The 111,257-nt window shown below is 71.8% G+C and carries 108 protein-coding genes and 1 pseudogene (1 of these 109 running past the window's edge); 35 read left to right on the top strand and 74 right to left on the bottom strand.

From position 1 onward, the window contains the following. Nucleotides 1-479, bottom strand: the beginning of a protein-coding gene (uvrA, locus tag ETD83_RS00545; RefSeq protein ID WP_138643031.1) for an excinuclease ABC subunit UvrA. The gene continues 2,359 nt to the left of window position 1, outside the view; 479 of the gene's 2,838 nt are visible here — the first part of the coding sequence; the start codon lies at nt 477-479; its stop codon lies beyond the left edge, outside the window. Nucleotides 480-697: 218 nt separating this feature from the next. Then, nucleotides 698-1,489: an MBL fold metallo-hydrolase gene (locus tag ETD83_RS00540; RefSeq protein ID WP_230420602.1), complete on the bottom strand. Its 792-nt coding sequence runs from the start codon at nt 1,487-1,489 to the stop codon at nt 698-700. Between the two features lie 73 nt (nt 1,490-1,562). Between ETD83_RS00540 and ETD83_RS00535 the strand changes: the two genes are divergently transcribed. Further along, on the top strand, nt 1,563-2,309 hold the full coding sequence (locus ETD83_RS00535; protein WP_171063953.1) for a maleylpyruvate isomerase family mycothiol-dependent enzyme: 747 nt from the start codon (nt 1,563-1,565) through the stop codon (nt 2,307-2,309). A gap of 3 nt (nt 2,310-2,312) precedes the next feature. Here ETD83_RS00535 and ETD83_RS00530 read toward each other — a convergent pair whose 3' ends face one another. From ETD83_RS00530 to ETD83_RS00520, 3 genes are all read right to left on the bottom strand, one after another. Next, nucleotides 2,313-3,059: a Crp/Fnr family transcriptional regulator gene (locus ETD83_RS00530; RefSeq protein WP_138643028.1), complete on the bottom strand. Its 747-nt coding sequence runs from the start codon at nt 3,057-3,059 to the stop codon at nt 2,313-2,315. Nucleotides 3,060-3,222: 163 nt separating this feature from the next. Then, on the bottom strand, nt 3,223-7,104 hold the full coding sequence (locus tag ETD83_RS00525; protein WP_138643027.1) for a tetratricopeptide repeat protein: 3,882 nt from the start codon (nt 7,102-7,104) through the stop codon (nt 3,223-3,225). 4 nt (nt 7,105-7,108) lie between these two features. Next, nucleotides 7,109-7,600, bottom strand: coding sequence for a hypothetical protein (locus ETD83_RS00520; protein ID WP_138643026.1), 492 nt, complete (start codon nt 7,598-7,600; stop codon nt 7,109-7,111). Between the two features lie 189 nt (nt 7,601-7,789). On the opposite strand from ETD83_RS00520, the gene ETD83_RS00515 reads away from it, so the two are divergent. From ETD83_RS00515 to ETD83_RS00490, 6 genes are all read left to right on the top strand, one after another. Then, on the top strand, nt 7,790-8,455 hold the full coding sequence (locus ETD83_RS00515) for an MBL fold metallo-hydrolase (protein WP_138643025.1): 666 nt from the start codon (nt 7,790-7,792) through the stop codon (nt 8,453-8,455). A 123-nt stretch (nt 8,456-8,578) separates the two neighbouring features. Next, complete coding sequence (locus ETD83_RS00510) at nt 8,579-9,154, top strand: AAA family ATPase (RefSeq protein ID WP_171063952.1); 576 nt, start codon at nt 8,579-8,581, stop codon at nt 9,152-9,154. 100 nt (nt 9,155-9,254) lie between these two features. Further along, a complete protein-coding gene (locus tag ETD83_RS00505; RefSeq protein WP_138643024.1) occupies nt 9,255-10,340 on the top strand; it encodes an S-(hydroxymethyl)mycothiol dehydrogenase in 1,086 nt (361 codons plus the stop codon). Then, a complete protein-coding gene (locus ETD83_RS00500) occupies nt 10,337-10,969 on the top strand; it encodes an MBL fold metallo-hydrolase (RefSeq protein WP_230420607.1) in 633 nt (210 codons plus the stop codon). Before ETD83_RS00505 ends, ETD83_RS00500 begins: the two co-directional genes overlap by 4 nt. A gap of 141 nt (nt 10,970-11,110) precedes the next feature. Then, nucleotides 11,111-11,446, top strand: coding sequence for an SPW repeat protein (locus tag ETD83_RS00495; RefSeq protein ID WP_131962309.1), 336 nt, complete (start codon nt 11,111-11,113; stop codon nt 11,444-11,446). A gap of 43 nt (nt 11,447-11,489) precedes the next feature. Beyond that, nucleotides 11,490-12,059: a TetR/AcrR family transcriptional regulator gene (locus tag ETD83_RS00490; protein ID WP_138643022.1), complete on the top strand. Its 570-nt coding sequence runs from the start codon at nt 11,490-11,492 to the stop codon at nt 12,057-12,059. A gap of 23 nt (nt 12,060-12,082) precedes the next feature. On the opposite strand, the gene ETD83_RS00485 is transcribed toward ETD83_RS00490, so the two are convergent. Then, on the bottom strand, nt 12,083-12,577 hold the full coding sequence (locus tag ETD83_RS00485) for a winged helix-turn-helix transcriptional regulator (protein ID WP_138643021.1): 495 nt from the start codon (nt 12,575-12,577) through the stop codon (nt 12,083-12,085). A gap of 95 nt (nt 12,578-12,672) precedes the next feature. On the opposite strand from ETD83_RS00485, the gene ETD83_RS00480 reads away from it, so the two are divergent. Then, nucleotides 12,673-14,058, top strand: a complete 1,386-nt coding sequence (locus ETD83_RS00480) for an MFS transporter (protein ID WP_138643020.1) — start codon at nt 12,673-12,675, stop codon at nt 14,056-14,058. On the opposite strand, the gene ETD83_RS00475 is transcribed toward ETD83_RS00480, so the two are convergent. Both ETD83_RS00475 and ETD83_RS00470 read right to left on the bottom strand, forming a co-directional pair. Beyond that, nucleotides 14,039-15,436 (bottom strand): vWA domain-containing protein, encoded by a 1,398-nt coding sequence (locus ETD83_RS00475; protein ID WP_138643019.1) that lies wholly within the window; start codon nt 15,434-15,436, stop codon nt 14,039-14,041. The genes ETD83_RS00480 and ETD83_RS00475 overlap by 20 nt on opposite strands. Beyond that, nucleotides 15,436-16,302, bottom strand: coding sequence for an AAA family ATPase (locus tag ETD83_RS00470; protein ID WP_138643018.1), 867 nt, complete (start codon nt 16,300-16,302; stop codon nt 15,436-15,438). Before ETD83_RS00470 ends, ETD83_RS00475 begins: the two co-directional genes overlap by 1 nt. Nucleotides 16,303-16,400: 98 nt before the next feature. On the opposite strand from ETD83_RS00470, the gene ETD83_RS00465 reads away from it, so the two are divergent. Continuing rightward, complete coding sequence (locus ETD83_RS00465; protein ID WP_138643017.1) at nt 16,401-16,754, top strand: hypothetical protein; 354 nt, start codon at nt 16,401-16,403, stop codon at nt 16,752-16,754. A 186-nt stretch (nt 16,755-16,940) separates the two neighbouring features. Here the strand turns inward: ETD83_RS00465 and ETD83_RS00460 are convergent, their stop codons facing one another. From ETD83_RS00460 to ETD83_RS00410, 11 genes are all read right to left on the bottom strand, one after another. Beyond that, the gene (locus tag ETD83_RS00460; RefSeq protein ID WP_138643015.1) at nt 16,941-19,127 is read right to left on the bottom strand and encodes an acyl-CoA dehydrogenase; all 2,187 of its coding nucleotides are present in this window, start codon (nt 19,125-19,127) and stop codon (nt 16,941-16,943) included. Between the two features lie 77 nt (nt 19,128-19,204). Further along, nucleotides 19,205-20,203, bottom strand: coding sequence for a TerC family protein (locus ETD83_RS00455; RefSeq protein ID WP_138643014.1), 999 nt, complete (start codon nt 20,201-20,203; stop codon nt 19,205-19,207). A gap of 200 nt (nt 20,204-20,403) precedes the next feature. Continuing rightward, the gene (locus ETD83_RS00450) at nt 20,404-21,612 is read right to left on the bottom strand and encodes a glycosyltransferase (RefSeq protein WP_171063951.1); all 1,209 of its coding nucleotides are present in this window, start codon (nt 21,610-21,612) and stop codon (nt 20,404-20,406) included. Continuing rightward, nucleotides 21,605-23,233, bottom strand: coding sequence for a murein biosynthesis integral membrane protein MurJ (gene murJ, locus ETD83_RS00445; protein ID WP_138643013.1), 1,629 nt, complete (start codon nt 23,231-23,233; stop codon nt 21,605-21,607). The genes ETD83_RS00450 and murJ overlap by 8 nt, the downstream gene beginning before the upstream one ends. A gap of 42 nt (nt 23,234-23,275) precedes the next feature. Beyond that, a complete protein-coding gene (locus ETD83_RS00440; RefSeq protein ID WP_138643012.1) occupies nt 23,276-24,241 on the bottom strand; it encodes a hypothetical protein in 966 nt (321 codons plus the stop codon). A gap of 4 nt (nt 24,242-24,245) precedes the next feature. Then, nucleotides 24,246-25,199 (bottom strand): copper transporter, encoded by a 954-nt coding sequence (locus ETD83_RS00435; RefSeq protein WP_138643011.1) that lies wholly within the window; start codon nt 25,197-25,199, stop codon nt 24,246-24,248. Beyond that, nucleotides 25,196-26,434 (bottom strand): putative cytokinetic ring protein SteA, encoded by a 1,239-nt coding sequence (gene steA, locus ETD83_RS00430; protein ID WP_138643010.1) that lies wholly within the window; start codon nt 26,432-26,434, stop codon nt 25,196-25,198. Before steA ends, ETD83_RS00435 begins: the two co-directional genes overlap by 4 nt. A gap of 125 nt (nt 26,435-26,559) precedes the next feature. Next, a complete protein-coding gene (recN, locus tag ETD83_RS00425; RefSeq protein ID WP_138643009.1) occupies nt 26,560-28,266 on the bottom strand; it encodes a DNA repair protein RecN in 1,707 nt (568 codons plus the stop codon). A 113-nt stretch (nt 28,267-28,379) separates the two neighbouring features. Then, the gene (locus ETD83_RS00420) at nt 28,380-29,360 is read right to left on the bottom strand and encodes an NAD kinase (protein ID WP_138643008.1); all 981 of its coding nucleotides are present in this window, start codon (nt 29,358-29,360) and stop codon (nt 28,380-28,382) included. A 166-nt stretch (nt 29,361-29,526) separates the two neighbouring features. Next, nucleotides 29,527-30,330 (bottom strand): TlyA family RNA methyltransferase, encoded by an 804-nt coding sequence (locus ETD83_RS00415; RefSeq protein WP_138643007.1) that lies wholly within the window; start codon nt 30,328-30,330, stop codon nt 29,527-29,529. Between the two features lie 9 nt (nt 30,331-30,339). Then, nucleotides 30,340-30,693: a hypothetical protein gene (locus ETD83_RS00410; RefSeq protein ID WP_205717410.1), complete on the bottom strand. Its 354-nt coding sequence runs from the start codon at nt 30,691-30,693 to the stop codon at nt 30,340-30,342. Nucleotides 30,694-30,808: 115 nt separating this feature from the next. Between ETD83_RS00410 and ETD83_RS00405 the strand changes: the two genes are divergently transcribed. Further along, nucleotides 30,809-31,150, top strand: a complete 342-nt coding sequence (locus ETD83_RS00405; RefSeq protein WP_138643006.1) for an SCP2 sterol-binding domain-containing protein — start codon at nt 30,809-30,811, stop codon at nt 31,148-31,150. A gap of 183 nt (nt 31,151-31,333) precedes the next feature. Here the strand turns inward: ETD83_RS00405 and ETD83_RS00400 are convergent, their stop codons facing one another. Next, nucleotides 31,334-32,335, bottom strand: a complete 1,002-nt coding sequence (locus tag ETD83_RS00400) for an HAD-IIA family hydrolase (RefSeq protein ID WP_138643005.1) — start codon at nt 32,333-32,335, stop codon at nt 31,334-31,336. Nucleotides 32,336-32,355: 20 nt separating this feature from the next. Next, complete coding sequence (locus ETD83_RS00395; protein WP_230420601.1) at nt 32,356-32,799, bottom strand: tetratricopeptide repeat protein; 444 nt, start codon at nt 32,797-32,799, stop codon at nt 32,356-32,358. A 72-nt stretch (nt 32,800-32,871) separates the two neighbouring features. On the opposite strand from ETD83_RS00395, the gene ETD83_RS00390 reads away from it, so the two are divergent. Next, nucleotides 32,872-34,209, top strand: coding sequence for a DUF1015 domain-containing protein (locus ETD83_RS00390; RefSeq protein ID WP_329602654.1), 1,338 nt, complete (start codon nt 32,872-32,874; stop codon nt 34,207-34,209). Nucleotides 34,210-34,252: 43 nt separating this feature from the next. Next, on the top strand, nt 34,253-35,191 hold the full coding sequence (locus tag ETD83_RS00385; protein WP_138643003.1) for an MBL fold metallo-hydrolase: 939 nt from the start codon (nt 34,253-34,255) through the stop codon (nt 35,189-35,191). A gap of 7 nt (nt 35,192-35,198) precedes the next feature. Here ETD83_RS00385 and ETD83_RS44135 read toward each other — a convergent pair whose 3' ends face one another. Further along, the gene (locus ETD83_RS44135) at nt 35,199-37,025 is read right to left on the bottom strand and encodes a hypothetical protein (protein WP_230420600.1); all 1,827 of its coding nucleotides are present in this window, start codon (nt 37,023-37,025) and stop codon (nt 35,199-35,201) included. A 432-nt stretch (nt 37,026-37,457) separates the two neighbouring features. Here ETD83_RS44135 and ETD83_RS00375 point away from each other — a divergent pair, with 432 nt between their 5' ends. Continuing rightward, a complete protein-coding gene (locus tag ETD83_RS00375) occupies nt 37,458-37,742 on the top strand; it encodes a CD225/dispanin family protein (protein ID WP_138643001.1) in 285 nt (94 codons plus the stop codon). Between the two features lie 2 nt (nt 37,743-37,744). Further along, on the top strand, nt 37,745-38,218 hold the full coding sequence (locus ETD83_RS00370; RefSeq protein WP_230420599.1) for a DUF2752 domain-containing protein: 474 nt from the start codon (nt 37,745-37,747) through the stop codon (nt 38,216-38,218). Nucleotides 38,219-38,229: 11 nt separating this feature from the next. On the opposite strand, the gene ETD83_RS00365 is transcribed toward ETD83_RS00370, so the two are convergent. The 14 genes from ETD83_RS00365 to ETD83_RS00300 form a co-directional block, all read right to left on the bottom strand. Further along, nucleotides 38,230-38,721 (bottom strand): metallophosphoesterase family protein, encoded by a 492-nt coding sequence (locus ETD83_RS00365; RefSeq protein ID WP_138642999.1) that lies wholly within the window; start codon nt 38,719-38,721, stop codon nt 38,230-38,232. 303 nt (nt 38,722-39,024) lie between these two features. Further along, complete coding sequence (locus ETD83_RS00360; RefSeq protein ID WP_138642997.1) at nt 39,025-40,083, bottom strand: 2-hydroxyacid dehydrogenase; 1,059 nt, start codon at nt 40,081-40,083, stop codon at nt 39,025-39,027. Then, on the bottom strand, nt 40,080-40,694 hold the full coding sequence (locus ETD83_RS00355) for a histidine phosphatase family protein (RefSeq protein WP_138642995.1): 615 nt from the start codon (nt 40,692-40,694) through the stop codon (nt 40,080-40,082). Before ETD83_RS00355 ends, ETD83_RS00360 begins: the two co-directional genes overlap by 4 nt. 16 nt (nt 40,695-40,710) lie before the next feature. Beyond that, the gene (locus ETD83_RS00350; protein WP_138642993.1) at nt 40,711-42,183 is read right to left on the bottom strand and encodes an FGGY-family carbohydrate kinase; all 1,473 of its coding nucleotides are present in this window, start codon (nt 42,181-42,183) and stop codon (nt 40,711-40,713) included. A 5-nt stretch (nt 42,184-42,188) separates the two neighbouring features. Further along, on the bottom strand, nt 42,189-43,730 hold the full coding sequence (locus ETD83_RS00345; protein ID WP_230420598.1) for an FGGY-family carbohydrate kinase: 1,542 nt from the start codon (nt 43,728-43,730) through the stop codon (nt 42,189-42,191). After that, nucleotides 43,682-44,077 (bottom strand): rhodanese-like domain-containing protein, encoded by a 396-nt coding sequence (locus ETD83_RS00340; protein ID WP_205717409.1) that lies wholly within the window; start codon nt 44,075-44,077, stop codon nt 43,682-43,684. The genes ETD83_RS00345 and ETD83_RS00340 overlap by 49 nt, the downstream gene beginning before the upstream one ends. Nucleotides 44,078-44,105: 28 nt before the next feature. After that, complete coding sequence (locus tag ETD83_RS00335; protein ID WP_138642990.1) at nt 44,106-44,984, bottom strand: Gfo/Idh/MocA family protein; 879 nt, start codon at nt 44,982-44,984, stop codon at nt 44,106-44,108. A 59-nt stretch (nt 44,985-45,043) separates the two neighbouring features. Next, on the bottom strand, nt 45,044-45,433 hold the full coding sequence (locus tag ETD83_RS00330; protein WP_138642988.1) for a hypothetical protein: 390 nt from the start codon (nt 45,431-45,433) through the stop codon (nt 45,044-45,046). A gap of 102 nt (nt 45,434-45,535) precedes the next feature. Further along, complete coding sequence (gene narI, locus ETD83_RS00325; RefSeq protein WP_138642986.1) at nt 45,536-46,255, bottom strand: respiratory nitrate reductase subunit gamma; 720 nt, start codon at nt 46,253-46,255, stop codon at nt 45,536-45,538. Then, nucleotides 46,252-46,938 (bottom strand): nitrate reductase molybdenum cofactor assembly chaperone, encoded by a 687-nt coding sequence (gene narJ / locus ETD83_RS00320; protein WP_230420597.1) that lies wholly within the window; start codon nt 46,936-46,938, stop codon nt 46,252-46,254. Before narJ ends, narI begins: the two co-directional genes overlap by 4 nt. Further along, nucleotides 46,935-48,668: a nitrate reductase subunit beta gene (narH, locus tag ETD83_RS00315; RefSeq protein ID WP_138642984.1), complete on the bottom strand. Its 1,734-nt coding sequence runs from the start codon at nt 48,666-48,668 to the stop codon at nt 46,935-46,937. The genes narJ and narH overlap by 4 nt, the downstream gene beginning before the upstream one ends. A 50-nt stretch (nt 48,669-48,718) precedes the next feature. Further along, nucleotides 48,719-52,357, bottom strand: a complete 3,639-nt coding sequence (locus tag ETD83_RS00310) for a nitrate reductase subunit alpha (protein WP_230420596.1) — start codon at nt 52,355-52,357, stop codon at nt 48,719-48,721. A gap of 103 nt (nt 52,358-52,460) precedes the next feature. Then, a complete protein-coding gene (locus ETD83_RS00305) occupies nt 52,461-53,702 on the bottom strand; it encodes an MFS transporter (RefSeq protein ID WP_329602653.1) in 1,242 nt (413 codons plus the stop codon). A gap of 91 nt (nt 53,703-53,793) precedes the next feature. Next, the gene (locus ETD83_RS00300) at nt 53,794-54,048 is read right to left on the bottom strand and encodes a hypothetical protein (protein ID WP_205717408.1); all 255 of its coding nucleotides are present in this window, start codon (nt 54,046-54,048) and stop codon (nt 53,794-53,796) included. 35 nt (nt 54,049-54,083) lie between these two features. Here ETD83_RS00300 and ETD83_RS00295 point away from each other — a divergent pair, with 35 nt between their 5' ends. Then, nucleotides 54,084-54,566, top strand: coding sequence for an MFS transporter (locus tag ETD83_RS00295; RefSeq protein ID WP_205717407.1), 483 nt, complete (start codon nt 54,084-54,086; stop codon nt 54,564-54,566). Here the strand turns inward: ETD83_RS00295 and ETD83_RS00290 are convergent. From ETD83_RS00290 to ETD83_RS45815, 10 genes are all read right to left on the bottom strand, one after another. Beyond that, complete coding sequence (locus ETD83_RS00290; RefSeq protein WP_138642980.1) at nt 54,517-55,371, bottom strand: ABC transporter permease; 855 nt, start codon at nt 55,369-55,371, stop codon at nt 54,517-54,519. The genes ETD83_RS00295 and ETD83_RS00290 overlap by 50 nt on opposite strands. After that, nucleotides 55,364-56,155, bottom strand: coding sequence for an ABC transporter permease (locus tag ETD83_RS00285; protein ID WP_138642978.1), 792 nt, complete (start codon nt 56,153-56,155; stop codon nt 55,364-55,366). Before ETD83_RS00285 ends, ETD83_RS00290 begins: the two co-directional genes overlap by 8 nt. Beyond that, entirely contained in the window at nt 56,152-56,955 is an 804-nt protein-coding gene (locus tag ETD83_RS00280; protein WP_138642976.1) for an ABC transporter ATP-binding protein, read from the bottom strand. The genes ETD83_RS00285 and ETD83_RS00280 overlap by 4 nt, the downstream gene beginning before the upstream one ends. 1 nt (nt 56,956) lies before the next feature. Then, nucleotides 56,957-58,081: an ABC transporter substrate-binding protein gene (locus ETD83_RS00275; RefSeq protein WP_171063950.1), complete on the bottom strand. Its 1,125-nt coding sequence runs from the start codon at nt 58,079-58,081 to the stop codon at nt 56,957-56,959. A 19-nt stretch (nt 58,082-58,100) separates the two neighbouring features. Next, a complete protein-coding gene (locus ETD83_RS00270; RefSeq protein ID WP_138642972.1) occupies nt 58,101-59,156 on the bottom strand; it encodes an alcohol dehydrogenase catalytic domain-containing protein in 1,056 nt (351 codons plus the stop codon). A gap of 15 nt (nt 59,157-59,171) precedes the next feature. Further along, nucleotides 59,172-59,924 (bottom strand): RraA family protein, encoded by a 753-nt coding sequence (locus ETD83_RS00265; RefSeq protein ID WP_138642970.1) that lies wholly within the window; start codon nt 59,922-59,924, stop codon nt 59,172-59,174. Next, nucleotides 59,921-60,826 carry an amidohydrolase family protein gene (locus tag ETD83_RS00260; protein ID WP_138642968.1) on the bottom strand — a complete coding sequence of 302 codons (906 nt, stop codon included), beginning with the start codon at nt 60,824-60,826 and terminating at the stop codon, nt 59,921-59,923. Before ETD83_RS00260 ends, ETD83_RS00265 begins: the two co-directional genes overlap by 4 nt. A 183-nt stretch (nt 60,827-61,009) precedes the next feature. Next, nucleotides 61,010-61,603, bottom strand: a complete 594-nt coding sequence (locus ETD83_RS00255; RefSeq protein WP_171063949.1) for an alpha/beta fold hydrolase — start codon at nt 61,601-61,603, stop codon at nt 61,010-61,012. Between the two features lie 82 nt (nt 61,604-61,685). After that, nucleotides 61,686-62,039 (bottom strand): AfsR/SARP family transcriptional regulator, encoded by a 354-nt coding sequence (locus ETD83_RS00250; RefSeq protein WP_138642964.1) that lies wholly within the window; start codon nt 62,037-62,039, stop codon nt 61,686-61,688. Further along, complete coding sequence (locus ETD83_RS45815; RefSeq protein WP_407921457.1) at nt 61,985-62,230, bottom strand: AfsR/SARP family transcriptional regulator; 246 nt, start codon at nt 62,228-62,230, stop codon at nt 61,985-61,987. Before ETD83_RS45815 ends, ETD83_RS00250 begins: the two co-directional genes overlap by 55 nt. Nucleotides 62,231-62,356: 126 nt before the next feature. On the opposite strand from ETD83_RS45815, the gene ETD83_RS00240 reads away from it, so the two are divergent. Continuing rightward, nucleotides 62,357-63,181, top strand: coding sequence for a glutamate racemase (locus tag ETD83_RS00240; protein ID WP_138642961.1), 825 nt, complete (start codon nt 62,357-62,359; stop codon nt 63,179-63,181). A 7-nt stretch (nt 63,182-63,188) separates the two neighbouring features. On the opposite strand, the gene ETD83_RS00235 is transcribed toward ETD83_RS00240, so the two are convergent. The 4 genes from ETD83_RS00235 to ETD83_RS00220 are packed head-to-tail and all read right to left on the bottom strand — an operon-like array spanning nt 63,189 to nt 65,466. Beyond that, a complete protein-coding gene (locus tag ETD83_RS00235) occupies nt 63,189-63,932 on the bottom strand; it encodes a GAP family protein (protein ID WP_138642959.1) in 744 nt (247 codons plus the stop codon). Then, complete coding sequence (locus ETD83_RS00230) at nt 63,929-64,522, bottom strand: TetR/AcrR family transcriptional regulator (RefSeq protein WP_138642957.1); 594 nt, start codon at nt 64,520-64,522, stop codon at nt 63,929-63,931. Before ETD83_RS00230 ends, ETD83_RS00235 begins: the two co-directional genes overlap by 4 nt. A gap of 27 nt (nt 64,523-64,549) precedes the next feature. Beyond that, nucleotides 64,550-65,095: a MerR family transcriptional regulator gene (locus ETD83_RS00225; protein WP_230420595.1), complete on the bottom strand. Its 546-nt coding sequence runs from the start codon at nt 65,093-65,095 to the stop codon at nt 64,550-64,552. Beyond that, the gene (locus tag ETD83_RS00220; protein WP_138642956.1) at nt 65,092-65,466 is read right to left on the bottom strand and encodes a hypothetical protein; all 375 of its coding nucleotides are present in this window, start codon (nt 65,464-65,466) and stop codon (nt 65,092-65,094) included. The genes ETD83_RS00225 and ETD83_RS00220 overlap by 4 nt, the downstream gene beginning before the upstream one ends. A 115-nt stretch (nt 65,467-65,581) precedes the next feature. On the opposite strand from ETD83_RS00220, the gene ETD83_RS00215 reads away from it, so the two are divergent. Both ETD83_RS00215 and ETD83_RS00210 read left to right on the top strand, forming a co-directional pair. Then, nucleotides 65,582-66,154, top strand: coding sequence for a Chromate resistance protein ChrB (locus ETD83_RS00215; RefSeq protein ID WP_138642954.1), 573 nt, complete (start codon nt 65,582-65,584; stop codon nt 66,152-66,154). Beyond that, nucleotides 66,151-67,350, top strand: coding sequence for an MFS transporter (locus ETD83_RS00210; protein WP_205717406.1), 1,200 nt, complete (start codon nt 66,151-66,153; stop codon nt 67,348-67,350). The genes ETD83_RS00215 and ETD83_RS00210 overlap by 4 nt, the downstream gene beginning before the upstream one ends. A gap of 160 nt (nt 67,351-67,510) precedes the next feature. On the opposite strand, the gene ETD83_RS00205 is transcribed toward ETD83_RS00210, so the two are convergent. Further along, nucleotides 67,511-68,428, bottom strand: coding sequence for an NAD(P)-dependent oxidoreductase (locus ETD83_RS00205; protein WP_138642952.1), 918 nt, complete (start codon nt 68,426-68,428; stop codon nt 67,511-67,513). Nucleotides 68,429-68,709: 281 nt separating this feature from the next. Here ETD83_RS00205 and ETD83_RS00200 point away from each other — a divergent pair, with 281 nt between their 5' ends. Further along, entirely contained in the window at nt 68,710-69,690 is a 981-nt protein-coding gene (locus tag ETD83_RS00200) for a 2-dehydropantoate 2-reductase (RefSeq protein WP_138642950.1), read from the top strand. 117 nt (nt 69,691-69,807) lie between these two features. Then, nucleotides 69,808-72,582 (top strand): FAD-binding and (Fe-S)-binding domain-containing protein, encoded by a 2,775-nt coding sequence (locus ETD83_RS00195; protein WP_138643076.1) that lies wholly within the window; start codon nt 69,808-69,810, stop codon nt 72,580-72,582. Here ETD83_RS00195 and ETD83_RS00190 read toward each other — a convergent pair. Beyond that, nucleotides 72,579-73,349 carry an IclR family transcriptional regulator gene (locus ETD83_RS00190; protein ID WP_138642948.1) on the bottom strand — a complete coding sequence of 257 codons (771 nt, stop codon included), beginning with the start codon at nt 73,347-73,349 and terminating at the stop codon, nt 72,579-72,581. The genes ETD83_RS00195 and ETD83_RS00190 overlap by 4 nt on opposite strands. Nucleotides 73,350-73,457: 108 nt before the next feature. On the opposite strand from ETD83_RS00190, the gene ETD83_RS00185 reads away from it, so the two are divergent. From ETD83_RS00185 to dmpG, 3 genes are read left to right on the top strand one after another with little or no spacing between them, the layout of a single operon-like run. Next, the gene (locus ETD83_RS00185; RefSeq protein ID WP_138642946.1) at nt 73,458-74,255 is read left to right on the top strand and encodes a 2-keto-4-pentenoate hydratase; all 798 of its coding nucleotides are present in this window, start codon (nt 73,458-73,460) and stop codon (nt 74,253-74,255) included. Then, the gene (locus tag ETD83_RS00180; RefSeq protein ID WP_138642944.1) at nt 74,252-75,148 is read left to right on the top strand and encodes an acetaldehyde dehydrogenase (acetylating); all 897 of its coding nucleotides are present in this window, start codon (nt 74,252-74,254) and stop codon (nt 75,146-75,148) included. The genes ETD83_RS00185 and ETD83_RS00180 overlap by 4 nt, the downstream gene beginning before the upstream one ends. Beyond that, nucleotides 75,145-76,185 carry a 4-hydroxy-2-oxovalerate aldolase gene (dmpG, locus tag ETD83_RS00175; protein WP_138642943.1) on the top strand — a complete coding sequence of 347 codons (1,041 nt, stop codon included), beginning with the start codon at nt 75,145-75,147 and terminating at the stop codon, nt 76,183-76,185. Before ETD83_RS00180 ends, dmpG begins: the two co-directional genes overlap by 4 nt. Nucleotides 76,186-76,211: 26 nt before the next feature. Here dmpG and ETD83_RS00170 read toward each other — a convergent pair whose 3' ends face one another. Continuing rightward, a complete protein-coding gene (locus tag ETD83_RS00170; protein ID WP_138642941.1) occupies nt 76,212-76,577 on the bottom strand; it encodes an STAS domain-containing protein in 366 nt (121 codons plus the stop codon). A gap of 138 nt (nt 76,578-76,715) precedes the next feature. Between ETD83_RS00170 and ETD83_RS00165 the strand changes: the two genes are divergently transcribed. Beyond that, a complete protein-coding gene (locus ETD83_RS00165; protein WP_205717405.1) occupies nt 76,716-77,318 on the top strand; it encodes a TetR/AcrR family transcriptional regulator in 603 nt (200 codons plus the stop codon). Nucleotides 77,319-77,409: 91 nt separating this feature from the next. Further along, complete coding sequence (locus tag ETD83_RS00160; protein WP_138642939.1) at nt 77,410-78,261, top strand: SAM-dependent methyltransferase; 852 nt, start codon at nt 77,410-77,412, stop codon at nt 78,259-78,261. Between the two features lie 30 nt (nt 78,262-78,291). On the opposite strand, the gene ETD83_RS00155 is transcribed toward ETD83_RS00160, so the two are convergent. After that, nucleotides 78,292-79,209 (bottom strand): universal stress protein, encoded by a 918-nt coding sequence (locus tag ETD83_RS00155; RefSeq protein ID WP_230420593.1) that lies wholly within the window; start codon nt 79,207-79,209, stop codon nt 78,292-78,294. 38 nt (nt 79,210-79,247) lie between these two features. On the opposite strand from ETD83_RS00155, the gene dacB reads away from it, so the two are divergent. Further along, a complete protein-coding gene (gene dacB, locus ETD83_RS00150; RefSeq protein ID WP_138642937.1) occupies nt 79,248-80,789 on the top strand; it encodes a D-alanyl-D-alanine carboxypeptidase/D-alanyl-D-alanine endopeptidase in 1,542 nt (513 codons plus the stop codon). Here dacB and ETD83_RS00145 read toward each other — a convergent pair. The 9 genes from ETD83_RS00145 to ETD83_RS45635 form a co-directional block, all read right to left on the bottom strand. Then, nucleotides 80,786-81,799, bottom strand: coding sequence for a hypothetical protein (locus ETD83_RS00145; protein ID WP_138642935.1), 1,014 nt, complete (start codon nt 81,797-81,799; stop codon nt 80,786-80,788). The genes dacB and ETD83_RS00145 overlap by 4 nt on opposite strands. Beyond that, the gene (locus tag ETD83_RS00140) at nt 81,796-84,240 is read right to left on the bottom strand and encodes an AAA family ATPase (RefSeq protein ID WP_138642933.1); all 2,445 of its coding nucleotides are present in this window, start codon (nt 84,238-84,240) and stop codon (nt 81,796-81,798) included. Before ETD83_RS00140 ends, ETD83_RS00145 begins: the two co-directional genes overlap by 4 nt. Further along, nucleotides 84,240-85,406 carry a metallophosphoesterase family protein gene (locus tag ETD83_RS00135; RefSeq protein ID WP_138642931.1) on the bottom strand — a complete coding sequence of 389 codons (1,167 nt, stop codon included), beginning with the start codon at nt 85,404-85,406 and terminating at the stop codon, nt 84,240-84,242. Before ETD83_RS00135 ends, ETD83_RS00140 begins: the two co-directional genes overlap by 1 nt. Nucleotides 85,407-85,422: 16 nt before the next feature. Continuing rightward, nucleotides 85,423-87,180: an ATP-binding protein gene (locus tag ETD83_RS00130; protein WP_138642930.1), complete on the bottom strand. Its 1,758-nt coding sequence runs from the start codon at nt 87,178-87,180 to the stop codon at nt 85,423-85,425. A gap of 195 nt (nt 87,181-87,375) precedes the next feature. Next, nucleotides 87,376-88,800 carry a tol-pal system YbgF family protein gene (locus tag ETD83_RS00125; protein WP_205717404.1) on the bottom strand — a complete coding sequence of 475 codons (1,425 nt, stop codon included), beginning with the start codon at nt 88,798-88,800 and terminating at the stop codon, nt 87,376-87,378. A 135-nt stretch (nt 88,801-88,935) separates the two neighbouring features. Next, on the bottom strand, nt 88,936-89,562 hold the full coding sequence (locus ETD83_RS00120; RefSeq protein WP_138642929.1) for a dihydrofolate reductase family protein: 627 nt from the start codon (nt 89,560-89,562) through the stop codon (nt 88,936-88,938). Further along, nucleotides 89,559-90,035: an SRPBCC domain-containing protein gene (locus ETD83_RS00115; RefSeq protein ID WP_138642928.1), complete on the bottom strand. Its 477-nt coding sequence runs from the start codon at nt 90,033-90,035 to the stop codon at nt 89,559-89,561. The genes ETD83_RS00120 and ETD83_RS00115 overlap by 4 nt, the downstream gene beginning before the upstream one ends. Further along, nucleotides 90,019-90,369, bottom strand: coding sequence for an ArsR/SmtB family transcription factor (locus ETD83_RS00110; RefSeq protein ID WP_138642927.1), 351 nt, complete (start codon nt 90,367-90,369; stop codon nt 90,019-90,021). The genes ETD83_RS00115 and ETD83_RS00110 overlap by 17 nt, the downstream gene beginning before the upstream one ends. A gap of 4 nt (nt 90,370-90,373) precedes the next feature. Next, nucleotides 90,374-90,760 (bottom strand): DnaJ family domain-containing protein, encoded by a 387-nt coding sequence (locus ETD83_RS45635; protein WP_138642926.1) that lies wholly within the window; start codon nt 90,758-90,760, stop codon nt 90,374-90,376. A 149-nt stretch (nt 90,761-90,909) separates the two neighbouring features. Between ETD83_RS45635 and ETD83_RS00100 the strand changes: the two genes are divergently transcribed. Next, the gene (locus tag ETD83_RS00100; RefSeq protein WP_329602657.1) at nt 90,910-91,776 is read left to right on the top strand and encodes an aldo/keto reductase; all 867 of its coding nucleotides are present in this window, start codon (nt 90,910-90,912) and stop codon (nt 91,774-91,776) included. Nucleotides 91,777-91,847: 71 nt separating this feature from the next. On the opposite strand, the pseudogene ETD83_RS00095 reads toward ETD83_RS00100, so the two are convergent. Together ETD83_RS00095 and ETD83_RS00090 are read right to left on the bottom strand one after the other, a co-directional pair. Further along, nucleotides 91,848-92,006, bottom strand: a pseudogene (locus ETD83_RS00095) (DUF397 domain-containing protein); the annotation flags it as partial. A gap of 159 nt (nt 92,007-92,165) precedes the next feature. Then, the gene (locus ETD83_RS00090; RefSeq protein ID WP_138642923.1) at nt 92,166-92,669 is read right to left on the bottom strand and encodes a hypothetical protein; all 504 of its coding nucleotides are present in this window, start codon (nt 92,667-92,669) and stop codon (nt 92,166-92,168) included. Nucleotides 92,670-92,858: 189 nt separating this feature from the next. Here ETD83_RS00090 and ETD83_RS00085 point away from each other — a divergent pair, with 189 nt between their 5' ends. Then, nucleotides 92,859-93,497, top strand: a complete 639-nt coding sequence (locus ETD83_RS00085; RefSeq protein WP_138642922.1) for a maleylpyruvate isomerase family mycothiol-dependent enzyme — start codon at nt 92,859-92,861, stop codon at nt 93,495-93,497. Nucleotides 93,498-93,518: 21 nt separating this feature from the next. Here ETD83_RS00085 and ETD83_RS00080 read toward each other — a convergent pair whose 3' ends face one another. The 3 genes from ETD83_RS00080 to ETD83_RS00070 are packed head-to-tail and all read right to left on the bottom strand — an operon-like array spanning nt 93,519 to nt 96,989. Next, on the bottom strand, nt 93,519-94,493 hold the full coding sequence (locus tag ETD83_RS00080) for a sugar ABC transporter substrate-binding protein (RefSeq protein ID WP_138642921.1): 975 nt from the start codon (nt 94,491-94,493) through the stop codon (nt 93,519-93,521). A 10-nt stretch (nt 94,494-94,503) separates the two neighbouring features. Beyond that, nucleotides 94,504-95,493 (bottom strand): ABC transporter permease, encoded by a 990-nt coding sequence (locus ETD83_RS00075; protein ID WP_138642920.1) that lies wholly within the window; start codon nt 95,491-95,493, stop codon nt 94,504-94,506. Beyond that, nucleotides 95,490-96,989, bottom strand: coding sequence for a sugar ABC transporter ATP-binding protein (locus ETD83_RS00070; RefSeq protein ID WP_138642919.1), 1,500 nt, complete (start codon nt 96,987-96,989; stop codon nt 95,490-95,492). Before ETD83_RS00070 ends, ETD83_RS00075 begins: the two co-directional genes overlap by 4 nt. Nucleotides 96,990-97,512: 523 nt before the next feature. Between ETD83_RS00070 and ETD83_RS00065 the strand changes: the two genes are divergently transcribed. Next, the gene (locus ETD83_RS00065) at nt 97,513-98,214 is read left to right on the top strand and encodes an SDR family oxidoreductase (RefSeq protein WP_138642918.1); all 702 of its coding nucleotides are present in this window, start codon (nt 97,513-97,515) and stop codon (nt 98,212-98,214) included. Between the two features lie 78 nt (nt 98,215-98,292). Here ETD83_RS00065 and ETD83_RS00060 read toward each other — a convergent pair whose 3' ends face one another. The 3 genes from ETD83_RS00060 to ETD83_RS00055 form a co-directional block, all read right to left on the bottom strand. After that, entirely contained in the window at nt 98,293-99,054 is a 762-nt protein-coding gene (locus tag ETD83_RS00060; RefSeq protein WP_138642917.1) for an L-type lectin family protein, read from the bottom strand. A 623-nt stretch (nt 99,055-99,677) separates the two neighbouring features. Beyond that, complete coding sequence (locus ETD83_RS45810; RefSeq protein ID WP_407921456.1) at nt 99,678-100,169, bottom strand: carbohydrate-binding protein; 492 nt, start codon at nt 100,167-100,169, stop codon at nt 99,678-99,680. A 506-nt stretch (nt 100,170-100,675) separates the two neighbouring features. Further along, complete coding sequence (locus tag ETD83_RS00055; RefSeq protein WP_138642916.1) at nt 100,676-101,497, bottom strand: hypothetical protein; 822 nt, start codon at nt 101,495-101,497, stop codon at nt 100,676-100,678. 288 nt (nt 101,498-101,785) lie between these two features. Between ETD83_RS00055 and ETD83_RS45205 the strand changes: the two genes are divergently transcribed. The 3 genes from ETD83_RS45205 (at nt 101,786) to ETD83_RS00040 (ending at nt 105,398) form a co-directional block, all read left to right on the top strand. After that, on the top strand, nt 101,786-102,418 hold the full coding sequence (locus ETD83_RS45205) for a helix-turn-helix domain-containing protein (protein ID WP_138642915.1): 633 nt from the start codon (nt 101,786-101,788) through the stop codon (nt 102,416-102,418). A 114-nt stretch (nt 102,419-102,532) separates the two neighbouring features. After that, nucleotides 102,533-104,575, top strand: a complete 2,043-nt coding sequence (locus ETD83_RS43445) for a hypothetical protein (RefSeq protein WP_205717401.1) — start codon at nt 102,533-102,535, stop codon at nt 104,573-104,575. 205 nt (nt 104,576-104,780) lie between these two features. Beyond that, nucleotides 104,781-105,398 (top strand): hypothetical protein, encoded by a 618-nt coding sequence (locus tag ETD83_RS00040; RefSeq protein ID WP_138642914.1) that lies wholly within the window; start codon nt 104,781-104,783, stop codon nt 105,396-105,398. 39 nt (nt 105,399-105,437) lie between these two features. Here the strand turns inward: ETD83_RS00040 and ETD83_RS00035 are convergent, their stop codons facing one another. The 3 genes from ETD83_RS00035 to ETD83_RS00025 all read right to left on the bottom strand — a co-directional run bounded on the left by ETD83_RS00035 (nt 105,438) and on the right by ETD83_RS00025 (nt 109,613). Then, a complete protein-coding gene (locus ETD83_RS00035; protein WP_138642913.1) occupies nt 105,438-107,369 on the bottom strand; it encodes a hypothetical protein in 1,932 nt (643 codons plus the stop codon). Between the two features lie 283 nt (nt 107,370-107,652). Next, nucleotides 107,653-108,429, bottom strand: a complete 777-nt coding sequence (locus ETD83_RS00030; protein ID WP_171063946.1) for a 5-formyltetrahydrofolate cyclo-ligase — start codon at nt 108,427-108,429, stop codon at nt 107,653-107,655. A 17-nt stretch (nt 108,430-108,446) separates the two neighbouring features. Continuing rightward, nucleotides 108,447-109,613: a helix-turn-helix transcriptional regulator gene (locus tag ETD83_RS00025; protein ID WP_138642912.1), complete on the bottom strand. Its 1,167-nt coding sequence runs from the start codon at nt 109,611-109,613 to the stop codon at nt 108,447-108,449. A gap of 223 nt (nt 109,614-109,836) precedes the next feature. Here ETD83_RS00025 and ETD83_RS00020 point away from each other — a divergent pair, with 223 nt between their 5' ends. The 3 genes from ETD83_RS00020 to ETD83_RS00010 are packed head-to-tail and all read left to right on the top strand — an operon-like array spanning nt 109,837 to nt 110,956. Beyond that, on the top strand, nt 109,837-110,157 hold the full coding sequence (locus ETD83_RS00020; protein ID WP_138642911.1) for a recombinase family protein: 321 nt from the start codon (nt 109,837-109,839) through the stop codon (nt 110,155-110,157). Next, nucleotides 110,157-110,486 carry a hypothetical protein gene (locus ETD83_RS00015; RefSeq protein WP_138642910.1) on the top strand — a complete coding sequence of 110 codons (330 nt, stop codon included), beginning with the start codon at nt 110,157-110,159 and terminating at the stop codon, nt 110,484-110,486. Before ETD83_RS00020 ends, ETD83_RS00015 begins: the two co-directional genes overlap by 1 nt. Beyond that, nucleotides 110,483-110,956, top strand: a complete 474-nt coding sequence (locus tag ETD83_RS00010) for an ATP-binding protein (RefSeq protein ID WP_138642909.1) — start codon at nt 110,483-110,485, stop codon at nt 110,954-110,956. Before ETD83_RS00015 ends, ETD83_RS00010 begins: the two co-directional genes overlap by 4 nt. Nucleotides 110,957-111,257 lie beyond the last annotated feature (301 nt).

Here is a 111,257-nt window from a genome sequence, read left to right as displayed (position 1 = left end):
TTGCGCCCGCGGATCACCGGCGCGAGGACCTGGAAGCGGGTGCCGGACTCAAGCTCCAGGACCCGGTCGACGATCTGCTGCGGCGCCTGCCGGCTGATCGGGCGGCCGCAGTCGGGGCAGTGCGGGTGCCCGATCCGCGCGTAGAGCAGCCGCAGGTAGTCGTACACCTCGGTGATCGTGCCGACCGTCGACCGCGGGTTCTTGCTGGTCGACTTCTGGTCGATCGACACCGCCGGGGACAGGCCCTCGATGAAGTCGACGTCGGGCTTGTCCATCTGCCCGAGGAACTGGCGGGCGTAGGCCGACAGCGACTCCACGTACCGGCGCTGGCCCTCCGCGAAGATCGTGTCGAACGCCAGGCTCGACTTCCCGGAGCCTGACAGACCGGTGAACACGATCAGGGAGTCTCGCGGGAGGTCGAGCGAGACGTCCTTCAGGTTGTGCTCGCGTGCTCCACGCACGATGAGTCGGTCATGCACGGCGTTCTTCCGGTTCCTCTTCTGGGCGCGGCGATGGGGAGAGACACGTCGGTCTCAAGGCTAGCCAGGGGGTACGACAGAATCCCCCGAGGCCATAACAGCGGCGGTCGCCGCCGCATTTCACGATGCTCCCCGCCCGTCCGGGCGGCACTCTCGCACCGTACACGTGTTCGAACACCACCCGCCACCGGAACGCCCGTCCGGGTCACGCGTGTGATTTATTCGTCGTCGAGGGCGTGATCGAGGTAGCGGTCGGCGGAGCGGCGGACGGCCTGCTTGCCGTCCGTATAGACGATTTTCTTCCACCAGGCGCCGTAGACGCGGTCGAAGTCGTAGGGCTCCAGAAGGCGCAGGGCACGGCGGACCGTGCGGGGCCGCTCCGGGATGTAGTTCGGGTAGCTGTACATGAAGCTGACCCAGTCGCGGTCGTTGACGACCTGGAGGATGTCGCCGGAGAACACCGCGCGGGCCTCGCGCCAGTGCAGGACCTGGCCGCCGTCGAAGTGGACGCCAGCGTTGATGAGCGTGAGGCCGTCCGCCAGCTCGTGGGTGTCGCCCGTCCAGTGGACGACGGCGTCGTCGGGCCGGGCCACCCAGCGGCGGTCGGCCTCGTGGATGTAGACGGGCGCGTCGAACGCGTGCGCCCACTCGATCATGCTGCCGTAGAAGTGCGGGTGGCTGATCGCGATGGCGGAGATGCCGCCGAGGTCCTCGACCTGGCGGATCAGGTCCTCGTCGAGGTAGGTGATCGAGTCCCAGAGGACGTTGCCCGACGGCGCCCGCAGCAGCAGCGCCCGCTGGCCGATGGCGGTGGACGGCTCGCAGCCGATCCCGACGACGTCCGGGCCCTCCTCGGCGACCCGGCCGCGGTGGTCGGCGCGCAGCGCGTCCAGGGTCGTCCAGCGCTGGCCGTCCCAGCCGACGTACTGGCGCTCGTCCTCGCAGATCGGGCAGTCGGGGCGGGGCCCGGCGTACTGGACGCCGCAGGTCAGGCAGATCGGAAGCTCCATGATCGCCATTGTGTGACACGGAGCGGAGGCGTGCGACAGGATGGAGGCTCTTTTTGGGCGAGGGAGGGGTCTCATGGCTTGGCGCGAGGTCATCGACGAGCTGGATCCGGGCGTGGAACGGATCATCGGCACGCTGTCGGGGCTCAGCGACCGGGATCTGCGGGCTCCGTCGGCGCTGCCGGGGTGGAGCCGCGGCCATGTCGCCGCCCATATCGCCCGCAACGCCGACTCGCTGTGGAACCTGCTCGAATGGGCGCGGACGGGCGTGAAGATCCCGCAGTACCCGAGCCTGGAGGCCCGCAACGCCGATCTGGACGCGGGCGCCGGACGCGGGCGCGACGAGCTGATCGAGGACGTCCGCGCGACGGCGGCGCGGTTCGCCGAGCAGGCGCGCACGATGCCCGAGGACGCGTGGAACGCGCAGGTGACGGCGATGCAGGGCTGGCCGCATCCGGCCTGGTACGTGCTGTACCGGCGCTGGCACGAGGTGGAGGCGCACCACGTCGACCTCGCCGCCGGGTACGGGCCCGCCGACTGGCCGGAGCCCTACGTCCGGTGGGCGCTCGGCAGGACGCTGACGGACATGGCCGCGCTGCCCGCGAAGCTGCGCGGCGAGCTCGCCGGGCACCGGATCACCGCGACCGACTCCGGCGAGTCCGCCGATCTGGGCTGGGCGCCCGGCGGGCCGGAGGCGTCGGGGTCAGGGCGGGCGCTGCTCGGCTGGCTGAGCGGCCGTTCCGACGGCGTCGGCGTCAGCCTCCGCCCGGACGGGCGGCTGCCGGTGCCGCCGCCCTGGCCGCACGAGACCGCGGGTTTCTAGCTCCTAGTCCGTGTCGTGGCCCGCGAGCCGGTGCAGGGCGTCGACGGAGCGGACGACGATCGAGTTGCGGGCGACGGTGAGCCCGCCGCGGACGGGTTCCGCGGCGAGGATCTGCGCGACCTTCCGGCGGCCCATCCCGGCCCAGCGGCCGAGGTCCTGCTGGGAGACGGGGACCCTGACCTGGACGCCGCCCTCGTCCAGCACGGCGTCCGGCTCGGTGAGGGCGCCGCCGGGGCCCGCGGGGCCGTCCGCGCGTTCCTGCTCCTCCTTGACCGGGGAGCCGAAGCGCGACACCAGGCGCAGCAGCCGGGTCGCGAGGCGCCGCTCGGGGTCGTCGGGGAAGTGGGCGACGCGCATGTCGTTGGAGTCGCGCAGCCGCTCGGACAGGACGGCGGCGACCGCCCACACCGAGCCGGGATGGGCGTCGAGGACGTTGCGGAACCGTGCGGCGGGCAGCACGAGCGCCTCGACGCGGGTCACCGCCTCGACGTTGGCGTGCCGGACGCCGCCGTCCACCGCCTCCATCTCCCCGACCAGGTCACCGGGGCCGAGGATGTCGAGGATGGCCATGTCGCCGTCGCGGTCCACCCACACCTTCACGGCGCCGGCGCGCAGCACGAAGACCTGGGAGGCGCGGGTGTGCTCGCGCATGAGGAACGCGCCAGGCTTGATCACCACCGGGGCGCCGGCCCGCAGCAGCGCCTCCCGGGCGCGCGCGGGCAGCGCGTCCCAGAACCGGGTGGTCTCCATCTCGCCTCCTCCGCCGAACCCGGGCCTGTCTCTTGTGGGGCGGCCCCCACACCCTCCGGCAAGAGCTGTCCTGGACAGGGTCCCGCGCGGTCCGTCACGGTCCAGTGAACGCGGCGCTGCGCCGATGGAGTAGGTCTTATGTCACACGTCGTCAGGTCTTATGTCACACGTCGAGTGACCGATCGGATTCGAGCCAGCTGTCGAGGGCGCGGACGCGGCGGACGCAGTCGTCCGCCGCGGCCCGGTCGCCGAGCGCGAGATGGGAGTCGCGCAGCAGTTCCAGCGCCCGCCGCAGGCCCCGCTGGTCGTCCATGTCGCGGCGGATGACGATCTCGGCGTTCACGTGCTCGGCGGCGCGGGCGTGCTTGCCGAGCAGCTGCGAGGCGCGGGCCATGGTGTGCAGCGCGTACGCCTGCTCGCGGGTGTCGCCGAGCTCGGTCGCCAGGTCGAGGGCACGCCGCCCGGTCTCCAGGGCCTGGTCGGCGTGGCCCAGGTCGAGGTGGATCACGGCGAGGTGGACGAGCGCGGTGCCCTCGGAGTGCCGGTCGCCGACCTCGCTGAGGTACTGCACCGCCTCCAGCTCCCGTTCCAGGGCCTCCTCGGGACGTCCGGCGCGGCGGAGCACGGCGGCGAGGGTGTCCTTGCCGACGCCGAGGCCGTACCAGTCGCCGCCGTCCTCGCGGATCTTCAGCGCCTGCCGCGCGGCGCGCTCGGCGTCCTCGGGCAGGCCCAGGTGGGAGTACGTGCGGGCCAGGCTGCCGAGCGTCCCGGCCAGCCCGCCCTGCGCGCCGAGCTGGTGCCACAGGTCGAGGGCCTCCAGGCCGAGGACGAACGCCTCCTGGTGGCGGCTGAGGCGGCGCATGACCACCGACAGGTGCTCCAGGTCGTGGGCCTCGCCGTGCTGGTCGCCGATCTCGCGGCGGATCTCCACGGCGCGCAGCAGGTGCTCGCGCGCCTCCCGGTACCGGCCGAGCCGCCAGTGGACGATCCCGATCTGCGCGAGCGCCTCCGCCTCGCCGTGCCGGTCGCTGGTGTCGCGGTGCAGGCGCAGCGCCTGCCCGCAGTAGGTGAACGCCTCCGCGAACCGGGTGGCGTCGCACATGAGCATGCCGAGCGTGGTCAGCGTGCGTGCCTCGCCGTGGCGTGCGCCCAGGGCCCGGTAGGTGCGCAGGGCCTGTTCAGCGTCCTGCTGCGCCATGTCGCGCAGCCCGAGCGCGGCGTTCATGCGCGCCAGTTCCGTCAGGGCCTGCGCGGCGCCGTACATGTCGGCGAGTTCCTGCCGGATGTAGAGGGCTTCCAGCGCGTGCGACACCGCCTCGTGGACGTTCCCCTGCCGCCGGTGGACCTGCGCGACGGTGAGCAGCGTCTCCGCCACGCCCGGCTGGTCGTCGACGCGGCGCCGCACGCCCAGGGCCTTGGCGGCGTGGTCGAGGGCCTTCTCGTAGTCACCGAGGCCCAGGTGGGCGCGGGCGAGCGTGTCGTGGCCCTTGGCGACTCCCCCGTCCCCCAGGTCTCCGCCCTCGTCGCGCAGTTTCTCGTGGATGCTCAGCGAGCGGCGGGCGTGCTCGATGGCCGTCAGGTAGCGGCCGAGCGCCACGTGCACGTCGGCGAGGGTGGCGAGGGTGACCGCCTCCCCGTACCGGTCGGGCGGGTCGACGGCCCGGAACCCGCGCCGGGCGTCCTCCCCGTACCCGATGGCCTGGACGGACCCGCCCAGCTCGAAGTGCGCCATCGCGAGGTTGTGCAGCATGACGGCCGCGGCCGCCCAGTCCTCCTCGGTGCGGGCCGCGTGCAGGCCCGCCTGGTGGACGGCGATGTTGTCCTCGGTGTAGCGCCGGAACTCCTGGAAGTCGAAGAGCGCGTCGGCGAGCTCCCAGCACGTCCGGTGCAGGCCGAGCCGGGCGGCCTGGTGCACGGCGGCGACGAGGTTGCGCCGCTCGGACTCGAACCAGGCGAGCCCGGCCCCGCGCTCGGCGGCGGTGGACGAACGGCTCCGCGCCTCCCCGCGGTGCACGGCCGGACGGGTCCGCATCGCCAGCGCCGCGCCCGCCCCGCGCGCCTCGGCGAGGTATCCGGCAAGGAGCCGCCGCTGCGCCGCCATCAGCTCGCCGTCGGAGTCCTCCCGCAGGCCGCGTTCGCGGGCGAACTCGCGCAGCAGGTCGTGCATCCGGTAGCGGCCCGGCCGGACGTCGTGGACGAGGTACGCCTGCCGGAGCCCCTCCAGGCATTCGCGGGCCTCGTCGACCGTCCGGTCCTGCAGGGCGGCGAGCGCGGCGGGGGTGAAGTCGGGGCCGGTGATGAGGCCGAGCCTGCGGAACGCCTCCCGCTGGTCGCCCCGCAGGCTGCGGTAGGCGACGTCGAAGGTGGGGCTGAGCACGGCCTGCAGCCCCGGCCCGGACGCGCCGTGCGAGGCGCCCTCGCTCAGCCCGGCCCCCGTCAGGCCCGGCGCGTCCTGCGCGTCCCGCTCGGCCAGCTGCCGGACGGTCGCGGCGATGGACTCGCCGGGGTTCTCCGCCAGCCGCCCCGCCATGACGCCGAGCGCCAGCGGCAGGTGCCCGCATTCGCGGGCGAGCCGCACGACCGCCTTGTGCTCGTCCCGGACGCGGGCGTCCCCCGGGCCGAGGACGTTGGAGATCAGGTCGACGGCCTCCTGCGTCGCCATCTCGCGCAGCTCCAGCGTCCGGATGTCGGCGCCTTCGAGCAGGTCGGGCAGCCGCCGCCGGCTCGTCACGACGACCAGCCCGGACGTCGCCGCGGCCAGAAGCGGCCTGATCTGCTCGGGCCGCGACGCGTTGTCGAGGATCAGCAGCATCCGCCGGTCGGCCAGCAGCGAGCGGCACTGCGCCGCCAGCTCCGCCTCCGTCCGCGGGAGCTGGTCGCCGGGCACGCCCGCCGCGCGCAGAACCTGCCCCATCGCCTCGGCCGGTGTGACGGGGCTGCGCCGCGTGCCGCGCAGGTCGGCGAACAGGACGCCGTCGGGGAACCGGTCGACGACGCGGTGCGCCCAGTGCAGCGCGAGCGTGGTCTTGCCGACCCCGGCCATCCCCTGCACGATCACGGCGCGCGGCCACTCCGACTGGCCGACCAGCAGGTCCAGCTTCCCGAGGCTGATCGCGCGGCCCGCGAAGAACGGGTTGTCGGCGGGCAGCAGGACCTGCGGCGCCCCGCCGCCCGCCAGGCGCACCGGCTCGCGGGCGGCGATCCCGGCGGCGGCCTCGGTCTCGGGCTCCCGCGCGGGCTCGCGTTCGACGGCGGGCCACTCGTCCCCCCAGGGGCTCGCGGCGCGGCGCAGGCGCTCGGTGTCGAGGACGGTCAGCGGCCGCGGCCTGCGGTCGAGGATCCCCCGGGCCCGCCACAGCCGGAACCACCGCACCAGCGTCTCGCGCGAGATCCCCGCCCAGTTCGCCAGCTCCGCCTGGCTGAGCTTCAGCGGGATCCGCGTCCCCTGCCCGGGGGCGGGCTCGCCGAACCGGTGGGCCAGCTCCAGCAGGTGGTAGGCGAGCCGCTGCGGATGGTCGGCCGCCCGCACCGCGTGCCGCCGCCCGCCGAACGTGACGCTCTCGGAGATCGCGTGCATCATCGCCTCGGCGACCTGCGGGCTGGCGGCCAGCAGGCTGCGGAACTTGCGGCGGTCCACCCGCAGGGCCGCGACGTGGTCGAGCGCGGCGACCGTCCCGCGCTGCGGATGACCCCACGGGCCGAGGACGCCGACCAGGTCCCCGGCGCCGAACAGGTCGATGATCGACTCGTCGCCGTCGCTGGAGTCCACGAACTCCTTGGCGACGGCGTTGCTGGCGGCGCGGGGCGACGCCTTGAACACCACGTACACGGCGGGCGCGACCGACCCCTGGTGGCACAGCATGCCGCCGGGCGGGATGTCGGTGCGGCGGCCCATGGCGCGCAGGGCCTGCCGGTCGGTCGGGGCCAGCCGCTCCCAGAAGCTGCCCGGACGGACGTCCAGGCTGAAGCGGGGAGCGGAGGGCGTCCCCCCGGCGAAGGCATCGGTCCGCGGGGCGGTCCCCCCGGCGGGAACGTCGTCGGTCACCCGGTCACCCTCCCGTCATCGCCGCCGCCATCGTCCAGAACAGGAACAGCACCGAGGTCGCCGCCGCCCACGCGACGGCCTGCCAGGACATCTCGCCGCACCGGTGCGCCGCCGACAGCAGCCGCCGCAGCTCCGTGTCGCGGACCCGGTCGTCCAGCGCGGCCGCCGACCCGAACGGCGTCCACGGTACGCCGGGGTCGACCGGCGAGCCGGTGCGGCCGCGGACCCCGGCGAGCACCGACACCAGTGTCCGCCGCGACCGGATCGCGTACGAGGCCGAGACCGTGAACGACGCGGCCAGCACCGGGAGCAGCGCGAGCGCCACGGGCCCGGGCGGGCCGGCCGCCAGCCGGGACATGGTCCCCGCGAGCACCAGGGCGAGGAACACCGCCGCGACGGCGGAGTCCCGGCCGCAGAGCCGGACCAGCGTACAGGCGTGCCCGAGGAGGTCCTCGGGCGTCTCCTTGTCCGGTCCGGGACGGAATGCGGTAACCAACCTTCACCGTCCTCACCAGTGGACACGATCTTCCACTGACCATCATGCGGCCACAAGTCGGAAACGTCCGTCCGGGAACGCACGGTTCGGCTGCGTCTGGCGACTCATTGGCATCCCGGGCGGGGTCCAGGAGATCCCGGCGGCCGATGATGGAAGATGGTCACGCATCCACCGACGGGAAGGACCCCCATGACCTACACCGGGAACGTCGACGTCGGCGGCCGGCCCGACGTGCGGGAGCTGCCCGGGCTGACGGTCACGAAGGTGGCGGTCGGCCCGTACGACAACAACGCCTACATCCTCCGCTGCACCGCCACCGGCGAGCAGCTGCTCATCGACGCGGCCAACGAGGCGTCCCGGCTGCTGGAGCTGATCGGCGACGGGCCCCTCGCGCGGATCGTCACCACGCACCGCCACCAGGACCACTGGATGGCGCTGAGCGAGGTGGTGCGCGCCACGAGCGCCCCCGTCGTCGCGCATCCCCGCGACGCCGAGCCGCTGCCCGAGCCCGTCGCCGAGCCCGTCGAGCAGGGCGACACCGTCCGGGTGGGACACGCGAGCCTCGACGTCATCCACCTGCGCGGCCACACGCCCGGCTCGATCGCGCTGCTGTACGACGCCGGCGGCGAGCTGGCCGCCCGCCCGCACCTGTTCACCGGCGACAGCCTGTTCCCCGGCGGCGTCGGCAACACCTGGGGCGACCCGACGCGCTTCAAGCAGCTGCTCTCCGACGTCGAGGAGCGCGTCTTCGACCGGCTCCCGGACGCCACCTGGTTCTACCCCGGCCACGGCAAGGACTCGACGCTCGGCCGCGAGCGCCCCTCACTGCCCGAGTGGCGCTCCCGGGGCTGGTGATCGGCACCGCTGATCGGCACCGCTGATCCCCGCGTCCCGGGCGGAACAAGCGCTCGTGGGCGTTCGTTGCTCCAACCACACCTCGGGCCGACACGGGAGACGACCATCCACGAACTCCAAGCGGTGGACCCGGGATCCGTCCTGTGCTACCCGGCGGGCTCCCTGGTCCTCGTGGCCGGCCTGCCAGGGGCCGGCAAGACGACCCTGCTCGACCGCCTGTACGGCCTGCGCGGGGACGAGACGGCCCCCGTCCCCGCGGGCGACGTCCGCGTGATCGACTCCCGCCAGGCGCGCAACTGGTGGGCGCGGTTCCTGCGCCCCCTGCCCGCCCGGCTGCGGACCCCGCTCATCCAGGCCACCCACGTGTGGCGGATCGGGCGCGCGATCCTCGCCGGCCACGGCGTCGTCGCGCACACGCGCGGCACGTGGCCGCACATCCTGCATCTCTTCGCGTGGCTGGCCCGCCGGCGCGGCCACCGGCTGCACCTCATCCTCCTCGACGTCGACCCCCACACCGCCCGCGCCGGGCAGGTGGCCCGGGGCCGCGTCGTCACCGCCGCCACCTTCGCGCGCCACTGCCGCCGCTGGTACCCGCTGGTCGACCGCGCCCGCGGCGGCGACCCGATGCCGCCCGCGGCGGGCGTCACCGTCCTCGACCGCGACGCCGCCGACCGGCTCAAGACCATCCACTTCATCTGACGCGCCCTGCCGGGCCCGGCGGCGCGGCCCCACTCGGCCGATCCGCCCGGCGACCTCCCGGATAGTGTCGTTGGACACCGAGTCGACGGGAGGCGGGAGCATGGCGCAGCAGGTACGCGGGGTCGTCGCGCCGGGCAAGGGGCAGCCGGTGCGGATCGAGACGATCAACGTCCCGGACCCCGGGCCCGGGGAGGCGGTCGTCGCGGTGCGGGCGTGCGGGGTCTGCCACACCGACCTGCACTACCGCGAGGGCGGGATCAACGACGAGTTCCCGTTCCTGCTCGGGCATGAGGCCGCCGGCGTGGTCGAGTCCGTCGGCGACGGCGTGACCGAGGTCGCGCCCGGCGACTTCGTGGTCCTGAACTGGCGGGCGGTGTGCGGCCAGTGCCGGGCCTGCCTGCGCGGACGTCCCTGGTACTGCTTCAACACGCACAACGCCGCGCAGAAGATGACGCTGCAGGACGGCACCGAGCTGTCCCCAGCGCTCGGCATCGGCGCGTTCGCCGACAAGACCCTCGTCGCCGCCGGGCAGTGCACGAAGGTCGACCCGGCGGCGAAGGCGGAGGTGGCCGGGCTGCTCGGGTGTGGCGTGATGGCGGGGCTCGGCGCGGCGATCAACACCGGCGGGGTCGGGCGGGGCGACTCGGTCGCGGTCATCGGGTGCGGCGGCGTCGGCGCGGCGGCCGTGCTCGGCGCGCGGCTGGCGGGCGCCGCGACGATCATCGCGGTCGACCTGGACGAGCGGAAGCTCACCACCGCGTCCGCGCTCGGCGCGACGCACACCGTCAACGGCAAGGACGCGGACGTCGTCGAGGCGGTCCGGGAGCTGACCGGCGGGTACGGCGCGGACGTCGTCATCGACGCGGTCGGCCGCCCGGAGACCTACGAGCAGGCGTTCTACGCCCGCGACCTCGCCGGGACGGTCGTGCTCGTGGGCGTCCCGACACCGGAGATGCGGCTGGACCTGCCCCTCCTGGACGTGTTCGGACGCGGCGGCTCGCTGAAGTCGTCCTGGTACGGCGACTGCCTGCCCTCGCGCGACTTCCCCATGCTCATCGACCTCTACCTGCAGGGACGCCTCGACCTGGACGCGTTCGTGTCCGAGACGATCCACCTGGACGCCGTCGAGGGCGCGTTCGAGAAGATGCACCACGGCGACGTGCTGCGCTCGGTGGTGGCGCTCTGATGCCGGCCCGCGTCGGCCACGTCGTCACGTCCGGGACGTTCTCGCTGGACGGCGGCACCTGGGACGTCGACAACAACGTCTGGATCGTCGGCGACGACAGCGAGGCGATCGTGATCGACGCCGCGCACGACGCCGACGCGATCGCGGCGGCGCTCGGCGGGCGGCGGCTCGTGGCGATCGTGTCCACACACGGCCACGACGACCACATCGACGCGGCGCCCGCGCTGAGGGCCCTCACCGGCGCGCCCGTCCTGCTGCACCCGGACGACCTGATGCTGTGGAAGCAGAAGCATCCGGACGCGTCTCCCGACGGCGACCTGTCCGACGGCCAGGTCATCTCGGTCGCGGGCACGGACCTGACCGTCCTGCACACGCCCGGCCACAGCCCCGGCGCGGTATGCCTGCACGCGCCCGCGCTGGGGACGGTCTTCTCCGGCGACACGCTGTTCAACGGCGGCCCGGGCGCGACGGGCCGCTCGTTCTCCGACTTCCCGACGATCATCGAGTCGATCCGCGAGCGCCTCCTGACCCTGCCCGCCGGCACCGAGGTGCGGACGGGCCACGGCGACTCCACCACCATCGGCGCGGAGGCCCCGCACCTGGACGAATGGATCGCCCGGGGCCACTGACCGGCCGCTCTATCCCGCGGTCCCGACGCCGTCACCTCGGGGAGGGTCTGGTCAGGCCGTCACGCTAGATTGACCGGTCGGTCAGTCAGGGAACGATCCATTCCGAAAGGGAACCGAGCCCGACCCAGCGGAGGTGGCCGAATGCAGAAGTTCGCGTGGCAGGACGGGGTGGCCTTCCTGGCCGGCCTCGTCGCGCTCCTGGCCCCGGAGCTGTGGGGCGACAACGCAGGTCAGCAGCCGCTCATGGTCCTCGGCGCGCTGCTCGCCATGGCGGGCCTCTACGCGCTGCTCGGCAGCGCGGGCCCGACGGCCTGGACGGCGACCGCGTTCGCACTGCTGATCTTCGTCTCGCCGTGGGCGTTCGGCTTCGACGGGTCGGACGCCGCCGCCTGGACGGCGTGGATCACGGGCGGTGTCGCTACTATCGTCGGCGTATGGGGAGCCACCCAGGCGCGCGGCGGCGAGGCCGCGGCCTGATCGAGACTCCGGGACCGCTCGGGCGTGCGGGGGGACGGTGCCGATGAACCAGCCGACGGCCGATTCCCGCACCCGCATCCTCGACGCCGCAGAGGCGCTGTTCGCCGACCGCGGCTACGAGGCCAGCTCCACCGCGCGGATCGCCGGGCACGCGAACGTCCCGAAGGGCCTGGTGTTCCACTACTTCCCGCAGAAGATCGACGTCCTGGTGGCGCTGGTCGACGAGCGGACGTTCGTCGAGGAGCTGCCGGACGGGTCGGGAGCCGCGGTCGAGGCCGTCCCCGGAGACCCGGCCGGCACGCTGTCGCGGCTGGCCCGGCGCCTGCCGCTGCACGCCTCCCCCGCGATGCGCCGCATCCTGTTCCGCGAGGCCGACACGCACAAGTCCGTCCGGGAGCGGCTCGGGCGGCTCAACTCCGAGGTGTTCCTGCGGGCGCGCCGCGCGCTGGAGCTGGCGCATCCCGGCGCCCGCGGCGACCAGGCCCGCCTGGAGGCGGCCGCCGCGACGTTCACCGCCGTGCTGATCTACCAGGAGAACCTCGCCGGGCTCACCGGCCAGCACATCGACCCCGACGCCGTCGCCGAGCTGATCGCCCGCGCCCTCGGCACCTAGCGCGCCGCTGCGGATCGGGTCGGTCAGGTGCGGATCGGGTCGAGGAGCCGGTGGGGGGAGCGCAGGATCACGCTGACCGGGTCGGTGCGGCGCCGTACGCCGGGCCCGGCGTGCACTTCCAGGTCTTCCGGGGGGACGTAGCGCTCGCAGGACGCGCACGTCCCGTCCGGTCCGACGCGGGTGCCGCACGCGATGTGGACGAAGAAGCGGGTCGGCTCGGACGACAGATGGTTCTCGGCCCAGCGGGCGAGCGAGTGGACGACGGGCCACAGGTCGCGGCCCATGTCCGTCAGGACGTAGTCGTGGCCGTCCTTGGCGAGCAGGCCGGTCTCGACGAGTGACTGCAGGCGCGCGGACAGGACGGCGCGCGGGACGTCCAGATGGACGTGGAAGTCGCTGAACCGGCGCACGCCGTAGAAGGCGTCCCGGACGATCAGCAGCGTCCAGCGCTCGCCCACGACCTCGAGGGCGCGGGCGAGGGAGCAGTCCTGCGCCGCGTAGTCCTTGCCGAGTGCCATGCGCACCACACTACCGCCCTCGTGGTTCAGTGACCGAACCGAGCCGTGCTACGGTCAAACCCGACTGGTTCAATCACTGAACTTCTGGGGATGGGATGACGACACTGGCGACGCCGCGGTCCGCGCACCGCGCGCCCGGTTTCACCGCCGCGCTGGCCGTGCCCGCCGCCGCGACGCTGCTGGCCCTGATGAACTACACGGCGCCGATGGCCGTCCTCGCCGACACGGCGCGCGGGCTCCACGCGGGCGCGACGGCCCAGATCTGGCTGATGAGCTCGATCAGCCTCGGGCTCGCGGCGGCGCTGCTTGCCGTGGGGAGCCTGGCCGACGACCACGGCCGGAAGCGCGTGTTCCTGATCGGCGCCGGGGTGCTCGCGGCGTCCAGCGTCGTCTGCGCCGTGGCGCCGGACGCGGGCGTCTTCGTCGCGGGACGGATCGTCCAGGGCGCGGCGAGCGCGGCGCTGCTGGCGACCGGGCTCGGGATCGTCGCCGCGTCGTTCGAGCCGGGACCGCGCCGGGCGCACGCCACCGGGGTCTGGGGCGCGATGCTGGGGCTCGGCATCGCGCTCGGCCCGATCGCCTCCGCCGGGCTGGCGGGGGCGGGCGGCTGGCGGCTGTGGTACTGGACGGCGGCGCTGGCGTCGGTGCTGCTCGGCGCGTCGGCGCTCGTCCTGCCCGAGTCCCGCGCCGCGAAGCCGCGCGGCCTGGACCTGCCCGGCCTGGCCACCCTGTGCCTGGGCGTGGGCGCGCTCGTCGCGGCGATCACCTGGGGGCGGGCGGGCTGGACGCGTCCGGCCGTCCTGGCGCTGTTCGCGGCGGCGGCCGTGTCGCTGTCGGCGTTCACCGCGATCGAGGCGCGGCGGCGGGAGCCGATGCTCGACCTGGGGCTGTTCCGGCGCCCCGCGTTCCTGCTGTCGATCGTCGGGGCGCTCGTCACCGGGCTCGCCGTGATCGGGGTGATGAGCTACCTGGCGACGATCATGGCGCTGGTGCTGGGGCTGTCCACGGTCGCGGCGGCGCTGGTGCTGGCGATCTGGTCGGGGCTGTCGTTCGCCGCCGCGCTGCAGGCCCGGCGGCTCCCGTCCCGCCTGCCCGCCGGGCGCCTGCTCGGCGCCGGGCTCGCGCTCAGCGCGGCGGGCGAGCTCGCGATGCTGGGGCTGGCCCCGGACGGCCACTGGTGGCGGCTCGTCCCCGGCCTGGCCGTGGCCGGGATCGGCAGCGGCCTCGCCAACGCGATGCTCGCCCGGCTCGCCGTGGAGAGCGTCCCGGCCGGCCGGGCGAGCATGGGGACCGGGGCCAACAACACCGCCCGCTACGTCGGCGCGTCCGTGGGCGTGGCGATCGTCGGAGCGATCGCGACCGGCTCGGGCACCGGGGCGTCCGACCTGGCCCACGGCACGAACGTCGCGCTGCTCGTGTCCGCCGTCGTCGCGCTCGCGGGCGCGGCTCTCGCGGTGACGATCAGGCGAGTTCCTCGATGAACGCGGCGAGCTGGGTGAGGTTGCGGCATTCGTACATGGGCACGAGCTCGCCGTAGCGCGACGCGGCCGAGTCGCCCGTGTCCCACTGGCCGCGCGGCTCGGGATTGAGCCAGTAGGCGTGCCGGGCGCGGCCCACTATGGAACGCAGGACCGGCAGCGCCAGGTCGCCGTAGTTGGAGCGGGCGTCGCCGAGGATCAGCAGGGACGTCTTGGGCGTGATCGCGTCGCGGTACTTCTCGTCGAACACCGTGATGGCGTGGCCGTAGTTGGAGCGGCCGGTGATCCAGACGAGGTCGGCCTCGGCGGCCAGCCGGGTCATCGCGTCCGCGACGTCCGTGCCCGGCGCGAAGAACCGGGTGATCTCGTCGGTGGCGTCGATGAACGCGAACGCGCGGACCCTGCTGAACTGCTCCCGCAGCGCGAACGTCAGCAGCAGCGTGAAATGCGCGAACGCCGACACCGAGTCGCTGGCGTCGCACAGCACGACCAGCTCCGGCCGGTGCGGGCGGCGTGGCCGGTGGTGCGTGTTGAGCGGCACTCCCCCGCTGGCCAGCGACGCGCGGACCGTCCGGCGGAAGTCCAGCCGCCCGCGCCTGCCGTGCCGCTGCTTCTGGACGAGCCGCGCCGCGAGCCTGCGCGCCAGCGGGTGCACCTCGCGGCGGAGCGCGGCCAGCTCGTCGCGGCGGGCGGCGGCGAAGTCGAGCCGTTCCAGCGGCGGCCGGACGGCGAGGCGCGCGGTGCGTTCGACACCGGTGTCCTCGGCGATGCGGCGCCGGGCCTCGCCCGCGACGAGGTCCTCGAACCGGGCGATGCGGTCGCGGAACGTCCGGCGGGCGACCCGCTCGGCCATGCCGCCCCGCTCCCGCCCCGCGAGGACGGCGTTGAGCAGCCGCGCCATCAGCGTCTCCGGCGACAGGGCGCGCAGCACTCCGGACGAGAACCACGACTCCTGGCCCGGTGTCCGCCCGTACTCGGCGACGGCGCGGCGGGCGAACCGCCGCAGCCCGGCGTCGTCGCCGGACAGCAGGAGGTCGGCCAGCTCGTCGCGGCGTTCCTGGACCCGCGGGTCGAGCGGCGGCGGGACGGGCCGTCCCTTGTCGTCGAGCGTCCTCGCCGGGCGGCCGGGGTCCGGTGCTCCCCCGGCGCCGTCCCCGACCGCGGCGGGGAACCACAGGTCGAACAGCGCGTCGAACGCCGGACGGTGCTGCGGCCGCTTGACGACCGTCGCGGCGTAGGCGGCGCGCAGCGCCTCGCGGTCGAGCAGGTCGACGGCCCGCATGGCGCGGACGGCGTCCAGGCCCTCGGCGACCGACACCGGCAGCCCGGCCCGCCGCAGCTCCGCGACGAACCCGGTGTGCCGGTCGATGAGCGACGCCATCAGCCGAGCCCGAGTTCCTTGACGGCGCGCTCCTGGTCGGAGACGTGCTTGAGGACGACGCCGAGCGTCCGGGCGACGGCGGACTCGTCCAGGTCGTCCAGGCCGAGCGCGAGCAGGGTGCGCGCCCAGTCGACGGTCTCGGCGATCGACGGGGGCTTCTTGATCTCCAGGTCGCGCAGCGCGCCGACGGTGCGGACGAGCCGCCCGGCCAGCTCCGCCTCGATCCCCGGCACCCGCGCGAGGACGATCTCGCGCTCCCGCTCCGGCGCCGGATAGTCCAGGTGCAGGTACAGGCAGCGGCGCTTGAGCGCCTCCGACAGCTCCCGCGCCGCGTTCGAGGTGATCACCACGTACGGGCGGCGGACGGCGCCGACCGTCCCGAGCTCGGGGATCGTGATCTGGAAGTCCGAGAGGACCTCCAGCAGCATGCCCTCCACCTCGATGTCGGCCTTGTCCGCCTCGTCGATCAGCAGGACGGTCGGGCCGGTGCGGCGGATGGCGGCCAGCAGCGGCCGTTCCAGCAGGAACTCTTCGGAGAAGATGTCGTCGTGGGTCTCCTGCCAGGCCCGGTCGGCGGGCGCGGCCTGGATCGCCAGGAGCTGCTTCTTGTAGTTGAACTCGTAGAGGGCGCGGGCCTCGTCCAGGCCCTCGTAGCACTGCAGCCGGATCAGCTCCGCGCCGGTCGCCGCCGCGACGGCCTTGGCCAGCTCGGTCTTGCCGACCCCGGCGGGCCCCTCGACGAGCAGCGGCTTGCCGAGCGCCTGCGCGAGGTACACCGTCGTGGCGATCGACTCGTCCGCGAGGTAGCGCACCCCGGCCAGCCTGCGGGCCGCGTCGGCGGGCGAGGCGAACGTTCCTTCGGTCATCCCTTGCCCTCCAGCGGATGCTTGCTACCTGCGAGGTAGCCGGTGATTCGGTCCGGGGGGTGACGCAGCGCGGGCCCGTCCTTGCCTATAACCGAATCATGACGATGCCACGACTGCCCCGCGACGACCTGACGGCGGCGATGGCGGCCCGGCGCGAGCTGGGCCCCGACTACGACGACGCCTTCATCGAGACGGTCGTGGACCGCATCGAGCAGGCCCTCGACGCGCCCCCGGACACCACCGCGAAATCCAGGTCCGGGCCACGGCTCCGTCCGGCGGCGGAGCGGCTCCGCGGCGACCGCGATCACAGCCTGGCCATGGCGGTGCTGTCGCTGGCGGCCGCGATCCCGCTGAGCGCCATCTCGGCCATCAACGCCGGCCTCCCCGGCCTGATGTTCGCCCTGGCCGCGATCGTCCTGATCAACGTCACCTACACCTTCCGGCCCCGTTAGCCCAGGGGGGCGACCCCCTGGAACCCCCGTTGCGAGCCGGTCGATCCTCACGCCACGGTGCGGGTCTTCGTGACCGTGCGGCTTGGCGACCGTAGCGCTGCGGTCGCCCGGCTCGTCGGGTCGTGCGGCCTCCGGCGCGGGGCGCCTCCGGCCGCACGACCCGTGACCCCGGCTTGGGTTCATGCGTTATTTGCCTGGTTCGGGGTCTCGGGGGAGGCCGAGGAGGCGTTCGCCGATGATGTTGAGCTGGACTTCCGTGGTGCCGCCGTAGATCGTCATCGCGCGGGAGAACAGCATGGCGCGGGCCATGATGCCGCTCTCCGCCAAGGGCACCTCGGTGGCGGCGGCGGCGCCCTGCGCGGCCCAGCAGTAGTCGGCGACGTCCTGGTTGAACTGGACGCCGAGGAGCTTGCGGACGCTTGCCTCCGCGCCCGGCTCCACGCCGTTCAGCTGCTTGAGGGTGGTGCGCAGGCCGAGCAGGTCGATCGACTGGCCCTGCGCGACGAGCGCGCCGACCTCCGGGGCGGCGACCGGGCCGACGTCCCGGCCGCGGAGGAACGCCAGCAGCTCGGGGACGCCCATGCCGAGGCCGCCGCCGGTCGACAGCGACACGCGCTCGTTGGACAGCGTGTTCCGCGCGACCTGCCAGCCCTGGTTCACCTCGCCGACGACGCGGTCGTCGGGGACGAACACGCCGTCGAGGAACACCTCGTTGAAGAGGGCGTCGCCGGTCAGCTCGCGCAGCGGACGGACGTCCACGCCCTCGGACCGCATGTCCACGAGGAAGTAGGTGATGCCGTCGTGCTTGGGCGCGCCGGGGTCGGTGCGGGCGACGCAGAAGCCCCATTCGGCGTGCTGGGCGAGCGACGTCCAGATCTTCTGGCCGGTGAGCCGCCAGCCGCCCTCGACGCGCTCGGCCTTCATCGACAGCGACGCCAGGTCGGAGCCGGCGCCGGGCTCGGAGAACAGCTGGCACCACACGATCCGGCCCTGCAGCGTCGGGCGGAGGAAGCGCTCCTTCTGCTCGTCGGTCCCGTACCGGACGATGGACGGCACCAGCCAGGCCCCGATCCCGATGTTCGGGCCCTTGACCTTGGCGGCCTTCAGCTCCTGCTGGATGAGGATCTGCTCGACCGGACCGGCCGCGCGGCCCCAGGGCCCGGGAAGGTGCGGAGCGGTCCAGCCCTCGTCGCCGAGCCTGCGGTACAGCTCGTCCTTGCCGGTGATGGCGGCCAGTTCCGCGATCTCGGCGCGGATGCGTTCGCGGAGCGGCCGGGCGTCCTCGTCGAGTTCGAGGACGACCTCGCGGCGGCCGCCGTCCAGCGCGAGCGCCGCGACCTTGGCGGCCCACTCCTTGGACGGGCCGAGCAGCGCCCGCAGCGTGGAGACGCGGCGCAGGTAGATGTGCGCGTCGTGCTCCCAGGTGAAGCCGATGCCGCCGAGGATCTGGATGGCGTCGCGGGCCGTCCGCACACCCGCGTCGGCGGCGATGACGGCGGCGACCGCGGCGGCGAACCCGGCGTCCGGGGCGTCCTCGTCCAGGGCGCGGGCGGCGTCCCAGGCGGCGGCGCGGGCCTGCTCCAGGGAGATCAGGCTGCGGGCGGCCTTGTGCTTGACGCCCTGGAACTGCCCGATCGGGCGGCCGAACTGCTCGCGGACCTTCGCGTACTCGGCGGCGGTGCTCACCAGCCGGCCGGCGAGGCCCGCGGCCTCGGCGCCGAACAGGGCCGCGGCGAGATCCCTGACGCGGGCCGTGGTGACGCCGTCCAGCACGCGGTCGGGGGCGACGGTGACGCCGTTGACCTCGACGGCGGCGACGCGGCGGGTCCGGTCGAGGCTGGCGACGGGCGTGACCGTGGCGTTGGCCGCGTCGACGGCCACCCACGTGCCGCCGTCCACGGGGAGGACGAGCACGTCGGCGAGCGCGGCGCCCAGGACCGTTCCGAACGTCCCGGACACGACGAGCGAGTCGCCGTCGCGGCGGCCGGTCAGGGCGCCGTCCAGCGCGACGGCGCCGGTCCTGGTCCCGTTGGCGAGGGCGGGCAGCAGCTCGGCGCGCGCCTTGGCGTTGCCGGACGCGTCGATCGCGGCGCTCGCCAGGACGGTCGGCAGGAACGGCCCGGGCGCGGCGGCGCGGCCCAGCTCCTCCAGGACGACCGCCAGCTCCAGGAGCCCGTAGCCCTGGCCGCCGTGCTCCTCGTCGAGATGCAGGCCGAGCAGGCCCTGGTCGGCCAGGGACCGCCAGAACCCGGGCCTGGTCTCCTCCTCGGCGTCCAGCGCGGCCCGGACCGCCGCGGCCGGGATGTTGCGCTCGGCGAAGCCGCGCACCGAATCGGCGAGCGCCTCGTGCTCCTCGGTCAGCCCGATGCCCATGCCTCGAACCCTCTCTCCGACCACTGTTGATTCTTATTCTAGAACAGGGTTCGGTCGAGTGGGGGGTGCGGCCGGGCCTAGGCGTCGCGTGTCGCGTCCGCTTCGTCCAACGGGACCGGCGCCGCCGCCTCCTTCTCGGACGGCTTGGGCCCGGCGGCGAGGCTGGCGACGGTCGTGGCGGCGAGCGTCCCGGCGATCACGGCGAGGGACAGCCAGATCGGGATCTCCGGCGCCCAGGACACGCCGTACTCGTGCATGGCGTGGAAGATCAGCTTCACGCCGATGAAGCCGAGGATGAACGCCAGCCCGTGCCCGAGGTAGACGAGCCGGTCGGTGAGCCCGCCGAGCAGGAAGTACAGCTGGACGAGCCCCATCAGCGCGAACGCGTTGGCGGTGAACACCAGGTACGGCTCGGTCGTCAGCCCGAAGATCGCGGGAATGGAGTCCACCGCGAACAGCACGTCGGTGGAGCCGATCGCGATCATGACGATGGCCATCGGGGTGATGAGCCGGCGGCCGCCCTGCCGGGTGACGAACCGGGAGCCGTCGTAGTCGTCGGACGTCGGGATGACCCGCTTCGCCCACCGCAGCAGCGCGTTCTCCTTGACCTCGTCCTCGTCGCCGCCGCGGACCATCCCGATCGCCGTCCAGAGCAGGAACGCGCCGAAGATGAAGAACACCCAGGTGAACGTGGAGATCGCCGCGGCGCCGACCGCGATGAACAGGCCGCGCAGCACCAGCGCGATCACGATTCCCGCCATCAGCACGGTGTGCTGGGCGTGCTTCGGCACCGCGAACCGGGTGAGGATCACCATGAACACGAAGAGGTTGTCGACGCTGAGGCTCTTCTCGGTGACGAACCCGCCGTAGTACTCCGCCGCGTACCGCCCGCCGGAGAACATCCAGACGCCGATGCCGAACAGCACGGCGAGGCCGATGTAGATCGCCGACCAGAACGCGGCGCGCCGGGTGGTGAACTCCCGGGTGTCATTGCGGTGGATCAGGAACAGGTCGACGGCGATGACGGCGAGGATCCCCGCGATGGTGAGACCCCACACCAAGGGTGAGACGGACAAAGACGAACACCTCCAGCGGACATGAACGAGCGCCGGAGGTCTCTCCCGCCCTGGACGAGCAACCTGGCCGTCCACCGGGCCGCGGAACCCGGGCCGGTATGGACCGGCCGTATTGACGGGAACCGTGCGCGGGGATACTCCCCTCCACTGCCCCCTATAACGCGATCTTGTCGGCCGGAGTTCCCGTCCTGGCGGATTCGTCAGATTCGGACGTCCGCAAGGTCCAGGTAGAGGGCGGCGAGCTGGTCGACGGCGTCGTCCTCGCCGGGCAGCAGGGCCGAGCGCCGCGCGGCGGCCGAGGCGAGCCGGGCGGCGAGGGCGGGGTCGTCCAGGACGCGGCTCACCGCGCGTTCCAGCGCGTCCGCGTCGCCCGGCGGGACGAGCAGCGCCGCCTCGCTCTCGGGGCCGTGCAGCAGCGGGCCGCCGGGGTCGTTCGCGGGACGCCCGCCCGCGCCGACCATGCCGGGGATGCCGCCGACCCGGGTCGCGACGAGCGGCCGTCCCGCCCGCAGGATCTCCTGGACGACCAGCGGCTGCCCCTCCCACACGCTCGGGACGACCGCCACGTCGGACGCGGCGAGCAGGCCGGGGACGTCCGAGCGGCGGCCGAGCAGCCGGACGGGCAGGTCCTCGGCCTCGACGCGGGCGCGCAGCTCGTCCTCCAGCGGGCCGTCCCCGACGATCGCGACGAGCGGCGGCGGGGTGCGGCCGGCCCAGGCGCGCGACGCGTCCAGCAGCGTCGGCAGGCCCTTCTGCTCGGCGAGCCGGCCCACCGTGACGATCAGCGGCCGCTCCCCCACGTCCAGCTCCACGCGCAGGTCGGCGCGGACGGCCGGGCCGGGCGGCGCCTGCGGCGCGGGCGCGGGGACGATCGCGTGCCCCACCGACCGGGCGCCCAGCGACCGCATCCGCTCCTCCAGGTCGGGCGACACCCCGAGGACGCGGGTCGCGCCGCGCGCCACGAGGCGTTCCAGCGCCCCGTAGACGGCGGCCGTCCGCCCGCCGGCGATGACGGCGTTGTGCAACGTGACGACCAGCGGCGGGCCGCCGCGAGAGAACCGCATCGGCCCCGGCGCGATGCGCGCGCACGCCGTCACCGCCAGGGCGCCGGCCCGCAGCCCGTGCGCGTGGACGACGTCGGCGTCGCGCAGCAGCGTCCGCAGCCGCGCCACCGCCCTCGCGTCGCTCAGCGGACGCGGCCGGTCCGCGATGTCGACCTCGGTGAAGCGGACGCCGTCGCCCGCGAACCCGAACAGCTCCTCGGTCGACGCGGGCCCGCACACCAGGACGCGGGCGCCGCGCCCGGCGAGGCGCCGCGCGACGGACCGGGCGTGCTTGCCGACACCGCCCGCGACGGTCCCGAGGACGATCGCGACGCGCAGCCCGTCCAGTTCCCTCGTGTCAGCCATGACGCGTGATCCTCCGGCTCAGGACGGCCCGCAGATCACGGCCGTCGACCACGAATGCGACGATCAGGAAGACGGCGGCGGCGGCGAGCGCGGCGAGCATACCGGTCCCGGCGTTGCGGAGCTCGCCGCCCGCGCCGGTCCCGCCCGTACCGAGCAGCGCGGCGACCGCGTAGCCGGCCGCGCCGCCCGCGGCGCCGCCCGCCAGCCCGGCCGCGAGCGCACGGGGTATCCCCGCGACGGACGCGGCCCCCCGGACGCGCAGGAGCGCTCCCAGCAGCAGCGCGCCCGCGACGGTCATCCCGGCCGCGTTGCCGGCGCCGAGGGCCGCCACCACCCAGTGCCGGTCGGCCGACAGGACGAGCGCGACGTCCGCGACCATCACCACCAGCCAGCCCGTGACGACCGCCGCCGCGCCCATCCGGCCCCGGTGGCAGGCGAACAGCACGCGCCCGAGATGCGCGACGAGGCCGTAGCCGAGCAGTCCAGGCGCGAACGCGAGCACCGCGCGGGAGAGCACGTCCTGCTGGTCGGGGTGGCCGGGGTTGAACACCGCGCCGATCGGCACGGCGACGGCGGCCAGCGCCGCCGCCCCGGCGCACGACACCAGGATCACCGCGCGGGTGGTGGACGCGGTGACCTGGTCGAACCTCTCCTGCTCCGCGGCGCTCATCCGCGCGGACAGCATCGGGAACGCGCTGGTCGCGATCGGCACGGCGAGGATCGCCCACGGCAGCAGGTAGATCGCCCACGCGTACTGGTAGTTGGCGAGCGCGCCGCCCGTCCCCTCGTAGCTGAGCCGGACGACCAGCAGCGCCGAGAGCTGCTGCGCCGCGACGGTCGCGAGCCCGGCGAGCGCGAGCCGCCGCACGCGCCGCGCGACGCCGTCCGGGAAGCGCAGCGTCGGGCGCAGCCGGAGTCTCAGCCGCCACGCCGCGATCCCGGCGGTGACGGCCATCGCGACGCCGCCGAGCGCCGTCCCGATCGACAGGGTCAGCTCCGCGTCCAGCGGCAGGCCCGCCAGGTCGTTCTCGTGGCCGCGGCCGAGCGGCGCGTACACGGCGTACGCGGCGATCACCACGAGGCTCGACATCAGCGGCGCCAGCGCGGGCGCGACGAACCGGCGGTGCGACTGCAGCAGCCCGTACAGGACGACCGCCATCCCGTACATCACCATCTGCGCCGACATGATCGCGAGCATGGTGGACCCGACGTCCACGATCTGGTTCCGGGAGCAGCCCTTCAGGTCGCCGCCGACCAGCAGCTCCATGATCGGACGGGAGCCGAGCGCCATCAGCGCCGACAGCGGCACCATCAGCACGACGATCCAGGTCAGCAGCGCCGACCCGATCCGGCGGACCTCCTCGCGGTCGCCGCGCTCGGCCGGGCCCGCCAGGACCGGCACGACCATGCTGGCGAGCGCGCCGCCCGCGACGATCTCGTAGACGATGCTGGGGAACTGCGTCGAGGTGAAGTACGCCTGGCTGAGGCACGACGTGGTGACCGTCTGCGAGAAGGCGTAGGTGCGCCCGAACCCGGCGAGCCGGGCCAGGACGGTGATGACCGCGATGACCACGGCCGCTCCGGCGAGGCCGCCGGTCAGGCGGCGCAGCACAGGGGACACGGTCGTCGGTGGCTCACTCGTCGGGGTCGGGGGGCGGCACGGCTACGCGGGGTCGGCGGCGACGCCGTCACCCGCCGGGCGGAACGCGTCGTCCGGCTTCTCCGCCTCCCCGGCGGGGGGCGGGACGTGCGCGGCGGCAGGCCGGCGGCCGAGCATGTCGATGCGGTTCAGCACCGGGTTGCCCGCGATGACCTTGGTGAAGCTGACGAACTCGCTGGCCGCGTTCAGCCCGGCGAGCCCGGCCAGGACGGCGAGACGGGGCCCGCGCCCGAGCCGGGTGGCCGACAGGCCGAGCAGCGCGCCGAGCGCGTTGGCGCCGGTGTCGCCGAGCATCGCGCGCTCGCCGAGGTCCTCGGGCAGGAGCGCGGCGGCGGCGCCGAGCGGCGCCGCCACGACCGCCGACCCGGACTTGGTCAGCGCCAGCGGCGCGCCGGTGATCAGGCCGACCTTGACGGCGCGCCCGGGACGCAGGTCGAACAGGTTCATCAGGTTCGCGGCCCCGGCGATGATCGCGCCGTTGAGGAGGGCGTCGAAGGCGCGTCCCGTCCGGGACGGGGCGGGCGACCCGGCGATCGCGGCGGCGGCGAGGCCGGTCGCGCCGATGCCGAGGATCTTGACGGCGCCGCTGGTGACCTCGCCGCGCGCGAGGGCGGCGAGATGACCCTTGAAGCCGCGGGACGAGGCGGACCCCGCGATGTCGTCGTACCCGCCGAGCAGCGCGGACCCGGTTCCCGCGAGCAGCGCGGCCGCGCGCATGCGGCCCGCGACGCCGGGCGCGAGGAGCCCGGCGGCGGTGGCGCCGGCAACGACAGCGGGCCCCTCCAGCAGCGTGACCGGCTCGCCTCGGTGGTTGGTGCGGCCCCACACCTCGTCGCCAGGCAGCCCGTTCAGGCCGGGGGGGCGCCGCGTCAGCGCGGCGTAGGCGGCTCGCGCGGCGACGGCGCCGAGGCCCGCCCCCGCCAGCAGCCGCGCCGTTCTCGCCGCGCCGGAGGTGCTGCGTCGCTTCATGAGGTCACCCGTTCTTCCCCGCCGGCGCGGGCGACGGCAGGTAGCCGCCGGCACCGGCGCCCGTGCCGTACTGCCCGGACTTGCCGCTCATCTCGTTCTGCAGCGCCAGGATCGTCACGACCTGCCCGGAGGCGGTGTCCACCACGTCGACGGTGGAGACCGCGTCCTCGGCGTCGGAGTCACGCAGCGCCGCGATCAGCCCGCCCTCCTGCGCGGAGGTCGGCGGGCCACCGACGACGGTACCGCGCCCGGCGCCGTCGAGTGCGGCGGCCAGCGAGATCAGCGCCTTGTTGTCGTCGCCGCCGCCGTCGTAGGCGTACGGGGTGGCGGGCCCGACCATGACGGCGAGCGTCGCGTGCTGCCCGGGCTTGCCGCTCTCGGTGATGTACCCGGCCTGCTTGAAGGCGTTCAGGACGGCGCCGCCGGAGGCGTCCTCCCGGCCCGACTTGGCGGCGTCGCTGGTGACGAGCGCGGCCGCCAGCACCGTGCCCGCCTTGTCGTAGGCGGTCGCGTTGCCGGGGAACTCGACGCCGTCGGGCTTCAACTGGGTGGACAGTTCCTCCACCGTGGTGCGCTGGTCGTCGTCCAGGAACTTCTTCTGGACGGTGACGCGCCCCGTGACGGCGGCGCCCGCCTTCTTGGCGAGTTCCCCGACGCGCTCGATGCTGTCGTCGCCCGCGCCGGGCGTCTCGACCAGCACCAGCGACTGGCCCTTGAGCCGCTCGGCGACGATCTGCGACGACAGCACCTGGGAGAACTGCTCCTGCCCGTTCACCTGGTGCTGCAGCTGCCGCTGCTGGTTACGGGCCTGCTGGGCGGTCTTGGCGGCGGCGTTCGCCTGCTGGCGCAGCGTCTCGCTCACCGAGTCCGACAGCGTGGTGGAGCCGAGCACGATGCCGAGCGCCAGCGCGAGGAAGATCGCGACGATGGAGACGAGGTGGTAGCGGAAATCGATCACGTGAAGAGTCCGGTCAGCCAGAAGACGAAGGCGTGCCAGCGGTCGGCGAGCAGGGGACTGATGACGTCCCCCGCCGGGGACATGGCGACGGCGGTGACGATGGCGATGAACGCGCCGAGGACGAGGAACAGCAGCGACCAGGTCGAGATCCGGCTGCGGTAGAGCCGGCTGACGCCCTTGGCGTCCACCAGCTTGCTGCCGACCCGCAGGCGGGTGAGGAACGTGCTGGCCATGCCGGCGCGGCCCTTGTCGAGGAACTCCACCATGTTGGCGTGCGTGCCGACCGCGACGATGAGCGTGGCGCCCTTGTCGTCGGCGAGCAGCATCGCGATGTCCTCGCTGGTGGCGGTGGCGGGGAACGTCACCGCCTCCTGGCCCAGCTCGTGGACGCGCTTCAGCCCGGGGGCCCGGCCGTCGCGGTAGGCGTGCACGACGATCTCGGCGCCGCAGGTCAGCGCGTCGTCGGACACCGAGTCCATGTCCCCGACGATCATGTCGGGGCGGTACCCGGCCTCCAGCAGCGCGTCGGCGCCGCCGTCCACGCCGATCAGCACGGGACGGTACTCGCGGATGTAGGGCCGCAGGGTCGCGATGTCCTCGCGGTAGTGGTAGCCGCGGACGACGATCAGCGCGTGCCGCCCGGCGAGCTTCGTGGTGACCTCGGGGACGCCGACGCCGTCGATGAGCAGGTCGCGCTCGCGCTTGACGTACTCCATCGTGTTGGCGACGAACGCCTCCAGCTGCGTCGCGAGCCCCGCCTTCGCCTCGGTCAGCGCCGTCAGGACGCTCTCGGGCGTCTGCTCGGTGCCCTTGGCGACGACGTCCTCGCCCTTGTGCACGACGGCGCCCTCGACGCGGACCTGGTCGCCCTCGTGCAGCTTGGTGAAGATCTCGGGGCCGACGTCGTCCACCAGCGGGATGTCGGCGTCCAGCAGGATCTGCGGGCCGAGGTTCGGGTAGCGGCCCGAGATGCTCGGCGCGACGTTCACGACCGCGCCGACCTCGCACGCCACCAGCGCCTCGGCGCTGACGCGGTCGAGGTCGACGTGGTCGATCACCGCGATCTCGCCGGGCTGCAGGCGCTTGGTGAGGTCCTTGGTGCGGCGGTCGAGCCGCACCGCGGCGCTGACCCCGGGCCGGCCGTCGTCGCGGGCCAGGCCGAGCGAGAGCACGCGCCGCGGCAGCCGTTGCGCCAGCCGGACGCGCCGCTCTGTGGTGGGTGACGGCTCGTTCATCACCTGCCATCCTGCCAGAGCACGGGACCCGGTACCGGAAACGGCGAGTGTCCAGGCGTGTCCGTTCGCTCACCCTCTGTAGTTTTTCCGGAGGGCCGTGGGGGGTCGTCCCCCGCGATGACTCGTTACCGTTCGGCGGAGGCCATGGCGAGGAGTTCTTCGGCGTGGGCGCGTCCGAGCTCGGAATCCTCCAGGCCGGCGAGCATCCGCGACAGCTCCCGGACGCGGCCCTCCTGGTCGAGGGCGGTGACGCCGCTGCGGGTGACCGTGCCGTCGTCGGACTTCTCCACCAGCAGGTGCCGGTCGGCGAACGCGGCGACCTGCGGCAGGTGCGTGACGACGATCACTTGCGCGTTGCGGGCCAGCCGCGCCAGCCGCCGGCCGATCTCCACCGCGGCCTTGCCGCCGACGCCGGCGTCGACCTCGTCGAACACGAACGTCGGCACCGGGTCGGCGCCGGCGAACACGACCTCGATCGCGAGCATCACGCGCGACAGCTCGCCGCCGGACGCGCCCTTGTGCAGCGGCAGCGGCTTGGCCCCGGGATGCGGCGCGAGCCGCACCTCGACCTCGTCGACGCCGTGCGGGCCGTACTCGCCGGTCGGGGTGACGGTGACGCTGACGCGGGCGTGCGGCATCGCCAGCGCGGTCAGCTCCTCGGTGACGGCGCCCGAGAACCGCTCGGCGGCGCGGGTGCGGACCTCGGTCAGCTCGCCCGCCTCGGCGGCGAGCCGCTCGGCCAGCTCGGCGTGCTCGGCGCGGAGCTCGTCGATGCGGTCGTCGTCGCCCTCCAGCTCGGTGAGCCGCGCCGCCGACCGCCGCGCCCACTCCAGGACCTCGGCGGCGGTGGCGTCCGTCCCGCCGTACTTGCGGATCAGCGCGGTCACGTCGGCCCGCCGCTCCTGGACGACGGCGAGCCGCGCCGGGTCGGCGTCCACGGACTCGGCGTAGGACGCGAGGTCGGTGCCGACGTCGGAGACGAGGTAGCCGGCTTCGGCGAGCCGGTCGGCGAGCGCCGCCAGCTCCGCGTCGTGGTCGCGGACGGCGTCCAGCGCGTTGCGGGCCTGGCCGAGCAGGCTCGTCACGTTCGCGGCCTCGATCGCGGCGGACGGGTCGCCGAGCAGCGCCTCGTGCGCGGTGTCGGCGGCGCCGCGCAGCGCGTCGGCGTGCCCGAGCCGCTCCTCCTCGGCGGCGAGGTCGGCCTCCTCGCCCTCCTTCGGGTCGACCTTCTCGATCTCCTCCAGGCCGAAGCGGAGCATCTCCGCCTCCTGGGCGCGCTCGCGGGCGCGGGTGGTCAGCTCGTCCAGCAGCGCGGTGACCTGCCGGTGCCGCTGGTACGCCGCCGTGTAGGCGCGCATCGGCTTGGTCAGCGCGGCGCCCGCGTACCGGTCGAGCGCGCCGCGCTGCCGGGACGCCTGCAGCAGCCGCTGCTGGTCGGACTGCCCGTGCACGGCGACCAGGTCGTCCGCCAGGTTGATCAGCACGTTCACCGGGACGGACCGGCCGCCGAGGAACGCGCGGGAGCGGCCCTCCGCCGACACCGACCGGGTCACGATCAGCGCGCCGTCGTCCAGCTCGCCGCCGGACTCCTCCACGCGCTCCACCACGCGCCCGCCGGGATCGACGATGATCCGGCCCTCGACGGTGGCGCGGTCCGCGCCGGGCCTGACCCGCTGCGGGTCGGCGCGCCCGCCGAACATCAGCCCGAGGCTCGTGACCACCATGGTCTTGCCCGCCCCGGTCTCACCGGTCACGACGTTGAACCCCGGGGACAGGTCGAGCACGGCCTCATCGATCACCCCGAGGCCCTCGATCCGCACCTCATCGACCATCGGACGCACCAGCGTCACAACCCTCCGCAAACAGATCCCGGATCGGTGTCTTCCGAAGGGGGCCGTCCCCCAGCACCCCCCGGGCGACTTCGTCGGATTAGTGCCAGTGGAGATTATCCCCTCTGATCGCCGGACGCCTCCCCGCCGATGGGCGGGGCGTCGGAGACTTGCGAGTCCTCCAGCGGAGGCGACGGATACGCCGGCTGCCTGACCCGGCCGCGCCAGCCCGTCACGGGCAGCCCGAACTTCGTCACGAGCCGGTCGGTGAACGGGGTGAGGTGCAGCCGGGCGAGCCGCACCGGCTCGGCGCCGCGCCGGACCTCGACCCGGACGCCGGGCGGCAGGTCGAGCGTGCGGCGCCCATCGCACCACAGGACGGCCCGCGGCGTGCCTGGCAGCACCTCCACCGCGACCAGCGAGCGCGGCGACACCACCAGCGGGCGCGCGAACAGCGAGTGCGCGCTGATCGGGACGACCAGCATCGCCTCGACCTCCGGCCACACCACGGGGCCACCGGCGGAGAACGCGTACGCGGTCGACCCGGTCGGCGTCGCGCACACCACCCCGTCGCAGCCCCAGTTCGACAACGGGCGCCCGTCGATCTCGGCGACGACCTCCAGCATCCGCTCCCGCTCGGCCTTCTCGATGCTCGCCTCGTTCAGCGCCCACGTCGCGCCCATGACGGTGCCGTTGAGGCGGGCGGTGACGTCGACGGTCATCCGCTCCTCGACGTCGTAGCGGCGGGTCACGACCCGGTCGACGGTGGCGGCGAGGTCGTCGCGCTCCGCCTCCGCGAGGAACCCGACGTGGCCGAGGTTGACGCCGAGCAGCGGGGTCCCGGCGGAGCGGGTCAGGTCGGCGGCGCGCAGCAGCGTCCCGTCCCCGCCGAGGACCATGACGACCTCGGCGTCCTCGGCGGCCGCCGCGTTGCTCGGCATGACGTCCACGCCCGTGGCGCCGATCGCGGCGGCCTCGCCGTCCAGGACCCGGACGCAGATCCCGGCCTCGCTGAGCCGCTCGATGACCAGCTGCGCGCTGCGGACCGCCTCGGGCCGCCCGGTGTGCGTGACGACCAGCACCGACCTCTTGCTCATGCTCTCGCCCCACTCCCCGCCGCGTTCACGCGTGCTTCCCTGTGGGAGGCGACCCCCCACACCCCCCGCCTCGCTCCGCTCACTGGATACGACGTCTGGACGAACATCCCCCGTAGGGACGTTCCCGGTTCGGACGCCTTCTGTACGCGCCGCGGCCCGAAGACGATCATTGCGGGCCGTCCGCGATGGCCTTGGCGAGGTCGGCCTCGTCCAGCGGCGGGGCCTCCGCGTGCAGCCACAGGAAGTACTCCACGTTCCCGGACGGGCCGGGCAGCGGGCTCGCAGTCACCCCGCGGACGCCGAGGCCGAGCGCGCGCGCGTGTTCGGCGACGCCCCGCACCGCGTCGGCGCGCAGGTCGGGGTCGCGGACGACGCCGCCCGCGCCGACCCGGTCCTTGCCGACCTCGAACTGCGGCTTCACCATCATCGCGAAGTCGGCGCCGGGCGCCGCGCACGCGCGCACCGGCCCGAGGACGAGCTTCAGCGAGATGAACGACAGGTCGCCGACGACGAGGTCAGGAGAGGTGGCGCCGAGCATGTCCGGGCGCAGGTCGCGGATGTTCGTCCGCTCCAGGACGGTGACGCGCTCGTCCGTGCGGAGGGACCAGGCGATCTGCCCGTAGCCGACGTCCACCGCGTACACGTGCGCGGCTCCGGCCCGCAGCAGGACGTCAGTGAACCCGCCGGTGGACGCGCCCGCGTCCAGGCACACACGGCCCTTGGCGTCCAGGCCCGCGAACGCCTGGAGCGCGCCGGCGAGCTTGTGCCCGCCGCGCGAGACGTAGTCGGGGCCTTCGTCGGCGTCCGCGACGACGATCGCGGCGCCGGTCTCCACCTGCGTGGCCGCCTTCTCCGCCGTCCGCCCGCCGACCCGGACCCGCCCGTCATCGATCAGCCGGCCCGCCTGCTCCCGCGACCGCGCCAGGCCGCGCCGGACCAGCTCCGCGTCCAGGCGGCGCCTAGTGCTCATCGGCCCGGCTCATGGACGCGGGCGCAGCGCGTCGGGGAAGGCGGGCCGCGCCGGCCGCGGCACCTGCGGCGATGGCGCGGGCTGCGGCGGCTGCGCGGGCTGCGGCGGCTGGGGCTCGTCCTGGTCGGCGGAGGCGAGGAGCTCCTGCAGCCGCTGGTGGACGTCCTCGTAGATCTCCACGTGCCCGGGAACGGACAGCGCGCCGAGCTCGCCGAGGCGGGCGACGGCGGCGTCCACGCGCGGGTCGCCGGTCGGGTCGGGCGGCGGGACGGCCGGGAACTCCGCCTCCTCCGGGGCGGGCCGCGGCTCCGGTGCCCGCTCCAGGGCCGGGACCACCGGCTCCTCCGCGGCCTCGTCGGACATCACGTTTACCTCCCAGTAGTCCCTCCGCGCCCGCGTGCGAGTCGCTTCCGGCTCATCCTGAACGCTACCGTCCCTGAACGACATCGTTGTCGAGGGAACGGGGAACGGCCTGACCATGGCGAACGAGGAGGAGTGCCGCGCGGCGCTCGGCCGCATCACGGCCCGCCTGGCGGAGGTGGACGCCGACCGGCTCGCCGAGCACGTGGTCGAGCGGACGATCAGCTGCCACGTCCCTGACCTCGGGCTGGCCTACCGCACCCGGCTCCACGCGGGCGGTCTCGACCCGTTCGAGCTAGACGGCGACCCGGGGGACGCGCAGGTCCGCCTCACGGTGAACAGCGACGACCTCGTCGCCATGGCCGCCGACGAGCTGCACCCCACCAGGGCGTGGGCCGAGGGCAGGCTCAAGATCGAGGCGAGCATCTTCGACCTCCTCCGCCTCCGCAAGCTGCTTTAGCATTCTTCTCCTCCTTCGGGCCTGGCGGCCCTCCATCGTCGAAAAACGTGGCGCGATCGCTGCGTCGCTCCGGCTCGCCTGGCGGCTCGCTGCGCGATCAGGTTTCTCGCAGGCTCGAAACCTGCCTTCGGTCGCGATCGCAGGCGTTGAGGTCGTTGCGTGGTTCTGCGGTGGCTCAGGTCGTCACAGGCCGAGGCGCTCCAGGGCGCTCTTGAGGGCCTTCGCCGGCGGGGGTGTTTCTGATTCCCAGGCGGCGGAGGCCAGGGCGCGGAGGCCGTCGTAGGGGTCGCCTGAGCCTTCGATTGTGAAGGATTCGCCGTCGCGACCGGCCGTCCAGCCGTGGCAGTGGTGGGCGTCGGCCTCCCGGACGATCTCCGGGTGCGGGACGAGGAGGCCCGTCAGGTCGGGGGCCAGGTACGCGGGCCGCCGGTTCGGCGGGGCGGTGAGGGCCTGCATCGGGTCGGTGACGCCGGTGAACACCAGGAGGCTGTCGGCGTCGCCGTTGCGGGCGCCCTCGATGTCGGTGTCGAGGCGGTCGCCGACCACGAGCGGGCGCCGCGCGCCGGTGCGCAGGACCGACTCCTGGTGCAGCGGCCGTTCGGGCTTGCCGGTGACGATCGGCTCGACGCCGGTCGCGGAGCTGATCACGCGGAGCAGGGAGCCGTTCCCCGGATGCGGGGGCCCGTCGCCGCCGGGGATGGTCAGGTCGCCGTTGGAGCCGACGAACAGCGCGCCTCCGCTGACGGCCTGCGCGCCCTCGGACAGCAGCCCGTACCCGATGTCCGGGTGGAAGCCCTGGACGACGGCGGCGGGCCGTCCGGCCGCGGTCGACACCGGGCGCAGGCCCTGCGCGTACAGGGCGTGCCGCAGGCCCATGCCGCCGACCACGAGCACCTCGGACCCGGCGGGCAGCCGCTCGGCGAGCAGCCGGGCCGCGGCCTGGGCGGAGGTCACCACGTCCTTCGCGTCAGCCGGGACGCCCACGTGGGTCAGCAGTTCGGCCACGGCGGACGGGGTCCGCGAGGCGTTGTTGGTCACGAACGCCAGCCGCTGCCCCGCCGCGCGGGCCTTGGCGAGCGACTCGGCCGCCGCCGGGACGGGCCTGCGGCCGATGTAGACGACCCCGTCGAGGTCGAGCAGGGCGACGTCGTACGCCTCGCACAGGGGCCGGTCGCTGCCTTTCATGAAGCTCCTGACCTCCACGTTCAGCGCCGGAACTTGAGGGTGGCCCTGGCGTGCTGGAGCGCCTTCGCGTAGTCGCGGTTCTCGGGACGCATCGCCGCGGCGAGCGCCAGATGCTCCACCGCGCCCTCGAAGTCGCCCATCCGGCTGAGGGCGAGGCCGAGCCCGAACCGGGCGTAGTCCTCGGCGGGCTCCTCCTCGACGATCCACCGGAAGCTCTCCGCCGCCGCGCCGAACTGCCGCACCCCGAACTGGGCGCGGGCGAGCGCCTCGCGGATGCTGTGCGACCGGGGCTCGGCGTCGGCGGCCCTGGTCAGCAGCTGCAGCGCCGCCGCCGCGCTGCCGGCCCTGAGCAGCTCAAGCCCGCGGGTGTACCACTCGTAGACGCCGCCCGCGGGCGGGTCGGGATGCTCGCCGGGGTCGTCCCGCAGGGAATCCTCCGGCCTTTCGGGCCCTTGATGATTCATGTGGACCTCCCCTCGGAATTCGACCGTACCCGCCAAGCCCCCGGACGCCCTCCGACCATTAGCATGCCCAGGATGGACGATGACCTCCCCTCCGAACTCGACCCGGACGGGCTCGACCCGGAGGAGTTCAGCGCCCGCGTCTTCGGGACGTCCGGGCCGCGGACGGGCGGGGGGCTGGAGCTGGCCCCGTTCCGCGGCGTCCGGTTCGTCCCCGAGGTCGCCGGTGACCTGGCGGCGGTGACCATGCCCCCGTACGACCTGATCGACGACGCGGCGGCGACGCGGCTGCTGGCGGGCGGCGGGCACAACATCGTCCGGCTGAACCTGCCGCGCGCGGCCGGGGAGAGCTACGCCACGGCGGGGCGGCGGCTGCGCCGGTGGCTGGACGAGGGCGCGCTCACCATCGACGCCGACCCGGCCCTGTACGTCTACGAGGCGGCCGACGGCGGCACGGTCCTGCAGCGCGGCCTGATCGGCGCCCTGGGGCTGCGCGCGGAGTCGGACGGGGTCGTCCTGCCGCACGAGAACGTCTTCCCCGGTCCCGTCCGCGACCGGCTCGCGCTGATGACCGCCGCGAACGCCAACCTGGAGCCGATCTTCCTGGTGTACGAGGGCGGCGGCGACGCGGCGCGGATCGTCGACGACGCGACCGCCGGGACGCCGCTGATGGAGTTCTTCGCGGACGACGGGCTCTCCCACCGGCTGTGGCGCATCGACGACCCCGCCCTGCACGCGCGTGTCGCCGCAGACCTGCGCGACAAGCAGGCGCTCATCGCCGACGGCCACCACAGGTACGCCACCTACCGCGCGCTGCAGGCCCGGCGCCGCTCCGGCGGCGACGGCGCCGGGCCCTGGGACGCGGGCCTGGCCATGCTCGTCGACTCCACGCGCTTTCCGCCGAATCTGGACGCGATCCACCGCGTCCTGCCCGGCCTCTGTCCCGACCGGGCCGTGGAACGCGCCCGCGAGGTCTTCCGCGTCACCGCCTTCCCGGACGAGGCCGCAGCGCTGGAGGCGCTCGCCGGGGCGCCGCGTCCCGCATTCCTGATCGGCGGCGGCGACTCCCTGTATCTGCTCACCGAGCCTGATCCCGACGCGCTGGGCCGTTCCATGCCGTCCGAGCATTCGCCGCGCTGGCGCGGGCTCGACACGGCCGTCCTCGACCATCTCCTCATCGGGAACGTCTGGAACGTCCCGGAGAACGAGAACGCGATCGACATCGTGCACCACGACGCGTCCGCCGCCATCGACCGCGCGCGGCGCACCGGCGGGACGGCCGTCATCCTGAACCCGCTGAGGGTCGAGGACGTCCTCGCCGTCGCGGGCGAGGGCGAACGCGTGCCCCGCAAGTCCACCTCGTTCGGCCCGAAGCCCCGCACCGGCCTCGTCCTGCGCCTGCTCGACACCTAGGGGCGGGTGGCCCGCCCGGCCGGGTGGGGGCGATCATCGGACGATGGACACCACGACCACGATCACACCGCTCGGCGGGGACGTCTACGAGATCGACACGCGGATGGCGGGCTACACCGGGATCACCGCCGGATACCTGATCCTGTCCGACCGGCCGTGCCTGGTGGAGCCCGGCACGTCCGGCTCGGCCCCGGTCGTGCGGCGGGCGCTGCGGGAGCTGGGCGTCGGGCCGGACGATCTGGCGTCCGTCGTGGTGACCCACATCCATCTCGACCACGCGGGCGGCGTCGGGGACATCGCCCGGATGTACCCGCGCGCGGAGGTCGTCGTCCACGAGAAGGGCGCCCGGCACCTGGTGGACCCGGAGCGGCTCATGCGCAGCGCCCGGATGGTGTACGGCGACAGCCTCGACACGCTGTTCGGCGAGCTGAAGCCGACGGACGCGGCGCGGATCCGGGCCGTCGAGGACACCGGCGCCGTCGATCTCGGCGGCGGACGGCGCCTGGAGTCGCACTACTCCCCCGGCCACGCCAAGCACCACGTCGGCCTGATGGACTCGCGGACCGGCGACCTGTACGTCGGCGACGCCGCCGGGATCTACATCCCCGAGACCGCGGACGTGCGCCCCGCGACGCCGCCGCCGGACTTCGACCTCGGCGCCGCCCTCGCGTCGCTCGGCCGGTTCCGGGCGCTGGGCCCGCAGCGGCTGCTGTTCGCGCACTACGGGCCCGTGCGGGAGGTCGGCGAGACGCTGGAGCGGTCCGCGGAGGAGCTGCGGATCTGGGTCGACACCGTCCGGGACGCCAGGGACCGGGGCCTCGACCTCGACCACGCCGTTGCGATGGTCGTGGACCGCACCAAGGACCGCTACGCCATCACGAGCGACGGCGCCGACCCGGAACTGGCCGCCAAGTACGAGGTGCTGAACAGCGCCGAGAGCAACGTCGCGGGCATCATGCACGCCCTGAACAGGCACGCCTGACGGCGCGTCACTCCCCCTGCGGAGGGTGCTCCTCGCCTTCCGGTTTCGGCTCCAGGAACAGCACCGGCGCCTCGGGGGCCGCCTCGTCCGGCGCCTCCTCCGTCTCGGGCTCGGGGGGCCTGAACTCGATGTCGACCGGCGACGCGTCCTCGGCTTCTTCCCCGGTTTCTTCGGCCTCCTCGGCATCTTCGGCATCTTCGGTGTCGACGATGTGGAGGCCGTCGAGTTCGGCGTAGCGTTCGGCGGCGTCGGTCTCGCCGTCCCGGTCGGCCGCGGCGGCCCGGGCGAACCAGTCGGCCGCCTCGACGTCGCGACCGGCCTCCGCAAGCGCGTCCGCGTAGGCGTAGAACAGGCGCGTCGACCACGGCCGGAGCCGGCGGTCGCGGAGCTCGGGGATCTGCAGCGTCACGACGGCCGCGTCATGCTGCCCGAGGTCGCGGCGCACGCCGGACTCCACGATGCGCAGCTCGACGCGTCCCATCGCGTCGAGCTTCGCGGCCTCCGGCGACTTGATCAGGTCCAGGGCGCGTTCGGGACGGCCGAGGCCGCGCTCGCAGTCGGCCATCAGCGGAAGGTACGCGTCGTCGCCGGTGCTCAGCCGCCGCGCGGCCCGCAGCTCCGCGAGCGCCTCCGCCCATTCGCCCGCGTGGTAGGCCGCGATGCCCGCCGCCTCCCGGACGACCCCGACCCGCGACGCGAGCCGCCGCGCGGCCCGGGCGTGCTTGTAGGCCTGCTCGGGCTCCTCGTCGGCGAGCCTTCCCGCCATCACCAGGTGCCGGGCGACCTTCGTGGCCAGGTCCTTCGGGAGCGTGCGCAGCTCGACGCGGGCGTCGGTGTCCAGTTCCTCGCCGGTGACGTCGTCCGGCAGGAGCGGGTCGTCGTGCTTCGGCGCCGGACGTTCCCGCTCGTCGGAACGCGTCCGGCGGTCGTCGCGGTCGCGGGGCGGGCCGTAGGGGCGTCCGCCGCCGCGCCGGTCGCGGTCTCCCGGGCGCCCTTCGCGCCTGCCCTCGAACCGGCGCCCGCCGCCGCTGCCGGGACGGCGCTCGTCGCGGCCGCCGCGCTCGTCGCGGTCCTGGAACCGGCGGCCCTGCGGACGTCCCTCGTACCGGCGCTCGCCCTGGCCGCCGCCACCCGTCCGGGAACCGCCCGGACGCCCGTCGCGACGCGGCCCGCCGCCGCTCGGACGCTGACCGCCGCCGCCCTGCCATCGCCCCTGGCCCTGGCCGGTGCGAGGGCCGCGGGGGCCGGAGGGGCGTCCTTCCCGCCGCTCACCGCGCGGACCGCCGGGACGGCTCTCACGGCGGTCGTCGGAGCGTCCTTCGCGTGCATCGCCGCGCCGGTCGTCGGAGCGCTTGAACGGACGGCCGGGCGTGCGGTCGTCGCGCTTGCCGCGCGCCTCCCGGTCCTTCCAGCCGCCGCCGCTCGGACGGCCGCCGCCGCTCGGACGGCCGCCGCCGCTCGGACGGCCGCCGCCGCTCGGGCGACCGCGGTCGCCCTTCGGCCCGGCCGGGCGGGACCCGCCCGCCTTCGGGGCGCCGGCGCGAGGCCCGCCCGTCTTGGGGCCGCCCGCACGGGGCCCGCCCCCCTTCGGACCGCCGGCGCGAGGCCCGCCCGCTTTGGGGCCGCCCGCACGGGGTGCGCCCGCTTTCGGGCCGCCGGCGCGGGGCCCGCCTGCGCGGGGGGCGCTTCCCCGAGGACCGCCGCCCTTGCGGGAGCCGGGGCCACCCGGCCCGCCACGGGCGTCTCCCCCACGACGGGCGGGCGGTTTCCGCCTCCCGTCATCGCCCCGCCGCTCACGGTCATCGCCGCCGCGGGCGTCCTCTTCCGCGCTCATCACGTCCGTCACTGTTCTCGAAGATGGTTCGTGGATCCTTGCAACCCCTGCAGCCTACTTTGCGGCTCCACGACATGCGCCGACGGCGGCCCGAAATCGACACGGCCCGTTCGTCACGGCGATTAGTGAAAAGGGTGCGAAAAAATCATCTCGCGGAAGGCTTCCGCACAGCGCTTTCGGCGTCCATTCCCGCCGAATACAGCCGACCCGCCATTCCATCAGATCCGGCCCGATTGTCAAGGCGGGGCCTTTTTCCAGCATCGCGAGGTGATCGGACGCGGCCGGTCAAGCTACGCTCTCCCGGGGCGCCGCGTCAAATCGATCCCCCGGCCCGGCCATGCCGGACGGATTCCCGCGTCTTGCCGGGAACTTGACGTCCGCGGCGACCATCTACCTACTTGGATTACCCAGCCCACGCACGGAGGTTCATCGATGTCCTACCCACCGCCGCCGCCCACCGGCCCCGAGTACGGCGCGGGCAGCCCGCCCCCGAACTACCTGGTCTGGTCGATCCTGGCGACGATCCTGTGCTGCATTCCCGTCGGGATCGTGTCGATCGTCTTCTCCTCGCAGGTCAACTCCAAGTGGGCCGCCGGTGACCAGGCCGGCGCGTACAAGGCGTCCAGCAACGCCAAGACGTGGATCATCGTGACCGTCGTCCTGGGCCTGCTCGCCGGCGTCCTGTCGTTCTTCTACACCCTCTCAAGCGGCAGCTGACGATGGCGCCCGACCGCCGGGCGGCCCCGCCACGCCCGGGCGGGGCCCGGGGGGAGCCCCGCGACCGCGCCGCGGTCGCGGGGGCGCTCCGCCTGCTGCGGCCGGGCGCCGTCCTGGCCGCCGCCGTCACGGCCGTCGCGTACGTCGCCGCGGTCGACCCGAACGAGGACGGCCACTACCCGACCTGCCCGTTCCTCTCGGTGACCGGGCTGCAGTGCCCGGGCTGCGGCTCGATGCGGACCGTCCACGCCCTCGCCCATGCCCGGATCGACGACGCCCTCGGGCTGAACGTCCTCACGGTGGCGGCGGTCCCGCTCCTGGCGTTCTTCTGGGTCCGGTGGGCGCTGGCGCGGGCTCAGGACCGCCCCACCCGGACGAAGGCGTCCCATCCCGCGCTTATCTGGACGCTTCTCGGGACCATTCTGCTGTTCTGGCTGGTGCGCAATCTGCCGTTCGGTTCGTTCCTCGCCGCGTGACCCGGCCGGGGTCAGGTGACGGCGACGATTCTCGCGGCGGTGAGGCGGCCGGCGCGGATGTCGAGGAGGCCGATGGTGCCGTGGGGCTGGCGGCGCCGGTCGGTGGGCGATCCGGGGTTGAAGACGCGGACGCCGTCGCCGGTCTCGTCCAGCGGGATGTGCGAGTGCCCGAACACGACGAGGTCGGCGCCGGGGAACCAGCGGCGCATCCGGGCCGTGCGGCCGCTGGCCTGGCCGCTGTCGTGGACCATCGCGACCGCGAGGCCGTCCAGGTCGAGTTCGAGGCGTTCGGGGGCGCCCCATTCGGCGACGTCCGGCCCGTCGTTGTTGCCGAGGACGGCGTGGACGGGCGCGTACTCCGCGAGCTCGTCCAGGACGGACGCCGTGCACACGTCGCCCGCGTGCAGGATCACGTCGGCGCCGCGCAGGTGCCCGGCCACCCGCGGCGGGCACGACTTCCAGCGCCGGGGCGCGTGGGTGTCGGAGACGACCACGGCTCTCATGTGTCCCATTGTGGTCTGGGCGTCGGCCCCATCGCCCGCTGGAAACGATTCCGACGGGTGATTTTGCCACGGCGCGCCCTATACACCAGTGGGAAACAACTGTAAGCACCCTGTCATTACGAAGCGCTGACGGCCGGAGTTAGGCTCGGAATTCCTCGCGTTTCGTCCAGGAGGATTCCCGGCCGTACGCCCCCGGCCGTTCCGACACGGCGACCCAGCACCGCGAGGGCAGTGGGACGACCGGGTCCCGAGGTGGATACCACTCCCTTGCACCGGCCCCGGGACCCGGCCGCTCCCGCGCGCCTACACCGGCCCCCGCACCGCCGCCTCCGGGTTGGCGCAGTGGACGAGCGGCTCGCCGCGCAGGTGGCGGCCGACGTCACGGGCGATGATCCGGGCGGCGTTGGCGGCGGTCTGCTTGCTGGCACCGGCCAGGTGCGGGGTGACGACGATGTTCGGGACGGTCAGCAGCCGTGAGCCCGGCGGGACCGGCTCCTCGGGGAAGACGTCGAAGGCCGCGCCGGACAGGTGCCCGGACTCGGCCGCGTCGCAGACCGCCTCGTAGTCCAGCAGCGAGCCGCGGGCGCAGTTGACGATGATCGACCCGGGCGGCATCGCGGCGATCTGCGCGGCGCCGATCATCCCGGCGGTCTCCGGCGTGGCGCGGGCGTGCAGCGAGACGATCCGCGCCCGCGCGAGCAGTTCGTCCAGCGGCACCGGCTCGACGATGCCCGCGAGATCGCCCAAGTCGCCGAGGTCGTCCAGGTACGGGTCGTGGACGAGGACGCGGGCGCCGAGCGCGGCGAGCATCCGGGCGACGCGGCGGCCGACCGCGCCGCAGCCGACCAGGCCGGCCGTGCTGCCGGACAGCTCGATGCCGACGTCGCCGTAGCGGTAGTGGTCGCCGCCCCAGTGCCCGGCGCGCAGGTCGGCGTGCGTCTGCGGGATGCGCCGCGCCGCCGCGAGGATCAGCCCGAGGGTGTGCTCGGCGGTCGCGCCCGCGTTGCGTCCGGGCGCGTAGCAGACGGCGACGCCGTGCTCGGTCGCCGCGTCCAGGTTGGCGTTGACGGGGCCGCCGCGACCGATGCCGAACAGCCGCAGATCGGGGGACGCGTCCAGGATCCGCCTGGTCAGGGGTGCCATCTGGGTGACGCAGATCGCGGCGCCGCGCAGCGCCCCGATCAGCTCGTCCTCGGTGCCGGACGCCTCGTCCACCTCGGCGACGCGCCCGAACGGCTCCACCGGCCACGGCAGCGTGATCTCCGTGAACGCGAGGCCGTCCGGCGCCTCCGCGCGCAGGGCGGCGATGAGCAGGTCGTTGCGGACGAAATGGTCGCCCGCCGCGAGGACGCGGGTCGTCATTCAGGGCTCCCCAGCGGGGTGTTGAACTCCAGCAGGGCGGCGTCGCCGTCGCGGAGCCGGATCTCGGTCAGCGCGCAGTTGCCGAGCGTCGGGAACCGCCGCCGGTAGTCCCGGAGCGGGATCCCCAGCAGCCCGCACAGGACGAGCCGGATCGCGGTCGAATGCGCGACGACGAGGACGCGGCCGCCGGGATGCCGTGCGGCGATGTCGTCCAGGCAGGCGATGTGGCGGCGCACCGCCGCGTTCGGGTCCTCGCCGCCGGGCAGGTGGCAGGCGACGGGATCGGCCAGGAAGGCGCGCAGCGCGTCGGGGAACCTGCGTTCCATGTCGGCGCGCGTGAGTCCTTCGCCCTGGCCGAAGTCGAGTTCGCGGAGGCGTCCGTCGACGTGCGGTTCCGCGCCGATCGCGGCGGCGGACGGGGCCGCGGTCTCCCGGGCGCGCGTCAGGTCCGAGCACCACACCGCGTCGGGCCGGGCCGTCCGCGCCCAGGCGGCGAGCGCGCGGGCCTGGCCGAGCCCGCGCGGGGTCAGCGCGACGTCGCTGGTCCCGGCGTACCGGTTCTCGGCGTGCCATTCGGTCTCCCCGTGCCGGACGAGGACGAGACGCGTCATCGGAGGGTTCCGCCTTTCACGCGCGGGTCCTCTCGCGTGCGTGCGCGGCGGTCTCCGCGGGCAGCCAGCCGCGACGTTCCACCTCGCCGACCAGGCGCAGGTAGGGGGCGTCGAACAGGCCGGTCTTCTCCGGACGCGGGTCGATCACCGTCCTGACCGCGACCATCCGGGCCGCGACCTCGGCGACGTCGCGTCCGGGCGACGCGGCGAGCACGGCGGCGCCGAGCGCGGGCTCGGCCCGTCTCGGCACGACGACCGGGCGGCCGAGGATGTCGGCGCGCAACCGGCACCAGTACTCGCTCCGCGCCGCCCCGCCGGTGAGCGTCAGGTCCCCGCCGGTGGGGGCGCCGAGCAGGTCGAGGTGGTCGAAGCAGAGCCGTTCGAGGTAGCCGACGCCCTGGAGGACGGACGCGAAGTCGTCGGCCTCATCGTCCGTGCCGTCCAGCCGGAACCCGCGGGCGCCGGGCGCGAGGAACGGGAACCGTTCCCCCGCCGAGACCAGCGGGTAGGTGAGCGCGGCGGACGGTTCGTGCGCGGCGGCGCGGCGGTCGAGGTCGGTGAGGTCCCGACCCGGGAAGTCGCGGGCGATGGCGCCCGCGCCCGTGCTGGACGCGCCGCCGGGCAGCCACCGCCCGTCCGGTGCCTTGTGCGAGTAGACGACGCCGAACGGGTCGTGGACGAGGTCGTCGCTGACCCCCTTGAGGACCAGCGTCGTGCCCAGGACGGAGTTCCAGGAGCCGGGGGCGAGCCGGCCCGCGCCGAGCTGGGCGGCGCATCCGTCGGTGGCCCCGGCGATGACAGGGGTTCCTTCGGGAATGCCGGTCGCCTCGGCGGCGCGCGCGCAGACCGCGCCCAGCCTCGTGCCGGACCGCTCAAGCGGAGGGAGCAGTCCGGCGGGGACGCCCAGCGCGTCGAGGACGTCGTCGGGCCACGCCTCGGCGATGAGGTCGGCGCCGGTCTTCAGCGCGTTGCTGAGATCCGCCGCCACCGGGTGGCCGGTCAGCCGCCGGTTCACGAAGTCGGCCTGGTGCGCCAGCCGGGCGCCGCCGCCCGTGTGGTGGTCCAGCAGCCACAGCAGTTTCGGCAGCGCCCAGGACGGTTGCATGCGCTGGTAGCCGAGCCGCCGCCACAGCTCGCCGCCCGCGTCGTTCACCCGGTCGACGTGCCCGGCGGCGCGCGTGTCGTCGTACATGAGCGCCGGGGTCAGCGGATGCCCGCGGTCGTCGGTGAGCAGGACGGTCCCGGACGTCCCGTCGACCGCGACGGCCCGAACCGCCTCGGCCGGGACGTCCACGAGCGCCTGGCGGCAGGAGGCGGACGCGGCCGTCCACCAGTGCTCCGGGTCCTGCTCGTGGCGGTGCCCGTCCCGCCGCCCGGTCAGCTTCCGGGCGCCGGACCCGACGACGTCGCCGGACGCGGTCACCACCAGCGCGCGGGCGCCCTGCGTCCCGAGATCGACCCCGACCCACACGGCCTCCGCACCGGGCACGACTCTCACGCCCCGCGAGCGCGGAGGTCAGCGAGGGTGGGCCACGCGGACGCCGTCGCGGTGCGAACGGCCAGGAAGTCCTGGTAAGCCTCCGCGTAGTGGGCGGCGCGTCCAGGGTCGGGCTCGTAGGTGTCGCCCGGACGGACGTAGGCGTCGGCGGCCTCGCGCGCGTCGCCGGCGCGTCCGGTGGCGAGCAGGCCGGCGATGAACGCGCCCCGCGCCCCGGCCTCGGAGTCCGCCGACCGGACGACGGGGACGCCGATGACGTCGGCCAGCATGCGCAGCCACACAGGGCTCGCCGAACCGCCGCCGCTCACGCGCAGCTCGGTCGGACGGGCCTCCGCCGCGCTCAGGCAGTCGCGGACGACCAGGCTGAGCCCTTCGAGGACGGCGCGGGCGATGTGCTCGCGCTCGTGGTCGACGGTCAGGCCGTGGAACGCGCCGCGCGCGTGCGGGTCGAGGAACGGGGCCCGCTCACCGGCGGGCGACAGGTAGGGCAGGAACACCAGGCCGTCGGCGCCCACCGGGGCCCGGGCGGCGAGTTCGGCGAGGTCGGCGGGGATGAAGAGGCCGAGCAGGCGGCAGGCCCAGTCGACGACCTGGCCGCCGGCGAGCGTCGGGAACGCCCGCAGGTAGCGGCCCGGCAGCCCCATCGCGACCGTCAGGCCGGACGGTTCGCCGGTGAGGCGCGGGGCGTCCACGACCGTCTCCGTGCACAGCGTCGTGCCGAGGATCGTGCAGGACTGGCCCGTGTCGACGGCGCCGACACCGATCGCGGTGGACGCGATGTCGTACGGGGCGAGCACGACGGGGATCCCGGGCGGGAGGCCGAGCCCGTCCGCGGCGGGCGCGGTCAGCGGGGCGGCGCGCCGGTCGTCGCCGCGCTGCTCGGGCAGGAGCCGCCGCGCCCATTCCATGCCGTAGAGGCCGAGCAGTGCGTCGGAGTAGCGGCGCCGGGCGATGTCGGTGAAGGGGGCGGACGCGTCCGAGCCGTCCGCGGCGATCTCCCCGGTGAGGCGGGAGAAGATCCAGCCGCCGCAGGTCAGGGACGCGGCCGACCGGGCGAGCCGGTCCGGGTCGTGCTCGCGGAGCCAGGTCAGGATCGCGTTCGGCAGTCCCGCGAAGGTCAGCGACCCGTTGACGCGGAACGCCTCCTCCAGCACGCCGGACGCCGCCCAGCCCGCCACGATCGGGGCGGCGCGGCCGTCGTTCCACAGGATCGCCGGGCCGGTGGGGGCGCCGTCGCCGTCAACCAGCCAGGCGCCGTCGCCCTGCGCGGTGAGCGCCACCAGGTCGACGCCGCCGCCGATCTCCGCGGTGACCGCGCGGACCGCGTCCGCCACGGCGTGCCAGACCGACGCCATGTCCTGCTCGGCGTGGCCGGGCTCGGGCCGTGCCACCTCGGTGGCCCGCCGGACGACGGCCAGCTCGGCGCCGTCGGGGGCGTAGCCCACCGCCTTGATCATCGTGGTGCCGGCGTCGACGCAGACGACCGCCATCAGCCCGCCGGGCCGGCGGCGGTCGTCGGGAGTCCGGCGGCGCGCCACGCGCGGAAGCCGCCGACGACGTCGGTGGCGCGGGTCAGCCCGAGGTCGTGCAGCGACGCGGCCGCCAGGCTGGAGGTGTAGCCCTCGGAGCACAGCACGATGACGCGCAGGCCGTGCCCGGTCGCCTGGGGCAGCCGGGCGCTGGACGTGGGGTCGAACCGCCATTCGAGGACGTTGCGTTCCACGACCAGCGCGCCGGGCACCTCGCCCTCGTCCGCCCGCTGGGCGGCGGGGCGGATGTCGACCAGCACCGCGCCGTCGAGCGATTCCGCGTGGGCCTGGGCCGGGTCGAGGCGTTCGAGCCGTTCGCGTGCGCCGGCGAGGACCTCATCAATGGTGCGAGCCATGGGGTCCAGCATGGCATCCCGGCGGGTCTCAGCTGGTGAACCGCACCTCCGCCGCGGCGAGTGTCTCCTGGATGCGCAGGCCGTGCGCGGCGTCGAGCGGGGACCGGGGCCCGCCGCGCACGGCGGCGGCGAACTCGGCGGCCATCGCCGGGAACGCGTCGTCGTCCAGTTCGCTCCAGTCGATCCGCGCGTTCCCCTTCCGCCCGTAGACCTCGACACAGGGCGGGGCGGGGTCGTCGTCCGCCCGCGCCATCGACAGGGCCACCTGGCTGGTCGCGCCGCCCTCGTGCTCCAGCGTCAGCGCCACCCAGGCCAGCCGGTCACCGTGCGCGTGGACGGCGGTGACCCGTCCGAGCGAGGCGTCCAGGAGGTCGATGATGTGCGGGCCGTAGTCGAGCAGCGGGCCCTTCTCCAGCCGCCACGGGGTGGCGAACGGCCCGCCCCTCAGCGCCGACGCGATGAACGTGCCGAGGCCGCCGAACGGCTCCAGGTCGCGCGCCCGCTCGACGAAGGCGCGGGCGGCGCGCGAGTAGCGGATGCTGAACACCATCTGCGAGACGGCGCCCGCCTCGGCGACGGCGTCCGCGAGGCGGCGGGCGCCGTCCAGGTCCATGGCGAGGGGCTTCTCCAGCAGGACGGCCTTGCCCGCGCGGACGGCCCGGGCGGCGAGGTCGGCCTGCACGTCCGGCGGGACGCAGAACGCGACGGCCTCGCACGCGTCGAACAGCTCCTCGATCCGGGCGAACGAGGGCGCGCCGTGCTCGCCGGCCAGCTCGGCGGACGCCTCGGGCCGCCGCGCCCACACGCCCGCCAGCCGCGTGGACGGCCCCGCCGCCAGCACGGGCGCGTGCACCATCCGGGCCCAGGGCCCTGCGCCGACCAGCCCCACCGCCACAGAGTCGCTCATGGGGCCAAACCTAGACGATCTACGCGCCCGGCCGGTGCGCCGGACCTCCCGGCCGCGGATCAGCCGAGCTGGACGCCGAAGAACAGCGCCGCGAGCGCGCCCACCGCGCCGAGCGCGCCCCAGGCGGCGAGGCCGGCCTTGGACGTGGCGCGGGCGTGCAGGAACGCGGCGGACCCGGACAGCAGCACGAACACCAGCTTCACCTCCAGGGTCGGCCGCGCGGCGTCGCCCAGGTTGCCCTCGGTGAGGTTCCAGACGCCGGTGAGCACGAGGACACCGAACGCGGGCCAGGCGATCGTGCTGAAGCGGCGCGCGGCGACCTTGGTGACGCCCTCGTAGCCGCGCAGCGCCGGGACGAGCGCGCCGAGCGTGATCTGCCCGCCGACCCAGATCGTCGCGGCGAGCACGTGAAGGAAGATCCGGACGTCGGCGGCGGTGACGGCGAGCACGAGTGGCCTCCGGGCAACAGGACGGGACGGGTGATCGGAACCGGTCGACGGGACGTTATCGCCCGCTCCCGCCGGATCCCGCACCACCCCTGGCCTGGCCAGTCAGCTGATCCGTTCCCATCCCCGTGGGGTGCGGTGCATGCCGAGTTGCTCGTCGCGGCTGCGGTAGACGATGTAAGGGCGGGTGAGGTAGCCGACCGGGGCGGTGAGCATGTGCACGAGGCGTGTGAACGGCCAGACGCAGAACAGCGCGAGCGCACTGAGGGCGTGGAGCTGGAACAGGATCGGGACGCCGGTCATGAGGTCGGGGTCGGGCTGGAAGTAGAAGATCGACCGGAACCAGGGTGAGACCGTCTCGCGGTAGTTGTATCCGCCGTCGACGAGGTTGGCGGCGACGGTGGCGGACAGCCCGAGCAGGATGGTCAGCGTCAGCACCGCGTACATGAGCTTGTCGTTGCGGGTCGTCGCGGAGAAGACCGGGCCGACGGTGCGCCGCCGGTAGATGAGGATGGCCAGGCCGGCCAGAGTGCAGAAGCCCGCGATGGTGCCGAGGGTCACCGCGATGACGTGGTACATGTGCTCGCTGATTCCCACGGCGTCCGTCCAGCGGTCCGGGATGATCAGTCCTCCGATGTGGCCGAGCAGGACGACCAGGATGCCGAAGTGGAACAGCGGGCTGCCGACGCGCAGCAGGCGGCTCTCGTAGAGCTGGGACGAGCGGGTCGTCCAGCCGAACTTGTCGTACCGGTACCGCCAGATGTGCCCGAGGACGAACACCGCGATGGTGACGTAGGGCAGCGCGACCCAGAGCAGGGTTGTCATGAGCGGCCTCCGAAGACCGGGTCGGGCAGGAGGACGGGGCCGGAGTCCGCGGCGCCGGGCCCATAGGGTGCCAGGCCGACCTGCTCTTCGGGCGGGCCTTCGGCGATGAGGCGGGCGACGGCGTCCTCGGTGCGGCCGGTGAGCGGTGGGAGGGTCGCGGCGACGGCGTCCAGGACGGCCGTCCACGGCGAGGCGGACTCGGTGAGGGCGAGGCACAGCAGTTCGAGTCCGGCGCGGTATTCGAGGAGGAGGCGCCGTCCTTCCGCGAGGTCGCCGGTCGCGGCGAACTCCAGCACCACGGCGAGGTGGTCGGGAAGTTCGGTGTCGTCCAGGACGAGCCCGGCCGCCTGGTACGCCTGCTTGAATCGCAGCAGCGCCATTCCACGTTTCCGGGTGTCGCCGTAGGCGTAGTAGGTGAGGTAGAGGCAGCAGCGCTTGCGGTGGTCGAACGTGGCGACGTAGTCGGCTGCCAGGTCGGGCGGCGGTGTGGCGTCCAGGTGGTCGAGGAAGCGGGTCAGCGGTGTCCCGGCCGGTGCGGGCAGCGCGATGGCGGCGCGGCGGAGCAGGGGGCGCCGTCCGAGCAGTTCCTCGTCGGGGTAGCCGAGCAGCAGTGACGCGGCCTGCCACGCCGTGGCGAGCTGGGCGTCGGTGAAGCCCGGCTTGCTCGCGGGTCTGATCCTCACGGTTTCGGCTCCGTTCCGGCGTCGCCGGAGTCGGCGGGCGGGTTCCCTTCGGGGCCGTCGTCCTTGGTCCGCGCGGGGAAGAGTCCGGCGGGGGCGCCTTTGCCGTCCCAGTTGAGGAGGTTGACGCGGTGCCGCTTGTCGGCGGGGTCTGCGGGATGGTCGGCGGTCTGCCGCTGGCGCAGCATGTGGAAGTTCTCCACCGCGATCGGATTGGCGCCGCCGGACGCCTCGCCGAACGGCCCCGACCCGCCGCCGGAGCCCGCGCCGCCCATGCCGGGCCCGCCCTCGTAGTTCAGCGCGCAGTCGGTGGCGAGTTCTTCGAGGTTGTGGGCCTGTTCGGCGTGCGCGGTGGGGATGACGTACCGCTCGTCGTACTTGGCGAGCGCCAGCAGCCGGTACATGTCGTACATCGCCTCGCCGGTCATCCCGACGCGGGCGGGGATGGCCTCGTCGGGGTCGCGGCCGAGGTTGAGGTCGCGCATGTAGGCGCGCATCGCGGCCAGGCGGTGCAGGACGGCGTCGACCGGCGCGGTGTCCCCGGCGGTGAACAGTTCGGCCAGGTACTCGATGGGGATGCGCAGCGCGTCGATCGCGGCGAACAGGTTCCCGGCGCTCTCGGCGTCGTGGCCGGTGTCGCGGACGACGTCCACCACCGGTGACAGCGGCGGGATGTACCAGACCATCGGCATCGTCCGGTACTCGGGATGCAGCGGCAGCGCGACCTTGTAGGTGTTGATGAGTGCGTACACCGGGGAGCGCTGCGCCGCCTCGATCCAGTCGCCGGGGATGCCCTCGCGTTCGGCCGCGGCCACGACCCGCGGGTCGTTCGGGTCGAGGAACACCTCGCGCTGCGCCTCGTACAGGCCGGTGTCATCGGGGGTGGACGCGGCTTCCAGCACCTTGTCGGCGTCGTAGAGGACGAGGCCGATGTAGCGCAGCCGTCCCACGCAGGTCTCCGAGCAGACGGTGGGGATGCCGACCTCGACGCGCGGGAAGCAGAACGTGCACTTCTCCGCCTTGCCGGTGCGGTGGTTGAAGTACATCTTCTTGTACGGGCAGCCGGACACGCACATCCGCCAGCCCCGGCAGCGGTCCTGGTCGACGAGCACGATGCCGTCCTCGGTCCGCTTGTAGATCGCCCCGGACGGGCACGACGCCGCGCACGACGGGTTGAGGCAGTGCTCGCAGATCCGCGGCAGGTAGAACATGAAGGTCTGGTCGAACTCCAGCTTCACCTTGTCGGAGATCCGCGCCAGCACCACGTCCTGGTCACCGTGCTCGGTCGAGCCGCCCAGGTCATCGTCCCAGTTCGCCGACCAGGAGATCTTCATGTCCTTGCCCGACAGCAGCGACTTTGGGCGGGCGACCGGGGTGTGCTCCTGCAGCGGGGCGTTGGTGAGGGTTTCGTAGTCGTAGGTCCAGGGCTCGTAGTAGTCGGCGATGCCCGGCAGCTTCGGGTTGGCGAAGATGGTCAGCAGCTTGCGGAGCCTGCCGCCGCCCTTGAGCGCGAGGCGCCCGCGCCGGTTGAGCGTCCAGCCGCCGCGCCAGCGTTCCTGGTCCTCGTAGCGGCGGGGGTAGCCCTGCCCGGGACGCGTCTCGACGTTGTTGAACCACACGTACTCCACGCCGGACCGGTTGGTCCACGCCTGCTTGCAGGTGACCGAGCAGGTGTGGCACCCGATGCACTTGTCGAGGTTCATCACCATCGCCATCTGCGCCATGACCCGCATCCGTGTCCCTCCTGGGGAAGGTCCCCCAGACCCCCCGAACGCTTCGCGCATTAGTAGGTCACCTCCTGTGAGCGGCGGCGGATCACGGTGACCTCGTCGCGCTGGTTGCCGGTCGGGCCGAGGTAGTTGAACGCGAACGACAGCTGCGCGTACCCGCCGATCAGATGGGACGGCTTGATCAGCAACCGGGTCAGGGAGTTGTGGATGCCGCCGCGGCGCCCGGACGTCTCGGCCCGCGGCACGTCGATCAGCCGGTCCTGGGCGTGGTACATGTACACCGTCCCCTCCGGCATCCGGTGGGACACGATCGCGCGGGCGACGACCACGCCGTTGCGGTTCACCGCCTCGATCCAGTCGTTGTCGCGAACGCCGATCTTCGCCGCGTCGGCGCCGCTCATCCAGATCGCCGGGCCGCCGCGCGCCAGCGACAGCATGAACAGGTTGTCCTGGTACTCCGAATGGATCGACCACTTGTTGTGCGGGGTCAGGTACCGGACGGTCAGCCCCAGCTCCCCCGTGTCGCCGAGTTCGGGTTCGCCGAACAGGGCCTGCATGTTCAGCGGCGGCCGGAACACGGGCAGTTGCTCGCCCAGCTCGGCCATCCAGTCGTGGTCGAGGTAGAAGTGCTGCCGTCCGGTGAGGGTGTGCCAGGGCTTGAGCCGCTCGACGTTGACGGTGAACGGCGAGTAGCGGCGCCCGCCGCTCTCCGACCCCGACCACTCCGGCGAGGTGATCACCGGGACCGGGCGGGCCTGGGTGTCGGCGAAGGTGATCCGCGTGCCCTCGTGCTCGGCGGCCAGGTCCGCGAGCCGCGTGCCGGTGCGCTGCTCCAGCGTGCGGAAGCCCTGCACGGCCAGGTGCCCGTTCGTCGTCCCGGAGAAGGCGAGGATCATCTCGCAGGCGTGCACGTCCCGCCGCAGGGACGGGCGTCCGTCCGCCGGGCCGCCCCGGACGACGCCGTTGGTGTGCTTCAGGTACTCGACCTGCTGTTCCAGGTCGAACGTGACGCCCTTGGTGGTGGCGCCGAGCCGTTCGGAGAGCGGGCCGAGCGCGGTCATCTTCGCGGCGACCGCCGGGTAGTCGCGCTCCACCGTGACCAGCTTCGGCATCGTCACCCCGGGGACCGGCTCGCACTCCCCCCTCGCCCAGTCGGCCACGCGGCCGTGCGGGGTGGCCATCTCGTCGGGCGTGTCGTGCAGCAGCGGCACCGCCACGATGTCCTTGCGGACGCCCAGATGCCGCTCGGCGAGGCGGCTGAACGCGGCGGCGATGTCCTGGAACGCCCGCCAGTCGCTGCGGGTCTGCCATGGCGGTGCGATCGCCGGGTTGAACGAGTGCACGAACGGGTGCATGTCGGTCGTGTTCAGGTCGTGCTTCTCATACCAGGTCGCCGCCGGGAGCACGATGTCGGAGTAGATGGTGGTGCTGGTCATCCGGAAGTCCAGCGACAGCAGCAGGTCGAGCTTGCCGGTCGGCGCCTCGTCCCGCCAGACGACCTCCTTCGGCCGGACGTCCGGGGCCGCCTCGTTCGCGCGCACGGCGTTGGCGGCGCCGAGCAGATGCTTGAGGAAGTACTCGTCCCCTTTGGCGGACGAGCCGAGCAGGTTCGACCGCCAGACCGTCAGCACGCGCGGGAAGTTCTCGGGCGCGTCGGGATCCTGGCACGCGAACCTCAGCCGCCCGGCCTTCACCTCGTCCACGACGTGGTCGCCCGCCTGCTTCCCGGCGGCCTCGGCCTCGGCCGCGAGATCGAGGGGGTTGCGGTCGAACGTCGGATAGGACGGCATCCAGCCCAGCCGCGCCGCCTGCGCGATCACGTCGGCCGTCGACCGTCCCGCGAGCTGACCGCCGCCGGTCGCGGCCGCCAGCGTCCCGGCGCTGAAGTGGTCGTAGCGGAACTGGTCGGTGTGCAGGTAGAAGAACGCGGTGCCGATCATCTGGCGGGGCGGCCTCGACCAGTCCAGCGCGCCCGCGAGCTGCGCCCACCCGGTCACCGGACGGCACTTCTCCTGCCCGACGTAGTGCGCCCAGCCGCCGCCGTTCACGCCCTGGCACCCGGTCAGCGTGGTCAGAGCCAGGAACGCCCGGTAGATCGTGTCGGAGTGGAACCAGTGGTTGGTCCCCGCCCCCATGATGATCATCGAACGGCCGCGCGACTCCTCGGCGTTCGCGGCGAACTCCCGCCCGATCCGCTCGGCGGCCTGCGCCGGGACGCCCGTGATCCCCTCCTGCCACGCCGGTGTGCACGGCTGCGACGCGTCGTCATACCCGGACGGCCACGAACCGGGCAGCCCCTCACGTCCGACCCCGTACTGAGCCAGCAGCAGGTCGTACACCGTTGTGAACAGATGCCCCCCGACGGCCCGCACCGGTACTCCCCTGCGCAGCGTCCCGGGCGTGCCGCCGGGAGCGTCGAAGCGGGCCAGCTCGACCTCTACCGCCTCTCCGCCCTCGACCGACAGCAGCGGGTCGGCGTCGCCCAAGTCCAGGTTCCAGCGGCCCTGGCCCGACTCGCCGAACCGGAACCCCAGCGACCCGTTCGGCACCAGCGGACGCCCGGTCGACGCGTCCAGGATCACGGTCTTGAACGCGGCGTGCTCTGACCCGGCCTCGGCACCCGGCAGGTCGGCGGCCGTGAGGAACTTGCCGGGCACGTACGCGTCGCCGCGCCGCTCCAGGCGCACCAGGAACGGCAGGTCGCTGTAGCGCTTGACGTAGTCGGTGAAGTACGGGACCTGCCGGTCGACGAAGAACTCCTTGAGGACGACATGGCCCATCGCCATCGCCAGGGCGCCGTCCGTCCCGGGCTGGGCGGCCAGCCATTCGTCGGCGAACTTGACGTTGTCGGCGTAGTCCGGGGACACCGCCACGACCTTCTGGCCCCGGTAGCGGGCCTCGGTCATCCAGTGCGCGTCGGGGGTCCGCGTGACCGGGAGGTTGGAGCCCCACATGATCAGGTACCCGGCGTCCCACCAGTCCCCCGACTCCGGCACGTCCGTCTGATCGCCGAACACCTGCGGGGACGCCACCGGAAGATCGGCGTACCAGTCGTAGAACGACAGCATCGTCCCGCCGATCAGCGACACGAACCGCGCGCCGGACGCGTGCGACACCATCGACATCGCCGGGATCGGCGAGAACCCCGCGACCCGATCCGGGCCGAACTCGGCGATCGTGTGGACGTGCGCCGCCGCGATCATCTCCGTCGCCTCGTCCCACGAGGCCCGCACCAGCCCGCCACGCCCCCGCGCCGACTTGTACGCGGCCGCCTTCTCCGGGTCGGAGACGATCTCGCGCCACGCCGCCACCGGGTCACCCGTCCGCGCCCGCGCCTCCCGGTACATCTCCAGCAGCACACCGCGTACATACGGGTACCGGACGCGTGTAGGCGAATAGGTGTACCAGGAGAACGACGCGCCTCTCGGGCAGCCGCGCGGCTCGTACTCCGGACGGTCCGCGCCCACCGACGGATAGTCGGTCTGCTGCGCCTCCCAGGTGATGATGCCGTCCTTGACGTACACCTTCCACGAACACGAACCCGTGCAGTTCACCCCATGCGTAGACCGCACGACCTTGTCGTGCGACCACCGGTCACGGTAGAACGCGTCCGCCTCACGCCCGCCCTTCTTCGTCAGCGTCCGCAGATCCGGCGACACCCGCGCCCGTGTGAAGAACCTGCGCGTGCTCACCAGGGCGTCCTCCAGCGGACCGTCCAGACCCGGCCGCCCCGCGCGCCCCGGGCGTGCGTCGCCGTGCTCGCTCGAACCCACTCTCGAATCCCCTTCTCGCCCGCTAGGCGGTTCGCCCGCCCTCGGCGGCCCGCCGGACGACCGTGGCGGTGAACACCGCGGCCGCCGCCGCCACGACCGCGAGCAGCGCGAGGCCGACGGCATAGGAGCCGTAGGCGCCGTAGATCGAGCCCATCACCAGCGGCGGGACGAACCCGCCGAGGCCGCCCGCCGCGCCGACCACGCCGGTGACCGCGCCGACCTTGTTCGCCGGAGCCAGCCGCGCCACCAGCGCGAACGTCGCTCCGCTGGCGGCGCCGAGCGCGGCTGCCATCGCCAGGAACGCGATCGTCCCGAGCGGCATCAGCGGTGGCGCGAACGCCTGCACGGCCGCGCCCACGACCGTCACCGCCAGGGACACGAGCATCACCCGCACCGCCCCGACGCGGTCCGACAGCCAGCCGCCGACCGGGCGCATCACCACCGCCAGCAGGACGAACCCCGCCATCCGGTTCGCCGCGTCCGCCTGCGACAGCCCGTACTGCGTCTTCAGGTACGTCGGCAGGTACACCGAGAACGCCACGTAGCCGCCGAAGGCCACCGCGTACAGCGCCGACATCTGCCAGGTGACGCCGACCCGCATCGTCTCCGCCAGCCGCTTGGCGATGGGCTCGCCGGGCGGCGTCCGTCCGGGCGCCTCCTTCAGGACGAGCCAGGACACCACCGCGTACAGGGCGAGCAGGACGGCCATGACCTCGAACGGGAACTCCATGCCGTAGCGGTCGACCTCCTTGACCGTCGTCAGCGCGCTGATGGCGGTGCCGCCCATCCCGGCGCCGAACACGCCGATCGCGAAGCCGCGCCGCTCCGGCGGGAACCAAGCGTTCACGAACGGCACGCCGACGGCGAACGCGGTCCCGCCGACGCCGAGGAAGAACCCGCCGACCAGCAGCGCCGCCAGCGACGAGTGCCCCAGCAGCCCCAGGTACAGGACGGGCACGATCGTGATGAGCGACACGACGGGGAACATCACCCGCCCGCCGAACCGGTCGGTCAGCGCCCCGACCGGGATCCGTCCCACTGACCCGACGACGACGGGCACCGCCACCAGCAGCGACTGCTCGAACGACGACAGTTCGAGCGAGTCCTTGAACCGCGGGCCGAGCGGGCTCAGCAGCGCCCACGCCCAGAAGTTCACCGCGAACCCGATCGTGGCCACGACCAGCATGACCATGGGCCGCGCGCCGGTGCCGGACCGTCCAGGCCCGGCCGCTTCGGGCCCGGTCTCCCGCCGCGTCCTCGTCACCGTGCCGCCCCGCCTTCGCAGTCACCACCTCAGTCGCGGAGGATCTTCCCGGGGCCCGGGCGGGATAACCATGCCCGGCTTCCGGGCGGGCTCAGCCGGGGCGGGGCCAGGCGCGTCCGGAGAGGCGTTCGATGTCGGTGTTGAACCGCTTGAGGTAGGCGGCGAAGGCGGCGACGTCGTCCGGCGTCCAGTCGGCCATGACCTTGTCCAGGCCGCGGATGATGCCGTCGCGGTGCTCGTCGAGGCGCCGCTCGCCGGCGGCGGTGATGCGGAACTTGCGGGCGATGCCGCCCCCGGGGTCGGGGATGCACACGCGCAGTCGCTCATCGTGATGCAGCTGCTGCAACTGCCCGAGGCCACCGCTACGGGCTGGGTCAGTCGATGCTCGCCGCCGGGCTGTGGACGGCGCCCGCCGGGCTGGTCATGATGGCGGTGTCGCCGCTCGGCGCGCGGTTGTCGCGGGCGCGCGGCCCCAAGGTGACGCTGTGCGCGGGCGTCGGGCTCGCCTACGGCGCGATGCCCGCCCTCATCATGAGCGCGGTGCCGCAGTCGGAGACCGGCGCCGCGAACAGCTTCAACACCGTGATGCGGTCGGTCGGGACGTCGGTGTCGGCCGCGGTCGTGGGCGTCGTCCTGGCGCAGATGACGATCGACCTGGGCGGGCACGCGCTGCCGTCCGAGGACGGCTTCCACGTCGGGATGCTGATCGCGGGCGGCAGCGCCCTGATCGCCGCGGCGGTCACGCTCGCCCTGCCGTCGGCCGGGGCCCGCCGCACCGCCGCCGGTACCGTCCGGGTGGAGGCGCCCGGCGCCGTCACCGGGACGACTCGAAGAACCTCTCCGTGCCCGCGCGGATCACGCTGAAGAGGATCTTGTTCTGCAGGACGCCGAGCAGCATCAGCACGACCAGCACGGAGAACTCGGCGGCCACGTTGATCGCCTCGCTGTAGGTGAGCAGGAGCTGCCCGAGCCCGCCCGCCGAGGGCGCGACGAACTCGCCGACGATCGCGCCGATCAGCGCGAACGCCATGCTGATCTCCAGCCCGGACACGATGCCCGGCACCGCGGACGGCAGCGAGATCCGGACGAACCGCTGCCGCCGGTTCGCGTCGAACGCCGTCGCCATCTCCAGCCGCGACTCCGCCACGGTGGAGAAGGCGGCCAGCGTCGCGATCACGGCGGGGAAGAACGCCAGCATCGCCGCGAAGCTGAACTTCATCGTCAGCCCGAAGCCCAGCCACAGCGCGCACACCGGGGCGAGCGCGATCTTCGGCAGCGACTGGAACGCGACGACGTACGGGTAGAGGACGAACCGGACGATCCGCGACTCGGCCATCAGCATGCCGAGCAGCACGCCCGACCCGGCGCCCAGCACGAACCCGATCAGCGTGGCCTTCCACGTCTCCCAGGTGCTCTGCCCGACCTGCTCCAGGAAGATGTCCGAGCGCATCACCGCGAAGATGTCGGTCGGCGCGGGGATCACGACCCCGCTGATCTCGAAGCGGGAGATCACGAGCTGGATCAGCAGCACCCCGGCCAGCCCGACCGCCAGCGGGGGCAGCAGCAGGAACGCGGCCTTTCCCAGCGGGCCGGAGCGGAACGACCGCCTCGGCGCGGGCGGTTCCCGCCGTGGGACGCGCCGCTCGGGCGCCTCGGTCACCTTATTCATTGGGCATGCGCTCCAGTACGAAATGCCGGGCGAGCCGCACCAGCAGCGCCAGCGCCAGCCCGACCACGACCAGGATCAGCAGCACGGCGAACTCCTCGGCCAGCCGGAAGTCGCGCTGGTAGACCTGCAGGATCACGCCGATGCCGGCGTTGGCGCTGATCAGCTCGCCGGCGATGGCGGCGAGGAACGACAGCACCACCGAGATCTCCAGGCCGGAGAAGATCGGCACCACCAGCCCCGGGAAGACGATCTTGCGGCGGATCTGGGCCTTGGACGCGCCGAACGCCGTCGCCATCTCGATCCGGCCCCGGTCGGTCTCCGCGACGCCCGCCATCGTGCTCACCAGGATCGGGAACAGCGTCGCCGCGCCGACCAGCCCGATCTTGGACTCCATGCCGAGCCCGAACCAGATCACGAAGATCGGGGCGAGCGCGATCGGCGGCAGCGCCTGCAGCGCGAGCGCGTACGGGTAGAAGCCCTGCCGCAGGATCCTCGACTCGCCGAGCAGCACGCCGAGCACCACGCCCGCGGCGAAGCCGATGAGCAGCCCGAAGAACGCCTCGCCGAGCGTGGTGCGCAGCGCGGTCAGGTACTCGCCCCATTCGCCGGACGGCCCGAGCGCCTTGACGACCGCGTCCAGCTTCGGCACCGAGCTGCCGTCGCCCTGCACGCCGGACGGCAGGAACTGCCAGGCCGCGAGCAGCACGGCGGTGACCACCGCGAGCCCGCCCCAGCGGACGGCCGCCCCCGCTCCAGCGGACATGGGACGCGGCGCGGCGGTCATCCGCCGACCTTCACGTCGGAGGCGAACAGCCGGTCGCGGACCTGCCCGGACACTTCGGCGAACTCCGGGGTGGACATCAGCTCCTTGGTCCGCTCCTTCGGGAACGGCGGCGTGACGACCTCGACCACGGTCCCGGGCCGCTCCGACAGGACCACCACGCGGGTCGACAGCAGCACCGCCTCGTCGATCCCGTGCGTGATGAGCAGGGCGGTCTTCTCCGTCTCCCGCCAGATGCGGTTGAGGTCGATGTTCATCTGCTCCCTGGTCAGGGCGTCCAGGGAGCCGAACGGCTCGTCCAGCAGCAGCAGGCGCGGGTCGTCGGCGAGGGCCCGGCAGATCGCGACGCGCTGCCGCATCCCGCCGGACAGCTCCTTCGGACGCCGCGACTCGAACCCCGCCAGGCCCGCCCGCTCCAGCAGGCCCGACACGCGTTCGCGGGCGGCGCCGGTGACCTTGCCGTGCAGCTCGACGGGGAACAGGCAGTTGGACATCACGTCCCGCCAGGGCAGCAGCGTGGCGTCCTGCAGCGCGATGCCGATGTCGCGGCGCGGCCCGGTGACCGGCTCCCCCCACACCCGCACGGACCCCTCGGTCGGACGCAGCAGGCCCGCGATCATCTTCAGGATGGTGCTCTTGCCGCAGCCGCTGGGGCCGACGATGCTCACGAACTCGCCCGGCTCGACGGTGAGGTCCACGTCCTTGACGGCCTCGACGTCCCGGACGGCCCGCCGCCCGCGGCCCCGTCCGGCGAACACGTGGCGCAGCCCGGCCAGTTCGACCGCATGTTCCTCGGTGCTCATGTCAGCCCTCGAACTTGTAGCTCTTGGCGGCGTTCTGGATCTGCAGGCTGTCGAAGTTGTTGAACGCCTTCACGAACTCGTTGGTCACGAAATCCTCGGCCTTGAACGCGATGGGCGTCAGCTTGGTCGAGACGGAGAAGTCGCTCCACGCCTTCACGCCCGACTCGGGGAACTCGCCCCAGTTCTTGTTGGCGGCCGGATCGCCGCTGGTGATGTGCGTGGTCCGCAGCGCGAGGATCCGCTTGTTGTCCTCCATCTTCTTGTCCTCGGGGACGCCGGGGATGTTCGTCTTCGGGTAGACCTCGTACATCATCTTGATGGCGGCCTCCGGATTGGCGGTGGCGAATACGTTCGCCTTCGCCATCGCCCTGCCGAACCCCTCGATCACCTTCGGGTTGGCCTTCATGTACGACTGCTTCGCGGAGAACCCGGTCGAGAAGAGCTCCTGACCGAGCGCGGACTTGAAATAGCGGAGCTTCGCGCCGAGGTTCTCCATCGCCGCGTACTGCGAGTCGAAGAGCATCAGCGCGTCGACCCGCTTGCTCTTCAGCGCGTGGTACGCCCCCGCCTCCAGCCCCACCGACACGAACTGGACGTCGGTGTCCGGGTTGAGGCCCTGCTCGCGCAGCAGCGCCTTGGCCAGCGGGATCGTCCCGCTGCCGAGGCTCTGCGCGCCGATCTTCTTGCCCTTGAAGTCGGCCCAGTTCTGGATGGGGCTGCCGGACTCGACGGCGAAGCTCGCCACCTGCGACCGCGCCCAGTTGAAGAACATCCGCTGGTCGGACTTGTTCTTCACGGCGTCCGGAATGAGCGACTGCGGCACCGGCGCCGCCATCTCCATCTGCCCGGCGGCGACGGCCTGGATCGCCTGGGTCGAGCCGGGCGTGAACGTCGTCTCGACCTTCAGGCCCTCCTCCTTGAAGTAGCCGAGGTAGCGGGCCACCGGAATGGCGGCGAAGCTGGAGTTCATCGCCTTGATGGCCAGGGCGACCTTAACGGTGCGCAGGTTCTCGCCGCTCTCCTTGGAATTGCCGGCGTCGTCGCCGCACCCGGCGGCCGCCAGCGCGACCGCGACGGACGACACCAGGACGCGGAACGCCAGAGAACCCGCTCTACGAGGTCCCATCTTCCATCCCTTCCACAATTCATCCGGCACTGTCGGGGACGAGGAGAATCCGCCCGGTCGCCGAACCGCTCTCCAGGATCTGGTGTGCTCTCGGCGCCTGCGACATGGGAAGCACATCGGTCACCACGGGGGTGACCACGCCCCGTTCCATCAGGGTCAGCACGTCCTCAAGCTGCCGCCGGGTGGTGCTCGCCGCCGACCTGATCGAGATGTCGCGGCCGCGCCACCCCACCAGGTCCGCCTCCACCCGGGGCGGCGTCTTCTGCACCTCGCCGACCAGCACGAGCCGTCCGTGCAGGGCGACGGTCTTCACGCTCGACGCGAACGACGCGGCGCCGACGTTCTCCAGGACGACGTCGCAGCCCCGCCCGCCGGTGACGTCCATGACGTCCTTGCCGTAGTCGGCGCCCCGCTCGACCAGGACGATCTCGTCCGCGCCCGCCTCCCGGACGGCCTCGACCTTGTTCCGTGACGTGGTCTGCGCGACGACCCGCGCCCCCATCGCCTTCGCGAGCTGGATGGCGTGCAGCCCCACGCCGCCGCCCGCCCCCGTGACCAGGACCGTCTCCCCCAGCTCCAGGCGCGCGACGTCCCGCAGCGCGTTGAGCTGGGTCCCGATGGCGCAGGACGCGATCGCGACGTGCGGGGAGGTGAGGCCCGCCGGCACCTTCACCAGGCTGCCGTCCGACACCGCGACCAGCTCGGCGTAGCCGCCGTTCAGCCCGATGTCGCCGAGGAACACCTTGCGCGGGCAGCGCGTCTCCCGTCCCATCCGGCACTCCCGGCATTTGCCGCAGACCCGCTGCCGCTGGTTGGCGACGACCCGGTCACCGGCCGCGAAGTCCACGACGTCCGCGCCGATCTCGACCACCTCGCCGACGACCTCGTGCCCGGGGATGATCGGGAATCCGGTGCCCTGCGCCCGGTCCCCCCGCCGGACGAGCACCTCGTGCATGCACGCCCCGCACGCCTCGACCTTCACCACGCATTCGTCGGGCGCGGGTTTCGGTGGTTCCGCGTCCGTCCACGTCATCACGCTGGGCGGACCGGTCTCCTGGGCGACGACGGCCTTCATCGACTCTCCGATCTCTCAGTCGTCAACGGGCTCCCCTGACCCGTCCTGATCCCATGCGGCGTCGACGAAGCGTCCGCCGTCGGCGGGGAAGTTCCCGGCCCAGTCGCGCACCGCGAACAGCGACTCGCCCTTGCGCACGCGCGGGGTCAGCGTGGTCCTCTCGCGCAGGTCCCGGGCGCTGGCGGCGTCGGCGACCCGGGCGGCGTCCTCCAGTGGAACGACCGCGACGCCGTCGCCGTCCGCCACGATGAGGTCGCCGGGCCGCACGTACGCGCCGCAGCACACGACGGGGACGTTGCCCCACCCGGCGCGCGTCTTTCCGGTCGCGGCCGGGGTCACGCCCAGCGCCCACAGCGGGAACCCGACCCGCCGGATGTCGGCGATGTCGCGGGCACGACCTTCGATCACCGCGCCCGCGAGCCCCCGCGCGGCGGCCGACTCGCTGACGTTGGCGCCCCACACCGCCGAGTCGGCCGGGCCGTGCTGGGACGTCCACACCAGGAAGTCGCCGGGCCCGGCCACCTCCAGCATCGCGTGCAGCGTGAGGTTGCTGCCGGACAGGTCGAGCGCCGTGACCGCCCGTCCGACCGCATGGGCCCCGGGCGCCAGCGGACGGACGCCCCGCAGCAGGTTCCGCTGCCCCATCGCCTCGTGGACGGACGCCACCGCCAGCCCGTCGTAGGCCCGCAGCACCTCGTCCGAAGGCCGGGGCGCCCGGGTGAAGACCGTGCCGCGCGGAGGCAGTCGCGTGGGCGGATGGGGGGTCATCGCGGCTCCGCCGGGAAGTCGGCCAGCCCGGCCGGGTTGGTGACGAGGATGCGGTGCCGGGCCTCCTCGTCCGGGACGATCCGCTCGATCAGATCGACCAGCACCCCGTCGTCGGGCATCTCGCGCACGTTCGGATGCGGGAAGTCGGTGCCCCACAGGCACCGCTCGGGCGCCTGCGCGGCCAGCACGCGCGCCAGCCCCACCGCGTCCGCGTACGGAGGCCCCTCGGCCGACAGCCGCTCGGGCGCGCTGAGCTTGACCCACACGTCCCCGGTGTCGAGCAGCCGCCGCAGCGCCCGCACCTGCGCGCCCTCCATTCCGGTGCTGAGATCGACCCGCGCCATGTGGTCGATGACGGCGGGCAGCCCGGTGGAGCGGAGCGTGTCGTACATGTCGACGACCGCGTCGCCGCCGATGTGGAACGCCACGTGCCACGCGTACGGCCGGACGAGATCCAGCACCGCCCGCAGCTCGTCGGGCGTAGGCCCGGGCCCCAGATGCGGCATGAACTGGACCCGCACCCCGCGCACGCCGGCGTGATGCAGCGCGGCGACCTCCGCCGGGGTGTTCCGCGGCGTCAGCAGCGCCACGCCCCGGTACCGGTCGGGGTAGGTGCGCAGCGCGTCGAGCAGCGCGGAATGGTCGGTGCCGTGCGCGGCGGACTGGACGATGATGGCGCGGTCCAATCCCAGCAGGTCGTGCCGGCGGCGCAGGTCCTCCTTGGACACGTCGGGCGGGTCGTACGCCCGGTCCTCGGGATAGGGGAACACGTCGCCGGGACCGAAGATGTGGCAGTGCGCGTCGCAGCTTCGCGGCGGCAGCCGCAGGTCGGGGACCTTCGGGTCCGGGTGAGGCGGAGCGGCGACCCTCCGGCCGCCCCGCGTCGCACCTTGGGATGCCATGGGCCTCGTTTCGGGTGGACGGATGCCGAGGGAAGGGGGAAGGTGAAAGGGGATGGGTGGACTATCGAATATAGTTCGCCTGACGCACAATTGTGCGCTGGTTGCACCGAGTCTGCACGACCGAGCAGGGACGGTCAAGGGCCCGGCCGTGGCCACGGCCGGGCCCCTGGGTCCGCCGGGCGGTCAGTGCAACTTCGTGAAGATGTCGGCGACCTGGCCGGGCATCGACAGGAACGGCGAGTGCGACGAATCGAGCGTCACGACGGACGTCGGGTTCTCCGGGAACGCGGCGTCGGCCTCGGCGATGAGCCTCCGCTGGACCGCCGGGCGCAGCGCCCAGTCCTGCTCGCAGACGACGTACGTGCGGGGCACCGAGCCCCAGCCGTCGCGGGTCAGGCGGGTGGAGTCGATCTGCATGGCCAGCGGGCTGTCGGGCGTCAGCAGCCCGATGGCCGCCTCCGCCGCGTCCGGCGCGATGTCGTCGAAGTACGCGGCCCGCAGCCGCCGCCGGTAATCGGCGTCGGCGGAGGCGAGATCGATCCGCAGCGCGCCGATCACCCCGGGATCACCCCGCATGACCTGCGCGACGAGGCTGTCCGCGTTCTCGGGCGACTGGGCGAGGCACTTGGGCCATCGGGCGCGCAGCCCGTGACCTGCCAGGTCGACCGCCTGCGCCACGCGACCGGCGGCGGCCACCCGGGCGATGACCTCGCTCCAGCACCAGGAACCGAACCAGAAACCGTGCACCAGTAACAGGGGCGTCGGACGTGGAGACATGGTCACTCCTCGGTGACATTCAGGGGGATACGTCCCCTGACAATTTCACGAAAGCGAAATGGTCAATCTCCCGCCGCCGTCATCACCATCGTCCCGCCCTTGTGTCCCAGAAACGCTCGCGCAGCGGATGGAGCCGTGCGTAGGACCGCAGCTCACCGACGACGTCGACGTGCCGGCCCAACCGCAGGTCGACCTCGACGCGTTCCTCAAGTGCCGCGAGCCTGTCCTCCTCCACGCGCAGGGCCTCCGGCATGCACGCGTCCAGCGAGAGCCCGTCCAGGACGGGAACGCACCACAGCGCGAGGGCCTGCGTCAACAGCGCCGACCGCTCGTCCAGGGCGGTCATGGAATCGTCGCCCGCGAGCGCGTGCGCGGCTGTGGTCAATTCCTCGAACCGGTCCCGGTCGAGCTCACCCGGCGGAGCCGTGCGACACATCCCTGCAATAACTCGCGCGCCGCGGAAGGAGCCTGATCCGCCCACAGATGTTCGATCAGCCGATCGGTCGAAACGACCCGGTTGGCGTGTAACAGAAGTACGGCCAGCAACGCCTGCTGCTGCGGTCCGCCAATTGCGAGACGCGCTTCGCCGTCCGCCACCTCAAGTGGGCCAAGAATCCGAGACCGCATGACGCCCCAGAAAAGCACTTGCCCTCATTCGAGGCTAAAGGCGCAAACCGGGCACGCTCCCCCACTGGCTCAAATCGGCCGGACCGACCGCGCGGCCGTCCGGGCGGGCTTGATAGCTTGACCGGCGTGAAGGTGGCATTGATCGACTCGGGGCTCGGGCTCCTCTCCACCGCCGGTTGGCTGCGGCATCTCGCTCCGCAGCTCGATCTGCTCCTCCTCATGGACCCCGAAGGCGCGCCGTGGGGCCCGAAAACCACGTCCTTCATCACCGACCGTCTGCTCAGCGCCGCTCAGGCCGCGGTCCGACGCGACGCGGAGGCGATCGTGGTGCCCTGCAACACCGCCACGGTCACCGCGATCGACGTCCTGCGCGAGGAGTTCGAGCCCGGGGTTCCCGTGATCGGGACCGTTCCCGCCGTGAAACCGGCCGCGGCGGCGGGCCGGAGCATCGCGGTGTGGGCGACCGTCCGGACGACGGCGAGCAGCTACCAGGCCCGACTGATCGCCGAGTTCGCGAACGGCAAGCCGGTCGAGCAGGTCGCCTGCCCCGGGCTGGCGGAGGCGATCGACCACGGGGACGTGGCCGCCGCGTCCGAGGCGATCGACGACGCGGCCGGGCGAACCCCCGAACACTGCGACGCCGTTGTCCTCGGCTGCACGCATTACCCCCTGGTCGCACCGGAGATCCTGCAGCGTCTGCCCGCGGGCACGGCCCTGTACGACAGCGCGGAGGCGGTCGCCCGCCAGACACTGCGGCGTCTGCCCCGTCCCACCGTCCCGGACGGCACCGTGGGCGGAGTCGACGTGATGCTCAGCGGTCACAGCGGAGACCTCCCGGCAAGCGCCCACGCTTACCCCGTAGGACGCGCCCTCGCCGCCGCAGGAGAGGTGTCCCGCGAGACGCTCCTCCCCGAGGCGTCCCAGGCACCGGCCGTGGAAGAACGGGCCTAGCGGAGGTTCAGGCGGGTTCGGTGATGAGGGCGATCACGGCGTTGAGGGCCATGCCGATGCCGATCCCGCCGACCGTCCACCCGAGGGCTTTGGCGCTGTTGCGGGTGAACCAGTCGTTGATGCGCCGCAGCACCGGCTCGGCCCTGGCGTGCGCGGCGATCCGGACGGCGCCGAGCAGGACCGCCGGGAGGACCATCACGGCGCAGTAGCCGGCCAACGCCCCGCCGGTGACCTGCCAGGTCAGGTCGGCGTTGGCGATGAGCCCGATGGCCGCCAGATAGGGCACCATCGTGACGACCTCCAGCGACGTGGCCACCAGCGCGAGGCTCATCAGCCCGCGCACGCCCCCGCCGCCCACGGCCTCGCCTTCCGCCGCGCCGCCCGTCATCGCCGCCGTCCGCCAGCGCTGCAGACGCCCCGGCCTGCCCGCCCTTCTGCGCGCGCGGGCCTCCAGCCGGTAGCTCCAGACGATCACGACGAGACCGAGCACGAGCTGCGCGATCCGCAGCTGCGTCGGGGGAACGTCCGCAAGGGCTCCCCGGACCGCCTCCAGCGCGGCATCGGCCCCCAGCACCAGAAGGACGCCGACGCAGAAGTAGAACACCGCGACCGTGGCCAGGTAGATGAGGATCCGTCCGGTGCGCACCCGGCCTGGGGTGAGCAGCAGCCAGATGGGGATCAGCAGGGTGCCGAAGCTGGTGCTGTCCAGCAGCCCCAGCCCGGCGAGCGCCAGCGCCAGCGTCGCGCTCATCGGCCGAACAGCCGGTCGACGTAGGCGGCCAACGCGGCGCTGATGCTGGACGCGTCGAACCCGTCCCCGGTCGCCGCGTGGTGCAGGGACAGGCCGTCCACGAACGCCACCAGCGCCGCCGCCTCCGCCTCGACGTCGACGCCAGCGCCAAGCTCCCCGGCCCGTTGCGCGCCCCGCAACGCCTCCTCGACGCCTCGGAGGAGCCGCGCGGTGGTGTCCCGGTGGATCGCGGCCATGCCGGGGTCGGTGAGCGACGCCTGGACGAAGCTCAGCCAGACCCGCAGTTCTGCGCCCCGCTCGTCCGTCATCGGCAGGAACATCTCCATCAACCGCACGACGAACTCGCGGATCGGCAACCGGACCGGCACGGCGGCGGCGCGCTCCTCGGCGCGCCGGTAGACGTACTCGATCCCGAACCTGAGCAGCTCGTCCTTGGAGCGGAAGTAGCGCTGGACAAGACCCACGGAAACACCGGCCGTCCGTGCGACGTCAGCCAGCGTGGTCCGGGCCAGCCCGCGTTCGGCGACCACGGTCACGAGCGCGGAAGCGACCTGGCCACGTCTCGTATCGGCATCGGCGTGCTGCGTCATACAGAAAATAATACCAAAATATTTTGCCTATCCGCATGCCGTATCTGCGCAACGGACGGTGACCTCGATGCCCTTCTCACCGTTGCCCGGTTCCGCGGCATCGGCTTCGGTGTCGGCTCCGGCCAGGTCGGCGAATGGCAGCGGGCAGCCCTCCTCCGCAGCGCAGGCGACCAGATCGTCACATCCGGCCTCCAGGGCCTGGCGCAGCGTCCCAGCGATGACCCGCAGGTCGGTGATCTTGGCTTCGACCTCGGTGAGCTTGGCACGGGCGCTCTCCCGCAACCCGGCGTCCGGACGCCCGCGCCGCCGCCCGTGCCGGTGAGTCCCGGCCTCCAGGAGACCGGCGACCTCCTCCAGAGTGAAACCCAGCCGCTGCGCGGTCTTGATCACCTGGAGCAGCGTCACCGCCTCGGCCGGATACAGCCGGTGCCCGCCCGGCGTCCGCTCCGGCTCGCGCAGCAGGCCGCGCCGCTCGTAGTAGCGCAGCGTCTGCCGGTTCACCCCGGCCGCGGCCGCGACCTGCCCGCTGCGCAACCAGCCGCCCCCGCCGCCATCGGTGGTCGGAACGGTCACGGCCGCGTCTCCGAGGTGCCGTCGGACGTGCTGATCCGGATGGCGCGGGCAGCCAGGGCGTCCAGCACCGCGTTATGCCGCTCATCGACACTGGCCTGCAGCGCCAGCGCACCACCGGTGGCGGTCAGGGTGAAGGTGAAGAAGGAGCAGCAGCCGGTCTCGCGGGCTGCCAGCTCGGCGGCCCGCCCGGCCACCCGCGGGTCTGGGCGCAGCTCCAGCCGCACCCGGCCCGGCCCATCGGGCTGGACGGCGGTCACCGCCTCGGCGAACAACGCGTCGAACTCGGCCTCGCGCAGCGGCCGCTCGGCGGTCGGCAGCGTGCACGCCTCCGCCGCCCACCCGTGATCGTCCGGTATCTGCTGAAGTTCCATGTCTTCACGGTAAGCCGGTACCCCAGTACTGGATACAACCCTTCGGCTCCGAGATAGCCATCCGCGACCACCACACGTCACCCTGCCACTTGTAACCGCTGCTACATTTCATGCTGTGTCCAATGCCGATGTGGCGGGCCGGTGGCTCGTGTTCGTGGTGAAGGTTCCGGCGGAGCCGTCCCGGCACCGGGTGGCGGTGTGGCGGGAGCTGCGGAGGATGGGGGCGCTCTCGCTCGGGCAGGGTGTGTGGGCGGTGCCGGACGTGCCGGTGTTCGCCGACGGCGTCGCGCGCGCCCGCGAGCTGACCGGGCAGGCCGGCGGCAAGTTCGTCACGCTCACCGCGGCCGGGCGTGACAGCGGTGATGCCGAGCGGCTGCGGGAGATGTTCACGGCGGCGCGGTCGGCGGACTGGGCGGAGTTCCTCGCCGACTGCGGAAAATTCGAAGCCGAACTGGCCAAGGAGACCTCCATCGGCAAGTTCACCCTGGCCGAACTGGAGGAAGAGGAGCAGTCGCTGGAGCGGCTGCGACGTTGGCACCGCGAACTGACGGCGCGGGACGTCTTCGGGGCCCCGGAGGCGTCCGAAGCCGCCGGGCGGCTGCGCGAATGCACGGCCCTGTGCGAGGACTACGCCGAGCGTGTGTTCGCCGCACTGCACGAGATGCCCGGATTACAGGAGGGCCGATGACCGGCCGAGCCCGGGCCGCCGCACCTGCCCGGCAGATGTGGCCGCTGTATGCGGCGGGGTTCACCACCGCGTTCGGCGCGCACGGGATCGCCGCCAACCTCGGCGGTTTCTCCGACGACGCCGTGACCTCGCTGCTCGTCCTGGGCGGCCTGCTGGCCCTGTACGACGGTGCGGAGGTGCTGCTCAAGCCGCTGTTCGGCAGCCTCTCCGACCGGATCGGGGCCCGTCCCGTCCTGCTCGGCGGTCTGGTGGCGTTCGCGTTCGCCTCCGCCCTCTACGTGGTCTTCGACAGCCCCGGCTGGCTGTGGGCCGCCCGCCTGGGACAGGGCGCCGCGGCGTCGGCGTTCTCGCCGTCGGCCTCGGCGCTGGTGGCCCGGCTGAACCAGACCGCCGGGCTGGGGCGCGCCTTCGGCGGGTACGGGTTCTACAAGTCGATCGGGTACACACTCGGCCCGCTGCTGGGCGGGCTGCTGGTGTGGGGCGGCGGACTACGGCTGCTGTTCGCGGTCCTCGCCGCGCTGGGCGCGGCGGTGGCCGCGTGGGCGGCGCTGACCGTGCCCGCCGTGCCGCCGCTGCCCAAGAAGCGGCAGACGGTCCTCGACCTCGCCCGGCGCCTGGCCGATCCGGCCTTCCTCGCCCCGACCTGCGCGCTGGCCGCCGCGACGGCCGCGCTCTCGGTCGGCGTCGGGTTCCTGCCGGTCTCCGGCCGCGCCGCCGATCTGGGCACCGTCGCCACCGGCGCGGCCGTCTCCGTCCTGGCCCTGTGCGCCGCCCTCGTCCAGCCAAGGGCCGGACGCGCCTTGGACGACGGACGCCTGACCACCCGGACCGGCATCCGGACCGGACTGCTCGTCACCGCGGCGGGCCTGGCCGCCGCGACGCTGCCCGGGCTGCCCGGCATCCTGGCCGCGGCCGTGCTGATCGGCACCGGGACCGGGCTCATCACCCCGCTCGGCTTCGCCGCCCTCGCCGCCCGGACGCCCCGCGAGCGCATCGGCCAGACCATGGGCGCCGCCGAACTCGGCCGCGAACTCGGCGACGCCGGCGGCCCCCTCCTCGTCGCCGCGGTCGCCACCGCCGCCACGCTCACCTACGGCTACGCCGCCCTCGGCCTCCTCATCGCGCTCCTCCCCCTCGCCGGCCTGCTCCTGCACCGCCGCCTCCCGGCCACGCCCGCATCCGACACCACACCATGATCACCAGACGCCGCCCACCAAGCCCGTGCGCGGCGCTCGTCCTCGTCTATCGCGAGGAATTCCTGCCAGGTGAGGGGGCGGTCCCAGCAGGTCATCTTCGCTCCTTGGTCGGTGGACGGTGGGTCGATCGTACGGAGGGTGGACGAGCCGTGGTGCTTGGTCAGGGTGTCGTGGTCGGGCCGTTCTGGGGGTTGGTGAAGTGGTCTATCAGGCGGGAGTAGTTGTCGTTGGCGTGGCCCTCGTCTATGGCCTTGGCTACTAGGGCCAGGGTGTAGGCGGGGAGATCGTCGTCGATGCCTCGGGACCGGCTCTCCTGGAAGAGGTCTTCTACCGAGGGGAGGTGGTGCTTGAGGGCGCCGTACTCCACCGCGTGATCGTTGCGGTCGACCGCCTCGGCGATGGACGGCAGGAAGGACAGCAGCGCGGAGACCGAGGGGGTGGCGTCCTCCAGGAATCGGCTCACCTGGATTCCCTCGTTCGACAGCAGTGCGGCGGCGTGAAGGAAGCCGTTCAGCGTTCCCCACATGGTGCCGTGCACGGCCATCCCGTACAGGACCGGCGCGCGCGGGTCGTCGGCGATCAGGCTTGCGCGGCCGCTCAGGAGCCGCAGGGCCGGGTGAAAGCGGTCGTAGACGGCCTTCTCTCCGCCGTAGAAGACGACGGCGTCCGGGTGGCCGATGCCTGGGGCGATCGTCATGATCTGGCCGTGCAGATAGTGCGCGCCCTGGTCGGCGGCCCACTCGGCGACGGCGGTGACCTCTGCGGACGTCCCGTCGGTCAGGTTGACCACGGCCCGTCCGGCCAGGGCGGTGCCCGCCGACTCCAAGATGTCGCGGGCAGCGGTGTTGCCCTTCACGTTGACGACCACCAGCGGGCCGGCGGCCACAGCCTCGCGGACGGTCCCGGCCCGTCGCGCCCCCTTGGACACCAGGGCGTCGGCCTTGCCGGGCGTCCGGTTCCAGACGGTGGTCGGGTGGCCGCCGTCCAGGAAGGCGGTCGCCAGCGCGGTGCCCATCTCGCCCAGACCGATCACGGTCACGGCGGGGCGGACGTCGTTGGTCCCGGAAATCTCACTCATTGGTCTCGCCCTCCCCCTGGAGCGGCGGCTCGGGTCTCGGCGAGCCGCCGCGGCTTGTCGATCATTGGCCACGGTAGGAACTCGACCGCGCTTGAGGTCAAGGGGACGGACGCGAAACCCCCTGAAAACAGGGCGTTGACGGGGTGCGGCTTCCGCTGGATGCTGGCGATCATGAATCGGACGGCTCTGGCCGTGCGGTCCGCGTACCGATTCCTGAACTCGGGCCGGTTGATCGGCGGCCGCCGGGGCCTCCCGCCGCCGTCGAACTGAGGAGGGCGTCCATGAGGGTCTGCGTGTTCGGGCTGGGGGCCGTCGGCGGGCTGATCGCGGCGCGGCTCGCCCGGGCCGGCGTCGACGTGGTGGCGGTCGCGCGCGGGGCGACGTTGAAGGCCGTCCGGAAGCGGGGCGGGCTGGTGCTGGTGGACGAGGCCGGACGGTCCGAGCCCATCCCGGTGGACGTGGTGGAGGACCCCGCCGAGCTGGGCCCGCAGGACGTGGTGGTCATCGCGGTCAAGGCGACCGCGCTGCCCGCGGCCGCCGGTGCGATCGCGAAGCTCGTCGGGGCCTGGAGCGTGATCGTGCCCGCCATGAACGGCGTCCCGTGGTGGTTCTTCTACGGCCTCGACCAGGACATCCGGCTGAACTCGACCGACCCCCGAGGGGTGGTGTCGGTCATGCTGCCGCCGCGGCAGGTCGTCGGCAGCGTCCTGCATCTGTCGGCGTCGTGTCCCGAGCCGGGCGTCGTCCGGCATACGGCGGGTGAGCGGGTCATCCTCGGCGAGCCGCGCGGGGGCGGGTACGAGCGGGTCGAGTCCATCGCCGGGCCGCTGCGGCGGGCCGGGTTCGAGGTGGAGGTCGCCGAGAAGATCCAGCGGAGCGTGTGGTTCAAGCTGTGGGGCAACATGACCTTGAACCCGCTGTCGGTGCTGACCGGCGCGACCATGGACCGGATCCTGGACGACCCGCTCGTGCGCGCGTTCGCGACCGCGTGCATGCGGGAGGCGGCGGAGGTCGGGGCGCGGATCGGGCTGCCGATCTACAGCGAGCCCGAGGACCGGCACGCGATCAGCCGCGGGCTCGGCGCCGTCCGGACGTCGATGCTCCAGGACGCCGACGCGGGCCGGGCCGTCGAGCTGGACGCGCTGGTGACGTCGGTGACCGAGCTGGCCCGGCAGGTCGGCGTCCCGACGCCGTCGATCGACGCGCTGCTCGGACTCACCCGGCTGAACGCCCAGGTGCGCGGCCTCTACCCCGGCGGGTGACCTACCGTTGGAACCGTGACCGATCGTCCCGAGAACAGCACCGACAGCGGCGAGCTGGTGGCCGCGCTGCGGCGGGCCGGGGTCGGCGGGGTGGACGACTCCCCGCTCGCCCGGTCGATGTACTCCTCCGACGCCTCGCTGTACCGCGTCCCGCCGCGGGTGGTGGTGACGCCGCGGGAGGCGGGCGAGCTGCCGGCCGTGCTCGGCGTGTGCCGCGAGGCGGGGGTGCCGCTGACGATGCGGGGCGGCGGGACGTCCATCGCGGGCAACGCGGTCGGGCCCGGCGTGGTCGTGGACGTCAGCAGGCACCTGAACCGCGTCCTGGAGATCGACCCGGAGGCCGGGACGGCGCTGGTCGAGCCGGGGATCGTCCAGGCGCGGCTGCATCGGGAGGCGGCGGTGCACGGGCTGCGGTTCGGGCCCGATCCGTCGACGCGGACGCGGGCGACGCTCGGCGGGATGATCGGCAACAACGCGTGCGGGTCGCGGGCGCTCGGCTACGGGCGGACCAGCGACAACGTGCTCGGGCTCGATGTCGTCGCCGGGTCCGGGGAGCGGCTGCGGCTCGGCGACATGCCGGGCGCCGGGGTGCAGAGCGGGGCGCTTGAGCGGCTCCGGGGGCTCGTGGGCGAGCATCTCGCGCTGGTCCGGACGGAGTTCGGCCGGTTCGGACGGCAGGTCTCCGGCTATTCGCTGGAGCATCTGCTGCCCGAGAACGGGTTCGACGTCGCGCGGGCCCTGGTGGGGAGCGAGGGGACGCTGGCGCTGACGCTGGCGGCGCGGATCCGGATGGTCCGGGAGCCCGCGTGCCGGCTGCTGGCCGTCCTCGGGTACGGGTCGATGGCGGAGGCCGCCGACGCCGTCCCGGCGATCCTTCCGTTCGGGCCCGTGGCGTGCGAGGGCCTGGACTCGCGGATCACCGGGGTGGTGCGGGAGCGGCGCGGGCCGGACGCGGTGCCGCCGCTGCCGCGCGGGTCCGGGTGGATGCTCGTGGAGCTCGCCGGGACGGAGATCGGGGCCCTGCGCGCGACCGCGCAGCGGGTCGTCAAGGAGTCGGGGTGCGTCGACTCGATGTTCGTCGAGGACATGGCGCTCGGCGACGCGCTGTGGCGGATCCGGGAGGACGGGTCCGGGCTCGTGGCGCGGACGCCCGGCGGCGAGCAGGCCCACGCCGGGTGGGAGGACTCGGCCGTCCCGCCGGAGCGGCTCGGCGAATACCTGCGGGAACTGGAGGCGCTGCTGGTCGGCTACGACCTCTTCGGCGTCCCCTACGGGCATTTCGGGGACGGGTGCATCCACGTCCGCATCGACTTCCCCTTCGGCCGGGACGGCGCCGACGGGACGCGTGTCTTCCGGAGTTTCCTGAACGAGGCGGCGACGCTCGCGGCACGGCACGGCGGCACCATGTCGGGCGAGCACGGCGACGGGCGCGCCCGGAGCGAACTGCTGCCGCACATGTATTCGGCCGAGGCGCTGGCCTTGTGCTCGGCGGTCAAGGACGTCTTCGATCCGGACGACCTGCTCAATCCCGGGATCATCGTCCGTCCGGCCGCGGTGGACGCCGATCTGCGTCCGGCGCAGGCCGTCCCGCTGAAACGCGGGCTGGGCCTCGCCTTCCGGGACGATCGCGGCGACCTCTCCCGGGCCGTGCACCGGTGCACGGGAGTGGGCAAATGCCGCGCCGACAACACCGCCGCGGGCGGCGTGATGTGCCCGTCCTACCTGGCGACGAGCGAGGAGAAGGACTCCACGCGCGGACGGGCCCGGGTGCTGCAGGAGGTCGTCAATGGGAAACTCGGCCCGGACGGCTGGAAATCCGAGGCCCTGCACGACGTGCTCGACCTGTGCCTGTCGTGCAAGGGCTGCGCGTCCGACTGCCCGACCGGGATCGACATGGCCTCCTACAAGGCGGAGGCGCTGCACCGGCGGTACCGGCGGAGGCTCCGGCCGCGCTCCCACTACGCGCTCGGCTGGCTCCCCCGCTGGACGCGCCTCGCCGCGAAGGCCCCGGCGGCCATCAAGATCATGAATGTCGCGATGCGGGCGCGGGCGCTGAAACCCCTGGTCGCGTGGGGTGCGGGCATCGACCGACGGCGCACGCTGCCCGCGTTCGCGCCGGTGACGTTCCGCCGCTGGTTCGCGTCCCGCACAAGCGCGCAGGGGCGCAACGGCGACGTCGTGCTGTTCGTCGACAGCTTCACCGACGCGTTCTCCCCCGACGTCGGCAAGGCGACCGTGAAGGTCCTGGAACACGCCGGATACCGCGTGTCCGTCACCGAACGTCCCGTGTGCTGCGGGATCACCTGGATCTCGACCGGCCAGCTGGACGGGGCGCGCGCGCAGGCCGGGCGCACCGTCCGGGCGCTGCTCCCCCACGTGCGGCGCGGCGCCAAGGTCGTCGGGATGGAACCGTCCTGCACGGGCGTGCTGCGCTCCGACGCGGAGGAACTGCTCGGCGGGGCGGACGCGGCCGCCGCCCGCGAAGTGGCCGCCGCGACCCGCACGCTCGCCGAGCTGCTCGCCGAGACCCCCGGCTGGACGCCGCCCGACCTGTCCGGCGTCGCCGGGATCGCCCAGCCGCACTGCCATCACCACGCCGTCATGGGCTGGACGAAGGACGCCGCCCTGCTCAAGGAGGCGGGCGCCGACGTCGGCCGCCTCGGAAACTGCTGCGGCCTCGCGGGAAACTTCGGCGTCGAGAAGGGCCACCACGACGTGTCCGTCGCGGTCGCCGAACAGCAGTTGCTCCCGGCCGTGCGGAAGGCAGCGGAGAACGACGTCGTCCTGGCCGACGGGTTCAGCTGCCGCACCCAGCTCCGCGAGCTGTCCGGCCGCGACGGCGAGCATCTCGCGCAACTCCTCGCCCGGCACCTGCCGGAAAGCGAGGGCTAGGGTTCGCCGCCGAGCGTGCGCGACAGGGTGAGCGCGGCGGTGTGGACGGCCGGCGCGACCACGGCGAGCCGCATCTTGGTCGACCAGCCCGACACCGACAGCGCGCCCAGCGCCAGGCCGTCCGGGCCGAGAACGGGGCTGGCCGCGCACACGATCCCCTTCCCCGACTCCTCCCGGTCGTAGGCGACGCCCTCCCGCCGGATCCGCTCCAGCTCCTTCGCGAGAAGGCCGGGCGCGGTGACGCTCCGCTCGCTCGTCTTGACGAGCTCCGACTCCAGGACGCCCCTCGCCACGTCCGGCGGGGAGAACGCCAGGATCGCCTTCCCGACCCCCGTCACGTGCGCGGGCAGCCGCCCGCCGACCTGGGACGGCAGCCGCGGCCCGCCCGGCGAGCCGAGGATCTCCACGTAGACGACCTCGCCGCCCTCCAGCACCGCCAGGTGGACGGTCTGCCGGGTCGCCTCGCGCAGGTCCGACATGTAGGGGACGGCGGCGTCCCGCAGCACCCGCTGCCGCGGCACCCGCTGCCCGATCTCGAACAGCTTCAGGCCGAGCCGCACCCGCGTGCCGCGCCGCTCCAGCAGCCCCGCCTCCACCAGGTCGAGCGCGATCCGGTGCGCCGTCGACTTCGGCAGGCCGCTGCGGCGGGCGAGCTCGGCGGCGCCGAGGCCGTCGTCGTCCGCGCGGAACGCGGCCAGCACGGCGACGGCGCGGCGCAGGAACGAGTCGTCGCCGGACGGCGCGGATTCGTGCGCGGAGGCTCCCATGAAAGAAGTGTCCCACCACGCGGGACGTGCGCGTTGCCCGCGTCGCCCCAGGTGGGACAGGCTCTTCACACACCCGAGACGATGTGCGCGACGACGAAAGGACGGTCCATGGACCCGGGTTCCGTGGAGAAGGCCGCGGCCGCGCTGCTCGACGCGTACGCGACCCGCACCCCCATCGCGCCGCTGACGGCGGGCCATCCGGACATGACGGTGGCCGACGCCTACGCGGTCCAGCTCGCGCAGGTCGAGGCGTGGACGCGGGCGGGCGCGCGGATCAAGGGCCACAAGGTCGGCCTGACGTCGGCGGCGATGCAGCGCCAGATGGGCGTGGACCAGCCGGACTTCGGCGTCCTGCTCCACAGCATGTTCTTCCAGGACAGCGCCCCGATCGACACCGGCCGGTTCCTGCAGCCGCGGATCGAGCCGGAGATCGCGTTCGTGCTGGGCCGCCCGCTGTCCGGGCCGGGCGCGACGGCCGCGGACGCGGTCGCCGCCGTGGAGTACGTGCTGCCCGCGCTGGAGATCATCGACTCCCGCATCGCGGACTGGAAGATCACGCTGCTGGACACGGTCGCCGACAACGCCTCCAGCGGCGGCGTGGTGCTCGGCACCCGTCCCGTCCGGCTGGACGGGCTGGACCTGTCGCTGATGGGCTGCCTGCTCCGCCGCGACGGCGACCTGATCGACACGGGCGCGGGCGGCGCCGTGCTCGGCTCGCCGATCAACGCGCTCGTGTGGCTGGCGAACGTCCTCGGCGAGCGCGGCGTGACCCTCGAGGCGGGGCACGTGGTGCTGCCCGGCTCGGTCACGGCGGCCGTCCCGGTCGCGCCCGGCGAGACCGTCACCGCGACGTTCGCCGGGATCGGCACCGTCACCGCCCGGTTCGGAAAGGAGGAGGTGGCATGACCAAGCTGACCGCGGCGATCGTCGGGCCCGGCAACATCGGCACCGACCTGCTGGTCAAGCTGATGCGCAGCGAGCTGATCGACGTCCATTCGATGATCGGGGTCGTCCCGGAGTCGGACGGCCTGGAACGCGCCCGCAAGCTCGGCGTCCCGGCGTCGGCGGAGGGCGTGGACTGGCTGCTGTCCCAGCCGACGCTGCCCGACATCGTGTTCGAGGCGACGTCCGCGAAGGCGCATCTGGCGAACGCGCCCCGCTACGCGGAGGCGGGGATCACCGCGATCGACCTGACGCCCGCCGCGACGGGCCCGCTCGTGTGCCCGCCGGTGAACCTGGACACCCTGTCGGACGCCGCCAACCTCAACATGATCACGTGCGGCGGGCAGGCGACGATCCCGATCGTGCACGCCGTGTCGTCGGTGGTGCCGGTGCCGTACGCGGAGATCGTCGCGTCGATCGCGTCCCGCTCCGCCGGTCCCGGCACCCGCGCGAACATCGACGAGTTCACGCAGACCACGGCCCGCGCGATCGAGCGGGTCGGCGGCGCCGGACGCGGCAAGGCGATCATCATCCTGAACCCGGTCGTGCCGCCGATGATCATGCGGGACACGGTGTTCTGCGCGATCCCGCCGGACGCCGACAGCAAGGCCATCGCCGGGTCGATCGAGAAGATGGTCGCCGAGGTGCGGACCTACGTCCCCGGCTACGCGCTGCGCGCGGAACCGCAGTTCGACGAGCCCCGCGACATCTGGAACGGGATGGCGCGCGTCGCCGTGTTCCTGGAGGTGCGCGGCAACGGCGACTACCTGCCGCCGTGGGCCGGGAACCTCGACATCATGACCGCGGCCGCCGCCCGCGTCGGCGAGCAACTGGCACGCAGGAAGGCCACCACATGAGCGAAGCGAAGACCGGGAACCAGAAGATCAGGATCACCGACTCGACGCTGCGGGACGGCAGCCACGCGATGGCGCACCGCTTCACCGAGGAGCAGGTCCGCGGGGTCGTGCACGCGCTGGACGGCGCCGGGGTCGAGGTCATCGAGGTCACGCACGGCGACGGCCTCGGCGGCTCGTCGTTCAACTACGGCTTCTCGCTGGAGGACGACGTCAAGCTCGTCGCCGCCGCCGTGGACGAGGCGACCCGCGCGAAGATCGCCGTCCTGCTGCTGCCGGGCCTCGGCACGGTCGAGGACCTGAGGCTGGCGCACGGCGCGGGCGCGTCCGTCGCGCGGATCGCGACGCACTGCACCGAGGCGGACGTGTCGCTGCAGCATTTCGCCGCCGCCCGCGACCTCGGCATGGAGACGGTCGGGTTCCTGATGCTGTCGCACCGCGTCGGGCCCGAGGAGCTGGCGAAGCAGGCGCGGATCATGGTGGACGGCGGCGCGCAGTGCGTCTACGTCGTCGACTCGGCGGGCGCGCTCGTGCTCGGCGACGCGCAGGAGCGGATCAGCGCGCTGGTGAAGGAGATCGGGCACGAGGCGCAGGTCGGTTTCCACGGCCACCAGAACCTGTCGCTGGGCGTCGCGAACTCCGTCCTGGCGCAGCAGAACGGCGCGCTGCAGATCGACGGGGCGCTGTGCGCGCTCGGCGCGGGCGCGGGCAACTCGCCCACCGAGGTGCTCGTCCCGACGTTCGAGCGGCTCGGCGTCCCGACGGGCGTGGACGTGCAGGGCGTGATGGCCGCCGCCGACGAGGTGGTGAAGCCGTTTCTGCACCGGCTGCCGTTCGCCGACCGGGGCGCGATCACGCAGGGCTACGCGGGCGTGTACTCCAGCTTCCTGCTGCACGCCGAGCGGGCGGCGGAGCGCTACGGCGTCCCCGCGCACGAGATCCTGCAGAAGGTCGGCGAGGCCGGCTACGTCGGCGGCCAGGAGGACATGATCATCGACGTGGCGCTGCAGCTCGCCGCCGAACGCGACCGCGCGTCGTGACCGCCCCCCGGCCGGGGGCCGGAGGGCTAGGACCAGGTGTGGAGTTCGTCGATGGCGTCGCGGACGGACGCGCGGGTCTCCAGGACGGCCCGTGCGGCGAAGGCCGCGCAGGCGTCGGGGTAGTTGGCGGCGATGAGGAAGCCGCCCGACTGGCGGATGCGCCCGGCGCCGTCGACGAGCGCGTCGACGCCGATGGAGTCGCAGCCCACGACGCCGCGCAGGTCCATGGCGACCAGGACGCGGCCCTCCAGCCGCCCGATGCGGTTGATCCAGCGGTTCAGCCGGGGGACGTTGTCGATGACGAGGTGGCCGCCGAGCCGGACGACGATGCAGCCGCGCTCGATCGTGATGTCGATCGACATGGGCAGTCCGGAAACCGCCTCGTCGCTCACCTGACGCCTCCGAGCGGACCGCGCACCAGATCATGAAAAGGCTCATCCTCGCACAGTGCGAGGAGGCCCGGCGACGCAACCGTCGACTCACCGCCGACGATCTTTGCACCGTGCAACCGTTGGGATAGCTTGGGCGGCATGACCCACGAGGACCCGGCCGCCGTGCGGGCCGCGTCGACTCCTCGTGGGCGGGCGCGCCGCGACCAACTGGTGCGGATCGGCCTCGACCTGCTCGCCGAGGGCGGCTGGCCCGCGATCACGGCCCGGGCCGTCGCGGACCGGGCGCGGATCAGGCCGGGCCTCCTGCACCACTACTTCAACGGGCTGCCCGGTCTGCACGTGGCCGTGGCGCAGCGGGCCGGCGAGATGATCATCGATCCGGTGCTGGACGCGCTGCTCGCCGCGCCGGACACCCCGGCCGCCGTGCAGGCGCTGCGCGATCTCGTCCCGGACATGATCGCCGGGGAGCGCAACCTGCGGCTCGCGGCGGAACTGCTGGTCAGGGCGCTGCGCGATCCGCGGATGGGCGCGGAGCGGCGGGACTGGACGCGGGCCGTCCGCGGGCGCGTCGCCGCCCGCCTGGAGGAACTGTGCCCGGACTGGCCCGCTGAGCGCCGCGAGGGAACCGCAATGCTGGTCACCGCGCTGCTGGACGGCCTGATGCTGCAGCTGATCCTCGACCCCGCCCTGCCCGCCGATCCGGCCCTGGACGCCACCGCCGCGCTCGTCGGAAAGTCATGATCGTTTCTTGCCGGTTCCCCCATGGAACGGGCCATGGCCCGCTATTCTGAGATGCTGGACAATTCGCTTTTCAGACGTTCAGGAGTGCGCCGTGGCTGCAGACGAGGTCATCCCCGCGGAGATCCACCACGACGTGCCCACGGCCGCCCGCATCTACGGTTGGGCTCTTGGCGGCAAGGACAACTACGAGGCCGACCGGCGGTTCATGCTGCAGAATCTGCCGGATTTCCCCGAGTTCATCGACCTTGCCCGGCAGAACCGGCAGTTCCTTTACCGGGCCGTCCGGTACCTGGCGCAGGACGCTGGTATCCGGCAGTTCATCGACATGGGTTGCGGGTTGCCGACCAATGACAACGTGCATCAGGTCGCGCGAAGGTTCGCACCCGACGCCAATGTCGTCTATGTCGACATCGACCCGATCGTCCTCGTGCACGCCCGCGCATTGCTGGCCATTGACGGCTCCACCGCTGTGATCACCGCTGACATGTCCGACCAGGAGGCCATCCTCGCCCACCCGGACGTGGAGCGCCTCATCGACTTCAGCAAGCCGCTCGCCGTGCTGTTCCTGTCCGTCGGCCATCACCTGGTCGACGCCGACGACCCGCGCCGCATCCTGCGCACCATCATCGACCGCGCCGTCCCCGGCAGCCACCTGGCGTTCACCGGGATCGTCTGCTCCGACCGCGAGCGCGCCGCCGACATCGACGCCCGCTCGAACGGCGCCGGCCTGCGCTGGCGGACCCGCGACCGCGCCGAGACCGACGCGATCCTCCCGAAGGGGCTGGAGCCCGTCGCGCCGGGCCTGGTCGACATCGTCGACTGGCGTCCCGACCCCGAGCAGCCGCCGCTCGCGCCCGTCCCCGCCGAGCTGCTCCCGTACTCGGGCGCGTCGCGGCTCAGCCGCGACCCCACCGAGTACGGCGGCATCCTCCGCAAGCCCTAGCCGCACCCGGCTTCAGGGGGCGCGCAAGCCTCAGGGGGCGCGGCGAGCGGCCGTCACCCCCGACCTGCGGCCCGGGACGATCGCGACGGGGCACGACGCCCGGCCCAGCATGCTGGTGCTGGTCGCGCCCAGCGGGTCCAGGCCCGTTCCGCGGTCGCCGAGGACCAGGAGCCCGGCGTCCGCGACCGCGTCCCGCAGCGCCTCGCACGGACGCTCGAGCAGCAGCGACACCCTCATGCCGATCTCCGGATGGCGCTCCCGCCACGGCGCGACGGCCTCCTCCAGCTCGGCGGCGCGCGTCTTCTCCAGCAGCTCCCGGTCGTTGAACAGCGCCAGCTCGGAGTCGGTCACCACGGCGGGCTCCCAGCAGCCGTAGACGACGTGCAGGTCCCAGTCGCGCAGGACCGCCTCCTCGAAGGCGAAGCCGAGCGCGGCGTCGCAGCGCGCCGTCCCGTCGACGCCCGCCACGACCAGTTCGCGCCGCCCGCCGCTTCCGTCCGGGACGACGATCACCGGCCGGTCCGCCCGCGCGGGGACCTCCAGGGCCGTCGCCCCGTCGTCCGGCCGCTCGTGCGCGCCGATCACGATCAGCTCCGCGGTGCTCGACGCGCGCAGCAGCGCCTTCGCCGCGGGCCCTCGCATCAGCCGCCCATGCACGTCCTGCGCGCCGAGCTCGCGGGCCCGCAGGACGCCCCGCTCCAGCAGGTTCTCCCCCGCCCGCCTTCTGATCGCCTCGGCGTCCCGGTCCACGTGGCCGCTCGCGTAGGGCCAGTGCCAGCAGTGGCACATCACCAGGTCGAGGCCGCGCCGGCCCGTCTCGTCGACCGCCCAGCGCAGCGCGGCGTCGTTCTCCGTCGTCCCGTCGAAGCCGAACAGGACGTGCGGTCGTTGAATCCTTTCTCCTTCGTCCATGTGCCTGCCCTCCTTCTGCCAAGTCTGCGCGCTCACCGCGCGTAGTAGAAGGGGGACGCCTAGACTCCGGCGACATGATCATCCGTAGCCTCGGGGTGGCCGTGCCGCTGGCCGGGACCCTCGTCGTCGGCGGTGCCGCCGCCCTCCCCGCCCACGCCGCCCCTGGTCAGAGCCTCGCCAAGGTCCCTGCCGGGGACCTCGCCGGGGACCTGGACGCCATCCTCAAGGACGGGCGTCTCAAGGGCGCGAAAGTGGGCGTGGTCGTCCGGGACGCCAGGTCCGGCAGGGTCCTGTACGACCGTGACGGCGGCGTGGCGGTCATGCCGGCGTCGAACAACAAGCTGCCGACGTCCGCCGCCGCCTTCGGCATCCTCGGCGCCGGATACAGGTTCCGGACGACGGTCAGCGCCAAGGGCGGGAACCTGTACCTCAAGGGCACCGGCGACACCACCATGCGGGCGGCCGACTACGACAGGCTCGCCGCCGCCGTCGCCGGGAAGGGCATCAGGGAGGTCGAGGGCGACCTCGTCGCGGACGACACCTGGTTCGACGCCGACCGCGTCCCCGACGGCTGGAATCCCGGCGACCTGCAATACGCCTACGCTGGGCAGACGTCCGCGCTCACCGTCTCCCCCAACGCCGACTTCGACGCGGGCTCGATCGACGTCACCGTGGCCGCGACCCGCCCCGGCAGGCGGGTCAAGGTCGGTCTGCGTCCGGCGACCGGTGTGGTGAGGATCGACAACAGGGCCACGACCGGGCCCGCCGGGTCGCCGTCCACGCTCGCGGTGAACCGGCGCAACGGCTCCAACACCATCACGATCACGGGCAGGCATCCGGCCGGTGCGCCCGAGGCGAGCGTCCTGCGGACGGTGGCGGGCCCCACGCTCTACGCGGCGGACGTGTTCCGCCGGGCGCTGAAGGCGCACGGCGTCCGCGTGGCGGGCGCGACCGAGCGGGGCCGGACGCCCGCGGGCGCCGAGACTATCGCCACGCGCACGTCGATGCCGCTGTCGCGGCTCGCCAAGCCGTTCATGAAGCTGAGCAACAACGTCATGGCCGAGACCCTCGTCAAGGCGATCGGCCGGAAGGTGCGCGGCGAGGGGACCTGGGCGGCCGGGCTGCCCGCCGTCACCGCCTACGCCGGGCGGCTCGGCGTCGACACCTCGCGGATCACCATGACGGACGGCTCGGGCCTCGCCCGGTCGAACCGGACGACGGCCTGGCAGCTCAGCACCCTGCTGGCGAACGCACGCGAACAGACGTGGTTCCCCGCCTGGTACGCCTCGCTGCCCGTCGCCGGGAAGTCGGGCCCGCTGGTCGGCGGGACGCTCGCAAGGCGGATGGCTGGCACCGCCGCGGAGGGGAACGTCCACGCGAAGACGGGCACGCTGACCGGCGTCACGGCCCTGTCCGGCTACGTCCGGGACCCGGGCGGCCGCACGCTGGTCTTCTCGGTCGTCTTCAACGGCTACGCCGGGAGCGCCCCCAAGGACATCGAGGACGAGATCGCCGTCCGCCTCGCCACCGGTGGCGGGGCCGGGTCCGCTCTGCGCCGCACGGCGCCGTCGGTCGACGGCGGCGGCCTCGAACCGACGTGGCGGCGGAGCCGCTAGGGGCGGCGGCCGGTGGCGGTGCGCAGGGCCCGGTAGAGGAGCCCGGCGTCGCCCAGGCGGTGGCGGAGGACCTTCTCCAGGCCGCCGATCGGGACGAGGTTCTGCGGCGCCCGCGGGTCCTTGTAGTCGACCCCGGCCAGCGCGGGGATGATCGCCGCGCTCTGGTCGGCGAGGTCCACGACCGCGTCGCGGGGCAGGTCGGACGCCGCCTCGCAGCGCGCGATGCCCGCCCACGGCGCGGTGGACGGCGTCGGCAGCCGCAGGTACCAGGAGTGCCGCGCCCAGCTCGTTGTCATCAGGAAGACGGGCGTCCGCTGGCCCGGCCGCAACGCCGTGAGGACGGCCAGCTCGGCGCCCTTCAGGTAGGCGGCGTGGTGCGTCTTGACGTAGCCGATGGTGCGCGGGAGGTGGGCGCGGCCCCGGAGCGGCCCGTCCACGATGAGGAGGTCGTCGTCGCTACCGGACGCCGTCCGGTAGCGGGTCGCGAGGCCGACCTCCACGTCGCTGAGCTGCCGCTGCAGCGCGAGTGACAGCTGCTCGGCGGCGCCGCCCGCCGCCCGCACCGCGACGTAGGTGCCCGCCCACGTCGCCAGGTCGGTCGCGTGCGGGGACGGCGTGAACAACGAGCGGCGCACGTCCACCTCGGCCAGCTCGGCCGGGCCGCCGGGCGTGCAGCGCACCAGACCGGCGGCGATGGACGCGGCGATGCCGGGGGCGGGCATGTCCCCGTCCGCGCCGCCGGTCGGGCCGCCGTCCGGGTGGCCGACCCAGACGCGGGCCTCGATGCGGCGCACCCCGTCGGCGACGATCAGCCCGGCGGGCGGGAGGCCCCCGGCGGCCGGGGTGATCGGACGCCACCGCCCGGACGGCAGCTCCACGTCCAGGTCGAGCCGGACGGACGTCGCGTCCAGTTCGCCGATCGCCTCCGCGGTCAGCGAGGTCGCGTACCCCGGGTCCCAGGGGTCGACGGTGATGGCGGCGGCCGTCCCGGCCGGGGGTGCCGTGGTCACGTGCTCTTCTTCTCCAGATGCGAGCCGGTGTGGTCGCGCGACACGTCGAACCGGACGGGAACGCGCTCGGCGAGCGCCGGAACGTGCGTCACGATGCCGACCATACGGTCACCCCCCGACGTCAGCCTTTCCAGCGTCGTCGCGACCGTGTCGAGCGTCGCCGGGTCGAGGGTGCCGAAGCCCTCGTCCAGGAAGATCGAGTCCAGGCTGCGGGCCGCGCCGCCGCCGAGCCGGGCGATCTGGTCCGAGAGCGCCAGCGCGAGCGCGAGCGACGCCTGGAACGTCTCGCCGCCCGACAGCGTCCGGACGCTGCGCCGCAGCCCCGCCTCGGTGTGGTCGGCCACCTCGATCGCGTTCTTGTCGTTGAGGACGAACTCGAACTGCCCGCCCGACAGCTCCCGCAGCGTCTCGGACGCGGTGTCGACCAGCAGCGCCAGGGCCTCGCCGCACAGCCAGTTCTCGAAGTTGTTGGCGCGCAGGTGCCGGGCGAGCTCCTGCGCTACGGCGGCGTCCTGCCGGTGCTTGTGGATCTCGTCCGTCAGGGCTTCGGCGCGCCGCCGGTCGCGCTGGACGTCCGCCAGCCGGTTCTCCGCCTGGTTCCGGGCGGTCAGGACGGCCTCGCGGACGGTCTCGGTGTCGATGGTCGCGGGCACGGCGATCTCGTGGGCGTCCAGCTCGGCGGCGAGCGCGCGGCGCCGGTCGTCCCGCCGGGCCCGCAGGCCGCGCAGCTCGTCCGCCAGGGCCTCGGCCGCCTCGCCGCGGCGCGCCGCCTCCTGGTCGCGCCAGGTGAGCAGGGCCGTCCAGGCGGCGTGCAGGTCGGCCCGGTCGACCGCCGGGGCGCCGTACGCGACGACGGTGTCGCGGGCCTCGTCCAGCTCGCGCTGTGCTCTGCTCGCCTCGTCGTTCAGCCCGGTGAGGAGCCGTTCGGCCTTGGTCAGGTCGGCGCGGGCGGCGCGCAGCTCCCGCCGTGCCTGTTCGGCCTCCTCTTCGGCCGTGCGGATCGCGTCGAGGCGGCGCTGCACGTCGTCCGCGTCCGGGTGTGCGCGGATGTGCTCGGCCTGCGCGTCGAGCTGCCGCCGCAGCCCGTCCAGTTTCCCGTCGAGCCGGGACGTCTCGCGGTCGCGTTTCCGCTGCTCGTTCTGCGCGGTTTCAAGGTCGCGGGTGCGGGCCTTCAGGTTGCGGTCGGCCGCGCCGAGCGCAGGCGGGGCGTGCCGCTCCGGCGGTTCGGTGACCTCGCGCAGGCACACCGGGCACGGTTCGCCGACGGCGAGCCGCTGGACGAGATCGGCGGCGGTGTGCGCGTCGCGCGTGCGCTGCACCTCGTCCTGCGCCTGCTGGAGATTCGCCTGGGCGACGGTGACGTCCGCTTCGGCGCCGGCCGCCGCCCCGCGCGCCTCCTCCGCCTCGGCGACGGCGGCTTCGATCTCGGCGGTGAGCCGGGCGTGATCGCGGTGCGCTCTGGCCGCCAGGTCCAGGACGGCCCTGTCACCGAGCCCGGCGAGCCGCTCGCGCGCGGCGGACTCCGCCTCCCCGTACCGGGCCGCCTCGCGCGCGAGCCGTTCCGCCGCGCCGGTCGCGGCCTTGAGATCGTCCGCCAGGGTCGGGACGTCCGCGGGCATGGCGAGGGCGGACAGCGCGTCGAGCGAACGCGCGGCCCCGGCGGCCTCCGCGTCCCGGTCGCGGATCGCGTCGCCGGTGCGGCGCAGCTCGTCCAGCGCCGAACGGACCTGGTCACCGAGGGTTTCCAGCCGTTCCACCCGCCGCCGCGCCGCCGTCTCGGCGGCCTCGTCCGCGCCGCCGACCCTCGCCAGTTGGCCCTCGGCGCCCCGCCCCCGCGCCTCGGCGACGTTCGCCTCGGCCCCCGCCCGCCGCATGATGATCTCGAAGGTCCCGGCGTCGAGGAGCTGGACGAGGAGGTCCTGCCGCTTCCTCGGCTCGGCCTGCAGGAAGTCGGCGAACCGGCCCTGCGGGAGGACGACGCACTGCGTGAAGTAGCGGAACTCCAGGCCGGTGACGCGTTCGACGGCGCCGGTCACGCGGTCGCCGTCGGCGATCGTCCGGACCTGTGCGGCGAGCATCTCCTCGATGCCGTCCGCCGGGTCGACGGACGGGTCCAGCTCGTCCAGCCGCGCCTCCTTCGTCGTCACCGACTGCTTGGTGCGGGCCAGCGCGCGGACGACCCCGTACCGGCGTCCCGCCGCCTCGAACACCAGCGCCACCCTGCCGGAGTTGGCGGACGGGGCCAGCGCCAGCCGGATCACGTTCTCCTTCCCCCACCGGGGTACCGACCCGTACAGGGCGAAGCAGATCGCGTCGATGACCGTGCTCTTCCCGGCCCCCGTCGGCCCGACCAGGACGAAGTAGTCGACATCGTGCAGGCTGACCGACGTCGGCTCGCGGTAGCTGCAGAAGTCGTCCATGTGGACGCACAGCGGACGCATCAGCCCTCCCGCTCGTCAAGCTCGTCGTAGAGCCGGTCGAACAGCGCCACGACCCGTTCGTCCTCGTGGCCCTTGTGGTCGAGGTAGGCGCGGAACAGCTCCCGCGGTGTGGGGGCGTCGGCGCCCGTGACGGCCGTGCGGCGCCGGGAGGCCGTGGGCCGGAACGCCTCGTCGACGTCCACGGTCAGCGCATTCGGGAGCACCTCCCGGACGTCGTCGGCGAGCCCGGCGCGCGGCTTCTCCGCGACGACGACGCGCAGCCAGGCGTCCCCGAGCCCGTCCGCCATGGCCTCCAGCTCGCCGAGCGTGCCGGTGACCGTCCGCAGGACGCGGGCGCTCTCCAGTGTCACCTCGCGGACGTCGGCGGGACGTCCCGGCGACGCCTCCACCACCAGCGCGCCGGGCGTGTTCCGCTCCTCCCCGAAGTCGACGGCGATCGGCGACCCGCTGTACCAGATGGGGCACGGGCCGGGCATCCGCTGCCGCCGGTGCAGGTGGCCGAGGGCGGCGTAGTGCGCGGACGGCGGGAACGCCGCCGACTCGAAGTAGTAGGAGAAGATCGTCTGCGCCTCGCGCTCGCCGCCGCCGAGCCTCCCGCCCGGCAGCGTGCCGTGCGCCGCGATCAGGTTGACGGTGTCGGCCCTGAAGCCCTCGGTGAGCGCCTCGGCGAGCCGCGCGAACCGGTGCGCGTAGTCGCGGTTGTGCTGGTCGGGCGTGCCGGTGAGCGCCTCCAGCGCCCGGACGACGTACCGCTGCGACAGGAACGGCATGGCCGCGAGCCTGACCGGCTCGCCGGTCCTAGCCGTCCACGACAGGAGGCCGCCCGCGTCCGGGCGCCGGAACCTCCCGATCACGCGGATGCCGAGCTGCCGCAGCACCGGGCGGTACACGTCGTCCAGGAGCCGGGGATCGTCATGGTTCCCGGCGAGGACGACCACCTCCCGGCCGCCCTCCTGAAGCGCCATCAGCGTCCTCATCACCAGCGCCTGCGACGGCGGCGTCGGGACCGCGCCGTCGAACACGTCCCCGGCGACGATGACCGCGTCGACGTCCTCCTCCAGGGCGACGCCGACCAGCTCGTCCAGCACCTTCACGTGCTCGTCGAACCGCGACCGGCCCCGGAGCACCTTGCCGACGTGCCAGTCGGCGGTGTGCAGGAACTTCATGTCCGCTCCAGGTGGATCAGAAGGGGGGTACTTCGTCGTCGTCGCCCGCGTCGCCGAGCCCCGCGAACGGGTCCCGCGCCGACCGCGCCGCCGGTCCCGACGCCGGCCGCGACGGTTCGCGCGCCTCGGCCTCGGCCGGACGGGTCGCCCACGCGGGGAACGGGAACTCGACGGCGAGCGGCACCGGGATCTCCGGCTGCCCGACGAACATCGTCCCGGGCTTGGCGATCGTCGCCCGTGCCCGCGCCGCCGGAGGCAGCCAGCCGTACTCGCCGCGCGCCGCCTCCGCCGCGTCCAGCCGTCCCGCCACCCGCACCGCGCAGTTCGCCACGATGCGGCGCTCCACCTCCGACGCGGTCTGCTGCGCGCCGATGAGGATCACGCCGAGCGACCGGCCACGCTCCGCCACGTCCAGCAGGATCTCCTTGATCGGGGAGCCGCCCTCGCGGGGCGCGTACTTGTTCAGCTCGTCCAGCACCACGAACAGCAGCGGCCGGGCGCTGCCCGTGCTCTCCTTGCGGGCGAACTCGCCGCGCAGCACCACCCCGACGACGAACCGCTGCGCGCGTTCGGGCAGGTTGTGCAGGTCGACGACGGTGACCTGCGCGCCCGTGCCGATCGACGCGTCCGACGCCAGGTCGCCCCGCACGATCGGCGACAGCGCCCGGACCGACGACCGCAGCCGCCGCAGGAACGCGTTCACCGTCCCGAGGCCCATGAGCCCGGCGCCCCACCCATGGCGGGTGCCCTCGTCCGTCAGCGTCTCCTCGATGAACCGGACCAGGTCGTCGTAGGTGCGGCAGACCTCGGGCTCCGCGTCGTCGGAGCTCCGCAGTGCGACGGCGCCGCCGACCGGCTCCGCCAGCCTCGCCAGCCGGGCCGCGACCTGCCCGATAAGCATCGTGTACTGCGCGCGCTCGTCCTCAGCGTCGGCGAAGACGAACCGCAGCAGTTCCTGCCGGCAGAACTCCGCGAGCGTCCAGTAGAACGGGCTCACGTCCTGGGTGCGCGCCGAGACGTGCGGCGTCCCGTTGGGGTCGCCCGGACGCGGCGGCGCGAACACGTGCACGCTGCCGAACGGCCCCGGCTCCAGGCCCAGCTTCCGGTACGCGGCCCGCGCGGTGTCGTCCAGGCGCTTGTTGGCGTGGTCGAGGAAGAGCAGGTCCTCGCCCTTCACCGAGAAGATCAGCGCCTTCGTGTTGTGCGCCTCGGCGCCCAGCGCGCCCGAGTTGAAGATCGAGTACAGCAGGAAGGTCGCGAAGGACGTCTTGGTCGCCACCCCGGAGATCCCGGAGATCGACACGTGGGCGCCGCGCGTCCCGTCGAGGAACTCCAGGTTGACGTGGATCGGCTCGCCGTCCCGGCCCAGCCCGACCGGCACCCGCCGCTCCATCACGTCGAAGTACAGCGCCCGTTCCCGCTCCTGCGCCCCCGCCCGGCGCGCGACGGTGCCGGGCAGCGGCGGCACGTACACCTCGGGCTCGACCCGCGTCACCGTGACCTCGGCCGACTCCACCACCGCCGCGGGCAGCACGCCCTGGACGATCAGGAACACGTCCGAGTCGTAGGCGGCCCCCTCGTGCCTCGCCTCGACGTTCGTGACGACCCCGGCGATGAGCACCTCGCCCCGTCCGGGCACCTCCCGGGTCGTCGCGACGACCTCGTCCAGCTGGACGACCGCCCCCGGCTCCAGCCCGACCCAGAACGACAGCGGCGTGGCCGACTGCGTCCCCAGCACCCGCCCCACGACCCGTCCCGCCGCCTCTTCGCCCATGCACCCCACCCGGACACCACGTGAACCACCAGATCACGGCAGGGTAACCACACACCCGGACAAACTCGCACCACCCTCACCAACTGACCGCATCCAGCCACTCCCCGTAGCGACACCGCGACGAGACGGGCGCTTTGCCGGACGGCGGCGACCTCATGGTGATGCCGTATGACCCGGCGCTCCGAAGCCCGCTGGTCACCGGTCGATCAGGGAGGTGAAGGCGGCGCGGACGTCGCTCTTGGACGGGTTCACGTACCGGTCCGGATCCGGGCCGAAATCGTCGAGGAAGGACGAGTTGTATTTGATGACGGACGGGCAGCTCCTTCCGCCGATCTGCACTTTCCGGTTGACCACGAGCCTGCCGGTCCGCAGCTCGTACACCTTCACCGGAAGCGCGATCTTGTGGAAGGACACCTGGTACAGCTTGCCGGAGCTCTTGCTCCGATAGGTGCACGTCTCGACGGTACTCCCCTGTTTCTGCTCCCCCACGCAGACGACGAGCACGGCGTCGGCCGCGTCCTTGACCCGCCATTTGCCGGGGAGGTCGTCCGTGTACTCGTCATTCCCGTAGAACAGGGCCCGATTGATTCCCCTGCCATAAGCCTTGGCGCCGCTGTATTTCGCCGGTGAGCTGCAATAACCGGGTTGCTCGTCGTACGACCCTTCAAGAAGGCTCCGGACGTGCGCCAGCTCGATCGAAAGCGTCGCCTCCCTGACTCCCTCCTTCGCGGTGCCCGTGCGTCCGTCCTGAGGGTACTGGTCGAGCAATTGCTGATATCGCGCGCGGGCGCTCGCCCATTCCTTGGCCTTCATGAGATTGTCACCGCAACCGACGAGCGCCGCCGGCGCGGTCCGCGTGACGGCGCTCGACGATCGGTCCAGCGCGTCATGGTCGGGCCGCCGGTTGCGGAGCCAGTCGGTGACCGTGACCGTGCGGCACGCGTCCTGCGTGGGAAGGCGGCCGAGAAATCCGTCGAGGGCCGTCCCGACCGTCCTCCGGTTGCCGGGTTCGGCGAGGACCGAGGCGAGAATGTCGAATCCCGCCTTCAGCGAACCGGTGTCACCGGCGGTCAGGCCCGTGGTGAGCTTCGCCTCGGCTGTTCGCAGCCGCCGGCACGCATCGACGGCCTCATCGCCGCTCGAAATCGCCGGGGCGCCCGCGACGCGGTGCCCGAACCACGCGCTCTTCCCGTCGCTCAGCACCCGTGCGCAGTCGCCGTCCTCGCGTGCCTCGGCGACGCGCTGCTCGATCCTGGCCGCGTCGAACCGCAGGAGCCCCGCCGCAAGCAGGACCGGCACCGTGACCCCGAGCGCGACCATCCGCTGCCCGCCGACCGTGACCCGTCCGGTGCGTCCGCCCGCCGCGGACCATCCATGCGCGACGACGGCCGCCCACCAGAGAAGCACGAGGGTCTCGCACCACCACTGAGCGGCCGAGACAAGAATTGAGAGGAGAACAAGGGTGATGATCCCGGTGCCCAGAGCGGTCTTGCGCCGCCCCAGGATGAGATATCCGACGCCCAGCAGAGAGGCGTTGCCGACGGCGACGGCCAGCGGGTCGTGAACGCGCACCGGTGGCGGCGCGGGCTCCGGCGAGGCGTACATCGGACGATCCATCATGGGGCGCTCTCCATCGGCCGCGGATTTCGCCCATTGTTGGCCCGCACGCCCGGGAGGGGTCCCACACCAACGTGCCGCGAACACCCCTCAGGAAAGGAAACTCACAAGGTCACCAGCGGCCGTATCGGCCGACCGCTAGAGGAAGTCCGTCACGCCTTCGTATTCCGCCACGGGAGCCGCGCCGACGGCCTCATATTCGAGCAGCAGCACCCCGTTCACCGTCACCTCGTGCTGGACGAGCCGCAGGCCGGCGGGCCGGCTCGGGTGATCGAGGAGCCGCCGCCCGGAACCGATCACGGTCGGCGCGACGGCGAGCCGGAGCGTGTCGACGAGCCCGGCCGCCAGCAGCGCGTTGCCCAGCCGGGCGCTCCCGTGGATCTGGAGCTCCCGTCCAGGCCGCGCCTTGAGTTCCCCAACGGTCTGAACCGGGTCGCCGCGCAGCACGGTCGTCGGCTTCCAGGTCCCCTCGCTCAGGGTGCTGGTCACGACGTACTTCGGCAGCGAGTTCATCCGCTCGGTGAACGGATCGTCCGGGTCGGTGATCTGCGGCCAGTCGCGGGCGAACGCCTCGTAGGTCCGCCGTCCGAGCAGCAGGCCGTCCGCGAGGTTCAGCCACTCGGACATCCGCCGGACGAAGAGTTCGTCCATGTGCGGCACCAGCCAGCCGCCCCGGGTGAAGCCGTCGCTCGTGTCCTCGGACGGTGAGCCGGGACCTTGGCTCACCCCGTCGAGCGTGACGAACTCGGAGATCGCGATCTTCATCCCGGCGCCTCGCTCTCCGCGAACCCGGCGAGCTGCGCGGCGACCGTTTCCCAGCCCTCGGCGAAGCCGAGCTTCTCGTGGCGGGCACGGGCGTCCGGGTCACCATGCCGGACGACGATCCGGTAGTCCGTGCCGTCCGGGTGATCGCTCAGCGTGATCTCCGCCGTCATCGGCACCGGCGCGGGATCGGCGGGACGCCAGGCGCTGTCGACGGCGTTCGTGAACACGATCCGCTCCAGCTCGTCCACGACGAGGAAGATCGCATCGACCTGCGGGACGAACTCCGTCCCGTCCTCGCTCATCCGCGTCACGAACGCGCCGCCCGGCCGGACGTCCAGCCGGTCCACCCGGCACACGGTCGGGGCCGGGGCCCACCACCTCTCCAGCCGGGCCGGATCGGTCCACGCGTTCCACACCACGGCGCGCGGCGCGCGGATGACCCGCTCCAGGGCCAGGTCAAGATCGGGATTCATCGGTCTCCTCCTTCGCATCGGTGACGAGGCGTTCGAGCCGGTCGGTCCGCCCCTCCCAGATCCGGCGCTGCTCGGCGAGCCAGTCGTCCACGAGGGCGAGGCGCTCGCGGTTGAGCACGCAGGTGCGCACCCGTCCGGCCTTCACCGTGCGGATCAGGCCGTTCGCCTCCAGTGTCCGCACGTGCTTCATGAACGACGGAAGGGTCATCGGGAAGTCGCGGGCCAGCTCGCCCACGCTCGTCGGGCCGCGCCCGAGCCGCCGGATGACGCCGCGCCGGGTCGGGTCGGCGAGCGCGACGAACACGCCGTCGATCTCCGCCGAATACTGTGCCATGAGGCTAAGTATCACAGTCCAAGACACTTAGCACAAGAGCAAAGTATCGAGCCCGGACACCGCCGCCCGCCCAGCTCAGCCGCGATGCCGCCGACGAAGGCGGAGCCTCCACCGGCCACCGCTCGGCTTGTCGCCGCTCTTCCCCACCGCGCCCTGCGGCCGGTCCACGCTCACGCCGTGGTCCTCCCAGGGTCGGATGGATCATGGCCACGAGACCCTCGCCGGCCAGTTTCTGCTTGATCCACCAGTTGTCGTCCAGCGGCCTGCCCGCGTCCGGCAGCGGCTTGCCCGAGCCCGGCAGCCCGTCGAACTCGCCGCGCGCCTCCGCCTCGCGGATCTGCCCGTCGATCCAAGACTCAAAGCTGAGCCCAGTGGGCTTTCGCTCCGTCATGACCCCATTGTCCCATTCCCTTCCCCGGCCCCCGAGGACGGTCAGGACCTTCATAACGTCAGCCGGCCGGACATCGGCGGCGAAGGCCCGGGCGGCACTGGTGAATGCACGGCGCAGGACCGCCCGGTGGCACAATCATGTCCGTGCGAATGCGGCGAATCGGGGACCAGACGGTCAGCGCGGTCGGCTTCGGGGCGATGCAACTGGACGACCCGGCCGCGAACACCGAGCGCGCCGAGGCGACGCTGCGGGCGGCGTTGGACGCCGGCGTCACGCTCATCGACACGGCGATCGCCTACGGCCCGAGCAGCCTCGGGGCCGACACCATGGGCAGGAATGAGCGGCTGGTCACCGCGCTTCTGGACCGGCTCGGCGTCCGCCGCCAGGTGCTGGTCGCCACCAAAGGCGGACATGTCCGCACCGCAGGCGGCGGATGGGCGGTCGACAGCTCGGCGTCGCACCTGCGCGCGGCCGTCAAGGAAAGCCTGACCAATCTCAGAGTCGAGCAGATCGACCTGTACCAGCATCACCGCCCGGACCCGAACGTCCCCTACGGCGAGGCGATGATGACGCTCAAAGAGATGCACGACTCCGGGAAAGTGCGGATGGTCGGCATCTCCAACGCGAGCCCAACGCAGATCCGGCAGGCGCGGGACATTCTCGGTTCCGCGCTGGTGAGCGTGCAGAACCAATACTCTCCGCGGTTCCGATCCAGCGAGCCGGAACTGCGGCTCTGCGACGAGCTGGGCCTGGCGTTCCTGCCGTGGAGTCCCCTGGGCGGGGCGGCGCAGGCCGGGCGCCTCGGCGAGCGCCACACCGAATTCGAAAAGGTGGCGGCCGAGCTCGGGCTCAGCCCGCAGCGGGTATGCCTGGCGTGGATGCTCGCCAAGTCACCAAGGGTGATCCCGATCCCGGGTGCGAGCCGACCCGAGACGATCATCGACTCGGCCCAAGCCGCCGACCTCGACCTGAGCGCCGAGCACCTCGCCCGGCTCGACAACCCGCGGCCGACGTGACTTGGTTCCCACGCACGAAGCCCCCGGTCCGTCGGGTGGACGGAGGCCGGGGGCGCTGTCTGGCCAGGGGGTCACGCCAGGTCTAGGGTTCCGGACTTGACCTTGGACGCGAACGCCTGCCACGCGGCGGGGCCGAACACCAGCTTCGGCCCGTCCGTGTCCTTCGAGTCCCGCACGGCCACCGCCGCCGGCAAGTCCGCCACCTCGACGCACTGTCCTCCGATGTCAGTGCTGCGACTGCTCTACGAACAGCACCAGCATGACCGGCGGCCACCCGGCTCTGCACTTCGCCTGCCGGCGCCGCTCAAGACCGACTCATTCTGTCAGGAGTTCTATGGAGGCCCCGTCCGGACAGGCCGGACGGGGCTGCTCGCTATGTTCGCGACGGCTCAGAGCTTCGCGGTTCCCTGCAGTCCCCAGGTCTTGTTGCCGTCACCGTCGTCGTTGACGTTGGCCACGACGTGCCCATCGGCGGTGTTGCCGCTGATGTTCACATAGGACCCCGAGTCGGGGAGCCTGCAGGTCTTGGAGCCGGAACTGCTGCCGTTGATCTCCGCGGTGAAATCGCAGGTCTTCGTCCTGACATCGGCGTCGTCCTGCTCGATCCGGACCTGCACGTCGAAATTCTCGAACTTGCCCGACCTCGAATCACCCCAGGTGACCTTGGCGGTCGCCCATTTGTAGCTGTTGCTGCCGCCCGGGCCGCCCCAGTTGCGGTTGAAACAGACCTCGACCTTGACGTCGGCGTTGAACCCGTTGGTCGGGTACTCCTTCGAGCTGGTCGCGCACCTGGCGTCGGCATTGGCCGGGCCTGCGAGCACGAGGGTGCCGAGCCCGGTCAGCGACGTCGCGACGAGGCCCGTCGCGAGAATCCGGCCCATCCGCTGCTTCACGTAGTCTCCTTGTCCGACAGTGAAATCGTGGACTTTTGGTCCACTGCAAAGGAACTTACTGGACGACCGTTTTAAAGATCAACTTGGGATTTCCGTGATTCATCCCTCAACGGGGCCCGGCACCGTCACGTCCGCTCGGAGCGGCCGCAGGTTGCCGGGGCGCACGGGTCTGCGTTAGGGAAGTTGGTCATGGATCTGAAGCCGCTGGCGCGGGACGAGCGGGCCGATCTCGCGGCGTTCCTCGAAACGCTGACGCCCGAGCAGTGGGAAGCGCCGTCGCTGTGCGAGGGATGGCGGGTGCGGGACGTCGTCGCCCACATGATCAGCTACGAGGATCTCGGCGTCCGGGATCTGGCGGGACGGCTCGCCAAGGGGCGCTTCACCCTGAACCGGACGAACGCCGTGGGCGTCGCCGACTCCGGCGCGCTGACGCCCGACGAGCTTCTGGCGATGTTGAGGAAGCGTCTCCAGCCGACGGGGCCGACCGCCGGGTTCAGCGGCTTGATCGCGTTGACTGACGGCGTCATCCACCATCAGGACATCCGCCGTCCCCTCGGCAGGTCCCGCGAGATTCCGGCGGAGCGGCTGCTGCTCGCGCTGCGGGGCGCGCTGAAATCCCCGTTGATCGGCGGTTTCTGGAGGGGACGGGGCGTGCGGCTCGTGGCCACCGACCTGGACTGGTCGCGAGGATCCGGGCCGGACGTGCGGGGGCCCGCCGAGGCGCTGTTGATGGCGATCGCGGGACGGCGCGGCATCGTCCAGGAACTCTCGGGACCGGGACGCCAGAAGCTCGCCGACCGTGTCGAGAAACCGCCGAAGAACGGTTGAGGCGGCACAGGGAATCGGCGCTCAGACGCAGTAGGGCGGTGCCTTGTCCGCGTTGTCCTTGGTGACTACGGTTTCGGGGACGTTCTCGAACTTCTTGGCCGACGGTTCCTTGCGCAGCAGCGCGACGACGTTCTCCACGGCCATTTCCCCGATGTCCTTCGGCGTGTTGCTGACCGTGACCGCGAACCGCCCGGACTTGACCGCCTGGACGCCCTCGGCCGTGCCGCCGTTCGTCAGGATCTTGATGTCGGTACGGCGCGCGGCCCGGAACGCCGCCTCGGCGCCGAAGGCCATGTCCTCGTTCTGGACGAGGACGTACCGGACGCGCGGCCGGGCCTGGAGGAGGTTCTCCGCCACGTCCTGCGCCTTGGCCCGCTGCCAGAACGCGGGCTGCTCGAACACGACGTCCGCCCGCGTCCCGGCGCTCTTCTTGAACGCGCCGGTCATCAGGTCGGCGGCGGCGCCGGGGGCGCCCCCGATGATCGCGACCTCGGCGGGACGGCCGCCGGTGTCCTCGACCAGCCAGGCGCCGAGCGAGCGTCCGACCTGCTCGACGTCGGCGACGACCGCGCCGAGGATCTTCGAGCGGTCGACACCGGACGCGACGCCCGTCAGGAAGATCGGGATGCCCGCCCGGTTCGCGCGGGCGACGCCGCCCTGGAGCGAGTCGATGTTGACGGTCTGGACGACGATGACGTCGACCTTCTTGACGATCATGTCGTCGATGTTCGACAGCTCCCGGCCCGGGTCCATCGCGGAGTTCGCGGTCAGGACCTCGACGCCCTTCTTGGCCGCCCGCGCCTGCAACGCCCTCTGCAGGCACGTGTGGAACTGGACGCGGTTGCCGTTGACGAAACCGATCGTGATCTTCTCCCCGGACGGGACGGCGCTCTTCCCCGCCCCGTCGTCCACCGAGCAGCCGGCGGCGCCCAGCGAAACGGCGAGCGCCGCGACCGGGATCACCGAGCGGAGGTGTCCGCGTGAGAAATCGAGCATGAAGACCCTTTCAGCGAAATCGGCCGCGCAAATGGTTGGTGACGGCCGCGACCAGCAGGACGCCGCCGACCGCGACGTCCTGGAAATGCGCGTCCACCTGGAGGAGGTTGAGCGAGTTGGCGACTACGCCGAGCAGCACGACGCCGAGGACCGTCCCGGCGACGGTGCCGCTTCCGCCGTGCAGCGCGGTCCCGCCGATCACGACGGCGGCGACGGCGGTCAGCTCCAGCTGCAGCCCGCCGGTTCCGGGGCTCGCCGCGCCGAGCCGGGCCACGAGCATGACGCCGCCGAGCCCGGCGAGCAGGCCGCCGACCGTGTAGAGCAGCAGCTTCGTGCGCGCCACCGGGATGCCCGCCAGCCGCGCCGCGTTCTCGTTGCCGCCGATGGCGAAGGCGTTGCGGCCGAACGCCGTCCAGCGCATGACCAGCCCGGTCGCCATGCAGACGAGCGCCGCGACCACGACCGTCGCGGGCACGACGCCGAGCACCTCGCCGAACCCGAGTTCGTCCAGGTGGTCGCCGATCGACACGCTCTGCCCGTCGATGATCAGCAGCGCCGCGCCGCCGAGAACGGTGGACGTCGCGAGGGTGGCGACGAACGGCGCGACGCGGAACACCGTCACGACGGCGCCGTTGCCGAAGCCGATCGCCGCGCCGACCGCGAGGCCCGCGAGCGCCGCCGTCCACTCCCCCGTCCCGGACGCGATCAGCCGGGCCACGACACCGGCGGTCACGGCCGCGACGGAGCCGAGCGAGAAGTCGATCCCGCCGGAGGTCATGACCAGGGTGAGCCCGGCGGCCAGGACGGCGGTGACGGCGACCTGCTGCGACACGTTGAGCAGGTTCGCCCCGGTCAGGAACGCGGAGCTGTTCCACGCGGTGATCAGGCCGACGAGCAGCAGGACGGCCAGCAGCCCCAGATGCCGCGTCAGCCCCGCCGGAAGGTTCACGCCGACGCGGCCGCGGAGGGCGCCGAGGGCGGTCATGGCGTCCGCCCTCATGGCGTCCGCCCTCCCGCGGTCAGCGCGACGAGCTCGTCGCAGGTGACCTGGGCGACGGGCCGGTCCGCGACCGTCCGGCCGCCCCGGACGACCACGACCCGGTCGGCGAGCCCGGCGACCTCGTCGACGTCGCTGGACGCGAGCAGAACCGCGGCCCCGCTCGCCGCCAGCCCGCCGACCAGCCGCTGGACGTCGGCCTTCGCCGCCACGTCCACCCCGCATGTGGGCTCTTCCAGCAGGCACGCGGTCACCCCGGTGTCGAGCCAGGCGGCGAGCAGCACCTTCTGCTGGTTGCCGCCGGAGAGCGCGGCGACGGGCGGGTCGGCGTGAATGGCCTTGATCCCGTACCGGTCGCGGGCGTCGCGCCCATGCCCGCGCATCCTGCTCCACCGCACCAGCCAGGGGCGCCGGAGCCCGCGGCGGACAAGGTCGAGGTTCTCGTCCACGCCGAGCCCCGGGACCAGGCCGTGGCCGAGCCGGTCGCCGGTCACGCAGCGCATCCCCGCCGCCAGCGCGGCGCCGACATCGCCGGACGGGACGTCGCGCCCGGCGATCCGCACCCGTCCGGACTCGGCGCGGCGGAGCCCGCTGAGCAGCGGAAACAGCTCGGCTTGACCGTCCCCGGACGGCCCGAGCACCGCAGTGATCTCCCCGGCGCGAACCGCCAGATCGAACCCGCGCAGCCACCCGGCGGTCAGCCCCCCGAGTTCCAGCACCGGCTCACCGGCAGCGCGGACGGCGTCGTGGATCTTCTTGCGGAGCCCGTCGCCGGCCATGGCCCGGACAAGGGCGGGCAGGTCGGCGTCCGCCGCCGGGACGGTGACGACCCGCTTGCCGTCCCGTAACACCGTGATCCGGTCGGCGAGGTCGAGGACCTCGTCCAGGTCATGGGAGATGTAGACGACACCGGCGCCGCGGGCTCGCAGCGAGCGCACCAGCCGGTGAATTCGCTGGGCATCGGCGGCCCCCAGTGACGCGGTGGGCTCGTCCAGGATGAGAATGCGCCTGCCCCGATGCACTTCCCGCGCGATCTCGACCAGGGTCTGCTCGGCCGGACCGAGCGCGGCGGCGACCCGGTCGACGGCGATTTCAATGCCGAGTTCACCGAGCGCGCGTGCCGCCTCCCGCCGCGCCTCTCGCCACGACACCGCGCCGAAACGAGTGGGAAGACGGCCGAGGAGCAGATTCTCAGCAATGGTCAGCCCCGGAACCAGCGACCGTTTCTGATGGACGATGCTCACACCAGACGCCCGGGCACGCCTCGGTGTCAGGGCGGTGTGGCGCCGTCCAGAGATATGGACGGCACCCCGATCGGGAACGATGGCGCCGCACATCGTCTCCACAAGCGTGGACTTGCCCGCGCCGTTCATCCCGACGACGGCGTGGACCTCACCCGCCGATAACGCGAAATCGACATCGCTCAGGGCATGGGCACCGCCGAATGTCTTGTATACGCCGCGCAATTCCAGCACCGGAGGCGCGGCCGGCCCGGACATGTCAGGCACCGCCCGTCCGGATGGAAGCGTGCACGCAAGCCGGCAGATAGGCGGCCGTCACGCCGACGATGCTCACGAAGCGGCCTCCGTGACCTCTCCGACGCGGACCCCAGTGTCCGGCGCCGACCGTCCATGCGGGCACTGGCCGTTGATCAGCCAGGGTGCTCAGTTCGCTGACCATCGCCCGCAATGTCGGCGATGTGGTCGTCGTCCTCATTCTAGAGCGACGACCGATCAAAACCGCGACTCAGCGTCCCGAAACGGACACGACTCAAGGGCCCGGGTCGTCCACGTGCCAGCTCATGAGCGGCCCGCTCCTACGGGTCACCGCCACCGAAACGGACGAGACGGACAGCGGCACACCGCACAGCGCCCGAAACAGCACGACGAACACCGGCGACACAATGTGAACGGCGAAATGGCCTGGCCCGCCGAACCGGATCCGGCCGTGTGTAACCTGATCAAGCCGTCCGGCAAGGGAACCACCCTGGCGAACGGATCATGCGACTCCGGAAGGCCGCACGTGACCGACTCTCCTGTCGCCCTCATCACCGGGGGCGGAAGCGGCATCGGGGCGGCGACCGCCCGGCAACTGCTGGACCAGGGGCATCGGGTGACCGTCACCGGACGCGGCGCTGACCGGCTGCGCCGGTTCGCCGAAGAACTGGGTGAGCCCTCGGGCCTTCTGACGCTCGCCGGGGACGCGGCCGACTACCAGGACGTCCAAGCGGCCGTCACCGCCACCGTCGAGGAATTCGGACAGCTGAACACTGTCGTCGCCAACGCCGGCTTCGCCTCCTTCGACAACGTCACCGACGGAGATCCGGCTGTGTGGCGTGACATGGTGCTCACCAACGTGCTCGGCCCCGCGCTGCTGATCAGGGCCGCCCTGCCCGCACTGCGCGAAACCCGCGGACGGATCGTGCTCATCGGGAGCGTCGCGGGCGTCGTCTACAGCCCCGGCAACATCTACGGCGCGACCAAATGGGCGGTGACCGGGCTCGCCGAGAACACCAGGCGCATGGTGACGGACGACGGCGTCGGCGTGACCTTGGTCAACCCCGGGGCCACCGAGACCAACTTCTTCGACGCCGGCGGCGGCCCGCCCGACCGCGCGATGATGACCGCCGACCAGATCGCCAGCGCCATCGTGTGGGCGATCAACCAGCCGCACGGAGTGGACGTCAACACCCTCACGATCCGCCCTGTCCCCTCGCCCCTGTGACGACGGAACCCTTCGGCCGCCGGGTCGGCCGTCCCTCGCAAACGCAACCGGCCGCACCTGATCGGCCGATCCGGACGGCTACGACCCTTCCGGCTGACGCTTGGAACGCAGGACGACCCGCCGGATGAGTTGCACATCGGTGAGAGGTCCCGTGGACGCGGCGAAGCCGAATTTGAAGGTGTCCGGGATGGGCTCGGGAGCGGGGAATCTCAGAACCCGCTCGAAACCCTCGTCGTCCTGAAAGTCGATGTCGACCGTCACGACCGGATCCCGTCCAGCCGACACCGCCACTCTGACGATCCTTTTCACCGGTTCCAGCAGCCGTTCAGCCCGACCCGGCGAGACATTGGCAGGCATCTTTTTCAGGTTTCCATGCAGCCGTCCGGGAAGCGACGATGGCCAGGGCCCGGCCGTCCTCTTGTTGGTGGTCGTGGCATCGAGCAGGCAGTATCCGGTGATGCCGTCTCCGGGGCCGCGAGCTGTGACGATGTTGGGCCCGGGGGCAGTCTGACGGAAGAACGTCCCGGCCGGGGAGCGGCGCTCGCACCCATTCCCGCGCCCTTCTCCGTCGCCGAAGTATTCGCCCAGGACATCGAGTCCGATGCCGAGATACCCGCCGTCCACCCCAGGCACGAACTGGGCACCGGGTTGGCCACCCGGCCTCTTCTGGGCGTAGCCGAGGCTTCCGCCAAACGCACCCGGTGTGGTGAGCCGCCGAGCACCGTCCGTCAGAAAGAACGAGATCCCATCCGCGGGCGCCCGCGTCGTATTCCCGTACTGCCACTGCTCAAAGACCACCACCAGTCCACCCCGCGCCGGGATCGGCGAGTCGAACAGCACGGCGCCGGTCTCCTCGAAGTGCGCGTCCGTGAGCTGAAGGTACCCACGCGGCGCCGCACCGCCCGGCGGTACGGGCCCGACCGGATCGCGACGACAGCCCCTGAGCGGATGATTCGTAGCCTCCACCTCTGCCTGTCCGCGCCGCGCACCCGTCAGGCAGGCCGCCCCATACCCGATAAAGCGCGAATCCGCAGTGGCTCCAGTGAACGCCTCCTTGACCAGAACGGCCCCCGGACCCCGTTCCGAAGCCGACGCATGCCCATTCGACGTGACGGCCATGGCACCGACCCCGACCGCCACCGCAACACGAGCCCACCGTTGCCTCATACCGCTGCCCCCACAGAGATTCGAAGCGTCCTCTCCTACGGCCCCAATCTGAACACACGCTTACTGCGAGAACCCCCCATTGCCACCACCACAGCAATACACAAACCTAATCCTTACAGAGACGCCCGCCATTCCATATGACGGTCACGGCCAGCCCAGGGATTGTCCCCCAAGGAGCACAACCGCAGCACTCCAAGGCATCACGGCCAAGCGAGGGGGACGAGCAGGAAGTACCGCACCACTGCTCAGCACATTCCTGGACAGACAACGGAGACGGCGAACCGGGCGTTCGCAGATCAGGTCGGCTGCCAGAGCGTCGGAGTGTCCTGGGGCTGCCAATCGGCCTGCGCGGTGTGGGCTTGGCGGCACACGTAGTCCGTGCCGCGATGGGTCACCGCGTCGCCGGGACGGTAGTTGACGCCGGGCGTCCACGCGGAACCGCCGGGCCTTCTCTTGGGCGGATTCGGCGTCGGGGTATCGCGTTCACTAGTGGACGGCGTGGGCGTGGCGCTCGACGGCGTTGGTGTCGCGGTCGACGGCGTCTCGGACGGTGTGGCGGTACCTTTCCGTCCCACCCCGACCGAATCCGGCGGCGCCGCACTCTGCGTCGGTGCCCCGCCACCCGGATCGACACCGGTCGTCACCGGAGCAGCAGACGACCCCGAACCACCGGACGGCCGGGCCGCCGCGTACCCGACGGCCAGGAAGAGCACGATCACCAGGACGACACCGAGCACGACGTACCGCCGCCGCGCAGAGGGTCTGGAGGGAGGACGCGCATGGGCCATCAGCGGCCCCGCCCTCGCCCGCGCACACCCGCGACGCCCGTCCGGTGCACTCGACCTCCCCCACTCCCCGTCGCCCGGACAAGAACCGCCGGTACCGGCCTCCGAGCGCCGACAATAGTGACACAGCCCCGCGAACCGTGCCACCTGGACATTCCACCCGCAGCAAAGCCTCCAACTCACGCCCTCAGCAGCGAGCTTCCTGTCGCCCGCCGGCAGATCCGGCCCGTCACGATGGGCGTGCCACGCCGCACCGAGTTTGACCGATCACCGCAATCCCAGCGATGCCATGGCGAGCCCCAAGACCGGTGTCCGATGGGCGCCGACGCCCGCCCTTGTGGGCGCCAGTCGCTCCCGGCAAAGCGCCCCTGGACCCCGAGGTTCAGAGGCACTTCCGCGACCGCTAGGACAACAGGACCCCGCTATCCCGGACCATCGCGGCGTCGCCACCAGCCTGGCCTACGTCGTCCTGCCCGGGCTCGGCCCCGACCTGGATGCGGCGGCGATCTTCAAAGATTCACGCGGATCACAGACTCGTCCGGTTCCATGGGGTTGATGGTCAGCACGATGGCCGTAGCCGCCTCGGGCACGGGTGGGCGGCACGTCTGCCGGACGCGCCGGATGGTGGTGCGCCACCGTTTTGTCTCATCGGCGCTGGTGCCGGTGACGAGATAGTCGGTCCCCAGGTCGTCGGCGATCTGTGAGATTCCGAGCCAGCGCGTGCGGGCAGTGGTGCACACCTGCCATCCGGCGCGGCCAAGGACGATTTCGGCCAGCTGGATCTTGTTGTAGGGCGCCGGCTGCAGTCGCCGCTCAGCGGCGGTGATCGTCCTGAGTGCCTGGATGTCTCCAGGGTCACAGGCGCGGGCGCAGGCGGCGATCGTCGCTTTGAAGGCGATCTCGACGGCTTGCTGGGCCGCGTTGGCCGCGAGCCAGACCAGCGGATCGGTGCCCGGTTCGGCGAACCGGTGCAGGGTGAGCAGCAACGGATGCGTCCTGGCCATCTCCGGGTCGGCTTGACGGCTGATTTCCCTGACCCGTTGGCCGGCCAGCCGTGACAGCGCGGCATCCGACAGTTCATCCGACGGACCGGGCTCTGCGCGGGTGAACGCCTCGCCCCGCAGGACGTCGATTACGGCGGTACGCACGCATTCGCGCAGGTGGTCGCGAACCAGTGCTCGCCAGGGGGAGACCCGCGTGTTCAGGTCGGCGAGTGCGAGGGCGATGGTGGCCAAGCTGGGTTCTGGTGGTAGTGGCGCGCCCAATGCCTTCCAGGCGCGGTATCGGCCGGCGGCGGTGAGACAGGTCGGGGTCGCGCCCAGGAACAGCATCGAGCGTTTGGATCTTGGGACCTGCATCGCCGATCTCCCTTTGGCCCGGGCAGCACCAGAGCGGGCGGTGGCCCCCGAGGCGTCTGCCTGACCTGTCGTCAGCCTAGAGGACGACGGTTGAATCGGCCGGAATGAGCAGGGTGCACGAGCCGCCCCAGATCAGCCGGATGGTGCCACTGAGTGTGGCGAGAACATCCCCCTGACCTGTCTCCACGGTCCGACCTCGACGCCGACCCGGACCATGGGGTTGCGCTCCCCGCGTCCTCGGTCGATAAAGCGCGGCCAGGCATGCCTCCCACACAGGTGGCCATTGCAGATTGTCTCCGGCAACCCGGACTCCGGCCCGGCCGCTTCATCTCGTCCACCCAGCACCCTCGCACAGATGGGCAGGCCCCTGATTACGGGGGCTACTGCTGTACTTCGCGGCCGTACGGAGATCGAAAAGGCCGGTTCCTTGGTCGGAACCGGCCTGTGACCTGGGTGGGCCTCCCGCCACCTCTGTACAACCCCGGTACACAGGCCAAGGCCCTTGAGACGCTCCTACGCAAGCTGCCATCGCCCACCGCGCCGGTACCCACGAAGCCCGCACGAAACCTCCCCGGTCGTGCGAAGCAGCTCAAAGAGCAAGAAGCCCAAGAAGTAGTGGCCGCCTACCGAGCGGGCGCTTCGGTGTACCAGATCGCTCGTCGCTTCCACATCCACCGGGTAACGGTAAGCAAGATCCTGCGCCGTCATGGCGTGAAGATGCGTATGGGTGGGATGAGCCCTGAGCAGATCGACGAGGCGGTGAAGCTGTACCAAGAAGGCTGGTCACTCGCACGGATCGGCAAGCGCATGAGCGTTGATGGCCAGACGGTGCGGAGCCGACTGGTGGAGCGTGGGGTGAGGATGAGGGATACGCATGGGAGGGAGCGGCCGTGACGCACGTTGCCGCTTGTCGGAGTCCTTCGCATCCAGTCCCGAAGTTCCGGTACGCCTGCCGCGCCCAGCGTAGAGCGGGATCATGAACGTGGAACTGGCTCCCATCGGCGTGTCATGCCCCCCAACCAGGTCGAGCAGCCCTCACGCCTGCACGAGGAGGGTTGGTCGCTTGCGCGCATCGGTAAGCGGCTGGAGGTAAGTGCCGACACCACGCGGCTCCGCCTGATCGAACGAGGGGTGCAGGCGAGGCCGCGCGGGCTGCAGGCGCAGACCATTGAATCCAGATGTCGAGTGTCGTGCCGAGGGTTTACCTTCTTACCCATGTGGAAGCGCCGAGCCCAGCCCGTGACCTCCGCCGACACCTCTAACACGATTGCGACACGATCCACACATTCCGACAAACAGGACGATTTTGCACCAAAATACCCGCACCCCAAGATCCTCGTCATCGACAGCCCGGACGTTGCCTCGGTGCTTAAGCAGCGCGGGTATGCGACATCCGCAAGCTCCTTCGGCCAGCCCGTTTCGGTGCCCAAAAGTAGCAGCTACTTGCCACTAGCAATGAGTGATGACCTACCCGATGATTACACGGAGCAAGAAATTGTCATCGTAGACCTCACCGGTCCAGCACTGAAGAGAGCTACCGAAGACTCATTCGAACAGCCGCCTCAGGGCGTCCCAGCCATATGGACTCCTACAGTAACGGGCGTCATTGACCCGCGACCAATCAATATGGAACGCACGTCCGATGCCATGAACCGCATCCATGAGCATGGAGGCATCTTTATTGTATTCGCTGGCGCGCGTTTCGAACCGGGGTGCTTCATTAGCGAAAAGAATTCATTTGGCGAACTAAGAGAGCCTCTTGGCAATCGTGAACTACGTGGCCTCAGCAACTGGAGCTTGCTAACAGAAACTTCCAAATTGCGGATCAAGAACGACAGTGGACGAGAGATCCAACCTACCAGCGCCTGCAACGAGATCGGAATCAGCAGCTTCCTGGAGACCGGTCGCTTCGAATGCATAGTCGAACCGTCGCCGTGGAACAACGATTATAAATGGGTGACACTGGCTACAAACAAGTATGGAGCGTCGGTAGGCGGACTCCTCTACCCCGCCCAGGAAGAAGGCAAATCCGGGCTAATCTTCATACTTCCCCAAATCAAACGACGAGCTGACCTGGTAGTCGAACTGGTCGAAGTCGTCCTTCCCACGCTCGTACCGCGCCTCTTTCCTCACGCTGAGCGAAGCTTCTGGGTGCAGCGCCCCGCATACGAGCTGCCTCAGATCATGACAGTCAAGGACGAGATCACCAGGATTGAAGAGGCTGCCCGCCTCCGCATCCGCGGACTCGAAGAGCAAATCGCAGCCAGCCGCGACCAGTATGGTTTCCTGCACGAGCTCATCACCGCCACCGGCGACAACCTGGTCAAGGCTGTTATTCAAGCACTGACGACGCTCGGCTTCACAGATGTGCGTGATGTAGACGCCGAGGCTGAGGCGTCCGGTGCAACCGGTCCGCGACGCGAAGACGTACGCATCATGGACGCAGCCGTGCCCGTGCTGGTTGAGATCAAGGGAATAGCCGGCACACCCAAAGAAGCCAGCTCACTGCAAGTCGCCAAGTACATCGCGCCTCGCATGCGCGAATGGCGAACACACAACATCCGCGGTATGGCGATCGTCAATCATCAGCGACATCTGCCAGGCCTCGACCGCGAGCACGAACACGTCTTTCAGGAGGACGTCGTCACCAACGCTGAAGAGCAGGACTTGTCCTTGCTGACTGCATGGGACCTGTTCCGCCTCACGCGAAATTTCATCATGCATAGCTGGCGCCACGAGGATATCGCTCCCCTGTTCGTGACGTCAGGCCGCGTCCACCCCGTTCCCGCACACTACGAGCCGATCGGGCACATTGATGGCCACTGGCCAAAGGCTTCCGTAGTAGGACTACGATTGTCGCAGCCCCTTGCTGTGGGTGACCGAGTCGCCTACGAACTGCCGGTGGACTTTATCGAGGAAGACGTCACTTCGCTGCAGCTCGACAACCAACCCGTCGGGACAGCGAGTGCAGGTGATTACGTAGGCACTAAAACCACGCTTACCAAAGACCAGGTTCGCAACGGTGTACAGGTCTACAAAATCAAGCGTTAGTATCCTTGGTCCTTGGGCCGGATTGGGCAACACTAGGCGTTGACGACACCTTCATTCGGAGCTGCCTCTAGGGCGCGGCGGCAGATGCGATACAGAAATCGGCCGACATTTCACAGTAGATTAGCGATTGAAGCCACTCGCTCGCCATTCTACGGCAGACTGCGAAACTATTTTATTATTGCGGTATCAATGATATTCTAATAGCATGTTTAAGGCGAAGCAACAGAATGAGACCTTTCAAATTACTGTAGATGCCCTGGGTGCCGTTGAGGGGATTATGAAGAACGGCGCGATGGCGAGCTTGCTTGGGATTTCAAATGCTTCCACAGGAAAAGAATTGAAGGACTGGCCAAGCCGGGACAAGGAATCCTACCAGGAAGCTGTACGCAAAGCCTATCTCTCGATTACATACCTGGGCAGCGACTCAATGTTCTTCATCCAACATGGAGCCACCTCCTATATGGCCTCATGCCGCAACAAGGGACAATTATTCTCCAAAGTGTTAGGCAGGTCAACGTCGTTTGACCATGAGCAAGGTCCGCGTATCGAGTTTCATGTCTACAGCCGCCTGCTAGAAGGAACCTGGTGTCTAACGGCAGCCCGATACATCGTCACGGCCGAGTTTGAGCGCGGGGAGTTACGCGTGTTAGCGGATTGGCCAATGTTTGCAACTGATGACAGAGAGTTTGAAGAGCACGGCTTCGAGGTTCGTCGACATGTGACCGAGACCCCGTTTATCGACAGCTTCGGCGAAGAGGCGTACTTTACTGAGGTAGAGTACGCCAAGAATGGTGTCGTCTATAGCGAGTCCGCATTCGCTTAATTCACAAACGCCCCTCACTCGGACCAGACGTGCACACTTCTACCTTGAAAAGATCGCACTCTTGGCGTCAGCGGCACTCGGAACGGCTGCGAACCACAAATTAGCCTCGTCCCGACAGCGATCATGCTCGTCAACTACACCGTTGCCCTTCAAGATGCCTTCCAGGCTTCGGCTGAGACTCCATGCTGCCAACTGACGCGCGAATCCATGGACTGTCTTAGCACCGTCGACGTCTACGGGGCCACCATGCGCCAGCGCGTTGCGGATTCGCTGCAGGCGCGCTCTCGCGATGTCCCACCGCTCAAGCAAATCGTCACGCACGGTCAATATGCTCGCTGGTGACGACAGCAGGCTCATCACATGCCGCAGCTCGCGCCCGCTTTCGCTCTGCGGCGGATGCATGCTAACAAGCCTTGGGAGGGCTTCGTACGCCCTGGAAAGATCTATCTCGTGGCCGTAGCCCGTACTCTTAAACAGAGCTAGTTGAAGGCTCCTCCTTTCTTGCTCTTGCGCTAACGACAACCCCTCAATATGTCCGTAGGCGGCATCAAACGCGGCCGAGTGGATCATGTCCCATATCTTGTCACGCACCCACGAGGAACAGAGGTAGCCATCGAGGAACTCGTACCAGGCCCCGTGGGTAACACGGGCGGCGATAAGCTCCAAGGCGCGCACATGCAAGATTATCGAGGAGAGCGGCTCCTCCCGATCCGTCTTCTGCCAAGTGTGTAGCGCTTCAATAAGCTCGATCAGTTCGAGGTTATCCACCGGAAGATGTGGCGCCAGGTCAGCTTCCACCATCTGAAGAAGATCACTCATGGGGTCAGAAGATGCAGATACCGGCAAAGAGCCAGGGTCGCGAAGCGGCATAAACGCACCCACACCCCTGATGCGTCCATCCACTGCAAGCAGGTAACCCCGGAGAATCCGCCACCTTGGCCTGCCAAAGCGGAAGCCAGCTAGTGCGACAACGGCGTCAGCTTGTTCGCGCGCCGCAAGTACGGGATCGGCAAACGAGCTCATGCCCAGGTCGACACGAGCCAGTACGGTATCGCGCTCCTCGGGCAGCTGCGATGGCTGGAAAAGCGATTCCCTATCTCTCAGTTCTTCCGGGAGCCGCTCCAGCACATCTTCTTCAGCTTGCAAAAGAGACTTGATCAATTCGGCATCATAATAAGTAATTGGCCCAACCGTCTGCACCACCCGCGTCATGGATGCGTGCTGGAACACCACCCACACCACGTAATGAGCTCGCTGCGGCGACTGTGTTAGAAGGCGCTCACAGAGAGACAGGCGCTCACTCTCGCCAAGGTTCGCCGACTTATTCGGGCGAGGATAGGCATCTGACCGGGAGGCATCAGCGTCTCCAAGTGCATGCTTGGTTGCAAAGATTTCAAAGGCATTGTTCGAGAGCAGGCCGCGAAGATTGCTAGCTATTCGGTCCGCGCTTAGGTTCGCCGCGCGGACAACTGTCAGGAACAAGTCGCGGCGCTTCGCCAACTCTTGGTGAGAAACGACCGACGTACGATACCCGGCAAGAACATCGTTCCATGCCGCGAGTCGCACATCCGGATCACTAAATCGACCGATCAAAGCCAGAAAAGCTGCTCGATATGCATTGCTTTGACTAGCCAGCCACGCCTTGAAGTTTTCCGCTGAGAGCGTAGCCAGGTTTGACTGTATATCCTGTGCCATAGATCGACATTGCAGCAGCTCGCCACTGAGGCTCCTTGTTGCCTCGGGACCAAGGTCCCCCGCGGCTTGAAAGAAGTCACGAAGGGCTGACCGCCAACCCGGCCTGTGTCGACCCTCGTAGGGACGCCGGTCATGAAGCCATGCCGACAGCTCTCTCGCAGCTACAACGAAGCTGATCTGGTCTTCATCGCACCAGGCTTTGTCCGGCTTCCTTAAGGCTGCAACTGCCTCGTCGAGCCACGACTGATCGCTGGCTGGTGAAGAAGCACCACTCATATATTTACTATACCGCCTGCGCGATCGCTAAGCGTCCGACCAGCTGGTCCGAGTCCTTCCCGAGTGTCGGTATAGTCCACAATTACTGACCCCGCTGGCACATACCTGATGAGCTGTCCGCGCGATGCCTCGCTGAGCGAGCTGCAGACGTAGACCCTTCTGCAGTTACTTGGCAGCGATTCAGGAAGCAAGTCCCTACATCCGCTGCCAGACCCGATCCAGCTTGTCGAGGTTGAGTGCTACTCGGTCGTACGCCGTGAGTGCAGCGGAGAGATCTGCCCCGTTACTGTCGGAGTTCACGTTTGCTCACCGACTCGCTGTCCAATGAGTGCCTATTCCCGAAGCGCTTAGATGTGTGGTCAGCCAACGCCGGAATCTCGGCCACCTTCTCCGCTGACAGATCCTCCCAGATCAGCCCCCGCGGCCGGCGACGGCGTGAGCACCGGATCACCTCATCAGGCGTCACGATGAGGTCGACGTTGAAATCGTGTTCGGCTACGGGGATTTCCTCGTCGACGACCTGGAGCTGGTGAACCGGCGCAACGATGACCGTCTCGTCCGTCACCAGGCCCGCCTCGATGAGCAACGCCACCTCAAGGTCGGAGTAGCCAGCGCCCTTGCCGATCCGCGCACCGGAGCGGTTCACCGCCACGCTGCCGCACACCACGATGTCGATGGGCCGCATGTCCTCGACGCCGACACGGCGAGCGATCTGGGCCGCGCCCTTCTTCTCGGCTGCCTGCTCGGGTGGAACGGTGAGCGATGCCGGATCGAGGAGGTAGAACGGCTGCAGCGTGGCCATCCGAGGCACCGCCATATAGAGGAGCTTGCCGTCCTGGAGCGCTCGGACGCGGGCCGGAAGCTGCGCCCAGTCCGGGTTGGCCTTGATCGTCCGGGCCTGCTTCCACAGGTCGAGTTCGCCCAATCGTTCGGCCGTCGCCTCAACACCGCGGAAGCCGGGGATCTTGCCGTACGAGCCGCCCGGCGCTGCACCCTCGCGCTCCAGCAGCCGCCACACCTGGTCACGGACGGCTGCCTTGGCCTGGTCGATGTTTCCCACGCGCCCTACCACTATCGCTAGATCGCTGCCATGAGGGCCAACAGGCGATCGTTGACGTCCTGCACCCATGGCTCTTGCCGCCATGGCCGGAGCTCCCGGCCAGCGGCAAATGCCAGGTTAAGCCCACCGCCGCCACGCGTCAGCTCCACGGCGTCGATCGTCCGGTGCATGGTGGTTTCAGCCTCGTCGAGCTTGCCTTGCCGGACGAGTGAGAGGGTGAGGTTGCCGAGCGCGATGGCTTGGCTCTTCTTCTTGGGCGCGAGCGCCCTGGCGGTCGAGCGCAGGATCGGCTCAGCCCGCTCCGGCAAACCAAGGAAGAGGTAGCAGGAGCCACTCAGGCGGTTGAACTCGTTAATCGTGTAGTACTCCGCCGCCAGATCTTGCGTGCTCACTCGGTGGAGCTGGGCCTCGGCCTTCTTGAGCGCTTCCTCACACGCCCTGACCTCGCCACTCATGGCGTGGCCCTCGGCGACGTGGAGCAGGCCCAGGCCAGTGAGCGACGGGCTGACAGGCGCGGCGACCTTGGCTGCTTCCGCGGCCAGCGCGACGCCCTTGTGGGGATCTTTGTCGCCGTAGAGCGCGACGAAGCTCTTACGGAGGACGGCGTACGCCTCAGTGCAGGCGTCACGCGCCTGACGAGCCGCGGCGATTGCCTCGTCAAGGTAGGTGATCGAGGCCTCGTGGTTGCGGCGTTGGCTGACATCCCAGACGAGCTGTCCCATGATCGTGGCGGACTCGGCCTCCACCTCGAACAGCGCTCTGCGCACACGGGGGTTGGTGACGTTCTCCCGAAGGAACTTCACTTGACCGTGGACTTGGCCGGCCGGACCAAGCAGGGCGGTCGAGGGTGCCTTGTCGTACTGCTCGTCGAGCTGGCGGATGCGCTCGTGCAGGAAGGCAACCGCCACCAGGTCGACTGAGGAAGGGTGCTCCAGCACGTAGCTCATGCGCTCGCTCGGCTTGGCCTGGGTGATCGTGACGTCGTCGAGCATGGCCTGTAGCTCTTCGGCCGTCACCTTGAGCGCGGTTGCCAGCTTGGGCCGCACCCACGGCTGCGGCTCCGTTTCGGCCGTTTCCCAGCGCACGATCGTTGATCGCTCGACGCCCAGGCGTTCAGCCAAGCGCTCTTGGGTAAAACCCGCCGATTTGCGGCGTTGGGCGAGGCGTACGCGTTTACTCGCCATCCCGCTTTCCCTTCTAGGGCGGCCACCAAGGGGGGTCCCACCATAGCCGCCTGGCGGCTATTTGCGCAGCTAAACGGCGCCACGCCTCTTTTCCGCCTCATTCTTGCCACTCCCCTGCGCTGGGTTTCGGCAGGTCAACCGGCTTGTCTGGCCTGTATACCGGCGCGGCGGTGCCGGAGCTTGAGCCCGCCGTCACGCCGGTTCCTACGCCGGAAGGAGCCCAATGCGACCCCTCATTTACGGCTACATGCGCGTGGTGGGTGGTGAGGATCAAGAGGAGGAGCCGCAACGTATTAGGCGTCAGCTCATTGTGTACGCCGAACGTGAAGGCTTCACGCTCGATCAGGTGTTCACCGAGAACACCAACTGCTCGGAGCCAGCCTTTTACACCATGATCGAAGCGCTGAAGCGCTACAACGTCAAAGACCTTCTCGTGCCGTCACTCTGGCACTTCGCCAGGTTGCCGGGCCTTCAGGACGCCATGCGTCAGCACATCGAGCAGGAAACCGGCGCTCGCCTCTGGGTGATTCAGGGGCAGCACTGATGAGTACCCTGCACCTGCAGCCCCTCGCCTACGGCTACATGTACGCGCCGAACGACATGCCCGCCGAAGAGGCCGACCGGCGCAGCCGTGAGCTGGAAGCCTATGCCGACCAAAGCGGCTTCGAGCTCTCCAGGGTCTTCTACGAATGGGACGCGCGCCTAAAGCCTGGTCTGAACGAGCTGATCGCAGAAGTCCAACGGACGCCGGTGAAGTACGTCATTATTCGCGGCCTGTCCGACTTCGCTGAAAGCCGTGTCCTTCAAGACGCCATATGGGAACGGCTTGTCGAGACAACGAAAGTGACCGTCATCATCATGCACGAATCATGATCCGCAAACACGCCTCGCACCTAACAAACACGGTGCGTTTCAGCGACACCATCGACATCGTGGCTGCGCCGGACGCGACGGCCATCGCGCGCATCTTCATGAAGCGGACGCTCCAGTGGTGGCGGGCACCGCACGTGGTCGACGACATGCTCACCGTGGGCATAGAGCTCGTGACTAACGCCATCCAGGTGTGCGAGGAGTACGCGGACGGCCAGTGGAAGCACTTGCCCACGTCCAAGCTCATCCGGCTGCGTCTGCTGGGCTTCCAGTCCACGATCGCCATCGAGGTGTGGGACCGCTGCCCCAGTGAGCCGCACGTCCCGCCGTTCAATCTGGGGCGCGAGAACGGGCGTGGTCTCATGATGGTGGACGCCCTCAGCGTGAGCTTCGGCTTCTACCCAGTCGCGCCCTTGGGCAAGGTCGTGTGGGCCGAGCTAGCCGTCACCAACCAGCAGGCGGTTAGCGCGTGATCCTGGTCGACCCTCTGCAGGACACCACCGATCGCATCAGTTGGGGCTGGACAGCCCTGCTGTACGACATTGACCACAGCCAGTGGGTGCCATCCCAGGAGGCAAGCAAGTTCAGCGGGCTGTCGCCAGCTGCCCTCAAGCGGTGGGCTGGACGCGGCGTACTGAGCCAGGTAACTAGTGTCTTGAGTCGTTAATTCGTTGGCAGTATCCGGCGAGGGTTTCGAGGATGTCGTCGGCGGGTTTGGTCCACACGAACGGCTTGGGGTCGGTGTTCCACTCGTTGACCCAGGCGCGGACGTCA

The sequence above is a fragment of the Actinomadura soli genome (genome assembly GCF_005889715.1).
GTDB classification, from domain to species: Bacteria; Actinomycetota; Actinomycetes; order Streptosporangiales; family Streptosporangiaceae; genus Spirillospora; species Spirillospora soli.
The sequence above is the reverse complement of the archived record's forward strand: the minus strand, read 5'-3'. Positions and strand labels throughout refer to the sequence as shown.

What these genes read in the sequence shown, in the direction of transcription:
- ETD83_RS00395 (WP_230420601.1), bottom strand. Translation starts at nt 32,799, where the DNA reads ATGAATCATCAAGGGCCCGAAAGGCCGGAGGATTCCCTGCGGGACGAC.
- ETD83_RS00420 (WP_138643008.1), bottom strand. Translation starts at nt 29,360, where the DNA reads ATGAGCAAGAGGTCGGTGCTGGTCGTCACGCACACCGGGCGGCCCGAG.
- ETD83_RS44135 (WP_230420600.1), bottom strand. Translation starts at nt 37,025, where the DNA reads ATGAGCGCGGAAGAGGACGCCCGCGGCGGCGATGACCGTGAGCGGCGG.
- ETD83_RS00480 (WP_138643020.1), top strand. Translation starts at nt 12,673, where the DNA reads ATGACGACACTGGCGACGCCGCGGTCCGCGCACCGCGCGCCCGGTTTC.
- ETD83_RS00270 (WP_138642972.1), bottom strand. Translation starts at nt 59,156, where the DNA reads ATGAAGGCCGTCGTCGCCCAGGAGACCGGTCCGCCCAGCGTGATGACG.
- ETD83_RS00285 (WP_138642978.1), bottom strand. Translation starts at nt 56,155, where the DNA reads ATGACCGCCGCGCCGCGTCCCATGTCCGCTGGAGCGGGGGCGGCCGTC.
- ETD83_RS00450 (WP_171063951.1), bottom strand. Translation starts at nt 21,612, where the DNA reads ATGGCTGACACGAGGGAACTGGACGGGCTGCGCGTCGCGATCGTCCTC.
- ETD83_RS45810 (WP_407921456.1), bottom strand. Translation starts at nt 100,169, where the DNA reads ATGGCCCATGCGCGTCCTCCCTCCAGACCCTCTGCGCGGCGGCGGTAC.
- ETD83_RS00080 (WP_138642921.1), bottom strand. Translation starts at nt 94,493, where the DNA reads ATGCTCGATTTCTCACGCGGACACCTCCGCTCGGTGATCCCGGTCGCG.
- ETD83_RS00190 (WP_138642948.1), bottom strand. Translation starts at nt 73,349, where the DNA reads ATGGGAGCCTCCGCGCACGAATCCGCGCCGTCCGGCGACGACTCGTTC.
- ETD83_RS00375 (WP_138643001.1), top strand. Translation starts at nt 37,458, where the DNA reads ATGTCCTACCCACCGCCGCCGCCCACCGGCCCCGAGTACGGCGCGGGC.
- ETD83_RS00195 (WP_138643076.1), top strand. Translation starts at nt 69,808, where the DNA reads ATGTACTCCTCCGACGCCTCGCTGTACCGCGTCCCGCCGCGGGTGGTG.
- ETD83_RS00465 (WP_138643017.1), top strand. Translation starts at nt 16,401, where the DNA reads ATGACGATGCCACGACTGCCCCGCGACGACCTGACGGCGGCGATGGCG.
- ETD83_RS00515 (WP_138643025.1), top strand. Translation starts at nt 7,790, where the DNA reads ATGACCTACACCGGGAACGTCGACGTCGGCGGCCGGCCCGACGTGCGG.
- ETD83_RS00115 (WP_138642928.1), bottom strand. Translation starts at nt 90,035, where the DNA reads ATGAATCCCGATCTTGACCTGGCCCTGGAGCGGGTCATCCGCGCGCCG.
- ETD83_RS00530 (WP_138643028.1), bottom strand. Translation starts at nt 3,059, where the DNA reads ATGGAGACCACCCGGTTCTGGGACGCGCTGCCCGCGCGCGCCCGGGAG.
- dmpG (WP_138642943.1), top strand. Translation starts at nt 75,145, where the DNA reads ATGAGCGAAGCGAAGACCGGGAACCAGAAGATCAGGATCACCGACTCG.
- ETD83_RS00250 (WP_138642964.1), bottom strand. Translation starts at nt 62,039, where the DNA reads ATGTGTCGCACGGCTCCGCCGGGTGAGCTCGACCGGGACCGGTTCGAG.
- ETD83_RS00200 (WP_138642950.1), top strand. Translation starts at nt 68,710, where the DNA reads ATGAGGGTCTGCGTGTTCGGGCTGGGGGCCGTCGGCGGGCTGATCGCG.
- ETD83_RS00340 (WP_205717409.1), bottom strand. Translation starts at nt 44,077, where the DNA reads ATGGCTCGCACCATTGATGAGGTCCTCGCCGGCGCACGCGAACGGCTC.
- dacB (WP_138642937.1), top strand. Translation starts at nt 79,248, where the DNA reads ATGATCATCCGTAGCCTCGGGGTGGCCGTGCCGCTGGCCGGGACCCTC.
- ETD83_RS00055 (WP_138642916.1), bottom strand. Translation starts at nt 101,497, where the DNA reads ATGCTGTTCCTGGGCGCGACCCCGACCTGTCTCACCGCCGCCGGCCGA.
- ETD83_RS00125 (WP_205717404.1), bottom strand. Translation starts at nt 88,800, where the DNA reads ATGATGGATCGTCCGATGTACGCCTCGCCGGAGCCCGCGCCGCCACCG.
- ETD83_RS00235 (WP_138642959.1), bottom strand. Translation starts at nt 63,932, where the DNA reads ATGAGCGCGACGCTGGCGCTGGCGCTCGCCGGGCTGGGGCTGCTGGAC.
- ETD83_RS00280 (WP_138642976.1), bottom strand. Translation starts at nt 56,955, where the DNA reads ATGAGCACCGAGGAACATGCGGTCGAACTGGCCGGGCTGCGCCACGTG.
- ETD83_RS43445 (WP_205717401.1), top strand. Translation starts at nt 102,533, where the DNA reads ATGCCCCCCAACCAGGTCGAGCAGCCCTCACGCCTGCACGAGGAGGGT.
- ETD83_RS00015 (WP_138642910.1), top strand. Translation starts at nt 110,157, where the DNA reads ATGAGTACCCTGCACCTGCAGCCCCTCGCCTACGGCTACATGTACGCG.
- ETD83_RS00495 (WP_131962309.1), top strand. Translation starts at nt 11,111, where the DNA reads ATGCAGAAGTTCGCGTGGCAGGACGGGGTGGCCTTCCTGGCCGGCCTC.
- ETD83_RS00265 (WP_138642970.1), bottom strand. Translation starts at nt 59,924, where the DNA reads ATGACCCCCCATCCGCCCACGCGACTGCCTCCGCGCGGCACGGTCTTC.
- ETD83_RS00540 (WP_230420602.1), bottom strand. Translation starts at nt 1,489, where the DNA reads ATGGAGCTTCCGATCTGCCTGACCTGCGGCGTCCAGTACGCCGGGCCC.
- ETD83_RS00490 (WP_138643022.1), top strand. Translation starts at nt 11,490, where the DNA reads ATGAACCAGCCGACGGCCGATTCCCGCACCCGCATCCTCGACGCCGCA.
- ETD83_RS00360 (WP_138642997.1), bottom strand. Translation starts at nt 40,083, where the DNA reads ATGACGACCCGCGTCCTCGCGGCGGGCGACCATTTCGTCCGCAACGAC.
- ETD83_RS00415 (WP_138643007.1), bottom strand. Translation starts at nt 30,330, where the DNA reads ATGAGCACTAGGCGCCGCCTGGACGCGGAGCTGGTCCGGCGCGGCCTG.
- ETD83_RS00020 (WP_138642911.1), top strand. Translation starts at nt 109,837, where the DNA reads ATGCGACCCCTCATTTACGGCTACATGCGCGTGGTGGGTGGTGAGGAT.
- ETD83_RS00275 (WP_171063950.1), bottom strand. Translation starts at nt 58,081, where the DNA reads ATGGGACCTCGTAGAGCGGGTTCTCTGGCGTTCCGCGTCCTGGTGTCG.
- ETD83_RS00485 (WP_138643021.1), bottom strand. Translation starts at nt 12,577, where the DNA reads ATGGCACTCGGCAAGGACTACGCGGCGCAGGACTGCTCCCTCGCCCGC.
- ETD83_RS00180 (WP_138642944.1), top strand. Translation starts at nt 74,252, where the DNA reads ATGACCAAGCTGACCGCGGCGATCGTCGGGCCCGGCAACATCGGCACC.
- ETD83_RS00390 (WP_329602654.1), top strand. Translation starts at nt 32,872, where the DNA reads ATGGACGATGACCTCCCCTCCGAACTCGACCCGGACGGGCTCGACCCG.
- ETD83_RS00130 (WP_138642930.1), bottom strand. Translation starts at nt 87,180, where the DNA reads ATGGGCGAAGAGGCGGCGGGACGGGTCGTGGGGCGGGTGCTGGGGACG.
- ETD83_RS45205 (WP_138642915.1), top strand. Translation starts at nt 101,786, where the DNA reads ATGCCTCCCACACAGGTGGCCATTGCAGATTGTCTCCGGCAACCCGGA.
- ETD83_RS00185 (WP_138642946.1), top strand. Translation starts at nt 73,458, where the DNA reads ATGGACCCGGGTTCCGTGGAGAAGGCCGCGGCCGCGCTGCTCGACGCG.
- ETD83_RS00085 (WP_138642922.1), top strand. Translation starts at nt 92,859, where the DNA reads ATGGATCTGAAGCCGCTGGCGCGGGACGAGCGGGCCGATCTCGCGGCG.
- ETD83_RS00410 (WP_205717410.1), bottom strand. Translation starts at nt 30,693, where the DNA reads ATGTCCGACGAGGCCGCGGAGGAGCCGGTGGTCCCGGCCCTGGAGCGG.
- ETD83_RS00355 (WP_138642995.1), bottom strand. Translation starts at nt 40,694, where the DNA reads ATGACGCGTCTCGTCCTCGTCCGGCACGGGGAGACCGAATGGCACGCC.
- ETD83_RS00120 (WP_138642929.1), bottom strand. Translation starts at nt 89,562, where the DNA reads ATGAAGATCGCGATCTCCGAGTTCGTCACGCTCGACGGGGTGAGCCAA.
- narH (WP_138642984.1), bottom strand. Translation starts at nt 48,668, where the DNA reads ATGCGGGTCATGGCGCAGATGGCGATGGTGATGAACCTCGACAAGTGC.
- ETD83_RS00470 (WP_138643018.1), bottom strand. Translation starts at nt 16,302, where the DNA reads ATGACCGAAGGAACGTTCGCCTCGCCCGCCGACGCGGCCCGCAGGCTG.
- ETD83_RS00255 (WP_171063949.1), bottom strand. Translation starts at nt 61,603, where the DNA reads ATGTCTCCACGTCCGACGCCCCTGTTACTGGTGCACGGTTTCTGGTTC.
- ETD83_RS00220 (WP_138642956.1), bottom strand. Translation starts at nt 65,466, where the DNA reads ATGGAACTTCAGCAGATACCGGACGATCACGGGTGGGCGGCGGAGGCG.
- ETD83_RS00205 (WP_138642952.1), bottom strand. Translation starts at nt 68,428, where the DNA reads ATGAGTGAGATTTCCGGGACCAACGACGTCCGCCCCGCCGTGACCGTG.
- ETD83_RS45635 (WP_138642926.1), bottom strand. Translation starts at nt 90,760, where the DNA reads ATGACGGAGCGAAAGCCCACTGGGCTCAGCTTTGAGTCTTGGATCGAC.
- ETD83_RS00370 (WP_230420599.1), top strand. Translation starts at nt 37,745, where the DNA reads ATGGCGCCCGACCGCCGGGCGGCCCCGCCACGCCCGGGCGGGGCCCGG.
- ETD83_RS00025 (WP_138642912.1), bottom strand. Translation starts at nt 109,613, where the DNA reads ATGGCGAGTAAACGCGTACGCCTCGCCCAACGCCGCAAATCGGCGGGT.
- ETD83_RS00140 (WP_138642933.1), bottom strand. Translation starts at nt 84,240, where the DNA reads ATGCGTCCGCTGTGCGTCCACATGGACGACTTCTGCAGCTACCGCGAG.
- ETD83_RS00135 (WP_138642931.1), bottom strand. Translation starts at nt 85,406, where the DNA reads ATGAAGTTCCTGCACACCGCCGACTGGCACGTCGGCAAGGTGCTCCGG.
- ETD83_RS00100 (WP_329602657.1), top strand. Translation starts at nt 90,910, where the DNA reads ATGCGGCGAATCGGGGACCAGACGGTCAGCGCGGTCGGCTTCGGGGCG.
- ETD83_RS00230 (WP_138642957.1), bottom strand. Translation starts at nt 64,522, where the DNA reads ATGACGCAGCACGCCGATGCCGATACGAGACGTGGCCAGGTCGCTTCC.
- narI (WP_138642986.1), bottom strand. Translation starts at nt 46,255, where the DNA reads ATGACAACCCTGCTCTGGGTCGCGCTGCCCTACGTCACCATCGCGGTG.
- ETD83_RS00385 (WP_138643003.1), top strand. Translation starts at nt 34,253, where the DNA reads ATGGACACCACGACCACGATCACACCGCTCGGCGGGGACGTCTACGAG.
- ETD83_RS00035 (WP_138642913.1), bottom strand. Translation starts at nt 107,369, where the DNA reads ATGAGTGGTGCTTCTTCACCAGCCAGCGATCAGTCGTGGCTCGACGAG.
- ETD83_RS00365 (WP_138642999.1), bottom strand. Translation starts at nt 38,721, where the DNA reads ATGAGAGCCGTGGTCGTCTCCGACACCCACGCGCCCCGGCGCTGGAAG.
- steA (WP_138643010.1), bottom strand. Translation starts at nt 26,434, where the DNA reads ATGAACGAGCCGTCACCCACCACAGAGCGGCGCGTCCGGCTGGCGCAA.
- ETD83_RS00505 (WP_138643024.1), top strand. Translation starts at nt 9,255, where the DNA reads ATGGCGCAGCAGGTACGCGGGGTCGTCGCGCCGGGCAAGGGGCAGCCG.
- ETD83_RS45815 (WP_407921457.1), bottom strand. Translation starts at nt 62,230, where the DNA reads ATGCGGTCTCGGATTCTTGGCCCACTTGAGGTGGCGGACGGCGAAGCG.
- ETD83_RS00440 (WP_138643012.1), bottom strand. Translation starts at nt 24,241, where the DNA reads ATGAAGCGACGCAGCACCTCCGGCGCGGCGAGAACGGCGCGGCTGCTG.
- ETD83_RS00110 (WP_138642927.1), bottom strand. Translation starts at nt 90,369, where the DNA reads ATGGCACAGTATTCGGCGGAGATCGACGGCGTGTTCGTCGCGCTCGCC.
- ETD83_RS00075 (WP_138642920.1), bottom strand. Translation starts at nt 95,493, where the DNA reads ATGAGGGCGGACGCCATGACCGCCCTCGGCGCCCTCCGCGGCCGCGTC.
- ETD83_RS00475 (WP_138643019.1), bottom strand. Translation starts at nt 15,436, where the DNA reads ATGGCGTCGCTCATCGACCGGCACACCGGGTTCGTCGCGGAGCTGCGG.
- ETD83_RS00335 (WP_138642990.1), bottom strand. Translation starts at nt 44,984, where the DNA reads ATGAGCGACTCTGTGGCGGTGGGGCTGGTCGGCGCAGGGCCCTGGGCC.
- recN (WP_138643009.1), bottom strand. Translation starts at nt 28,266, where the DNA reads ATGGTCGATGAGGTGCGGATCGAGGGCCTCGGGGTGATCGATGAGGCC.
- ETD83_RS00405 (WP_138643006.1), top strand. Translation starts at nt 30,809, where the DNA reads ATGGCGAACGAGGAGGAGTGCCGCGCGGCGCTCGGCCGCATCACGGCC.
- ETD83_RS00535 (WP_171063953.1), top strand. Translation starts at nt 1,563, where the DNA reads ATGGCTTGGCGCGAGGTCATCGACGAGCTGGATCCGGGCGTGGAACGG.
- ETD83_RS00400 (WP_138643005.1), bottom strand. Translation starts at nt 32,335, where the DNA reads ATGAAAGGCAGCGACCGGCCCCTGTGCGAGGCGTACGACGTCGCCCTG.
- ETD83_RS00260 (WP_138642968.1), bottom strand. Translation starts at nt 60,826, where the DNA reads ATGGCATCCCAAGGTGCGACGCGGGGCGGCCGGAGGGTCGCCGCTCCG.
- ETD83_RS00040 (WP_138642914.1), top strand. Translation starts at nt 104,781, where the DNA reads ATGTTTAAGGCGAAGCAACAGAATGAGACCTTTCAAATTACTGTAGAT.
- ETD83_RS00165 (WP_205717405.1), top strand. Translation starts at nt 76,716, where the DNA reads ATGACCCACGAGGACCCGGCCGCCGTGCGGGCCGCGTCGACTCCTCGT.
- ETD83_RS00210 (WP_205717406.1), top strand. Translation starts at nt 66,151, where the DNA reads ATGACCGGCCGAGCCCGGGCCGCCGCACCTGCCCGGCAGATGTGGCCG.
- ETD83_RS00290 (WP_138642980.1), bottom strand. Translation starts at nt 55,371, where the DNA reads ATGAATAAGGTGACCGAGGCGCCCGAGCGGCGCGTCCCACGGCGGGAA.
- ETD83_RS00010 (WP_138642909.1), top strand. Translation starts at nt 110,483, where the DNA reads ATGATCCGCAAACACGCCTCGCACCTAACAAACACGGTGCGTTTCAGC.
- ETD83_RS00460 (WP_138643015.1), bottom strand. Translation starts at nt 19,127, where the DNA reads ATGGGCATCGGGCTGACCGAGGAGCACGAGGCGCTCGCCGATTCGGTG.
- ETD83_RS00295 (WP_205717407.1), top strand. Translation starts at nt 54,084, where the DNA reads ATGCTCGCCGCCGGGCTGTGGACGGCGCCCGCCGGGCTGGTCATGATG.
- ETD83_RS00070 (WP_138642919.1), bottom strand. Translation starts at nt 96,989, where the DNA reads ATGTCCGGGCCGGCCGCGCCTCCGGTGCTGGAATTGCGCGGCGTATAC.